This window comes from Streptomyces sp. Je 1-79, assembly GCF_025195125.1.
Taxonomy (GTDB): domain Bacteria; phylum Actinomycetota; class Actinomycetes; order Streptomycetales; family Streptomycetaceae; genus Streptomyces.
Map to the genome: position 1 here is coordinate 286,545 of NZ_JAMGSL010000007.1, position 114,122 is coordinate 400,666.

At 71.7% G+C, this 114,122-nt stretch carries 103 protein-coding genes and 1 riboswitch (2 of these 104 cut by a window edge); of the genes, 60 read left to right on the forward strand and 43 right to left on the reverse strand.

The window, feature by feature from the left end; all coding sequences use genetic code 11:
- Positions 1–680, reverse strand: the 5' portion of a protein-coding gene (locus M5362_RS16495) for an alpha/beta fold hydrolase (RefSeq protein ID WP_260228300.1). Its footprint begins 124 nt before the window's first position; only the first 680 of its 804 coding nucleotides appear in the window; its start codon is at positions 678–680; the stop codon falls past the left edge of the window.
- 133 nt (positions 681–813) lie between these two features.
- Between M5362_RS16495 and M5362_RS16500 the strand changes: the two genes are divergently transcribed.
- Complete coding sequence (locus M5362_RS16500; protein WP_260228301.1) at positions 814–1,437, forward strand: TetR/AcrR family transcriptional regulator; 624 nt, start codon at positions 814–816, stop codon at positions 1,435–1,437.
- 333 nt (positions 1,438–1,770) lie between these two features.
- On the opposite strand, the gene M5362_RS16505 is transcribed toward M5362_RS16500, so the two are convergent.
- Positions 1,771–2,130 carry a hypothetical protein gene (locus M5362_RS16505; protein ID WP_260228302.1) on the reverse strand — a complete coding sequence of 120 codons (360 nt, stop codon included), beginning with the start codon at positions 2,128–2,130 and terminating at the stop codon, positions 1,771–1,773.
- 949 nt (positions 2,131–3,079) lie between these two features.
- On the opposite strand from M5362_RS16505, the gene M5362_RS16510 reads away from it, so the two are divergent.
- Entirely contained in the window at positions 3,080–3,418 is a 339-nt protein-coding gene (locus M5362_RS16510; RefSeq protein WP_260228303.1) for a helix-turn-helix domain-containing protein, read from the forward strand.
- A gap of 341 nt (positions 3,419–3,759) precedes the next feature.
- On the opposite strand, the gene M5362_RS16515 is transcribed toward M5362_RS16510, so the two are convergent.
- Complete coding sequence (locus M5362_RS16515; RefSeq protein WP_260228304.1) at positions 3,760–4,656, reverse strand: RNA polymerase sigma-70 factor; 897 nt, start codon at positions 4,654–4,656, stop codon at positions 3,760–3,762.
- A 35-nt stretch (positions 4,657–4,691) separates the two neighbouring features.
- Positions 4,692–5,900, reverse strand: a complete 1,209-nt coding sequence (locus M5362_RS16520) for an NAD(P)/FAD-dependent oxidoreductase (protein ID WP_260228305.1) — start codon at positions 5,898–5,900, stop codon at positions 4,692–4,694.
- A 207-nt stretch (positions 5,901–6,107) separates the two neighbouring features.
- On the opposite strand from M5362_RS16520, the gene M5362_RS16525 reads away from it, so the two are divergent.
- The 8 genes from M5362_RS16525 to M5362_RS16560 all read left to right on the forward strand — a co-directional run bounded on the left by M5362_RS16525 (position 6,108) and on the right by M5362_RS16560 (position 11,758).
- The gene (locus M5362_RS16525) at positions 6,108–6,782 is read left to right on the forward strand and encodes a TetR/AcrR family transcriptional regulator (protein WP_260228306.1); all 675 of its coding nucleotides are present in this window, start codon (positions 6,108–6,110) and stop codon (positions 6,780–6,782) included.
- Between the two features lie 320 nt (positions 6,783–7,102).
- Positions 7,103–7,306, forward strand: a complete 204-nt coding sequence (locus M5362_RS16530; protein WP_260228307.1) for a cold-shock protein — start codon at positions 7,103–7,105, stop codon at positions 7,304–7,306.
- Between the two features lie 293 nt (positions 7,307–7,599).
- Positions 7,600–9,132, forward strand: a complete 1,533-nt coding sequence (locus tag M5362_RS16535) for a DEAD/DEAH box helicase (RefSeq protein WP_260228308.1) — start codon at positions 7,600–7,602, stop codon at positions 9,130–9,132.
- A gap of 71 nt (positions 9,133–9,203) precedes the next feature.
- Positions 9,204–9,548, forward strand: a complete 345-nt coding sequence (locus tag M5362_RS16540; protein WP_260228309.1) for an SCO5918 family protein — start codon at positions 9,204–9,206, stop codon at positions 9,546–9,548.
- Positions 9,549–9,780: 232 nt separating this feature from the next.
- Positions 9,781–10,128, forward strand: coding sequence for a helix-turn-helix domain-containing protein (locus M5362_RS16545; RefSeq protein WP_260228310.1), 348 nt, complete (start codon positions 9,781–9,783; stop codon positions 10,126–10,128).
- A gap of 95 nt (positions 10,129–10,223) precedes the next feature.
- Positions 10,224–10,634 carry a VOC family protein gene (locus tag M5362_RS16550; protein WP_260228311.1) on the forward strand — a complete coding sequence of 137 codons (411 nt, stop codon included), beginning with the start codon at positions 10,224–10,226 and terminating at the stop codon, positions 10,632–10,634.
- Between the two features lie 27 nt (positions 10,635–10,661).
- Positions 10,662–11,117 (forward strand): helix-turn-helix transcriptional regulator, encoded by a 456-nt coding sequence (locus M5362_RS16555; RefSeq protein WP_374214478.1) that lies wholly within the window; start codon positions 10,662–10,664, stop codon positions 11,115–11,117.
- Positions 11,118–11,131: 14 nt separating this feature from the next.
- Complete coding sequence (locus M5362_RS16560) at positions 11,132–11,758, forward strand: glyoxalase (protein WP_260228313.1); 627 nt, start codon at positions 11,132–11,134, stop codon at positions 11,756–11,758.
- A gap of 58 nt (positions 11,759–11,816) precedes the next feature.
- On the opposite strand, the gene M5362_RS16565 is transcribed toward M5362_RS16560, so the two are convergent.
- On the reverse strand, positions 11,817–12,116 hold the full coding sequence (locus tag M5362_RS16565; protein ID WP_260228314.1) for a hypothetical protein: 300 nt from the start codon (positions 12,114–12,116) through the stop codon (positions 11,817–11,819).
- Between the two features lie 184 nt (positions 12,117–12,300).
- Here M5362_RS16565 and M5362_RS16570 point away from each other — a divergent pair, with 184 nt between their 5' ends.
- Entirely contained in the window at positions 12,301–12,999 is a 699-nt protein-coding gene (locus M5362_RS16570; RefSeq protein ID WP_260228486.1) for a PP2C family serine/threonine-protein phosphatase, read from the forward strand.
- 4 nt (positions 13,000–13,003) lie between these two features.
- Here M5362_RS16570 and M5362_RS16575 read toward each other — a convergent pair whose 3' ends face one another.
- Positions 13,004–14,419 (reverse strand): hypothetical protein, encoded by a 1,416-nt coding sequence (locus tag M5362_RS16575; protein ID WP_260228315.1) that lies wholly within the window; start codon positions 14,417–14,419, stop codon positions 13,004–13,006.
- Positions 14,420–14,598: 179 nt separating this feature from the next.
- Here M5362_RS16575 and M5362_RS16580 point away from each other — a divergent pair, with 179 nt between their 5' ends.
- Positions 14,599–15,558: a D-2-hydroxyacid dehydrogenase family protein gene (locus tag M5362_RS16580; RefSeq protein WP_260228316.1), complete on the forward strand. Its 960-nt coding sequence runs from the start codon at positions 14,599–14,601 to the stop codon at positions 15,556–15,558.
- A gap of 275 nt (positions 15,559–15,833) precedes the next feature.
- Here M5362_RS16580 and M5362_RS16585 read toward each other — a convergent pair whose 3' ends face one another.
- Positions 15,834–16,196 (reverse strand): GntR family transcriptional regulator, encoded by a 363-nt coding sequence (locus M5362_RS16585; RefSeq protein ID WP_260228317.1) that lies wholly within the window; start codon positions 16,194–16,196, stop codon positions 15,834–15,836.
- A gap of 2 nt (positions 16,197–16,198) precedes the next feature.
- Positions 16,199–17,140 (reverse strand): hypothetical protein, encoded by a 942-nt coding sequence (locus M5362_RS16590; protein ID WP_260228318.1) that lies wholly within the window; start codon positions 17,138–17,140, stop codon positions 16,199–16,201.
- A gap of 155 nt (positions 17,141–17,295) precedes the next feature.
- Here M5362_RS16590 and M5362_RS16595 point away from each other — a divergent pair, with 155 nt between their 5' ends.
- Positions 17,296–18,243, forward strand: a complete 948-nt coding sequence (locus M5362_RS16595; RefSeq protein WP_260228319.1) for a nucleoside hydrolase — start codon at positions 17,296–17,298, stop codon at positions 18,241–18,243.
- A 168-nt stretch (positions 18,244–18,411) separates the two neighbouring features.
- Here the strand turns inward: M5362_RS16595 and M5362_RS16600 are convergent, their stop codons facing one another.
- Complete coding sequence (locus M5362_RS16600; protein WP_260228320.1) at positions 18,412–19,275, reverse strand: alpha/beta fold hydrolase; 864 nt, start codon at positions 19,273–19,275, stop codon at positions 18,412–18,414.
- A gap of 175 nt (positions 19,276–19,450) precedes the next feature.
- Between M5362_RS16600 and abc-f the strand changes: the two genes are divergently transcribed.
- The gene (abc-f, locus tag M5362_RS16605) at positions 19,451–21,058 is read left to right on the forward strand and encodes a ribosomal protection-like ABC-F family protein (RefSeq protein ID WP_374214479.1); all 1,608 of its coding nucleotides are present in this window, start codon (positions 19,451–19,453) and stop codon (positions 21,056–21,058) included.
- On the opposite strand, the gene cobN is transcribed toward abc-f, so the two are convergent.
- Entirely contained in the window at positions 21,055–24,663 is a 3,609-nt protein-coding gene (gene cobN, locus M5362_RS16610) for a cobaltochelatase subunit CobN (RefSeq protein ID WP_260228322.1), read from the reverse strand. The genes abc-f and cobN overlap by 4 nt on opposite strands.
- Positions 24,664–24,739: 76 nt before the next feature.
- Positions 24,740–24,873: riboswitch (cobalamin riboswitch) on the reverse strand.
- A gap of 47 nt (positions 24,874–24,920) precedes the next feature.
- Here cobN and M5362_RS16615 point away from each other — a divergent pair.
- From M5362_RS16615 to M5362_RS16625, 3 genes are read left to right on the forward strand one after another with little or no spacing between them, the layout of a single operon-like run.
- Entirely contained in the window at positions 24,921–26,303 is a 1,383-nt protein-coding gene (locus M5362_RS16615; protein WP_260228487.1) for a cobalamin biosynthesis protein CobG, read from the forward strand.
- Positions 26,300–26,959 (forward strand): precorrin-8X methylmutase, encoded by a 660-nt coding sequence (locus tag M5362_RS16620; RefSeq protein WP_260228323.1) that lies wholly within the window; start codon positions 26,300–26,302, stop codon positions 26,957–26,959. The genes M5362_RS16615 and M5362_RS16620 overlap by 4 nt, the downstream gene beginning before the upstream one ends.
- Positions 26,956–28,464, forward strand: coding sequence for a precorrin-2 C(20)-methyltransferase (locus M5362_RS16625; protein ID WP_260228324.1), 1,509 nt, complete (start codon positions 26,956–26,958; stop codon positions 28,462–28,464). Before M5362_RS16620 ends, M5362_RS16625 begins: the two co-directional genes overlap by 4 nt.
- Before the next feature lie 27 nt (positions 28,465–28,491).
- Here M5362_RS16625 and M5362_RS16630 read toward each other — a convergent pair whose 3' ends face one another.
- A complete protein-coding gene (locus M5362_RS16630) occupies positions 28,492–29,244 on the reverse strand; it encodes a cobalt-precorrin-6A reductase (RefSeq protein WP_260228325.1) in 753 nt (250 codons plus the stop codon).
- A gap of 12 nt (positions 29,245–29,256) precedes the next feature.
- Here M5362_RS16630 and M5362_RS16635 point away from each other — a divergent pair, with 12 nt between their 5' ends.
- Together M5362_RS16635 and M5362_RS33315 are read left to right on the forward strand one after the other, a co-directional pair.
- Positions 29,257–30,375 (forward strand): cobalt-precorrin-5B (C(1))-methyltransferase, encoded by a 1,119-nt coding sequence (locus M5362_RS16635; protein ID WP_260228326.1) that lies wholly within the window; start codon positions 29,257–29,259, stop codon positions 30,373–30,375.
- 80 nt (positions 30,376–30,455) lie between these two features.
- Positions 30,456–30,530, forward strand: a complete 75-nt coding sequence (locus tag M5362_RS33315) for a 50S ribosomal protein bL37 (protein ID WP_099895366.1) — start codon at positions 30,456–30,458, stop codon at positions 30,528–30,530.
- Between the two features lie 151 nt (positions 30,531–30,681).
- On the opposite strand, the gene cobM is transcribed toward M5362_RS33315, so the two are convergent.
- Both cobM and cbiE read right to left on the reverse strand, forming a co-directional pair.
- Positions 30,682–31,431: a precorrin-4 C(11)-methyltransferase gene (gene cobM / locus M5362_RS16640; protein ID WP_260228327.1), complete on the reverse strand. Its 750-nt coding sequence runs from the start codon at positions 31,429–31,431 to the stop codon at positions 30,682–30,684.
- Positions 31,428–32,663 (reverse strand): precorrin-6y C5,15-methyltransferase (decarboxylating) subunit CbiE, encoded by a 1,236-nt coding sequence (gene cbiE / locus M5362_RS16645; RefSeq protein ID WP_260228328.1) that lies wholly within the window; start codon positions 32,661–32,663, stop codon positions 31,428–31,430. Before cbiE ends, cobM begins: the two co-directional genes overlap by 4 nt.
- Positions 32,664–32,848: 185 nt before the next feature.
- Here cbiE and M5362_RS16650 point away from each other — a divergent pair, with 185 nt between their 5' ends.
- The 4 genes from M5362_RS16650 (at position 32,849) to M5362_RS16665 (ending at position 35,491) form a co-directional block, all read left to right on the forward strand.
- The gene (locus tag M5362_RS16650; RefSeq protein WP_260228329.1) at positions 32,849–33,943 is read left to right on the forward strand and encodes an LLM class flavin-dependent oxidoreductase; all 1,095 of its coding nucleotides are present in this window, start codon (positions 32,849–32,851) and stop codon (positions 33,941–33,943) included.
- Between the two features lie 6 nt (positions 33,944–33,949).
- Entirely contained in the window at positions 33,950–34,576 is a 627-nt protein-coding gene (locus tag M5362_RS16655; protein WP_260228330.1) for an FMN reductase, read from the forward strand.
- 76 nt (positions 34,577–34,652) lie between these two features.
- Entirely contained in the window at positions 34,653–35,075 is a 423-nt protein-coding gene (locus tag M5362_RS16660) for a universal stress protein (RefSeq protein WP_260228331.1), read from the forward strand.
- 44 nt (positions 35,076–35,119) lie between these two features.
- On the forward strand, positions 35,120–35,491 hold the full coding sequence (locus M5362_RS16665; RefSeq protein ID WP_260228332.1) for a VOC family protein: 372 nt from the start codon (positions 35,120–35,122) through the stop codon (positions 35,489–35,491).
- A 13-nt stretch (positions 35,492–35,504) separates the two neighbouring features.
- Here M5362_RS16665 and M5362_RS16670 read toward each other — a convergent pair whose 3' ends face one another.
- Positions 35,505–36,371 (reverse strand): ABC transporter permease, encoded by an 867-nt coding sequence (locus M5362_RS16670; protein WP_260228333.1) that lies wholly within the window; start codon positions 36,369–36,371, stop codon positions 35,505–35,507.
- A complete protein-coding gene (locus M5362_RS16675) occupies positions 36,368–37,336 on the reverse strand; it encodes an ATP-binding cassette domain-containing protein (RefSeq protein ID WP_260228334.1) in 969 nt (322 codons plus the stop codon). The genes M5362_RS16670 and M5362_RS16675 overlap by 4 nt, the downstream gene beginning before the upstream one ends.
- A gap of 158 nt (positions 37,337–37,494) precedes the next feature.
- Here M5362_RS16675 and M5362_RS16680 point away from each other — a divergent pair, with 158 nt between their 5' ends.
- Entirely contained in the window at positions 37,495–38,034 is a 540-nt protein-coding gene (locus tag M5362_RS16680; RefSeq protein ID WP_260228335.1) for a hypothetical protein, read from the forward strand.
- On the opposite strand, the gene M5362_RS16685 is transcribed toward M5362_RS16680, so the two are convergent.
- From M5362_RS16685 to M5362_RS16705, 5 genes are all read right to left on the reverse strand, one after another.
- Entirely contained in the window at positions 37,977–38,396 is a 420-nt protein-coding gene (locus tag M5362_RS16685) for a hypothetical protein (protein WP_260228336.1), read from the reverse strand. The two genes, M5362_RS16680 and M5362_RS16685, sit on opposite strands and share 58 nt — an antisense overlap.
- Positions 38,397–38,518: 122 nt before the next feature.
- Positions 38,519–38,932, reverse strand: a complete 414-nt coding sequence (locus M5362_RS16690) for a RidA family protein (RefSeq protein ID WP_260228337.1) — start codon at positions 38,930–38,932, stop codon at positions 38,519–38,521.
- On the reverse strand, positions 38,929–40,287 hold the full coding sequence (locus tag M5362_RS16695) for an MFS transporter (protein WP_261366025.1): 1,359 nt from the start codon (positions 40,285–40,287) through the stop codon (positions 38,929–38,931). The genes M5362_RS16690 and M5362_RS16695 overlap by 4 nt, the downstream gene beginning before the upstream one ends.
- A gap of 63 nt (positions 40,288–40,350) precedes the next feature.
- Positions 40,351–40,824, reverse strand: a complete 474-nt coding sequence (locus tag M5362_RS16700) for an Rrf2 family transcriptional regulator (RefSeq protein WP_260228488.1) — start codon at positions 40,822–40,824, stop codon at positions 40,351–40,353.
- A 16-nt stretch (positions 40,825–40,840) separates the two neighbouring features.
- On the reverse strand, positions 40,841–42,214 hold the full coding sequence (locus M5362_RS16705) for a PLP-dependent aminotransferase family protein (protein ID WP_260228339.1): 1,374 nt from the start codon (positions 42,212–42,214) through the stop codon (positions 40,841–40,843).
- Positions 42,215–42,317: 103 nt separating this feature from the next.
- On the opposite strand from M5362_RS16705, the gene M5362_RS16710 reads away from it, so the two are divergent.
- The 8 genes from M5362_RS16710 to M5362_RS16745 all read left to right on the forward strand — a co-directional run bounded on the left by M5362_RS16710 (position 42,318) and on the right by M5362_RS16745 (position 50,274).
- Positions 42,318–43,097, forward strand: a complete 780-nt coding sequence (locus M5362_RS16710; protein WP_260228340.1) for an alpha/beta fold hydrolase — start codon at positions 42,318–42,320, stop codon at positions 43,095–43,097.
- A 131-nt stretch (positions 43,098–43,228) separates the two neighbouring features.
- On the forward strand, positions 43,229–43,663 hold the full coding sequence (locus M5362_RS16715; RefSeq protein ID WP_260228341.1) for a hypothetical protein: 435 nt from the start codon (positions 43,229–43,231) through the stop codon (positions 43,661–43,663).
- On the forward strand, positions 43,660–44,151 hold the full coding sequence (locus M5362_RS16720) for a hypothetical protein (RefSeq protein ID WP_260228342.1): 492 nt from the start codon (positions 43,660–43,662) through the stop codon (positions 44,149–44,151). The genes M5362_RS16715 and M5362_RS16720 overlap by 4 nt, the downstream gene beginning before the upstream one ends.
- 5 nt (positions 44,152–44,156) lie before the next feature.
- Positions 44,157–45,179: an endonuclease/exonuclease/phosphatase family protein gene (locus M5362_RS16725; protein ID WP_260228343.1), complete on the forward strand. Its 1,023-nt coding sequence runs from the start codon at positions 44,157–44,159 to the stop codon at positions 45,177–45,179.
- A gap of 26 nt (positions 45,180–45,205) precedes the next feature.
- Entirely contained in the window at positions 45,206–45,445 is a 240-nt protein-coding gene (locus M5362_RS16730; RefSeq protein ID WP_260228489.1) for a DUF2630 family protein, read from the forward strand.
- A gap of 45 nt (positions 45,446–45,490) precedes the next feature.
- The gene (locus tag M5362_RS16735) at positions 45,491–47,449 is read left to right on the forward strand and encodes an FUSC family protein (RefSeq protein WP_260228344.1); all 1,959 of its coding nucleotides are present in this window, start codon (positions 45,491–45,493) and stop codon (positions 47,447–47,449) included.
- 198 nt (positions 47,450–47,647) lie between these two features.
- Entirely contained in the window at positions 47,648–49,120 is a 1,473-nt protein-coding gene (locus tag M5362_RS16740) for an APC family permease (protein WP_260228345.1), read from the forward strand.
- A 164-nt stretch (positions 49,121–49,284) separates the two neighbouring features.
- Positions 49,285–50,274, forward strand: a complete 990-nt coding sequence (locus M5362_RS16745; RefSeq protein ID WP_260228346.1) for a hypothetical protein — start codon at positions 49,285–49,287, stop codon at positions 50,272–50,274.
- A 39-nt stretch (positions 50,275–50,313) separates the two neighbouring features.
- On the opposite strand, the gene M5362_RS16750 is transcribed toward M5362_RS16745, so the two are convergent.
- The gene (locus M5362_RS16750) at positions 50,314–52,386 is read right to left on the reverse strand and encodes a PhoX family phosphatase (protein ID WP_260228347.1); all 2,073 of its coding nucleotides are present in this window, start codon (positions 52,384–52,386) and stop codon (positions 50,314–50,316) included.
- A gap of 444 nt (positions 52,387–52,830) precedes the next feature.
- On the opposite strand from M5362_RS16750, the gene M5362_RS16755 reads away from it, so the two are divergent.
- Complete coding sequence (locus M5362_RS16755) at positions 52,831–54,495, forward strand: VWA domain-containing protein (protein ID WP_260228348.1); 1,665 nt, start codon at positions 52,831–52,833, stop codon at positions 54,493–54,495.
- Here M5362_RS16755 and M5362_RS16760 read toward each other — a convergent pair.
- The gene (locus M5362_RS16760; RefSeq protein ID WP_260228349.1) at positions 54,462–55,643 is read right to left on the reverse strand and encodes a cell wall metabolism sensor histidine kinase WalK; all 1,182 of its coding nucleotides are present in this window, start codon (positions 55,641–55,643) and stop codon (positions 54,462–54,464) included. The genes M5362_RS16755 and M5362_RS16760 overlap by 34 nt on opposite strands.
- Positions 55,640–56,293: a response regulator transcription factor gene (locus tag M5362_RS16765; RefSeq protein WP_260228350.1), complete on the reverse strand. Its 654-nt coding sequence runs from the start codon at positions 56,291–56,293 to the stop codon at positions 55,640–55,642. The genes M5362_RS16760 and M5362_RS16765 overlap by 4 nt, the downstream gene beginning before the upstream one ends.
- 165 nt (positions 56,294–56,458) lie before the next feature.
- Between M5362_RS16765 and metG the strand changes: the two genes are divergently transcribed.
- Positions 56,459–58,066, forward strand: coding sequence for a methionine--tRNA ligase (gene metG / locus M5362_RS16770; RefSeq protein WP_260228351.1), 1,608 nt, complete (start codon positions 56,459–56,461; stop codon positions 58,064–58,066).
- 68 nt (positions 58,067–58,134) lie between these two features.
- On the opposite strand, the gene M5362_RS16775 is transcribed toward metG, so the two are convergent.
- Positions 58,135–58,485, reverse strand: a complete 351-nt coding sequence (locus tag M5362_RS16775; protein WP_260228352.1) for a DoxX family protein — start codon at positions 58,483–58,485, stop codon at positions 58,135–58,137.
- A 236-nt stretch (positions 58,486–58,721) separates the two neighbouring features.
- Here M5362_RS16775 and drmD point away from each other — a divergent pair, with 236 nt between their 5' ends.
- Together drmD and M5362_RS16785 are read left to right on the forward strand one after the other, a co-directional pair.
- Positions 58,722–62,000: a DISARM system SNF2-like helicase DrmD gene (gene drmD, locus M5362_RS16780; RefSeq protein WP_260228353.1), complete on the forward strand. Its 3,279-nt coding sequence runs from the start codon at positions 58,722–58,724 to the stop codon at positions 61,998–62,000.
- Positions 62,000–66,190 (forward strand): Eco57I restriction-modification methylase domain-containing protein, encoded by a 4,191-nt coding sequence (locus tag M5362_RS16785; RefSeq protein ID WP_260228354.1) that lies wholly within the window; start codon positions 62,000–62,002, stop codon positions 66,188–66,190. The genes drmD and M5362_RS16785 overlap by 1 nt, the downstream gene beginning before the upstream one ends.
- A 59-nt stretch (positions 66,191–66,249) precedes the next feature.
- On the opposite strand, the gene M5362_RS16790 is transcribed toward M5362_RS16785, so the two are convergent.
- Together M5362_RS16790 and M5362_RS16795 are read right to left on the reverse strand one after the other, a co-directional pair.
- On the reverse strand, positions 66,250–66,456 hold the full coding sequence (locus tag M5362_RS16790; protein ID WP_260228355.1) for a DUF397 domain-containing protein: 207 nt from the start codon (positions 66,454–66,456) through the stop codon (positions 66,250–66,252).
- Complete coding sequence (locus M5362_RS16795) at positions 66,453–67,328, reverse strand: helix-turn-helix transcriptional regulator (protein ID WP_260228356.1); 876 nt, start codon at positions 67,326–67,328, stop codon at positions 66,453–66,455. The genes M5362_RS16790 and M5362_RS16795 overlap by 4 nt, the downstream gene beginning before the upstream one ends.
- 154 nt (positions 67,329–67,482) lie before the next feature.
- Between M5362_RS16795 and M5362_RS16800 the strand changes: the two genes are divergently transcribed.
- The 4 genes from M5362_RS16800 to M5362_RS16815 all read left to right on the forward strand — a co-directional run bounded on the left by M5362_RS16800 (position 67,483) and on the right by M5362_RS16815 (position 70,685).
- Positions 67,483–67,914 (forward strand): ATP-binding protein, encoded by a 432-nt coding sequence (locus M5362_RS16800; protein WP_260228357.1) that lies wholly within the window; start codon positions 67,483–67,485, stop codon positions 67,912–67,914.
- Between the two features lie 295 nt (positions 67,915–68,209).
- On the forward strand, positions 68,210–69,073 hold the full coding sequence (locus M5362_RS16805) for a helix-turn-helix domain-containing protein (RefSeq protein ID WP_260228358.1): 864 nt from the start codon (positions 68,210–68,212) through the stop codon (positions 69,071–69,073).
- Positions 69,074–69,174: 101 nt separating this feature from the next.
- Positions 69,175–69,759 carry a hypothetical protein gene (locus M5362_RS16810; RefSeq protein WP_260228359.1) on the forward strand — a complete coding sequence of 195 codons (585 nt, stop codon included), beginning with the start codon at positions 69,175–69,177 and terminating at the stop codon, positions 69,757–69,759.
- A gap of 86 nt (positions 69,760–69,845) precedes the next feature.
- On the forward strand, positions 69,846–70,685 hold the full coding sequence (locus M5362_RS16815; protein ID WP_260228360.1) for a hypothetical protein: 840 nt from the start codon (positions 69,846–69,848) through the stop codon (positions 70,683–70,685).
- Positions 70,686–70,728: 43 nt separating this feature from the next.
- Here the strand turns inward: M5362_RS16815 and M5362_RS16820 are convergent, their stop codons facing one another.
- Both M5362_RS16820 and M5362_RS16825 read right to left on the reverse strand, forming a co-directional pair.
- Complete coding sequence (locus M5362_RS16820; RefSeq protein ID WP_260228361.1) at positions 70,729–71,937, reverse strand: hypothetical protein; 1,209 nt, start codon at positions 71,935–71,937, stop codon at positions 70,729–70,731.
- Between the two features lie 2 nt (positions 71,938–71,939).
- On the reverse strand, positions 71,940–72,563 hold the full coding sequence (locus tag M5362_RS16825) for a DUF4365 domain-containing protein (RefSeq protein ID WP_260228362.1): 624 nt from the start codon (positions 72,561–72,563) through the stop codon (positions 71,940–71,942).
- Positions 72,564–72,776: 213 nt separating this feature from the next.
- On the opposite strand from M5362_RS16825, the gene drmA reads away from it, so the two are divergent.
- Together drmA and drmB are read left to right on the forward strand one after the other, a co-directional pair.
- Complete coding sequence (gene drmA, locus M5362_RS16830; RefSeq protein WP_260228363.1) at positions 72,777–76,382, forward strand: DISARM system helicase DrmA; 3,606 nt, start codon at positions 72,777–72,779, stop codon at positions 76,380–76,382.
- On the forward strand, positions 76,379–78,244 hold the full coding sequence (gene drmB, locus M5362_RS16835) for a DUF1998 domain-containing protein (RefSeq protein WP_260228364.1): 1,866 nt from the start codon (positions 76,379–76,381) through the stop codon (positions 78,242–78,244). Before drmA ends, drmB begins: the two co-directional genes overlap by 4 nt.
- Before the next feature lie 5 nt (positions 78,245–78,249).
- Here drmB and M5362_RS33165 read toward each other — a convergent pair whose 3' ends face one another.
- On the reverse strand, positions 78,250–78,408 hold the full coding sequence (locus M5362_RS33165) for a hypothetical protein (RefSeq protein ID WP_260228365.1): 159 nt from the start codon (positions 78,406–78,408) through the stop codon (positions 78,250–78,252).
- Between M5362_RS33165 and drmC the strand changes: the two genes are divergently transcribed.
- Positions 78,409–79,059: a DISARM system phospholipase D-like protein DrmC gene (drmC, locus tag M5362_RS16845; protein WP_260228366.1), complete on the forward strand. Its 651-nt coding sequence runs from the start codon at positions 78,409–78,411 to the stop codon at positions 79,057–79,059.
- 73 nt (positions 79,060–79,132) lie between these two features.
- On the opposite strand, the gene aspS is transcribed toward drmC, so the two are convergent.
- Positions 79,133–80,950 carry an aspartate--tRNA ligase gene (aspS, locus tag M5362_RS16850; protein WP_260228367.1) on the reverse strand — a complete coding sequence of 606 codons (1,818 nt, stop codon included), beginning with the start codon at positions 80,948–80,950 and terminating at the stop codon, positions 79,133–79,135.
- 138 nt (positions 80,951–81,088) lie between these two features.
- Here aspS and M5362_RS16855 point away from each other — a divergent pair, with 138 nt between their 5' ends.
- Positions 81,089–83,356, forward strand: coding sequence for a SpoIIE family protein phosphatase (locus M5362_RS16855; protein ID WP_260228368.1), 2,268 nt, complete (start codon positions 81,089–81,091; stop codon positions 83,354–83,356).
- Between the two features lie 199 nt (positions 83,357–83,555).
- On the forward strand, positions 83,556–84,374 hold the full coding sequence (locus M5362_RS16860; RefSeq protein ID WP_260228369.1) for an MBL fold metallo-hydrolase: 819 nt from the start codon (positions 83,556–83,558) through the stop codon (positions 84,372–84,374).
- 61 nt (positions 84,375–84,435) lie between these two features.
- Here the strand turns inward: M5362_RS16860 and M5362_RS16865 are convergent, their stop codons facing one another.
- The 3 genes from M5362_RS16865 to M5362_RS16875 all read right to left on the reverse strand — a co-directional run bounded on the left by M5362_RS16865 (position 84,436) and on the right by M5362_RS16875 (position 87,403).
- A complete protein-coding gene (locus M5362_RS16865) occupies positions 84,436–85,533 on the reverse strand; it encodes an AI-2E family transporter (protein ID WP_260228370.1) in 1,098 nt (365 codons plus the stop codon).
- 298 nt (positions 85,534–85,831) lie between these two features.
- Positions 85,832–86,794, reverse strand: a complete 963-nt coding sequence (locus tag M5362_RS16870; protein ID WP_260228371.1) for a pirin family protein — start codon at positions 86,792–86,794, stop codon at positions 85,832–85,834.
- A 114-nt stretch (positions 86,795–86,908) separates the two neighbouring features.
- Complete coding sequence (locus M5362_RS16875) at positions 86,909–87,403, reverse strand: SseB family protein (protein ID WP_260228372.1); 495 nt, start codon at positions 87,401–87,403, stop codon at positions 86,909–86,911.
- A 205-nt stretch (positions 87,404–87,608) separates the two neighbouring features.
- On the opposite strand from M5362_RS16875, the gene M5362_RS16880 reads away from it, so the two are divergent.
- From M5362_RS16880 to M5362_RS16895, 4 genes are all read left to right on the forward strand, one after another.
- A complete protein-coding gene (locus M5362_RS16880; RefSeq protein ID WP_260228373.1) occupies positions 87,609–89,438 on the forward strand; it encodes an acyl-CoA dehydrogenase in 1,830 nt (609 codons plus the stop codon).
- 108 nt (positions 89,439–89,546) lie between these two features.
- The gene (locus M5362_RS16885) at positions 89,547–90,836 is read left to right on the forward strand and encodes a M18 family aminopeptidase (RefSeq protein ID WP_260228374.1); all 1,290 of its coding nucleotides are present in this window, start codon (positions 89,547–89,549) and stop codon (positions 90,834–90,836) included.
- Positions 90,837–90,889: 53 nt separating this feature from the next.
- On the forward strand, positions 90,890–91,117 hold the full coding sequence (locus tag M5362_RS16890; protein ID WP_260228375.1) for a DUF6458 family protein: 228 nt from the start codon (positions 90,890–90,892) through the stop codon (positions 91,115–91,117).
- An 81-nt stretch (positions 91,118–91,198) separates the two neighbouring features.
- On the forward strand, positions 91,199–91,543 hold the full coding sequence (locus tag M5362_RS16895; RefSeq protein ID WP_260228376.1) for a hypothetical protein: 345 nt from the start codon (positions 91,199–91,201) through the stop codon (positions 91,541–91,543).
- A gap of 11 nt (positions 91,544–91,554) precedes the next feature.
- On the opposite strand, the gene M5362_RS16900 is transcribed toward M5362_RS16895, so the two are convergent.
- A complete protein-coding gene (locus M5362_RS16900) occupies positions 91,555–93,360 on the reverse strand; it encodes an NHL domain-containing thioredoxin family protein (RefSeq protein WP_260228377.1) in 1,806 nt (601 codons plus the stop codon).
- 279 nt (positions 93,361–93,639) lie between these two features.
- Between M5362_RS16900 and M5362_RS16905 the strand changes: the two genes are divergently transcribed.
- A complete protein-coding gene (locus tag M5362_RS16905) occupies positions 93,640–94,131 on the forward strand; it encodes an LURP-one-related/scramblase family protein (protein ID WP_260228378.1) in 492 nt (163 codons plus the stop codon).
- Between the two features lie 85 nt (positions 94,132–94,216).
- Here M5362_RS16905 and M5362_RS16910 read toward each other — a convergent pair whose 3' ends face one another.
- Positions 94,217–94,990 (reverse strand): carbon-nitrogen family hydrolase, encoded by a 774-nt coding sequence (locus M5362_RS16910; protein WP_260228379.1) that lies wholly within the window; start codon positions 94,988–94,990, stop codon positions 94,217–94,219.
- A gap of 179 nt (positions 94,991–95,169) precedes the next feature.
- Between M5362_RS16910 and M5362_RS16915 the strand changes: the two genes are divergently transcribed.
- Positions 95,170–95,994 (forward strand): maleylpyruvate isomerase family mycothiol-dependent enzyme, encoded by an 825-nt coding sequence (locus tag M5362_RS16915; protein ID WP_260228380.1) that lies wholly within the window; start codon positions 95,170–95,172, stop codon positions 95,992–95,994.
- 24 nt (positions 95,995–96,018) lie between these two features.
- Here the strand turns inward: M5362_RS16915 and M5362_RS16920 are convergent, their stop codons facing one another.
- The 3 genes from M5362_RS16920 to M5362_RS16930 form a co-directional block, all read right to left on the reverse strand.
- Positions 96,019–97,332: a nitrate/nitrite transporter gene (locus tag M5362_RS16920; protein WP_260228381.1), complete on the reverse strand. Its 1,314-nt coding sequence runs from the start codon at positions 97,330–97,332 to the stop codon at positions 96,019–96,021.
- Entirely contained in the window at positions 97,329–97,970 is a 642-nt protein-coding gene (locus tag M5362_RS16925) for a GntR family transcriptional regulator (RefSeq protein ID WP_260228382.1), read from the reverse strand. The genes M5362_RS16920 and M5362_RS16925 overlap by 4 nt, the downstream gene beginning before the upstream one ends.
- Positions 97,971–98,072: 102 nt before the next feature.
- A complete protein-coding gene (locus M5362_RS16930) occupies positions 98,073–98,465 on the reverse strand; it encodes a helix-turn-helix domain-containing protein (RefSeq protein ID WP_260228383.1) in 393 nt (130 codons plus the stop codon).
- 99 nt (positions 98,466–98,564) lie between these two features.
- Here M5362_RS16930 and M5362_RS16935 point away from each other — a divergent pair, with 99 nt between their 5' ends.
- Positions 98,565–99,410: an NAD(P)H-binding protein gene (locus M5362_RS16935; protein ID WP_260228384.1), complete on the forward strand. Its 846-nt coding sequence runs from the start codon at positions 98,565–98,567 to the stop codon at positions 99,408–99,410.
- 113 nt (positions 99,411–99,523) lie between these two features.
- Here the strand turns inward: M5362_RS16935 and M5362_RS16940 are convergent, their stop codons facing one another.
- Genes M5362_RS16940 through pdhA form a run of 3 tightly spaced genes read right to left on the reverse strand, consistent with a single transcriptional unit; the run spans position 99,524 to position 103,078 of the window.
- Positions 99,524–100,885: a dihydrolipoamide acetyltransferase family protein gene (locus tag M5362_RS16940; protein WP_260228490.1), complete on the reverse strand. Its 1,362-nt coding sequence runs from the start codon at positions 100,883–100,885 to the stop codon at positions 99,524–99,526.
- Between the two features lie 31 nt (positions 100,886–100,916).
- Entirely contained in the window at positions 100,917–101,897 is a 981-nt protein-coding gene (locus tag M5362_RS16945; protein WP_260228385.1) for an alpha-ketoacid dehydrogenase subunit beta, read from the reverse strand.
- Positions 101,898–101,899: 2 nt separating this feature from the next.
- On the reverse strand, positions 101,900–103,078 hold the full coding sequence (pdhA, locus tag M5362_RS16950) for a pyruvate dehydrogenase (acetyl-transferring) E1 component subunit alpha (RefSeq protein WP_260228386.1): 1,179 nt from the start codon (positions 103,076–103,078) through the stop codon (positions 101,900–101,902).
- Positions 103,079–103,416: 338 nt separating this feature from the next.
- Here pdhA and M5362_RS16955 point away from each other — a divergent pair, with 338 nt between their 5' ends.
- The 3 genes from M5362_RS16955 to M5362_RS16965 all read left to right on the forward strand — a co-directional run bounded on the left by M5362_RS16955 (position 103,417) and on the right by M5362_RS16965 (position 105,665).
- Positions 103,417–104,076, forward strand: a complete 660-nt coding sequence (locus M5362_RS16955; protein ID WP_260228387.1) for a response regulator transcription factor — start codon at positions 103,417–103,419, stop codon at positions 104,074–104,076.
- 140 nt (positions 104,077–104,216) lie between these two features.
- The gene (locus tag M5362_RS16960) at positions 104,217–104,633 is read left to right on the forward strand and encodes a pyridoxamine 5'-phosphate oxidase family protein (RefSeq protein WP_260228388.1); all 417 of its coding nucleotides are present in this window, start codon (positions 104,217–104,219) and stop codon (positions 104,631–104,633) included.
- 15 nt (positions 104,634–104,648) lie between these two features.
- Entirely contained in the window at positions 104,649–105,665 is a 1,017-nt protein-coding gene (locus M5362_RS16965; RefSeq protein WP_260228389.1) for a phosphotransferase, read from the forward strand.
- A 15-nt stretch (positions 105,666–105,680) separates the two neighbouring features.
- Here the strand turns inward: M5362_RS16965 and M5362_RS16970 are convergent, their stop codons facing one another.
- Positions 105,681–107,336, reverse strand: a complete 1,656-nt coding sequence (locus tag M5362_RS16970; RefSeq protein ID WP_260228390.1) for a protein kinase — start codon at positions 107,334–107,336, stop codon at positions 105,681–105,683.
- A gap of 269 nt (positions 107,337–107,605) precedes the next feature.
- Here M5362_RS16970 and M5362_RS16975 point away from each other — a divergent pair, with 269 nt between their 5' ends.
- Positions 107,606–109,222, forward strand: coding sequence for a protein kinase (locus tag M5362_RS16975; RefSeq protein ID WP_260228391.1), 1,617 nt, complete (start codon positions 107,606–107,608; stop codon positions 109,220–109,222).
- A gap of 189 nt (positions 109,223–109,411) precedes the next feature.
- Here M5362_RS16975 and M5362_RS16980 read toward each other — a convergent pair whose 3' ends face one another.
- Complete coding sequence (locus M5362_RS16980) at positions 109,412–109,945, reverse strand: hypothetical protein (RefSeq protein ID WP_260228392.1); 534 nt, start codon at positions 109,943–109,945, stop codon at positions 109,412–109,414.
- A 61-nt stretch (positions 109,946–110,006) separates the two neighbouring features.
- Here M5362_RS16980 and M5362_RS16985 point away from each other — a divergent pair, with 61 nt between their 5' ends.
- The 4 genes from M5362_RS16985 to M5362_RS17000 form a co-directional block, all read left to right on the forward strand.
- Complete coding sequence (locus M5362_RS16985; protein WP_260228393.1) at positions 110,007–110,237, forward strand: hypothetical protein; 231 nt, start codon at positions 110,007–110,009, stop codon at positions 110,235–110,237.
- Positions 110,238–110,343: 106 nt separating this feature from the next.
- Entirely contained in the window at positions 110,344–111,048 is a 705-nt protein-coding gene (locus M5362_RS16990) for a PadR family transcriptional regulator (protein WP_260228394.1), read from the forward strand.
- A 90-nt stretch (positions 111,049–111,138) separates the two neighbouring features.
- On the forward strand, positions 111,139–111,873 hold the full coding sequence (locus M5362_RS16995) for an ABC transporter ATP-binding protein (RefSeq protein ID WP_260228395.1): 735 nt from the start codon (positions 111,139–111,141) through the stop codon (positions 111,871–111,873).
- Positions 111,870–114,122: the 5' portion of an ABC transporter permease gene (locus tag M5362_RS17000; protein ID WP_260228396.1), read on the forward strand. 615 nt of this gene lie beyond the right edge of the window; 2,253 of the gene's 2,868 nt are visible here — the first part of the coding sequence; its start codon is at positions 111,870–111,872; its stop codon lies off the right edge, out of view. Before M5362_RS16995 ends, M5362_RS17000 begins: the two co-directional genes overlap by 4 nt.

Genomic DNA, 114,122 nt, shown 5'->3' on the forward strand with positions numbered 1-114,122 from the left:
CGGGCGCCGGTGAGCATGTGGGGTGCGCCCGCGTCGCCGCTGCCGACAAGGACCGGCACGGTCACGGCCTGCCAGCGGTCGGTGGGCAGGGGGCGGCCGGACATGGTGTCGCCCATGATCCGGCCGTCGTAGGGGAGCGTGGGGGCGACGGCTTCCATGTCCGCCCAGAAGGGGGCCTGGCGCATGCCGTCGACGGCCTCGACAGGCATGCCCACCGCGGCGGTCATGAAGTAGGCGGCGGCGTCGCCGTACGCCCCCCGTTCCACCAGCTCCTCCAGGTGGGCGACGTAGTCGGCGGGCAGCGGCGGACGGCTGTCGTCGGTGACGAAGGGCGGCTCGTACAGGGCCAGCCGGGTCACGGCGCTGCCCCGGGCCGCCGCCTCAAGCGCCAGCACGGCACCGGAGGACATGCCGAACAGCATGGCCTCGCCGCCGGCGTGCTCGATCAGCGCGTCCAGGTCCTCGACCTCGTGCCGCACGTCGTACACCGGCCCGTCACCGCTGTCGCCACGGCCCCGGCGGTCGTAGGTGAACACCGTGAAGTGCTCGGACAGCAGGCCGGCGAGTTCCGCCGACGCGTGCCGCGTCATGAAGGCGCCGCCGACGAGTACCAGCGCGGGGCCGGAGCCCCGCTGCTCGAAGGCGATGGCGGTGCCGTCGGCCGAGAAGACCTTGTCCATGTGAGACCCCCATAGGTACGCGGTCGGCCGGGAAGGCTCCCGCTTCGGAACTGGACGGTACAGTACCCATGCGAGTACTGGTCAGTCCAGTACTCTTCGGAAGCGGGAAGACGACGGACATGAGGAGTCGACGATGGACAGCCGTTCAGCACGCAAGCACCAGGCGATCCTGGACGCCGCGACCACCGTGTTCCTGGACAAGGGGTACGCGGGGACGAGCATGGACGACATCGCGAAGCTGGCCGCGGTCTCCAAGCAGACCGTCTACAAGCACTTCGCGGACAAGGAGAAGCTCTTCTCCGAGATCATCCTGGCGACCACCGACCGCATCGACAGCGTGATCGATCTGGTGGCCGACGTTCCCTCCACGGCGGACGACCTGGACGAGAACCTGACCCGTCTCGCCCGCCGGCTCCTGGCCACCCTCACCCGACCCGAGGTCATCCGGCTGCGCCGGCTGATCATCGCCAACGCCGACGCCTTCCCCGCGCTCGGCGCCGCCTGGTACGAGCAGGGATTCGAGCGGGTCCTGGTCACCCTGGCCGCCACCTTCCGGCACCTCACCGACCAGGGAGTACTCCGCGCCGACGATCCCGTGCTGGCCGCACACCACTTCGCGGGGCTCCTGCTGTGGATCCCCGTGAACCAGGCCATGTTCCACGGCAGCGCCCAGCACACGGAAGCCGATCTCGACCTCTACGCGACAGCCGGCGCCCGCACCTTCCTCGCCGCGTACCGCGCTCCGGTCACTCCGTGAGATCTGGCGGCCACGCCCCACCGCCGCGCTGCCGTTCGTGCTGCGCCTGGCAACGATGCCGCAGGTCCCGAGTCGCTACCTGGCGCATCCACCGACTCGGCCAACGCCACACACCCGGACCCCGCGCGCAGGCGGCCATGGCCCGCAGCACCGCACGAATCCCCGTCGGCCCGACCCCCACGCCACCGCCATGCTCGGCGCCCCGGCGGCGGTCTGACCCGTGACCCACGGGCAACCGTGAGCTGACCCCCGAACAGCCAGGAGGGCCCGGCCGGCAGCCGCCGGTCGGGCCCTCTCGCGTATCGGTGGGCAGGTGTCTCTACGGGCGCGACGTCAGTGATCGGAGTAGCTGAAGTCGCCCATGGTCCAGGCGCTGACGTCCGCGATCGAGACGCGGTACATCCCACCCGTCTCCGGGATCCCCACCGTGCCCTGAAGGATCCGCGCCATGTGGAAGTGCAGATGCGTGGGCGGCCCGTCCCTCCGTGTTGTAGCGGTGAAGACGGCGGAGAACCCTCCCAGGCGGGCCGAGTCCGCCAGGACCTCCGAGACCCGCTGCCTCCACACCGCTTCGGGCGCCAGCCGGCCGGTGATGACAGCGCCACCGGTGACCACGGTCAGGGACATCTGATTGCTCTGCCCGGACTCCACCAGCGTGGCGACGTCAACGAGCAGCTCGTCAGGCTTCGACATGAAACCCGATCCTATTCAGAGGTCGCCCGGTCCCCTCAACCGGTCGCGCCACCGGGCGAGAAGGGCAGTCACTCCTCCCGCCGCTCTGGCGGCGTTCCGACACGACGAGGATCACGGTGTCGGCTGGCTGGGAGGCGGGCGCCGGACCCGCGTCACTGCTCGAAGTCGATTACCTACCCAGCGGACACACGGAAATCTATGTCGGCCGGAGTAGACATTGGGCCGCGGCGTAGTTATGGTTTCTCTCGTAGCCCAGAGAGACAGCAGGGCCTGGCAGAGACGAACTGCCGGCAAGCAGTACCAGCAGTACACGTAGTTGCAGTGAGCAGGACGGTGCGGTGGTGGAGTTCCGAAGCCAGGGCTTTCGCAGGATGGCGACGGGGCTGGCTGCCGGACCGGGTGGCCCGCAGTGATCAGGGGCCGCCGCAAGCGGGACCGCGGTCATGGCAGGTGCGGTACCCGTGAGTGCAGTACGCAGTACCCAGCAGTGAAGTGAGGCGGTACCTCGGTGAAGGCGTCGGCTGCGGGCGCGCGCACCGGGAAGTTCGGCAGTGGGGTTCCAAGCCAGAGCAGACGCAGGACGGGCAACGGGGCTGGCTGCCGAAGAGTGGCGCTGTCAGAGGCCACTGAGCAGTTCGCATCACCAGCAGTACCCGCAGTACGCAGTACCCCGTAGTAAGTAGTTGATCACCGAGGAAGAACGGAGGAACCCGCGCCATCAGGATCGCCCGGGCGGAAGCCTGAGCCCGGGTACCGCAGGACATCGATAGTGAGGTGGTCTCCGGTCAAGCAACCGCGATCCCCGCACCCCCGACAGCAGCCAGGTCGGGTCTGCGGACACAGAAAGCCGGCGCAGTAGCAGGGCCGGCAGGTGGTGTAGTAGTTCCTTCGGGGCCCTGGTGCCAGTACGGCGCCAGGGCCCCTCAACGCGTTTCCCAGAGAGGTGCAAATGACAGCGGATGACTCGTACGGCCGTCTTGACGACGACGACTACCCCGCCTACACGATGGGCCGGGCCGCCGAGATGCTCGGCACCACACAGGGCTTCCTCCGGGCCATCGGCGAGGCCCGCCTGATCACCCCGCTGCGCTCGGAGGGCGGTCACCGCCGCTACTCGCGCTACCAGCTGCGCATCGCCGCACGGGCCCGGGAACTCGTCGATCAGGGCACACCGATCGAGGCCGCCTGCCGCATCGTCGTCCTCGAAGACCAGCTCGAAGAGGCCCAGCGCATCAACGCCGAATACCGCCGCGCCGCCACATCCGACGCGCCACCGGACTCGGCTTGAGGTGAGTCCGCCCGCCGTCGGCATCGACCGACAGGTGCGACCCGAGGGCTTGGCGGAGGATTGCTCACGAGCAGATGCCCGCGCGAGGTCCGCCCCCATGCCGGTACTACGAGTGGCCTGGTAGGCGCCGTACGCCCGGCCTGCGCGGAGCACTGACAACTTCCTCCCGGCACGTTGAGCGTCGGTCGGCGCTGTCGGCGTCGGCCGGAGAGTTCATGCCGGGAGTTGCACATCAGGCCGTCGACGCCTGTCGAGACCGCTCCCACTCGGGCGGGAGTGTTCGTACTCGACTTCACCGCCAGTAGCCGCGGGTCCTCCAGCACGGGTAGTGCGTCCGCTCCTCAGTGGAGGGTGAGGGGGGTCGCGGAGGTGACGTGGGAGAGCTTCTGCGGGTTGCGGACGTAGTAGAGGCCGGTGATGCGGGTGGCCTCGACGTGGATCGCCATCACTCCGTCGATCTCGTCGTCCAGGCGGACGAGGAGCGCCGGGCTGCCGTTGACCACGGTGGGGGCGACGGTGATCCTCCGCTCGTTCCTGCCGAGGCCGCCGAGCATGTAGCGGGTCACCCTGTCGGCGCCGGCGACCGGGCGCAGCGCGGCCTGCTTGATGCCGCCTCCGTCGCTCATCAGGACGACCTCCGGGGCGAGCACGTCGAGGAGGCCCTGGGGGGTCCCGGTCTCGAGCGCGCGCCGGAACTCTTCCAGAGCCGCCCGGGTCACGCTCGCCGGGACCGCCTGGCGGGGGCGGCGGGCATCGACGTGGCGGCGGGCGCGGTGGGCGATCCGGCGGACGGCCGCGGGGCTCTTGTCGACGGCGGCGGCGATCTCGTCGTAGCCGAGGCCGAAGGCCTCGCGGAGGACGAACACGGCGCGCTCGGTGGGCGACAGCGTCTCCAGGACGAGCATCATCGCCACCGACACGCTCTCGGCGAGCTCGACGTCCTCGGCCACGTCCGGGACGGTGAGCAGCGGCTCCGGCAGCCAGGGGCCGACGTACGCCTCCCTGCGGCGCTGCAGGGTGCGCAGCCGGTTCAGCGCCTGCCGGGTCGTGATCCGGACCAGGTAGGCGCGCCGGTCGCCCACCTGCCCCAGATCGACCTCGACCCATCGCAGCCAGGTCTCCTGGAGGACGTCCTCGGCGTCGGCCGCCGATCCGAGCATCTCGTAGGCGACGGTGAAGAGCAGGTTGCGGTGGGCGACGAAGGTCTCGGTCGCCGGGTCGTCGGCGTGGTCGTTCATGTCCGGTCCTGAACCCTCCGCGTGTGTCTGCTCGGTCAGACCGCTGCCCGCGGCGCGGTGGCGGGTGCCTCGGCCTGCCTGGCCCGGAGCAGTCGTTCGCGTGCGGGGCCTCCCGAGACGCGGTGCAGGCGGTACCCGCCGGGCTTGCCCGCCTCGTCGGCCAGGTGCTTGACGACGCTGACGCACACGACCTCCTTGAGCTTCGCGCCCAGGCGGCCGTCGATGTTGAACCACACCGCGACGTCGGACCGGTTGGCGAACTGGAAGATGCCGTCGCCCCGGCCCAGGCTGATGCACTGGGCGGCGAACGACTGGTTGAGGGTCTCGGGCCGCTCCCCCGCGATCCGGCTGAGCACCGTGTCGGCGGCCCGCGCGCCCATCGGCATCGCGGCCTGGCAGCTCATCCGCAGCGGCAGGTCCGACGGCGCCGCCGAGTCCCCGGCCGCGATGACGCGTTCGTCGTCCACGCTGGTCAGCGTCTCGTCCGTGAGCAGACGGCCCAGGGCGTCGGTCCTCAGCCCGCTGCGTACGGCCAGGTCCGGCACGCCGAAGCCGACGGTCCAGATGGTCACAGCGCTCGGCAGCTCGCGGCCGCCGCTGAGCCGGACGGCCTCACGGGTCACCGCCGTCACCCTGGTGTCGGGGCCGTCGAGCACGGTCACCCCGAGCCTGGCCAGGCGCCGGGCGACCGAGCGGCGGCCCCGGGGGTGCAGGTACGGGCCGAGGACTCCGCCGCAGACCAGGGTGACGGCGCGGCCCGCCTCCGCCAGTTCGGCGGCGGTCTCGATGCCGGTCGGACCGGCTCCGACGACCGTCACGGCGGCCGTCGCGGGCGCGGCGTCGAGGACCGGCCGCAGCCGCCCGGCCTCCTCGAAGGTGCCGATCGGGTAGGCGAACTCGGCCGCCCCGGGCACGCTCGGGTCGGCGCTGCCGCTGCCGACCGCGTAGACCAGGTAGTCGTAGCCGACCGTGGAGCCCGACGCCAGCGTCACGCGGCGGCCGGCGGCGTCGATCCGGGTCACGGTGTCGACCACCAGCCGGACGTCCTCGCCCAGGACCTCCCGGTAGTCCACGACCGCGCCGTCCGTCCCGCCCACCAGCTGGTGCAGGCGGATCCGGTGGACGAAGCTCCGGCGCGGGTTGATCAGCGTCACCGTCACGTCGCCGCGCTGCGTGAGGCGGTTGGCCGCCATGACTCCGGCGTACCCGCCGCCGATCACGACCACATCGATGTTCTCGTTCATGGTGTGTCCTCCGCTTCAAGGGGTTCGGCATCAAGACACCGACGGCCCGGTTTCTGTGACAGGTACGGCCATGTGAGCTACGCGACAATCGAGTTCACGTCTGTGCTGTCACTGCACTGCTGTGCAGCGACTGCACGAAGATATACTTATTTCCTGAGGGGACGTCAAGCCCCCGCCGACCCACCGACCTGGGAGCGACAGTCCACGATGACCAGTGACGATCCGGCCCGCCGTGGTGGCCGTGAAGCGCAGCGACGCCGCACCCGCAAGGCGATCGTCGACGCGGCGGTCCGGCTGAGCGCCGGCGGAGCGACGCCCTCCATCGACGAGATCGCGGCCGCCGCCGACGTGTCACGGCGCACGGTCTACGCGTACTTCCCGAGCGTCGACCACCTGCTGATCGACGCGACCGCCGGCGCGCTCAACGAGCCCCCGGTCGAGCAGGTCCTGGCCGACCCCTCGATCTCCGACGACCCCGCGGCCCGGGTGGACGCCCTCATAAGGACGCTGTTGAAGTACTCACCGCAGTCGCTTCCCCTCGGCCGCCGGCTGATCCGCCTGACCGTCGACACCCCGGCGAGCGAGACTCCGGAACCGGCCGCCCCGCGTCGCGGCCCCCGCCGGATCGAATGGCTGGAGCAGGCGTGCGCCCCTCTGCGCGGCACCTTGAGCCAGGAGGCGTACCAGCGGCTGATCTCGGCCCTGACGATCGTGGTCGGCTGGGAGGCGCAGATCGCCCTGCGCGACGTCCGCGGCCTTGGCCCGCAGGCGGAGGAGGAGGCCATCACCTGGGCGGCGCGAGCCCTGGTGGAGGCGGCGATCAGGGAGCACGAGGCGGGCGGCGCGCAGGGCGACAACCCCCCGCGCACCGGCCGGCAGTGACAGCGGACCGCGACCGGAGCGCACGCCAGGTGAATTGAATACCTGTGTTCGCGGTCTCAGGATTTAGCAGTCCCCGCAGGGAGAGTTTTTCACGGCACCACACAGGGAGAAATGTTCGACGAACATAATCCGCTGCGGCGTGCTACTGTCGGAGTCGGTTGCAGTTTTGGTTCCCAAAATTTTCAAGCGCCCCCGGGCCGGCCTCCGTGCCGCATGGGAGCGCTTTGTATTTCCGGGTCATTTTCCGGGCAGGGCATCATCGCGGCGACACGGCGTCCGTACCGTACGGACTCCGGTGCACTGCCCAAAGGAGAAATGACATGACTGCTGGCACCGTGAAGTGGTTCAACGCGGAAAAGGGTTTCGGCTTCATCGAGCAGGACGGTGGCGGCCCTGACGTGTTCGCCCACTTCTCGAACATCGCCGCCCAGGGCTTCCGCGAGCTCCAGGAAGGCCAGAAGGTCACCTTCGACATCGCGCAGGGCCAGAAGGGCCCGACGGCCGAGAACATCGTTCCCGCCTGACGCTGACGCGCCATTCGTAGCTGGGGCCCGCATCCCTCGGGGTGCGGGCCCCAGCTGCACGCATTCCGCAGTGACGTCACCTGCGGAACATAATGTTCAGGGGCACGGTCTCATGGATTTATTTTCCATGCGCCACCACCCCTTTACTGTCGCCCGCCTGCCCGCTTGCGCCGGCAATTGTTTCTCGGGCCCCTTTCGCTTTCGCATTCCATTCGGCCCGTGCCTGTGATTCCCTGCGCCGCTCATCCGCTGCCGGAATTCCTCGATACGCGCCGTATCGAGGAAGGTTCTGAATGAACCCCACACGCACGAACAGCCGCTCCTCCCGTGCCCGCCGCGAGGAGGGCCGGGCATACGGATCCTCCGCCGGTTCGAGCCGGGGCAGCCGCTTCGGTTCGTCCACGCCGAGCCGCTCGGGAACGCCCGGCCGCTCGGGCGCTCCCGGCCGCTCCGGCGGTTACGGGCAGCGGCGGTTCGCCGCGCCGCAGGGGGAGTTCGCCCTGCCGAAGACGATCACTCCCGCGCTGCCCGCCGTCGAGGCGTTCAGCGACCTCGACATGCCGAAGACCTTGCTGGCAGCGCTCACCGCGCAGGGCGTCTCCGTACCGTTCCCCATCCAGGGCGCGACGCTGCCGAACTCCCTGGCGGGCCGTGACGTCCTGGGCCGCGGCCGGACCGGCTCCGGCAAGACCCTCGCTTTCGGCCTCGCCCTGCTGGCCCGCACCGCCGGGCAGCACGCCGAGCCCCGTCAGCCGCTGGCCCTGGTTCTGGTCCCCACCCGGGAACTCGCCCAGCAGGTCACCGACGCCCTCACCCCCTGCGCCCGCGCCGTGAGGCTGCGCCTGGTCACCGTCGTCGGCGGGATGCCGATCGGCAGGCAGGCCAACGCGCTGCGCGGAGGCGCCGAAGTCGTCGTGGCCACCCCCGGCCGCCTCAAGGACCTCATCGACCGCGGCGACTGCCGGCTGGACCAGGTCGCGATCACGGTGCTCGACGAGGCCGACCAGATGGCCGACATGGGCTTCATGCCGCAGGTCACCGCGCTCCTGGACCAGGTCCGCCCCGAGGGCCAGCGCATGCTGTTCTCCGCCACCCTGGACCGCAACGTCGACCTTCTGGTCCGCCGCTACCTCACCGACCCCGTCGTCCACTCCGTGGACCCCTCCCAGGGCGCGGTCACCACGATGGAGCACCACGTCCTGCACGTGCACGGCGCCGACAAGAACCGGCTGACGACGGAGATCGCGGCCCGCGACGGCCGGGTGATCATGTTCCTGGACACCAAGCACGCCGTGGACCGCCTCACCGAGGATCTCCTCGCCAGCGGAGTACGGGCCGCCGCCCTGCACGGCGGTAAGTCGCAGCCGCAGCGCACCCGTACCCTCACCCAGTTCAAGACGGGACACGTCACCGTCCTGGTCGCCACGAACGTCGCGGCACGCGGCATCCACGTCGACAACCTCGACCTCGTCGTCAACGTGGACCCGCCGACCGACCACAAGGACTACCTCCACCGCGGCGGCCGGACCGCACGGGCCGGCGAGTCCGGCCGGGTCGTCACCCTGGTCACACCCCAGCAGCGCCGCGACATGACCCGTCTACTGACGGCCGCCGGCATCGTGCCCCGTACCACCCAGGTCCGTTCCGGCGAGGACGAACTCCGCCGGATCACGGGCGCCCAGGCCCCGTCCGGCATCCCGGTGACGATCACCGCGCCGCCGGCCGAGCGGCGCAAGCGCGGCGCGGCCTCCCGCGGTCGGCGCGGTCCCGCTTCGGCCGCCCGGCGCGGCACCGGGCGGCGTACCGCCGTCGACGCGGCGGCCTGACACCGCGCCCTCGCCCTGTCCGAACCGCCCCACCACGGCGGAACCGCCCCTTCCTCTCCCTGTGAGGCACCGTGCGCTGTGTCATCGCCCGCTTCCCCTTCGAGCTCACCAAGAGCGGCGTCCTGGACTCCATGAAGGGCGTCAAGCCCGAGGAGGTGACCGGCGAGTCCGTGATCATCGGCCGCCGCACCTACCCCGTCAAGCAGGTCGGCCAGGTCATCACCTCCCAGGACCGCCGCGATTTCAGCGCCGACGAGGTCGTCCGGGCCATGACCCGGCTCGGCTTCACCTGCCGCGGCCCTGCCCGCCCCGCCGCGCCCGCCCGCGCCCTCGACCCGCTCCAGCACGCCTCCGCGCTGCTCGGCGTCCCGGTCGGCGGTCCGGTCGGCGTCCCGGTGGGTGGTCCGACCGTCTGATCCGTAGCATCGAGAGGGCCCGACCGGCACACACCGGTGCGGGCCCTCCCGCGTTCCCAGGCCGAGGCCGACGACCTCCCCGACCCGACCCGCTCCCGCCGGAAGCCGGGTCGGGTCCGCTGACACAGAAGGCCGGCGCGGCATCAGGGCAGGCAGGTGGTGTAGTAGTTCCTTCGGGGCCTGGTGGCGTGCCGCATCCGGGCTCCTCCTCGCGTTTCGCAGAGAGGTGCAAATGACAGCAGACGACTCTTACGGGCGTCTCGACGACGACGACTACCCCGCCTACACGATGGGCCGGGCCGCCGAGATGATCGGCACCACCCAGGGCTTCCTTCGCGCCATCGGCGAAGCCCGTCTCATCACCCCGCTGCGCTCGGAGGGCGGTCACCGCCGCTACTCCCGCTACCAGCTGCGCATCGCCGCGCGCGCCCGGGAACTCGTCGATCAGGGCACCCCCATCGAGGCCGCCTGCCGCATCATCGTCCTGGAAGACCAGCTCGAGGAAGCCCAGCGCATCAACGCCGAATACCGCCGCGCCGCCGATTCGTCCGGACCCTCGGACCGGCCCGAGGCGCAGTAGTTCGGCCGGCCGCTCACCGACCGGCCAGGGCCATGCGGGCGACCGGTCAGGAATCGAGAAGCGGACCGGTTCGGTCCCCAACTAGCGTGGTGGGCATGGACATCACCATTCACACCACCGTCCTCCCGCAGGACGACCCGGACGCCGCCGTCGCCTTCTACCGGGACATCCTCGGCTTCGAGGTCCGCAGTGACGTCGGGCAGGGAAAGATGCGCTGGATCACCGTCGGCCCCGTCGGGCAGCCCGGGACCTCCATCCTGCTCGCGCCGCCCGCCGCCGACCCCGGGATCACCGAGGACGAGCGGCGCACCATCGTCGAGATGATGGCGAAGGGGACCTACGGGTGGATCCTGCTGGCCACCCCGGACCTCGACTCCACCTTCGAGAAGGTGCAGGCCGGGAACGCCGACGTCGTCCAGGAGCCGACCGAGCAGCCCTACGGCGTGCGGGACTGCGCCTTCCGCGACCCCGCGGGCAACCTCGTCCGCATCCAAGAGCTGCGCTGAGCCGTTCACCCGGAAGGGAGTCCCCCTATGTGCCATCCTGCGTGGATGAGCGCACTCACCGCGGCGCAGCGCCTCGACGACCTCGCGCGGCTGCGCCGTGTCCGCGACCGGATCGACCGTGAGTACACGCAGCCGCTGGACGTCGAGGCGCTCGCCCGGGGCGCCAGCATGTCGGCCGGTCACCTCAGCCGGCAGTTCCGGCTGGCGTACGGCGAGTCGCCCTACTCGTACCTGATGACCCGGCGCATCGAGCGCGCGATGGCACTCCTGCGCCGTGGCGACCTCAGTGTCACCGACGTCTGCTTCGCGGTCGGCTGCTCCTCGCTCGGCACCTTCAGCACCCGCTTCACCGAACTGGTCGGCATGCCGCCCAGCGTCTACCGGCGCCAGGCGGCGGACGGTGTCGAGGGCATGCCGTCGTGCGTCGCGAAGCAGGTCACCAGACCGGTCAGGAATCGAGAAGCACCGGCACCCGCGCCGTAACTAGCGTTGCGTGCATGAACTTCATCGAGACCGTCACCATCGAGGTGGCCGACAGCACGGCCGCCGACCGCTTCTACACCGTCTTCGGTCTGGGCGAGCAGGTCCGCCTGCGGGCCTCGGACGCTCCGACCACCGGCTTCCGCGGCTTCTCGCTGTCGCTCACGGTCGCCCGGCCCGCCGACGTCAGGGCCTTCGTCGACGCCGCCGTCGACGCCGGCGCCACGGTGCTGAAGCCCGCCACCAAGTCGTTCTGGGGCTACGGCGGCGTCGTCCGGGCCCCCGACGGGACGATCTGGAAGATCGCGTCGTCGGAGAAGAAGGACACCGGCCCGGCCACCCGGCGGATCGAGCACGTCGTGCTCCTGCTGGGGGCCGAGGACGTGGCCGCGAGCAGGCAGTTCTACGTCGAGCACGGCCTCACCGTGGCGAAGAGCTTCGGCCGCAAGTACGTCGAGTTCGCCGCGCCCTCCGGGCGCCTGAAGCTGGCGCTGTACGGGCGCCGCGCCCTCGCCAAGGACGTCGGCGTCCCCGTGGACGGCACGGGATCGCACCGGCTCGTCCTGGGCGGCGGCACCGCGTCCTTCACCGACCCGGACGGGTTCGCCTGGGAGCCCGCCGCCACGACGGCGGACCGCGTCTGACCCGACGGCGGACCGGGTCCGACCGGGGCCTGGCCCGCCCGCTGGGGGCCGTTCCCCGCTACGGGGCCAGGCGGACGAAGGCCACCTCGAAGTGGTCCACCGCGACCACCCGCTGGCCCTCCCGCTGCGAGGACTCGTCCCGTACCCGCGCCGCCTCCTGCTCGCTCTCCAGCATCGACGCCTCGTCCGCCCACAGGGTCAGCGACCTCGCCTTTCCCGTGGCCCGGTCCACGAGGTAGTACGCACCCCGGAAGCCCGGGAGGTTCTCGACCAGCTTGACGATCACCTCCGACTTGGCGGCGAGGTCGCCCTCGGGCGGAACCGGTGACCCCTGGTAGCTGCTCAGCCTCGCGAACATCGACGGTCGTCCTTTCCTCGGCCTTCCCGGCGGACGGGCGGCTCAGGACCAGCGTGCGACGGCGTGGCTCGACACGCATGCCGAGGCGTCCAGGCGGGACAATGGGGTACGGGCGGGGCCTGAGGAAAGGCGGGATGCCGTGGCGTCGTACGTAGCCGTGACCGCGCTCAGCCATGCCGGGCTGATGCGGGAGCACAACGAGGACAGCTTGGTCGTCGGTCCGTGGACGCTGTGCGGGACGGTGACCGAGAACCCCCAGACCCTGGTCTTCCCCCTGGGGAGATCGCTCCTCGTCGCCGTCGCCGACGGCCTCGGCGGGCAGCCCGCCGGCGAGGTGGCCAGCGCCCTGGTGGCGCGCCGGCTCGCCGCCATCGGACCCGCGCTCGACGGGACGGAGACCGTCACCGAGGCGCTGAACCTCTGCAACCGGGCCGTGTACGCGGCCGCCGAGGACCGTCCCGAGCTGGCCACCATGGGGAGCACGGTCGCGGGAGCCCTCGTCCTGGAGCGGTCGCTGCTGTCGTTCAACGTCGGCGACAGCAAGGTCTTCCACGTCTCCCGGGACGGTTTGCGCCAGGTCAGTGTGGACGACAGCCCGCCACCCGTGCCCGGGCACCGTACGACGTCGGCCGTCACCCAGACCCTCGGCGGCAGCCACGCCTTCGAGGCGGTCACCCCGCACGTCGCCGAGATCCCGCTCTCCCCCGGCGACCGCTATCTCGTGTGCAGCGACGGGCTGACCGACCCGGTGACGGACGAGGAGATCGACCGGCTGCTGCGGGACCACGACGACGGCAAGGCGGCCTTCGAGCTGTGGAAGGCCGCGATCGACGCGGGCGGGCCGGACAACATCACCCTCGCCCTCGTCCGCGTCGGCGAGTGAGCGATCAGGTCTTCCCTGCCGCGGGATCGCCGGGATCCACGGGTCCGGCGCGCTCCCCGGGGTCCACAGGGTCCGGGCCCCCGGACCCCCCGGGCCCCCCGGGTCCGCCGGGTCCGCCGGGTCCCGCGGGGGGTCGCCCGGGGTCGGCGTCCGCCGTGGGTTCCGGGTCCGCCAGGAACTCCGTCACCGCCAGCAGGAACAGCAGCGTCAGCGCCAGACCCAGCACCACCCAGCCCGTGGGGTAGCTCCACAGGATGTACGTCACGACGGCCGCGGCCACCAGGATCCAGGTGATCCACGCCCGGTGGCGGGTGATGAACGGGCCGACCGGGCCCGTGCGGAACCCCACGCGGTCGGCCGTCGTACGGGTCGCCGCGATGCCCGAGTGCCACAACTGCCGGACCACCGTGGCGGACCGGCCGGGGCCGGAGAGCCAGGCGGCGACGGCGAGCACCACCCCGAGGACCACGACCATCCGGATCGTCGTCCGCAGGAGCCGGACCATCGCGTCGTAGACGGAGCCGGCGGCCGGCTGCGAGACGGTCTCGGGCAGGGCGTTGAGATAGACCGTACGGAAGACGGTCAGGCCGATGGCGAGGACCAGGGCCGCGGCGGCGAAGCCGAGGGCCGCGGCGATCAGGGAGCGGCGCTTGTGGGCGGAGAGCAGTACCCCGCCCGCGGCGAGCAGGATGGCGATGACGGGCAGCCAGAGGCCCATGATCTGGAGCAGCCGGAAGCCGGTCTTCACCTTCCCGATGTCCTCGGACTTGAGGACCGTGAAGTCGGTGTGCACCTCGGGGATCTTCTCGGCGACCGTGAGGCCCGAGTCGACGAGGCGTGTCTTGACGCGTTCGATCACGGGCGCGAGGTCGATCGTCACCGTGTCGTCCTTGATCTCCACCGCGCCTTCGTCGCTGCCGGTCAGGGCGCGGACGACCGAGGTGTGGATCGCGCGGTTGGCGTCGGTCCAGACCGTCTCGAAGGCGTCGGAGGCGACGACCTCCTGTGTCTTGTCGTGGACGAAGCTCCGGACGGCGCCCTCCAGGGAGTCGCCGAGCCGGCCCAGGGCCTTCTCCAGGAGCGGGCGCTGCTCGGGGGCCACGCCCTCCAGGAGGTCCTTGAGGTCGATGTGCTCCATGACCGCGCCGGTGACCCGGTTGGCGACGGCGGCCTGGACGTCGGGGTCGGAGGCGAGCGGGGCGACCGTGTCGACGTAGCGGTCGGTGTCGCCCACCACGTCGGACGTCCAGGCGGCGACGATGCCCAGCGGGGCGAGGACACAGCCGAGGACGATCAGCAGCGCGGCGAAGAAGGAGCGCAGCCGGTGGCGGCGCACGGGCGGACGCGCGGTGTCCGCCTCCAGGGCGGCGACCCGCGCGCGGAGCGCTTCCAGTTCGTGGTCGGAGCCTGGTGTGTTCATGTCTCCGCTTTCCCGGGCATTCGCCGACATGGCTACGCATCAGGCCAATCCTCCGGTCGGGTGCGGGGGTTGTCGCCGCGGACGGGTCCGATCGTGGCCGGTCACCCGGGTGCCGCAGCGTCACCGCGCGGGGCCGGGGCCCCTGTCGTACGATCGCCGGCCGCGCGATCATGGGGGGCATGAAGCCGCGCTGTGCCGTACTCGACGACTACCAGGGCGTCGCCCTCTCCTCCGCCGACTGGAGCCCGCTCGCAGACCGTGTGGACGTACGCGTCCTGCGCGAGCACCTGACCGACCGGGACGCGCTGGTCGCCGCCGTCGGGGACTGCGAGATCCTCGTCGTCATGCGGGAGCGGACGCCCCTGGACGCCGAGCTGCTCGGCCGGCTGCCCAGGCTGCGGCTCGTGGTCACGTCGGGGATGCGCAACGCCTCCATCGACCTGACGGCGGCGGCCGCGCTCGGGATCACGGTCTGCGGTACGGCGAGCGGCTCGGAGCCGCCCGCCGAACTGACCTGGGCGCTGATCCTCGGCCTGGCCCGGCAGGTGCGGGCCGAGGCGCAGGGGCTGCGCGAGGGAGGGCCCTGGCAGTCGACGGTCGGCGCGGACCTGGCCGGGCGGACGCTCGGGCTGGTCGGTCTCGGCAAGATCGGCGGCCGGGTCGCCCGGGTCGGTCTCGCCTTCGGCATGGAGGTCCTCGCCTGGAGCCCGAACCTGACGCAGGAGCGGGCGGCGGAGCACGGGGTCGCGTACGCGCCGGGCAAGCGGGAGCTGCTGGAGCGCGCGGACGTGGTGTCGCTCCACATGGTGCTGTCCGAGCGGACCCGGGGGATGGTCGGGGAGGCCGAGCTGCGGGCGATGCGCCCGTCGGCGTACCTGGTCAACACGTCACGGGCGGGGCTGGTCGACGGCGAGGCGCTGCTGCGGGCGCTGCGCGAGGGCTGGATCGCGGGGGCGGGGCTCGACGTCTTCGCCACGGAGCCGCTGCCGGCCGACGACCCGTTGCGCACGCTGCCGAACGTCCTGGCGCTGCCGCACCTGGGGTATGTGACGCGGGGGAACTACGACCGCTACTTCGGGCAGGCGGTGGAGGACATCGAGGCGTTCCTGGCGGGTACGCCGATACGGACCCTGGGCTGACGCCGACCGACGGGGGCCCTGGGCTCACGTCCGTACGGGCGCCGGGCTGACGCCGGTACGGGCGCCGGGCTCACGCCGTCCGACGGGGCCCTGGGCTCACGCCCGTACGGGCGCCGGGCTGACGCCGGTACGGGCGCCGGGCTGACGCCGACCGACCGGGGCCCTGGGCTCACGCCCCGGCGCCCCCGCCCGCCCGGGGCGCCGGGGCCTGCCCGGCGTGCAGACGCTGAACCACCGCCCGGCGCCCGGGCGGTGGCCGGCGTCCGCGACGGCGTTCAGGGTGTCGACAGGGCGCCCCTGACGAGGGTCAGCAGTTCGTCGTCGGTCAGGCCCAGGGTCCGGGCCTCCGTCACGACGGACCTGACCCGTTCCGCGAGGTGGGCGCGGGCGCCCACCGGGGCGCCCGGCACGATGACCGCGCCCCGGCCCCGGCGGAGCTCGATCAGGCCCTCCTCGCGCAGGCGCTGGTAGCCGCGCAGGACCGTGTGGACATTGACGCCCAGCGAGTCGGCGAGCTCCCGGGCCGCCGGAAGGCGTTCGCCGGGGGCCGCCGAACCGTCGGCGAGGGCGCCGCGCACGCACGCGGCGATCTGGTCGCCGAGGGGCACGGCGGAGGCGGGATCGACCCGGAACAACATGGTCAGACGCTCTCACGCCGAGCCACAAGCGCGTTCAACAGGGCCGCCGCCGTCCCCGCGTCGGGGACGCTGACCGCGAACTCCCGGCCGCCCTCCCGCCGTACCACCAGCGCCTCGCCCGAGCGCAGGACGAGACCGGAGCGGTGGGCGCGGACGCGGTAGCCCCAGCCGCCGAACTCCCCCAGGGCGTCGATCTCCCGGGCGCTCGCGCTCTCGACCCGGTCGAGCGGTATCCGCATCCGAGGCCGGGGCAGGAGCGCCGGGCGCAGGGTCAGCCCGCGCCGGTCGACCGTGACGCGGGCCTGGGCCAGACCCAGGACGAGAAGTCCGCTCGCCCCCAGGACGAGGGCGACCGGCCAGGGCGCGGCGAGGAGGAGCAGGAGCCCCGCCACCACAAGGACCGCGCCCATGGCGGTCATCGGACGCGAGCCCGTGCCCCGCGACCAGCCCGCGGCCTCGCCCGGGCCGAGCGGGAGCATCGGCGACGACGGTTCGAGGACGCCGGGGACGGCCGGGGCGTCCTGCGGTACGAGCCTGGCCAGGGCCCACCCGGCCAGGGCGAGGGCCCCGCCCGCACCGGCCGCGACGGCGAGGTTGGTGAGCGGCGAGACCACCCGCGCCGCGTCGGACGCGTCGAGGTTGTCCCGTACGAGCAGGATCAGCAGCGTGCCCGTGGCGCCGGCGGTCAGCCACGCGCCCCAGAGCGCGCCGCGCCGTACGAGCAGGGTCCAGCCCGTGCCGAGGCCGAGCAGCAGACCGGAGCCGACCACGGCGAAAGCGGCCAGGCCGGTCCAGCCGTCGGCGCGGCCGTCCGTCGAGAAGTGGGTGGCGAGCGGGTCGGGCAGCCGGTCGCCCCACAGCCCGAACAGGGTCAGGTGGAGAGCGAGCGCGAGCAGGAAGGGGAGCGCGGCGAAGAGACGAAGGCGGGGCGGAACGCGGTGCATGGGACCTCCCGTACGGTGAACTTGTTAGTACTCTACTAGAACAATGCGCTTATCGCCCAAGGGGTGCCCGGTTGCCGCCAGTTGTCGGCGCGGAACGTCGGCAAAGGGCCCCGCGGGTCCGTGACGGCGGGGCGGGGGTGTGGGACGGTGGAGGTATGGCCGTACCCGTGATCCTCGACTGCGATCCCGGTCACGACGACGCGTTCAACATCCTGCTGGCCGCCGCCCACCCGGCCGTCGACCTGCTCGCCGTCACCACCGTGGCGGGCAATCAGACGGTGGAGAAGACCACCCTCAACGCCCGCCGGGTGTGCTCCGTCGCCGGGATCCGCGGGGTGCCGATCGCGGCCGGCCGGGACCGTCCGCTGCACGGGGCGCCGCTCGTCGCCGAGAACATCCACGGCGACTCGGGGCTCGACGGCCCCGGCTTCGGCGACGCCGAACCGGACGTCCCGCAGGACCCGCGCGACGCCCGCACGCTGATCCGGGACGTCCTGCTCGCGCATCCCGCGCCCGTGACGCTCGTCCCGACCGGGCCGCTGACCAACATCGCCACGTTTCTGCTCGCCCATCCGGAGCTGACCCCGCGCATCGAGCGGATCGTGCTGATGGGCGGTTCGGCCGACCGCGGGAACACCACCCCGGCGGCGGAGTTCAACATCTTCTGCGACCCGGAGGCGGCGGACATCGTCTTCTCCAGCGGGGTGCCGATCACGATGTTCGGGCTCAACGCCACCCACCAGGCACAGGCGACCGCGGACGTCGTCTCCCGGATCGCGGCCCTGGGCACCCCGCTCGCCAGGCTCTGCGTCGAGCTGCTGACCTTCTTCGCCGCGACCTACCGCGAGGTGTACGGCTTCGACGCGCCGCCGCTGCACGACCCGCTCACCGTGGCGCACCTGATCGACCCGTCGCTGATCAGCCTGGTGCGGGCGGCGGTGTCGATCGAGCTGACCGGCACGCACACCCGGGGCGCGACGGTGGTGGACCTGCACGGAGTGACGGGCCGTCCGGCCAACGCGGAGGTGGGGGTGGAGGTCGACGTCCCGGGCTTCTGGGACCTGATCGTGGAGGCGGTACGGGTGTTGGGCGAGCGCACGTAGAACGCGGACGCCCAGGGCTGCCGGGCGGGACGACCGGCCCGGCAACCCCGGAGGCGCCTCGGTCCGGCAACCCCGGAGGCGCCTCGGTGGTGCACCTCAGCGGTGCTGCCTCAGAGGCGCCTCAGTGGTGCACCTCAGCGGTGCCGCCTCAAGCGACGCGCGTCCGCCTCAGTCGTCCAGTACGCCGTGCAGGGCCTTCGCGAACTCGGCCGGGGCCCCCTGCTGGCCGAACTCGCCGCCCAGGAAGCCGCCGTGGTGGCTCGGGAACAGCGCGGGCTCGCCGCCCAGACCGGCGGCGACCTCCACACCGGCACGGGCGGCGAACTCGCCCTGGGACTCCTCGCCCACCGCCACGACGATGCGCGTCGACGCGGCACGGAGCGCGGCGAAGTCGGGCCGGTAGCCGGTGCACCCGAGGATGTTCTGCCCGAGCAGCGGGTCGTCGCGCGAGCCGTCGTCCTCGGCGGGCAGGCCGAAGTCGGCGGGCGAGGGGGCGGGCTCGTCGGCCCAGTTCGCCGGGAAGGGGCCCTTCCGGCTGGTCACGCCGAGGAACTTCGCCATCGCGGGGCCCATCCCCTCCCGCAGGTACGTGGCGTGGATGTCGGCGCAGACCTCCAGCGCCGCCTCCCGGTCCGGAAGAACCTGCGCCGTCGGCGGCTCGTGCGCGACGAGCGTCCGGACCAGGTCCCCGTGCCGCTCCACGAGGGCGAGGGCGTTGACCGCGCCGCCGCTGCTCGCGAAGACGTCCACCGGGCCGGTGCCGAGCGCCTCGATGATCCGCCGCAGGTCGTCGGCGTGCTCCTCGGGGGTCGTCCGGGCGGCGCCGTCGGTACGGAGGCTGCGGCCCACTCCCCGCGGGTCGTAGGTGATGACGGTCCGGTCGGTGAAGTGCGACGCCAGCGTTCCGAAACCGCTCGCGTCCATGGGGGAACCGATCAGGAACAGGGGCCGGCCGGCGGAGTCTCCGGCACGGATGTCGTAGCGGAGGGTGGCGCCGGGCGCGTCCAGGGTGCGGGTGTCGGTCTCGGTCATGGTTCTCTCCTCGGTCCTCGCACGGTCACAGGGGTAGACACCCGGGGTCCGCGGAACTCATCGCTCTGGCGCGCGGCACCCCCGAAAAGATTGACGAGACGAACCGTCTTGCGAAACCGGAGAGGACTCTCTACTCTCGAACGAGCAAGACAAGACGATACGTCTCGTCTCTTCTATGGCAGTCGACGGCAGGAGATCGCCCTTGTTCCGTGTCCAACTCACCGACGTCACCAAGCGCTACGACGACCGGCTCGTCCTCGACCGGGTCTCCCTCACCGTCCGTACCGGCGAGCGCCTCGGCGTCGTCGGCGACAACGGCTCCGGGAAGTCCACGCTCCTCCGGCTCCTCGCCGGCCTGGAACGGCCCGACAACGGCACCGTCGCCGTCGACTCCCCCGGCGGTCTCGGCCACCTCGCCCAGACCCTGGACCTCCCGGACACGGCCACCGTCGGCGACGCCGTCGACCTGGCGCTCGCCGACGTACGGAAGCTGGAGCGGGCGATCCGGGCCGCCGAGGCGGAACTCCCGCGCACCGGGGACCTCGACGGCTACGCCGCCCTCCTCGCCGCGTACGAGGCGCGGGGCGGACGGGACGCCGACCGGCGGGTCGAGATCACCCTCAGGCAGCTCGGCGAGACCGCCCCGCCCGACCGGGACCGCCCGCTCGCCACGCTCTCCGGCGGGCAGCGCTCCCGCCTCGCGCTCGCCGCGACCCTCGCCGCCGACCCCGAGCTGCTGCTGCTCGACGAGCCGACCAACGACCTCGACGACGAGGCCGTGGCCTGGCTGGAGGAGCGGCTGCGCACCCACCGGGGGACGGTCGTCGCCGTCACCCACGACCGGGCCTTCCTCGACGAGGTCACCACCGCCGTCCTGGAGGTCGACCACGAGCTGCGGACGGTACGCCGGTACGGCAACGGCTACGCCGGCTATCTGACCGGCCGCGCCGCCGAACGGGCCCGGTGGGAGCGGGAGTACGAGGAGTGGCGGGCGGAGTCCGCCCGCTACTCGGCCCTCGCCGACACGAACATCGACCGCTTCTCCGCCATCCCGCGCAAGGCCCCGGCGTCCTTCAGCGGGGCGGGCGCGTTCCGGGCCCGGTCACGGGCGCACGGCACCATGAGCAGGATCCGGGCCGCCCGGGAGAGGCTCCAGCGGCTCACCGAGAACCCGGTGGCGGCGCCCCCGGAGCCACTGCGGTTCACGGCGGACATCGAGGGCCGTGCGGGCGCGGTCGCGCTGACGGACGTACGGGTGGAGGGCAGGCTGCGCCTGGACTCCCTGCACCTGGCTCCCGGCGAGCGCCTCCTGGTCACCGGCCCCAACGGGGCGGGGAAGACCACGCTGCTCAAGGTCCTCGCGGGCGAACTCACCCCGGACGTAGGGACGGTGACGGCCCCGCCCCGGGTCGGGATGCTCCGCCAGGACACCGCGCCGCCGGACGACGCCCGTACGGTCGCCGCCGCGTTCGGCGAGGGACGGGAGGAGGAGCTGCTGCGGCTCGGGCTCTTCGCGGCAGCCGATCTCGCCACGCCCGTACGGGAGTTGTCGACGGGCGGGCGACGCAAGCTGGAGCTGGCCCGCCTGGTCACCCGCCCGGCGGACCTGCTCCTCCTCGACGAACCGACCAACCACCTGGCCCCCGGCCTCGTCGAAGAGCTGGAGGCCGCGCTCGCGCGGTACACGGGCACGCTGGTGATCGTCACCCACGACCGACGGATCCGCCGTGGCTTCCGGGGCAGGCGTCTCGACCTGGCCCCGGCGCACGCGACCCCGGTCTAGCCTTCGGCGCCGTCCTCCAGGTCGCCCTCCGTGTCCAGGAACACCTGGCGCAGGGCGGCCAGGGTCTCCGGATCCGGCTTCTCCCACATGCCGCGCGACTCGGCCTCCAGGAGGCGCTCCGCGATGCCGTGCAGGGCCCAGGGGTTGGCCTCCTTCAGGAAGGCCTGGTTCTCCGGGTCGAGGACGTACGTCTCCGTCAGCTTGTCGTACATCCAGTCGGCGACCACGCCGGTCGTCGCGTCGTAGCCGAAGAGGTAGTCGACCGTCGCCGCGAGCTCGAACGCGCCCTTGTAGCCGTGGCGGCGCATCGCCTCGATCCACTTCGGGTTGACCACCCGGGCGCGGAAGACCCGCGAGGTCTCCTCGACCAGGGTCCGGGTGCGGACCGTCTCCGGGCGGGTGGAGTCGCCGATGTACGCCTCGGGCGCCGTGCCCGTGAGCGCGCGGACGGTCGCCACCATGCCGCCGTGGTACTGGAAGTAGTCGTCCGAGTCGGCGATGTCGTGCTCGCGCGTGTCCGTGTTCTTCGCGGCCACCGCGATCCGCTTGTACGCCGTCTCCATCTCGGCGCGCGCCGGGCGCCCTTCGAGGCCGCGGCCGTAGGCGTAGCCGCCCCAGACCGTGTACACCTCGGCGAGGTCCGCGTCCGTCCGCCAGTCGCGCGAGTCGATCAGCTGGAGGATGCCCGCGCCGTACGTGCCCGGCCGGGAGCCGAAGATCCGGGTGGTCGCGCGCCGTTCGTCGCCGTGCTCGGCCAGATCGGCCTGCGCGTGCGCCCGTACGTAATTGTCCTCGGCCGGCTCGTCGAGCGAGGCGGCGAGCCGTACGGCGTCGTCGAGGAGCCCGATGACGTGCGGGAACGCGTCCCGGAAGAAGCCCGAGATGCGCAGCGTCACGTCGATGCGCGGCCGCCCCAGCTCGGCGAGCGGGACCGCCTCCAGACCGTTCACCCGGCGCGAGGCGTCGTCCCACGTGGGACGGATGCCGAGCAGCGCAAGGGCTTCGGCCACGTCGTCGCCCGCCGTACGCATCGCGCTCGTGCCCCACAGGGAGAGCCCGACGGAGGTCGGCCACTCCCCGTTGTCGGCGCGGTAGCGCTCCAGGAGCGAGTCGGCGAGGGCCTGGCCGGTCTCCCACGCGAGGCGGGAGGGGACGGCCTTGGGGTCGACGGAGTAGAAGTTCCGGCCGGTCGGCAGCACGTTGACCAGACCGCGCAGCGGCGAGCCGGAGGGGCCGGCAGGGACGAACCCGCCGTTCAACGCGTGGACGGCGTGGGCGAGTTCGTCGGTGGTCCCCGCGAGCCGGGGCACGACCTGCTCGCAGGCGAAGCGCAGTACGGCGGCGACGTCGGGACCGTACGCGGCGGCGACCGCCGGGACCGCGTCCAGGGACCAGTCCGCCGCCTCCATCGCCTCGACCAGCTCGCGCGCCGTCGCCTCCGCCTCGTCGGCGGTGGTGCGGGTCGCGGCCGACTCGTCCAGGCCCAGAGCCTCGCGCAGACCCGGCAGGGCCTGCGTACCGCCCCAGATCTGCCGGGCGCGCAGGATCGAGAGCACGAGGTTGACCCGCGCCTCACCGGCCGGCGCCCCGCCGAGCACATGCAGACCGTCCCTGATCTGCGCGTCCTTGACCTCGCAGAGCCAGCCGTCGACGTGCAGCAGGAAGTCGTCGAAGCCGTCGTCCTCCGGGCGGTCCTCCAGGCCCAGGTCGTGGTCGAGCTTCGCCGCCTGGATCAGCGTCCAGATCTGCGCGCGGATCGCGGGCAGCTTCGACGGGTCCATGGACGAGATCTGGGCGTACTCGTCGAGCAGCTGCTCAAGGCGCGCGATGTCGCCGTAGGAGTCGGCGCGCGCCATCGGCGGCACCAGGTGGTCGACGAGGGTCGCGTGCACGCGGCGCTTGGCCTGCGTGCCCTCGCCCGGGTCGTTGACGAGGAACGGGTAGACCAGCGGGATGTCGCCGAGCGCCGCGTCCGGGCCGCAGGCGGCGGACAGGCCCGCGTTCTTGCCGGGCAGCCACTCCAGGTTGCCGTGCTTGCCCAGGTGGACCATGGCGTCCGCCCCGAAGCCGCCGTCCTCGGCGCGCGCGGCGATCCAGCGGTAGGCCGCCAGGTAGTGGTGGGAGGGCGGCAGATCGGGATCGTGGTAGATCGCGATCGGGTTCTCGCCGAAGCCGCGCGGCGGCTGGATGAGGATCAGCAGGTTCCCGCGCCGCAGGGCGGCGAGGACGATGTCGCCCTCGGGGTTACGGGACCGGTCGAGGAACATCTCGCCCGGCGCCGGACCCCAGTGCTCCTCGACGGCCTCGCGAAGCTCGGCCGGGAGGGTCGCGTACCAGCGCTTGTAGTCGGCGGCCGGGATGCGGACGGGGTTGCGGGCGAGCTGCTCCTCGGTGAGCCAGTCCTGGTCGTGGCCGCCGGCCTCGATCAGGGCGTAGATCAGCTCGTCGCCGTCGCCGGAGACGAGCCCGGGGATCTCCTCGACCGGGCCGAAGTCGTACCCCTCCTCCCGCAGCCGGCGCAGGAGCGCGACGGCGGACGCGGGGGTGTCGAGACCGACCGCGTTGCCGATCCGGGAGTGCTTGGTCGGGTACGCGGAGAGGACCAGGGCGAGCTTCTTCTCGGCGTTCGGGATGTGCCGCAGACGGGCGTGGCGGACGGCGATCCCGGCGACGCGCGCGGCGCGCTCGGTGTCGGCGACGTACGCGGGCAGGCCGTCCTCGTCGATCTCCTTGAAGGAGAACGGGACGGTGATGAGCCGGCCGTCGAACTCGGGGACGGCGACCTGGCTGGCGGCGTCCAGCGGGGAGAGGCCCTCGTCGTTCTCCTCCCAGGCCGCACGTGAGCCGGTGAGGCAGAGCGCCTGGAGGATCGGTACGTCGAGGGCGGCGAGCGCGCCCGCGTCCCAGGCCTCTTCGTCGCCGCCGGCCTGCGCCTCGGCGGGCTTGGTGCCGCCGGCCGCGAGGACGGTGGTGACGATCGCGTCGGCCCCGCGCAGGGTGTCGAGCAGCTCGGGCTCGGGGGCGCGCAGGGAGGCGACGTAGAGCGGCAGGGCGCGGGCGCCCTGGTCCTCGATCGCCTCGCAGAGCGAGCCGACGAAGGCGGTGTTCCCGCTCATGTGGTGGGCGCGGTAGTAGAGCACCGCGACGGTCGGGCCGTCGGTCGAGCGGGGGGCGCGCTCCAGCGGGCCCCAGGTGGGCGCGGCGGCCGGGGCGTCGAAGCCGTGGCCGGTGAGCAGCACGGTGTCGGAGAGGAAGCGGGCCAGCTGCTCCAGGTTGGCGGGGCCGCCGTGCGCGAGGTAGGCGTGGGCCTCGGTGGCGACGCCGACGGGGACCGTGGAGGCCTCCATGAGCTGGGCGTCCGGCGCCTGCTCCCCGGAGAGGACGACCAGCGGCTTCCCGGCGGCGCGCAGCGCGTCGAGGCCGTCCTCCCAGGCCCTCAGCCCGCCGAGGAGGCGTACGAGAACGAGGTCGGCGCCGTCGAGGAGCCCCGGCAGGTCGTCCAGGGCGAGGCGGGAGGGGTTGGCGAACCGGTACTCGACCGGACCGCCGGCCGCGCGGGCGCTGAGCAGGTCGGTGTCGGAGTGCGACAGCAACAGAATTCGCATGCGTGCGCAGGCCTTCCTCGGGGTTGTCCGCGCCCCGGGTGGTCGTGTGGGTTGGGGCCTCCCCTGCTCGAGCGAAGCCGAGAGCTTGGGGAAGGGAGTTCCTGACTCACCCGTCCCCTTGCGGGGCCGGGCTCACAGTGGCGGGACCGCGCCGGATTCTCACCGGGCTTCCTCCCCGGGGTCCTGGGACCCCATGCCGATCTGCATAGTAGATCGTGGCCGCGGCGGCCCGGCGGGTCACCCGGATTCACGTGGGTATGCTCGCCGCCATGCCGACCGACCCGCCCACCACGCCCAACCAGGGCGAACCCGTCATACGGGACCGTGGCGACGCCTGCCCCGGGGCGCTTCGACTGCACTCCGCCGACGACGGCCGGCTGGCCCGACTGCGGTTGCCCGCAGGGTTGTTGACGGCACGCCAGGTCGAGGTCCTGGCCGCTGCCGCGGAGGAACTGGGCGACGGACGGGTCAGCGTCACCTCGCGGGGGAACGTGGAGCTGCGCGGGCTCGGCGAGAGCTGCGGTGCGGAGCTGGCCGGGCGGCTCGCGGAGGCCGGGCTGCTGCCCTCCGCGACCCATGAACGCGTCCGGAACGTCGTGGCCTCGCCGACGGCCGGACTGGACGGACTCGGCTGTGCTGACGTGCAGTTGTGGGCCCGCGAGCTGGACGCGCTGCTGTGCGCGGAGAGCGCCGCGGCGGCCCTCTCCGGCCGTTTCCTCTTCGTCCTGGACGACGGGCGCGAGGATGTGGCGGGGCTCGGCGGAGATGTGACCTTGCTCGCAGGAGAGCGGTCGGTACGGCTCCGGATGGGCGCCCAGGTCTTCCTGGTCGCCGCCCCCGACGCCCCCCGTGCCGCGCTCGCCGCCGCGGGCGCCTTCCTCGAAGCCGCCCGCGCCGCGGGGAACGGTGCCTGGCGGGTACGGGAGCTCCCCGAGGGAGTGGAGCCCGACGTGTCCGCCGCCCTGACCCGCGCGGGCATCCCGGCCCACCCGGCCGCCACCCGAGCGACACCGACCGCGCCCTCAGGAACGGCGACCCCGGCCACCGCCTCAGGAACGGCGCCGCACACGGCCTCCGGCGGCCCCGCACCGCACCCCGCCTCCCCCGAAACGGCGCCGCGCGCCGCCTCCGGTGGGCCGCTGCCCGGAGTCGTCGGGCGTGGCGGGCGGTGGGGGGTCAGCGTCGGCGTGCGGCTCGGGCGGCTGACCGCCGCGCAGCTGCGCGCGCTCGCCCCCGGCGCCGGCGGAGAGCTGCGGCTCACCCCCTGGCGCGGCGCGGTGCTGACCGGGTTCGACAGCCGCCCCGCCGCCCAGGAGCGGCTCGACGCGCTCGCGGCCGCCGGTCTCGTCACCCGCCCCGACGACCCCTGGGCCGGCGTCGGCGCCTGCACCGGGCGCCCCGGCTGCGCCAAGTCCCTCGCGGACGTACGCGCGGACGCCACGCCCCGCACCGCGGGCCTCCCCGTCCACTTCTCCGGATGCGACCGCCGGTGCGGCCACCCCCAGGGCGCCCCCGGCACCTGGGTCGACGTCGTCGCCACCGCCGACGGCGGCTACCTCGTGGACGGCCGCCCCACCCCCCGTACCGACCTCACCGCCGCCGTCGCGGAAGCCCGCGGCCCGTCGACACACACGAGATGAGCGAGAGCAACAGGATGTTCGACTACGAGAAGGACGGCGCGGAGATCTACCGCCAGTCCTTTGCCACGATCCGCGCCGAAGCGGATCTGGCGGGCCTGCCCGCCGACGTCGCCCAGGTCGCGGTCCGCATGATCCACGCCTGCGGCATGACCGACCTCGTACGCGACATCGCCTACTCCCCGCAGGTCGTCTCCCGCGCCCGCGCCGCCCTGCGCGCCGGCGCGCCCGTCTTCTGCGACGCGCAGATGGTCGCGAGCGGGGTCACCCGCAAGCGGCTGCCCGCCGACAACGACGTGCTCTGCACACTCTCCGACCCCTCCGTGCCCGCGCTCGCCGCCGAGCTCGGCACCACCCGCAGCGCCGCCGCCCTCGAACTCTGGCGCGACCGCCTCGAAGGCTCCGTCGTCGCCATCGGCAACGCGCCCACCGCCCTCTTCCGCCTCCTGGAGATGATCGAGAAGGGCGCGGGCCGTCCGGCGGCCGTCCTCGGCATCCCGGTCGGCTTCATCGGCGCCGCCGAGTCCAAGGACGCGCTGGCGGACCGCGGCCGGGAGCTCGGCCTCGACTACCTCGTCGTCCGAGGCCGGCGCGGCGGCAGCGCGATGACCGCCGCCGCGATCAACGCCATGGCGACCGAAGCGGAGATCCAGGCATGAGCGCGAAGACCCCCGGCAGGCTGTACGGAGTCGGCCTCGGGCCCGGCGATCCGGACCTGATGACGGTGGCGGCCGTGAAGGCCATCGCCTCCGCCGACGTGATCGCCTACCACTCGGCGCGCCACGGCCGCTCCATCGCCCGCTCGATCGCGGCCGAGCACATCCGCGAGGACCACGTCGAGGAGCGGCTGATGTACCCGCTCACGGTGGAGACCACGGACCACCCCGGCGGCTACCGGGGCGCGCTCGACGACTTCTACGAGGAGGCAGCCGCCCGCCTCGCCGCCCATCTGGACGCCGGCCGGACGGTCGCCGTGCTCGCCGAGGGCGACCCGCTCTTCTACGGCTCGTACCAGCACATGCACAAGCGGCTCGCGGACCGCTACGACACCACCGTCATCCCCGGTGTCACCTCGGTCAGCGCCGCCGCCGCCCGGCTCGGGGAGCCGCTCTGCGAGGCGGAGGAGGTCCTGACGATCATCCCCGGCACGCTGCCGGAGGACGAGCTGACGGCGCGGCTCGCGGGCACGGACTCGGCGGTCGTGATGAAGCTCGGCCGGACGTTCCCGACCGTGCGGCGTGCCCTGGAGCGGGCCGGGCGGCTGGACGACGCCCGGTACGTGGAGCGGGCGTTCATGGCCGGGGAGCGGACGGCAGTCCTCTCCGAGGTGGACCCGGAGACGGTGCCGTACTTCTCGGTGGCCGTGCTGCCCTCCCGTATCGACGCGGCGGCGCCCGAGTCCCGGGAGACCGGCGGCGAGGTCGTCGTGGTCGGCACCGGACCGGCCGGCGCGCCCTGGCTGACGCCGGAGTCGCGCGGCGCGCTGGTCAACGCCGACGACCTGGTCGGCTACACCACGTACCTCGACCGGGTCCCGGCGCTGCGCCCCGGCCAGCTCCGGCACGGCTCGGACAACAAGGTCGAGTCCGAGCGCGCCGAGTTCGCGCTCGACCTGGCCCGGCGCGGGCGCCGGGTCGCGGTCGTCTCGGGCGGCGACCCGGGTGTCTTCGCCATGGCCACGGCGGTGCTGGAGGTGGCGTCGGAGGAGCGGTACGCGGACGTTCCCGTACGGGTGCTCCCGGGGGTGACGGCCGCGAACGCGGCGGCGGCCGCGGCCGGGGCCCCGCTGGGCCACGACTACGCGACCATCTCCCTCTCCGACCGCCTCAAGCCCTGGGAGGTCATCGCGGAGCGGCTGCGCGCGGCGGCCGGGGCGGACCTGGTGCTCGCGCTCTACAACCCGGGCTCGAAGTCCCGTACGCACCAGGTGGCGGCCGCCCGCGACCTGCTGCTCGAACTCCGCTCGCCGGAGACTCCGGTGGTCGTGGCACGGGACGTCGGCGGCCCGGAGCAGTCGGTACGGGTGGTGACCCTGAAGACCCTGGAGCCGTCCGAGGTCGACATGCGCACCCTGCTCCTGATCGGCTCGTCCCAGACGCGCGCGGTCGAACGCGGCGACGGCCGCACGATCACCTGGACGCCACGCCGCTACCCGGAGGCGTGACCCGGGAGGCTCCCGACGAGGGCCGGCTCAGGCCCCCGCCCGCCCGCTCACCCAGGCCGCCGCCTCGTCGACCGTCGCCGCCACCGGGACCCCCTCCGGGACCGGCGGGCGGCGGACGACGACGACGGGGATGCCCGCCTCGCGGGCCGCGGCGAGCTTGGGCGCCGTCGCAGCCCCGCCGCTGTCCTTCGTGACGAGGACGTCGATGCCGTGGCGGGCGATCAGCTCCCGCTCACCGTCGAGGGTGAACGGCCCCCGGTCCAGGAGGACTTCGGTGCGGGCGGGCATCGGGGGCTCGGGGGCGTCCACCGACCGTACGAGGAACCACTGCGGGCAGTCCGCGAAGGCCGCGAGCCCCATCCGCCCGGTCGTCAGGAACACCCTCCCCCCGGAGGGGTGCCCCTGCCCGAGGCCGTCCAGGATCCGCGCCGCCTCCGCCAGGGAGGCGACCTGGTGCCAGTCGTCCCCGGCCGCCGGGACCCAGCCGGGGCGGCGCAGCGCGAGCAGGGGAACATGGGCGGTGGCGGCCGCCCGGGCCGCGTTGAAGCTGATGGTCTCCGCGAAGGGATGGGTGGCGTCGATGACCGCGTCCACGGCGTGCGCGCGCACCCACTCCACGAGCCCGTCGACACCGCCGAAGCCGCCGATCCGGACCTCCCCCGCGGGCAGCCGGGGGGCGGCGACCCGCCCGGCGAGCGAGCTGGTGACCCGTACGGAGTCGTGCAGCCGCCCGGCGAGGGCGCGGGCCTCGGTGGTCCCGCCGAGAATGAGTACGTGCACGGGAGCCCTTTCATGAGCGCAGGCGGCGGGCGCGACGCCCAACTCAAGCACACCGGTCTGCGCCCCGGCTGGACGACCGGGGCGTGCGCGACGGCGGCCACGACGGCCGCGTACACGGCGCTGCTGTCGGGCGACTTCCCCGACCCGGTGACGATCACGCTGCCGAAGGGCCAGCGCCCGGCGTTCGCGCTCGCGGCCGAGGAGCTGACGGCGGACCGCGCCATGGCGGCGGTGGTGAAGGACGCGGGCGACGACCCGGACGTCACGCACGGGGCGCTGATCCGGTCGACGGTACGGATCCTCCCGGCCGGCTCCGGCGTCGTCTTCCGGGCCGGCCCGGGCGTCGGTACGGTCACCCTGCCCGGCCTGCCCCTGGAGGTCGGCGAACCGGCGATCAACCCGGTCCCGCGGCAGATGATGCGCGACCACGTGGCCGAGGTCGCGGCGGCGCACGGCGCGGGCGGCGACGTGGAGATCACGGTCTCCGTCGACCACGGCGAGGAGATCGCCCGCTCCACCTGGAACCCGCGGATCGGGATCCTCGGCGGGCTGTCGATCCTGGGGACGACCGGCGTCGTCGTCCCGTACTCCTGCTCGGCCTGGATCGACTCCATCCGCCGGGGCGTGGACGTGGCCCGCGCGGCGGGGCTGACGCATGTGGCGGGCTGCACCGGCTCCACCTCGGAGAAGACGGTGACGACGCTCTACGACCTGCCGGAGATCGCCCTGCTCGACATGGGCGACTTCGCGGGCGCGGTCCTCAAGTACATCCGCCGTCACCCGGTCGACCGGCTCACGGTCTGCGGCGGCTTCGCCAAGCTCTCCAAGCTGGCCGCGGGCCATCTGGACCTGCACTCGGCCCGCTCCCAGGTCGACAAGGCCTTCCTCGCGGACCTGGCCCGCTCGGGCGGCGCGTCCGATGCCCTGGCCGGGGAGATCGCGGAGGCGAACACGGGCCTGGCGGCTCTCCGTCTCTGCGAGGCCGCGGGCGTTCCTCTCGGGGACCTGGTGGCCGCCCGCGCCCGCGACGAGGCCCTCGCGGTCCTGCGCGGCGCGCCGGTCGCGGTCGATGTCGTCTGCATCGACCGCGCGGGCACGGTGGTGGGGCGCTCGTCGCCTGCGGGTCCGTAGCAATACCGGCATAGCGGATGCGGCGTGCACCGCCCGAACCTAGGCTGGCCACGGCAGAACCCCTATCGAGAGGGAGTCCCATGGCGAAGCGCGGCAACAAGAAGCGTGCCCGCAAGAAGAAGAAGGCGAACCACGGCAAGCGTCCCAACGCCTGACCGTGGTGGTGCCGGTGGCCGGGCCCTGTCCAGGGGCCCGGCCACCGCCGTGCGGAGCCCGGTCAGGCGGGGCTGTACGACGTCACGCGGGCCGTCCGGATCGCGCGGCGCCGTGCGACGTCACGCGGGGTCGTCCGGGCCGGGGCGGCGGTCAGCAGACGTGCCGGTCCCGCGTCGGGTCGTAGAGGTGGCTGTCGCGGAACTGCGAGGCCGCCAGCGTCCGGCCGACCAGGATCACCGCCGTCTTCGTGATCCCCGCCTCCTTCATCTGTGCCGCGATGTCCTCCAGCGTGCCCCGCAGCACGATCTCGTCGGGGCGGCTGGCCATCGCCACGACCGCGGCCGGGCAGTCGGCGCCGTAGTGCGGCAGCAGCTCGGCGACGACGCGGTCGGCGTACCGGGCCGCCAGGTGGAGCACCAGGAGAGCGCCGCTGCGGCCGAGGGTCGCCAGGTCCTCGCCCTCCGGCATCGGGGTGGCCTGCTGGGCGATCCGGGTGAGGATCACCGTCTGACCCACCGTCGGGACGGTGAGCTCCCGCTTGAGCGCGGCGGCCGCCGCGGCGAACGCCGGGACGCCGGGCACGACCTCGTACGGGATGTCCAGCGCGTCGAGCCGGCGCATCTGCTCCGCGACCGCGCTGAAGACGGACGGGTCGCCGGAGTGGAGCCGCGCCACGTCCTGCCCGGCCTCGTGGGCGCGGACGATCTCGGCGACGATCCTGTCCAGGTCCAGGTCCGCGGTGTCCACCAGGCGCGCGTCCGGCGGGCACTCGGCGAGCAGCTCGCGCGGGACCAGGGAGCCCGCGTACAGACAGACGCCGCAGGCGGCCAGGGTGCGGGCACCCCGCAGGGTGATCAGGTCGGCCGCGCCCGGGCCCGCGCCGATGAAGTAGACGGTCATGCTCGAACTCCTGGTTTCGTTACGGACCACTGCGTGACCGGCATCGCCTGGCGCCAGCCGGTGAAGCCGCCCACCGGGACGGCCTGGGCGACGGCGAGCCGGACCAGCTCCCCGCCGTGCTCCCGGTACCGCTCCGCGAGCAGCGCCTCGGACTCCATGGTCACCGTGTTGGCGACCAGCCGCCCGCCCGCCGGCAGCGCGTCCCAGCAGGCGTCGAGCAGGCCGGGCGCCGTCAGACCGCCGCCGATGAACACCGCGTCGGGGGTGGGAAGGCCGGCGAGACCGCCGGGAGCGGCCGCGGTGACGACCCGGAGCGCCGGGACGCCGAGACCGGAGGCGTTGCGCGCGATCCGGGCCGCCCGCTCGGGGTCCTTCTCGACGGCGACCGCCCGGCAGGCCCGGTCCGTACGCATCCACTCGATGCCGATGGAGCCGGAGCCGCCGCCGATGTCCCACAGCAGCTCTCCGGGCGCGGGGGCGAGCGCGGCGAGCGTCGCCGCCCGCACGTACCGCTTGGTGAGCTGGCCGTCGTGCTCGTACGCCTCGTCCGGCAGACCGGGTACGGCGCCGAGCCGCGGGGCGCCGGGGGAGCGCACGAGGTCGAGGGCGATCACGTTCAGGGGGTCGGTCCGCTCGTGCGGCCAGGTGGCGGCCGTGCCGTCCACGATCCGCTCGCGGTCCGAGCCGAGCTGCTCCAGGACCCGCATCCGGGTCTCCGGGAAGCCCTTCTCCCGCAGCAGGGCCGCGACCGCGCCGGGTGTCTCGGCGCCCTCGCTCAGGACGAGGAGCCGGCGGCCGTCGTGCAGGGAGGCGGAGAGCGCGGCGAGGGGCCTGCCCACCAGCGAGAGGGTCTCCACGGCCTCCAGGGCCCAGCCGAGGCGGGCGCAGGCGTAGGAGACGGAGGAGGGGTGCGGGAGGACCCGGAGGGCGGCGCGGCGCTCGGCGTCCACCGTCTCGGCGAGCGTGCGGCCGATCCCGTAGAACATCGGGTCGCCGCTGGCGAGCACCGCGATCCGCCGGCCCTCGTGCGCGGCGAGCAGGCCGGGGACGGCGGGCCGCAGGGGCGAGGGCCAGGCGATCCGCTCACCGGGGCACTCGGCGGCGGGCAGCAGACCGAGCTGTCGGGGGCCGCCGATCAGGACCTCGGCGGCGGACAGGACGCGGCGGGAGCGCGCGGGAAGGCCGTCCCAGCCGTCCGCGCCGATCCCGACGACCGATATCGCACCGTTCACGTCGGCGAACTCTACGGGAGCCGTCCCCGGCCGCTCCTTCTGGCCGGGAGACGGACCAGGAGAGGGGGCGGTAGACGGGGCGGAAGAGGGACGGGAGAACGGGCGGGAATGGGACGCGGGGGTGCGTGGTTGAGCGGGATAGTTTACGATTCAACCAACAGCCCCCGAGGCGAGAGGTGAGCACGATGCAGTTCGGGATCTTCACCGTCGGTGACGTGACGACCGACCCCACGACCGGCCGCACCCCCAGCGAGCACGAGCGGATCAAGAACACGGTCGCCATCGCGCTCAAGGCGGAGGAGGTCGGGCTCGACGTCTTCGCGACCGGTGAGCACCACAACCCGCCGTTCGTGCCGTCCTCCCCGACGACCCTCCTCGGGCACATCGCCGCCCGGACCGAGAAGCTGGTCCTCTCCACCTCGACCACGCTGATCACCACCAACGACCCGGTGAAGATCGCCGAGGACTACGCCACCCTCCAGCACCTCGCCGACGGGCGCGTGGACCTGATGATGGGCCGCGGCAACACCGGACCGGTCTACCCGTGGTTCGGCCAGGACATCCGCCAGGGCATCCCGCTCGCCATCGAGAACTACGCGCTCCTCCACAGGCTGTGGAGGGAGGACGTCGTCGACTGGGAGGGGAAGTTCCGCAGCGCGCTCCAGGGCTTCACCTCCACGCCCCGCCCGCTGGACGGCGTCCCGCCGTTCGTCTGGCACGGCTCCATCCGCTCCCCCGAGATCGCCGAGCAGGCCGCGTACTACGGCGACGGGTTCTTCGCCAACCACATCTTCTGGCCCAAGGAGCACACCGAGAAGATGGTCCGCCTCTACCGCCAGCGGTACGCGCACCACGGCCACGGCACGGCCGAGCAGGCCATCGTCGGCCTCGGCGGCCAGATCTTCATGCGGAAGAACTCCCAGGACGCCGTACGGGAGTTCCGCCCGTACTTCGACAACGCGCCCGTCTACGGCCACGGCCCCTCCCTGGAGGAGTTCAGCCGCGAGACCCCGCTGACCGTCGGCTCCCCGCAGGAGGTCATCGAACGCACCCTGTCCTTCCGGGAGTACGTCGGCGACTACCAGCGGCAGCTGTTCCTCGTGGACCACGCCGGCCTGCCCCTGAAGACGGTCCTGGAGCAGCTCGACATCCTCGGCGAGGAGGTCGTCCCGGTGCTGCGCAAGGAGTTCGCCAACCTGCGGCCCGCCGGCGTCCCGGAGACCGCCCCGCTCCACCCCGCCGTCACCCGCACCACCGACACCCGGAACCAGGAGGCGTAAGTCGTCATGGAGACCCTGAAGCTGGTCGCCGTGTCCGCCGGACTCAGCGCCCCCTCCTCCACCCGGCTGCTGGCCGACCGCCTCGCCAAGGCGGCCCAGGAGCGGCTCACCGAGCAGGAGTACATCGTCGAGGTCCGCGTGGTCGAGCTGCGGGACGTCGCCGTCGACATCGCGAAGAACTTCGTGTCGGGCTTCCCGTCGGCGCGGCTCCAGGAGTCGATCGACGCGGTGACCGGCGCCGACGGGGTGATCGCCGTGACCCCGGTCTTCACCGCCTCGTACAGCGGTCTGTTCAAGTCCTTCTTCGACCTGCTCGACCCGGCCGCGCTGACCGGCAAGCCGGTGCTGATCGGCGCGACCGGCGGTACGGCCCGCCACTCCCTCGTCCTCGACCACGCGCTGCGCCCGCTCTTCGCCTACCTGCGGGCGCTGACCGTCCCGACGGCCGTCTACGCCGCCTCGGAGGACTGGGGTTCGGGCGGCGACGCGTACACGGACGGCCTGCCGTCCCGGATCGCGCGGGCCGGACACGAACTGGCCGACCTGGCCGCGGCGAGGGGCCCGGCGGGCGCGGCGGACGACGACGAGGTCGTGCCCTTCGAGCGGCAGCTCGCCGACCTGCGCCTGGACTGAGCCTCTCTGCCATGTCTGGATTGATCCTCTTTGTTACGTTGGGGGCAGATGTGCCGTACGACGAACGGAGATCGAGATGGCCGGCAGGATCGTGGTGGGCGTGGACGGTTCGGAGCCCGCTCTGAAGGCGCTGCGGTGGGCGGCCGGGCAGGCCGCCCTGACCGGGGACGAGCTCCAGGCGGTGATCGGCTGGGAGTACCCCGCGTCCTGGGCGGCGGCGCCCGGGGTACCGCCGGACTTCGACCCGGAGCAGCTCGCCCATCAGATCCTGGACGAGGCCCTGGCCGGGGCGCTGGCCCCGGAGGTCGCCGCCGCCGTCACCCGCACGGTCGTCGGCGGCAACCCGGCCCAGGCCCTGATCGACCAGGCCAAGGGCGCGTCCCTGCTGGTCGTCGGCGACCGCGGCCACGCGGGCTTCAAGGCGGCGGTCCTGGGCTCCGTCTCCACCAACGTGGCCCAGCACGCGCCGTGTCCGGTGGTGGTGGTCCGGGGCGTGTGACGCGTTGTCATGCGCCCGGGGCCCGCCGGGAGCAAAATGCCCTCATGGACATCAAACTCGAACTGATCGGCGTCCCCGTCACCGACATCGACCGGGCCAAGGCCTTCTACGAGAAGGTGGGCTTCCACGCCGACCACGACATCCCGGTCAGCGACGACATCCGCTTCGTCCAGATGACGCCGCCGGGATCGGCCTGCTCGATCGCCTTCGGCAAGGGCATCACGGAGATGGCCCCGGGCTCCCTCGACAACATGCAGGTCGTCGTCGTCGACATCGAGGAGGCCCACGCCGACCTCAAGGGCCGGGGCATCGAGGTCAGCGAGATCGACGACCAGCCCTGGGGCTCCTTCGTCTACTTCGCCGACCCGGACGGCAACCGCTGGGCGGTCCAGCAGACCACCCCGCGGGGGCAGTGACCACGTGCAGTGACTACTTGCGGTTGTAGAGCCGCATCGTGATCGCGCCGAAGACCACCACGAACAGCGCGGACCATCCGAGCGACCAGGCGATGTCCGCCGCCGGCCAGTTCCCGGCCATCAACTCCCGTACCGCCGTCGCCAGGTGCGTCACCGGGCTGTTGTTCACGAAGGCCTGAAGCCAGCCGGGCATCGTCTTCGGGTCGACGAACACGTTGGACAGGAACGTCAGCGGGAAGATCACCATCATGCTGACGCCCATGACCGACTTCTCGCTGCGCAGCATCAGCCCGAACATCGTCCAGATCCACGAGAACGCGAACGAGAACACCAGCAGCAGCGCGACGCCCAGGAGGACGCCGACCACCCCGCCGTCCGGCCGGTAGCCGATGATCATGCCGACGGTGAGCATGACCGCCGAGGCGATCAGATAGCGGACGACGTCACCGAGGAGATACCCGACCATCGGGGCCGGCCGCCAGATCGGCAGCGTCCGGAAGCGGTCGAACACGCCCTTCTCGATGTCCGTGTTGACCGAGACACCCGTGTACATCGTGATCATCACGACGCTCATCACGAGGATGCCCGGCAGCAGGAACTGGATGTACGCCGAGACCGAGCCGGCCAGCGCGCCCCCGAAGAGGTACGTGTACATCAGCACCATCATGATCGGGAACGCCGTCACGTCGAACAGCTGCTCCGGCACGTGCTTGATCTTCAGCATGGCCCGCCAGCCGAAGGTCATCGACGCGGAGAGCGCGCTGGGGCGCGGCGGGCGGGACTGCCCCACGAGCAGCGCCGCGAGCTCGTCCGCCCTGGGGGCGACGAAGTCGAGGGTGTCGGTGGTCTGCGTGTCCTTGCCGGTGGTGACGGTGGTCATGCCGTCGTTCCTTTCCTGTCCGTCAGCGCCAGGAACACCTCGTCGAGGCTGGGCTGGCCGAGCCCGAAGTTGTCGACCGTGATCCCGGCCCGCGCCAGCTCCGTCAGGGCCCGCGCGGCCTGCTCGGCGGCGCCGAGGTCCGTGCCGTGGCCGTCGACGGTGGCGGTGAGCGCGACCGGGTCGGGGTCCAGCTGGACGGTGGCCTTCAGGGCGTCCCGGAGGACCCGCTCGGCCTCGGGGCGCTGCTCGGGGTCCCGGAGCCGTACGTGCACCGATCCCGAGCCGACCGAGGCCTTCAGCTCGCCCTTCGTGCCCTCCGCGATCACCTTTCCGTGATCGATGACGGCGATACGGGAGGCCAGCTGGTCCGCCTCGTCCAGGTACTGGGTGGTGAGCAGGACGGTGGTGCCCTGGGCGACGACCGCCCGGACGATGTCCCACACCTGGTTGCGGCTGCGCGGGTCGAGCCCGGTCGTCGGTTCGTCGAGGAAGAGCAGGTCGGGGGTGTTGAGGATGGACGCGGCGATGTCGATACGGCGCCGCATGCCGCCCGAGTAGTTCTTGATCTGCTTGTCGGCGGCCTCGGCGAGTCCGAACGCGGCGAGCAGCTGCGCGGAGCGGTCCCGGGCGGCGGGCCGACTGTGGCCGAGGAGCCTGCCGAGCAGGACGAGGTTCTCGGTGCCGGTGAGGTCCTCGTCGACGGAGGCGTACTGGCCGGTGAGGCTGACCCGGCCGCGCACGGTGTCGGCGTCCTTGACGACGTCGTTGCCGAAGACCCGGGCCCGGCCCTCGTCGGGCCGCAGCAGGGTCGCGAGCATCTTGACGGCGGTGGTCTTGCCCGCGCCGTTGGGGCCGAGGACGCCGTAGACGGTGCCGGCCGGGACGCGCAGGTCGATCCCGTCGACGGCACGGTTCGTGCCGAAGACCTTGACCAGGCCCTCGGTCTCGATGGCGAGGTCGGTCATGCGCATGCCTCCCGGCTGCCGGATGCGGTCCGTTCCACCCAGTCTCCGACGGACGCGTCCCGGACGCCAGAGAACGACCCGATCTCCCCCGTCCGGCGGAGAGGGACCGACCACCGCGCCGACGCCCCGGCCCCCGCCCCGGCGGAAGGCTGAGGTCCATGCCGAAGATCAAGGCCCTGCCCGGCGTGCCCCGTTGGGCCGCCCTCGCCGCCCACGCCGTACCGCTGATCGTCCTCCCTTCGGGGGTCTGGCGGATCGCCCTGACCCTGGGGCTGCCCGTCGCCCGCGTCGACGACCCGGGGCTCGCCCAGAACGCGTACCAGATCGTCCTGACCGTCGTCGCCGAGCTGCTCGCCTTCCTCACGCTCGGCCTGGTCCGCTCCTGGGGCGAGGTGTTCCCGCGCCGGCTGCCCTTCGTCGGCGGGAGGCCCGTCCCCGTGCGCGGCGCGACGGCCGCCGCGCTGGGCGGGGCGTCCGGGCTCTTCGCCCTGACGGGCTGGTACACGTACGTGGCGTTCGCGGGGATCGGCGCGGACTCGCCCGGCGCCCACATCGACGGGCCGGTCCAGGAGGCCCTGCTCCACGCCTGCTACCTGCCTCTGGCGGCATGGGCGCCGCTGCTCGTCGCCGTGACGGTCGCCTACGCTCGCCGACGGGCCGGAGCGCGCCCGGCGGCCGGGACGTCCTCGTGCGTGTAGAGCCAGTAGAACGCGGCCGCGGTGGTCCCGGCGGCGATGATCAGGCCGAGGATGGTGGCCGAGAGCACGCTCGGGTTCGAGAGGCTGAAGAGGAAGCCGACGGCGCCTCCGGCGAGTACGCCCCAGGCCACCGCGTGCGGTTCGCGCGGCAGGACCTTGCCCCACCGGCGCAGCGCGTACACGGCCCCGGCGAGCACGGCTCCGGAGACGATGCCGAGGACGACCTCGCCCCAGTCGATGACGCCTCCGCCGCGCACGATCGCCGCCGCGTAGAAGCCGTAGGCGAAGCCCAGCGTGAGGGGCAGACCCCAGCCGTGTGTACTCAGGTGCCTCCGGGCGGGCACCGCTGCGTGTGCGGCCATGGCAGGAGCTCCTTCACTCTCGCCCCCCTGCACCCTCTAGGGCACACCCGGAGCCCCCGCGACCGCAACCGGACCGGGGGACCGGCCGGGGTCCCGGCCGGTGCCGGGCCCCGGTCTCCGGGTCAGCGCGGCGGACGGACCGCGACCGCGTCGATCTCGAAGAGCATCCCGGGCAGTGCCAGGGCGGCGACGCCGCTCAGTGTCTGCGCGGGCAGCCGGTCGCCGAAGGCGCCGTGCAGCGCCTTGCCCAGCACCTCCAGCTTCGCGAGGTCGTGATCGACGATGTACGAGCCGAGGCGCACCACGTGCTCGAAGCCGAGCCCCACGCCCTCCAGCGCGCGCCGGAGGTTGGTGAAGGCAAGTTCGACCTGGGCGGCGAAGTCCCCGGGGACGGGCGCGCCGGTCTCGTCGGAGGCGTACTGGCCGCCGATGAAGACCGCCTCACCGGGCGCGGAGACAGCGTGGCTGTAGCCGAACGGGGACGGGTCGTGCAGCGTGGCCGGGTTGGTGATCGTGCGCTGGTCGGTGCCGGTCATGAGGTGTGCTTCCTTCCGGACAGTACGGCCGCCAGGCAGGCGGCCAGGGTGAGCGCGGCGCCCGTGCGGAGCACCGCGGTGAGCGTGGTCGCGTCGACGAGCAGCCCGCCGAGGAGGGAGCCGAGCGCGATCGAGAGGCAGAAGACGCTGACGTGGAGACCGGTCGCCGTCTCCACGTCCTCGGGTGCGGCGGCCATGAACCAGGCCTGGAGGCCGACGGAGACGCCGCCGTAGGCCAGCCCCCACAGGAGCAGCAGCGCGGCACCGGCCGGGGCGGTTCCGCCGGCGAGGGCGAGCGCGAGGAGCGCGGCGGTCAGGCCGGCGGCGAGGACGGCGAGGGTACGACGGGGGGAGCGGCCGGCCGCAGGGCCGGCGAGGAAGTTCCCCGCCACGCCCGCGATTCCGTATCCGAGGAGGAGCACTCCGACGAGTTCCCCGGAGACGTGGACGTGCTCGGCGAGCACGGGCCGTACGAAGGAGTAGGCAAGGAAGTGGCCGGTCACCAGGAGGAGGGTGAGGACCAGCCCGGCGCGGACTCGCGCGTTGTCACGGAGGAGCCCCAGCAACCCGGTGCGGACCCGCGCGCTGTCGCGGGAGAGTCCCAACAGCCCGGCTCCGGCCCGCGCGTTGTCACGGGAGAGTCCCAACAGCCCGGCGTCGGCCCGCGCGTTGTCACGGGAGAGTCCCAACAGCCCGGCGCCGGCCCGCGCGTTGTCGCGTAGCAGCCCCACGGCCCCGGCGCGGGTTCCGGGGGCGCGGTGCGGGCCCGGCAGGCGGGGCAGCAGTGCCACGAGAGCCCCCGTCGCCACCACCACCACCCCCACTCCGGCGAACGCCCCCCGCCAGCCCGTCCATTCCGCCGCCGTGGTGGCCGCCGGGACGCCGAGCACGGAGGCCGCCGAGACCCCGCCGAAGACCACGGCCGTGGCCCGCCCCACGTCGGAGGCGGGGACGAGCCGGGGCGCCAGACCGCCCGCGAGGGCCCAGAAGCCGCCGATGGCGACACCGAGGAGGACCCGGGCGCCGAGGACGACCGCGAAGTGTCCGGCGGCGGCGGTGGCCAGGTTCGCGGCGGCGACGAGCGCCATCAGGGCGACGAGGACCGTGCGCCGGTCGGTCCCGGCCGCCCGCAGGGCGATCAGCGGGGCGGAGACGGCCGCCACGAGGCCCGGGACGGTCACCATCAGACCCGCCGTGCCGGCGGACACCCGCAGCTCGGCCGCGACCGGGGTGAGCAGACCGACCGGCAGCAGCTCCGCCGTCATCACGGTGAAGATGCCGAGCGTGACGGCCCCGACGCGGGCCCACGCCCCGCGAGCCGTCGGCACCCCCGGTTCAACCTGGATATTCAACATCCAGAATCACCCCCTTGAAAAGCCCTCCCGGCCGGGAGGGCGCCTCGAACGAACCGATGCGACTCAGACGTTGGCGAACCAGTGGCGGATGCGCTCCGGGGCCGCGGGCGCCTGGAGCTCCGCCCGCCGCCGTACGTCATCCAGCGTGCGGGCCGCCAGCTCGCGCCTCCACGCCAGCTCCGCCGCCCCCATCGCCCCCGCGATCGCGCACTCGGCCGCATAGCTCCCGGGCGGTCCCGCGCCGGGCCCCTGCTGCCGGATCTCGGAGCAGCGGAACGCCTCCTCCGGGCCCTCGATCGCCGCGACGACGTCCATGAGGGTGATCCGGTCGAGCGGCCGCGCCAGCCGGAAACCGCCCTTGGGCCCGGAGACCGAGCTGACGATCCCGGCCCGGGAGAGGGCCTGGAGCTGCTTGTTGAGGTAGGCGGCGGGCAGCTCGTGGTACGCCGCGAGCCGCGCCGCCGTCACCGCCCGCTCCGGCCCGATCCAGGCCAGGTTGAGGCAGCTGTGCAGCGCCCATTCGACGCCCTCGTTCATCCTCATGTTCTGGATATTAGATGTCCAGGATTTCCGAGGCAAGCGCACCGAGCCGTCGCAGCGCGTCGTCCAGGACCGGGAGCGCCGGCGAGGCCAGCCCCACGCGCACCGCGTCCCGCGCACCGCGGCCGCCCCCCGCGAAGGCGGCGCCACCCCCGCGGCCGCCCACCGCGAAGGCCTCGCCCCCGGTCAGCGCGATGCCGCGCTCCGCCGCCGCGGCCACGAACGTCTCGGACCGCCACGGCGCCGGCAGCTCCCACCAGCAGTAGTACGCGTGCGGCGAGGTGCGGATCCGGTACGCGCCCAGATGCCGCAGGACCAGCGCGTGCCGGGCCGCCGCGTCCGCGCGCTTGGCCGCCACGACCTCCGTCACCGTCCCGTCCGCCGCCCACCGGGTCGCCGCCGCGAGCGCCAGACCGCCGGCGGTCCACGCGCCGGAGCGCAGCGCCCGCGCCAGCGCCTCCGTCCGGCCCTCCGGCGCCACGAGATGGCCGACGGTCAGCCCGGGCGCGAGGCGCTTCGAGAGACTGTCCACCAGCACCACGTGCTCCGGCGCGTGGGCGGCGAGCGGCGCGGGGGCGTCCGGCACCAGGAACGCCCAGGTGGTGTCCTCGATCGCGGTCAGCCCCGACTCCCGCAGCACGGCCGCCAGTTCGGCCCGCCGCCGCGGACCCGCCGTCAGGGAGAGCGGATTGTGCAGGGTGGGCTGGACGTACACGGCGGAGAGGGGCCCCGTGCGACGGGCGGCCTCCAGGGCGTCCGGCCGCATCCCCTCCTCGTCGAGCGCGATCGGCACCAGCCGTACCCCGAGCCGCTCCGCCACCGACTTGACCAGCGGATACGTCAACTCCTCGACGCCCAGCGCGCCTCCGGGTGGGACGAGCGCGGCGAGCGACGCCGCGATGGCCTGGCGCCCGTTGCCCGCGAAGAGCACCCGGTCGGGGTCCGGCTCCCAGCCGGGCCGCGCGAGAACCCGGACCGCGGCGGCGCGCGCCTCCGCCGTGCCCGCGGCCGCCGCCGGACGGCTCGTCGCCGCGCCCAGCACGTCGGCGCGGGCGAGGGACCCCAGGGCTCGCGCCATCAGCTCCGACTGGCCTTCCGCCACCGGGTAGTTGAGCTGGAGGTCGACCGGGGCCTGCCCCGTCGCCTCGGCGAGCGCGAGCGCGGCCCCGGGCGGCGGCGGAGCCGCCCGTACGAACGTGCCCCGGCCGACCTCGCCGACGACCAGGCCCCGGCGGGCCAGCTCTCCGTACACGCGGATCGCGGTCGAACCGGCGATCCCGTGACGACGGGCGAACACCCGCTGGGGAGGCAGCCGGTCGCCGGGGCGCAGCCGCCCGTCCGCGATCCGTTCCGCCACCCGGTCCGCGATCCGGCGGTACTCCTCCATCGGGCCGGCCGTCCTCTCGCACCACACGCGTCGCCATCCGGCATTGCACCGAGAGCAAAGGATCTCATTGCACCGAGAAGGGACGTCTGCCTAGCCTCTGACCATGCCTTCCGCAGAGATCGACGGAATCACGATCGGCTACGAGGACAAGGGCACGGGCCCCGCGCTCGTCCTGGTCCACGGCCACCCCTTCGACCGCACGATGTGGCGGCACCAGATCGACCGCTTCTCCGCCGGCCACCGGGTCGTCGCCCCCGACCTGCGCGGCTACGGCGCCACCACCGTCGTCCCCGGCACCACCCCGCTCTCCGTCTTCGCCGAGGACCTCGCCGCGCTCCTCGACCGCCTCGGCATCGAGGAGTTCGTCCTCGGCGGGCTCTCCATGGGCGGGCAGATCGCCATGGAGTGCTACCGCCTCTTCCCCGGCCGGATCCGCGGTCTGGTCCTCGCCGACACGTTCCCCTCCGCCGAGACCGAGGAGGGCAGGGCCGGCCGGTACGCGCTCGCCGAGCGGCTGCTGCGCGAGGGCATGCGGGGGTACGCCGACGAGGTCCTGGACCGGATGGTCGCCCCGTACAACACGCACGCCGCGCCCCATGTGCACCGGATGATGTGCGCCACCGACCCGGCGGGCGCCGCCGCGGCCCTGCGCGGCCGGGCGGAGCGGCCCGACTACCGGGGCGTGCTCGCCAGGGTCTCCGTACCGGCGCTGGTCGTCGTCGGCCGCGACGACGCGTACACCCCCGTATCGGACGCGGAGGCGATGCACGCGACGCTGCCCCACTCCACGCTGGTGGTCGTCGAAGGGGCGGCGCACATGCCGAACCTGGAGCGGCCGGAGGAGTTCGACGCGGCGCTCGCCGCGTTCCTCGACTCCCTCTGAGGCCCCGAAACGTCCCTCTGAGGCCCTGAAACGCCCCCTCCGGAGCCGTCTCCCCGGCTCTCCAACACCCGCGTCACCCGGACGGCTCAGTTGAACGGTCGCTGCCGGACGGGCCGTCGCACGATGGGCCCATGAGCCAGAACACCGCACCTCCCCGCCCGCCCAGCACCGGTTCCGGCGGCGCCTGGGCTGCCGGCGGCACCCTGTTCGCCGGTGTCCTCATGCTGGTCATCGGCATCCTGGACGTCCTCCAGGGCATCGCCGCCATCGCCGAGGACGACGTCTACACCCGGGTCGGCGACTACGTCTTCAAGTTCGACCTGACCAGCTGGGGCTGGATCCACATCATCCTCGGCATCCTCGTCGCCGTCTCCGGCGCCGGAATCCTCAAGGGCTCCGAGTGGGGGCGCATGGGCGGCATCACCCTGGCCTCCCTGAACGTCATCGCCCAGTTCCTCTTCCTGCCGTACCACCCGTGGTGGGCACTGTTCTCCATGGCCATCTCGATCTTCGTGATCTGGGCGCTCGCCACGGACGACACCTCCTTCGGCAAGGACAGGGTGTGACCCCCACCAGGACCCGCACCCGGACCCCCGCCCCCACCCGGACCCCTGCCCGGACCCTCGCCCGCGCCGTCTGCGCCGCCGCCCTCCTCGCGCCGGCCGTGACCGGCGTCGCCGGGTGCACCGACGAGAACCAGCAGAAGGCGCAGGACATCGTCTCCACCGCCACGGCGGCCGTCGCCTCGGCCGCCCAGGAGAAGATGAACGCGGTCAAGGACGGGGTGAAGGCGACCGAGGAGGTCAAGGCCGGGCCGACGAAGACGGACGGCGACCGGACCACCGCCGAGATCACCGCCACCAACCCCACGGACGCGAACGCCGACTACACCGTCTGGGTCAACTTCCGGGACGGCGGCGGCAATCTGCTGGACTCCGTCGTCCTGAACATCGACGCCGTGGAGCCCGGGAAGTCCAAGACCGGGACCGCGCGCAGCAATCGCACCCTCACGGGGGAGACGAAGGCGGACATCAACCAGGCGCTGCGACACTGACCCGTGTGGAGCACGTCCTGGCACCTCACGCGTCGTCCCCGCCCGGGCCCCGGCCCGCCCCGGCACCCCTACGGCCCGGACGGCGCCTCGCCGCCTGGGCCGCCGGCCTGCTCGTCGCCGTACCGACGATGGTCACCGGCTGCCGGCTCCTCGACAGCGACGCGCTGACCCCCGTACCGCAGGCGCTGTCGTTCCTGCCCTGGCTCACCCTCCCTGCCCTCCTCGCGGCGCTGCTCGCCCTGGCCGCCCGGCGGCGCCTGCTCGCCGGGTGGGCGGTCCTCGTCCTCGCCGGCACCGCCTGGTTCACGCTGCCGTACGGGCCGGACACCACCACCGCCCGCGGCCCCGTCGTCGAACGGCTCCGGGTGCTCGCCGCCAACGTCGAGTTCGGCGAGGCGACGACCGCCCTCACCGAGGCCGTACGGCGGGAGCGTCCCCGGATCGTCTACGTCTCCGAGTGCGACCGCGCCTGTGCCGGAGCCCTCACCTCCGCCCTGGCCACAGCCCTCCCCCACCGGACGGTCGTGGACGGCGAGGGCTCGACCGGCTCCCTGATCCTGAGCGCCCACCCGCTGACCCCCCGGCCCCCGATCCCCGCCGCCATGGGCATGCCGGGCGCCACCGCCCGGATCGGCGGCCGGGACGTCGAGCTCCGCCTTGCGCACCCGCTGCCGCCCGTCCCCGGCCAGGTCGGCCTCTGGAAGAGCGAGCTGGGGCGGGTGGAGGACTTCGCCGCCGCGCACCGCGACAGCGGCCCGGTGCTCCTGGCCGGCGACTTCAACGCCTCCCAGGACCACGCCTCGTTCCGCGCCGTCCTCGACGCGGGCCGGCTGCACGACGCCGCCCGCCTCGCGGGCGCGGCCCGGACACCGACCTGGCCGCGCGAACTGTCCGTGCCGCCGTTCGTACAGATCGACCACGTGCTGGTCAGCGACGACTTCCGGGTGCGCGGGGTGCGGTTCCTCGACCTCGCGGGATCGGACCACCGGGCCGTCCTCGCCGACCTCGACCTGCACGCCGGGCGCTGATCGGCGACGCTGGAACCATGGACCGGATGTACGACGACGAGCAGATCCTGGCGAACATCGGCTCCCTCGTCGAGGAGGAGCGGGCCCTCCGGCAGCGGATGGGCGGGCTGCTCCCCGAGGAGCGCACGCGGCTCGCCGAGCTGGAGGTGCAACTGGACCAGTGCTGGGACCTGTTGCGCCAGCGCCGCGCGAAGGCCGAGTTCGGCGAGGACCCGGACACGGCCGCGGTCCGCCCGGCCGCCGAGGTGGAGGGCTACCGCAGCTGACGCCGCCTGCCGAAGACCCGCCCCCGACCCACGTAACGTGAGCCCATGGCACGTCCCGCGCGGCTCACCCCACCCCGCTGGCTCACCGCCGGGCTCCGCCCGGCCCCCGCGCCCATCCCCTGGGCCGCCGTCGCCCGCGCCTCCGTCGCGATGTCCGCCCCGCTCGCCGTCGGCTTCGCCGCCGACCGGCCCGTCGAGGGGGCCCTGGTCTCGATGGGCGCCCTCTCCGGGGTCATCGGCGACACCGCCGACGCGTACCGGATGCGGTTCTACAACATCGCCGTCCCCCAGCTCTTCGGCGCCCTCGGCGTCACCCTCGGCAGCCTCGTGTACGGCGAGGGATGGCTCGCCGTCGCCGTACTCACCCTGATCGCCCTCGTCTCCGGGATGATCTCCTCGATCGGCGCCGTCGCCTCCGTGTCGGGTCTGCTGCTGCTCCTCAACGCGGTCGTCGGCGCCGGCCTGCCGATGCCCGACCCCTGGTGGAAGCCGCCCCTACTGCTCGGGCTCGGCGGGGTCGTCGTCCTCGTCCTGACCCTGCTCGGCTGGCCCCTGCGCGGCGGGGTCCCCGAGCGGACCGCCGTGGCCGGCACCTACCGGGCCGTCGCCGACGTCCTCGAAGCCGCCGGCACGGACGCGTACGACGAGCGACGCCAGGACGTCACCGCCTCCCTCAACCAGTCGTACGACCTCGTCCTCGCCCGCCGCACCCGCGAACACGGCCGCGCCCCGATCCTCGTCCGGCTGCTCGCCCAGCTCAACGCCGTCATCGCCCTCGTGGAGGCAGCCCCGGCCGCCCACGTCGCCGCACGCCGCTTCCACCGGCCCCTGTCTCCCGCCGTCCCCGCCGCCGTGCGCGCACTCGCCGACGCGGTCGAGGCGGGCCGCACCGACACCCCCGTCCTCGACCTCCCCGAGGCCACCCGCCCCGCCGAGAAGGCCGTCGACCAGGCCCTGCGCCACGCGGCGACCGTCGTCCACCAGGCCGAGCCGAACCCCTACAACGTGGACGACCGCCTCGGCCGCCCCGCCGCCCTGCGGGTCCGGGCCCGCCGGGTGGTCCGCGGCGTCCTGCTCTCCGAGGCCTCGTGGCGGTACGGGCTGCGGCTCGCGCTCTGCATCGGCCTCGCCCAGGCGGTGGTCTCGGTCATCGACGTACCCCGCTCGTACTGGGTCGCCCTCACCGTCACCTTCGTCCTGAAGCCGGACTTCGGCTCGGTCTTCTCCCGGGCCGTGCTCCGCGCGGCCGGCACGGCCTTCGGGCTGGTCACCGCCGCGCTCGTCTTCGCGGAGGTGCCGCGCGGCTGGTGGTACGTACCGGTGACGGTCGTGCTCGCCGGACTGATCCCCGCCTTCTCCGCGAAGGGATACGCCTTCCAGACCGCGGCCATCACCCCCGTCATCCTGCTGCTCTCCGACCTCCTCAACCTGCAGGGCTTCGACCTGGTTCTGCCCCGGCTCTACGACTCCCTCCTGGGCTGCGGCATCGCGCTGGTCGCCGGCTACCTCCTCTGGCCGGAGTCCTGGCACAGCCGGATCGGCGACCGGCTCGCGGACTCCGTCGCCGACTCGGCGGCCTACCTTGCGCAGGCGTTCTGCCCGCCCGCGCAGGAGGACCCGGCCGCCCGCCTGCGCGCCCGGCGGAAGCTGTACCGCGATCTGTCCGCCGTACGCTCCGAGTTCCAGCGCGCCCTGACCGAACCGCCGCCGACCGGCACCGTGGCCTCCGCCTGGTGGCCGCTGGTCGTCGCCGTGGAGCGGATCGTCGACGCCACGACCGCCGCCCGGGTCCGCGTCGACCACGGCGCCCCGCCACCCGATCCGGCGGAAGTCACCGAACTGGAGCAGCAGTTGCGGGAGCTCGCCGACGGGCTGCGCGGAACGGACGTGCTCGTCGAGGTACGGGCGGAGCTGACCGGCGACGACGAGGGGGCGCTCGCCGCGCTCCGCCAGGAGGTGACGGCGGCCCGGGCCATCGCCACTCCCCGTGCGGCGCCGGGGTAAAACGCCCCTGCGGGGGCGTACGGATGCCCTTACCGGCGGTCACAGAACGGAACGTTCCATCCGCCGTTACCGGAATCCGTCTATGCGACTACGATGCGCTCGATTCACCTTGATCCGTGCGCGGTCCTGCGAACAACCGACTCGGCGGCACGGTCACTTCGTCCTGCACCGCCCCCCGTGCCCCCAAGGACAGCCGCCATGCGCACGACCACCGGCAGAGGGCTCCAGCCCAATGTTCTCGGGACCTTCGACACCATTGTCATGGCCGTCGCGGGCAGTGCGCCCGCCTACTCCCTTGCCGCCACCACGGCCGTGCTCTTCGGCGCGGTCGGGCTGGCGGGACCCGCAGCGCTGCTCTACTGCGCGATACCGATGCTCGGCATCGTCCTCGCCTACGCGCGCCTCGGCCGGATCGACGTCAACGCCGGCGCCGGATACTCCTGGGTGGGCCGCACCCTCCACCCCTTCCTCGGCTTCCTCTCCGGCTGGGCCCTCGTCGTCTCCGCGACCGTGTTCATGGTCGCCGGATCGCTCCCCGCCGGCGCGCTGACGCTCTCCCTCTTCGACCCGGAACTCGCCGGGAACACCCCGCTCGCCGCGGCCGTCGGCGCCGGGTGGTTCCTGATGATGCTGCTCGTCGTCCTGGGCGGCGCCCGGCTCACGGTACGGGCCCAACTGATCATGTCGGGCGTCGAGATGTTCATCCTCGTCGCCTTCATCCTCGTCGCCCTCCTGCACCGCGGCCACGCCACCGCGTTCGACTGGTCCTGGTTCGGCCTCGGCCACTTCGACGGCCCGGCCGGCTTCGCCTCGGGCGCGCTGATCGCCGCGTTCTACTACTGGGGCTGGGACGTCACCAGCAACCTCAGCGAGGAGACCCGCGACAGCCGCCGCACGGCCGGGCTCGCCGCGCTGGTCGGCGTCGGCGTCGTCTTCCTGGTCTTCGAGGCGTTCACGGTCGCGGTCAACGTGCTGCTGACCTCGGGCCAGATCGAGTCCGCGGGCGCGAACGTCCTGGCCGTCCTCGGCCAGGAGATCTGGCCGGGCGTCGGCGGCAAACTGCTGGTCGTGGCGGTGCTGCTGTCGACGGTCGCCACCCTGGAGACCACCCTCATCCAGGTGACCCGCTCGCTCTTCGCGATGGGCCGCGACCGCACGATGCCGACCGCTCTCGGGACCGTGCACCCGCGCTGGAACACCCCGTGGGTGGCGATCGCCGCGGTCGGGGGAGCGGCGCTGCTGATGTTCGGCGCGGCCGCCGCAGCCGGTTCGATGGGCCGGATCCTCAGCGACGCCGTGTCCGCGATCGGCCTCCTGATCGCGTTCTACTACGGCCTCGCCGGCATCGCCGCCGTCGTCGCGTACCGCAGGATGCTCCTGACCTCCGTACGGAACTTCCTGGTCGGCGGTGTCTGGCCGCTGCTCGGCGCGGCGTTCATGCTGTGGGCGTTCGTCGAGTCGCTCGGCGAACTGTCCACCACGGCCCGGGTCATCGGCCTCGGCGGGCTGCTCGCCGGCGTGGTCCCGATGCTCGTGTACTGGCGCCGGGGCAGCGCGTACTACCGGCCCGCGCGGCTCGACGCGGTGCGCGCGCTGGCGGCCGCGGAGCCCTTCGGCCGGACGGCGCCCCGCGCCCGCCGCTCGGACGAATCGCTCTCCACCGACTTCTGACCCCGGGCCCGGGCCCCGGCCCGCCCCTCTCCACCCGACTCCCGACTCCCGACTCCCGACTCCCGACTACTGGTTCCCGACTACTGGTTCCCGACTTCCGGCTTCCGACTACTGGTTCCGACTGGTTCCGACTACTGGTTCCTGGCTTCCGAGGGAGGACCTGGATGGCCGCTCTCCGCCGATCGGCGCGCTCGGCCCGCGCTGCCCGCTTCACCCCTGTCTTCGACCCGGACTTCGGGGACCGCGCCCTCACGGAGGCGCGGCACGACATCGTTATCGGCCGCTGGCAGGGCGTACGGGATCTGCTGCGGGACACCGGCGAGGACTGGGCGCGCCGGACGCACCGCGTGCGGCTGCTCGCACACGCCGCCGCGGGCAGTTCGTCCGTCGAGGCGTGGCGTGCGGCCGAGCCGGACAGTCCGGACGCGGCGGTGCTGCGGGCGGCGACCGAGGTGGTGCGGGTCTTCGACACGGCGATCGCGGCCGGCCGGGGAACGGCCGTGGACCGGGGACGGGTCGACGCGACCGTCGACGCGTGTCTGGGAGCCGCGGAGGCCGCGCCCGCCGACCCGATGCCGTGGGTCTCCCTGCTCTCGGTGGCGCGGCTGTACGAGGGCGGGGTGCCGCGGCGCGAACTGCGGCAGTGGTTCGACGAGCTGCGGCGCCGTGACCCGTACAACACCGAGGGCCACGCCCAGGTGATGCGCTACTGGTCCGCGCGGTGGCACGGCACGCACGGGGCGATGTACGACTTCGCGCGGGACGCGGCGGGGGTGGCGCCGCCCGGTTCGCCGCTGCCGGTCCTGGTGCAGGTGGCGCGGGTGGAGGAGTACCGCTACATCGCCGACGGGGCGCTCGGCCGGGGGCCGGTGCGCGGCTTCGACCAGCACTGGAAGCACGAGTTGGCGGTGGACGAACTGCGCCGTACGCACGAGCGCTGGATCGGCGGCCGCGAGCCGGGCGGCCCGGTGGCGCCGGAGGAGGTGCCCGACCTCAACTATCTGGCGCACGCGGCCTGTTACGCGGGCCAGGTGGAGGTGGCGCGCGAGATCCTCGGGATGCTCGGCACCCGTGCGACATGGGTGCCGTGGGCGTACACGGGGGAGCCGGAGGAGCAGATCGTACGTTTCAGGGAGGGCCTGGGGGTGGTGTGAGGGGCGGTGCCACGCCCCCCACACCACGTCTCACGCGGCTCAGACGCCGATGTCGCGGCCGTCCTTGCGCCAGACGGCGACGACCGACGGGCGGACGATCCTGCCGGGTCCGTCGGGCCACTGCGACTTCGGGTTCTCGACGGAGGCGCCGTCGAGCTCGCCCGGGTGCTGGACCGCGACGACGACACGACGGTCCTGGATGATCGGGCCGCAGGTCTCGGCGCCCCTGGGGACGGTCAGGAACTGCTTGATCTCACCGCGCCGCTCGCCCTGCGTGGCGACACCGAACAGGCCGTCGTGCGAACCGAGCTGGGCACCGTCCGTGGAGATCCACAGGTTGCCGTGCGGGTCGAAGGCGACGTTGTCCGGGCAGGAGATCGGGGAGACCTTCTCCTTGGGGAAGCCGGCGAAGTACGTGGCCGGGTCGTTCGGGTCGCCCGCGACGAGGAAGAGCCGCCAGGCGAAGCCGTCGGAGGCCGGGTCGTCCCAGTGCTCGGCGAGCTCCAGGATCTGGCCGTGCTTGTTGAGGTTGCGCGGGTTGGCCTCGTCCGCGCCGGCCTTGCCGGCCTTGCCGCGGTCGGTGTTGTTGGTGAGCGCGACGTAGACGCGGCCGGAGCGCGGGGACGGCTCGACGTCCTCGGGGCGGTCCATCTTGGTGGCGCCGACCTTGTCACCGGCGAGGCGGGTGAAGACGTACACCTCCTCGGCGGTCATGCCCTCGACGTGCGAGACATCGCCGGTGGCCAGCGGGATCCAGACGCCGGAGCCGTCGAACTCGCCGTCGTTCGGAAGCTTGCCGGTGCCGTCGATCTGGGCGGCCGGGCTGTCGCCGGTCAGCTTGGCGACGTAGAGCGTGCCCTCGTCGAGGAGCGTGAGGTTGTGCGCGTGGGCGGCGCGGGAGCCGCCCTTCATCATCCGCTTCGACGAGACGAACTTGTAGAAGTAGTCGAAGCGCTCGTCGTCGCCCATGTAGACGACCGGGCGGCCGTCGGCGGTGAGGCGGGGCTGCGCGGCCTCGTGCTTGAAGCGGCCGAGCGCGGTGCGCTTCTTCGGGACGGACTCGGGGTCGTACGGGTCGAGTTCGACGACCCAGCCCTGGCGGTGCACCTCGTTCGGCTCCTGCGCGAGGTCGAAGCGCTTGTCGAACCGCTCCCACTTGCGCTCGGAGGCGCCGGTGCCGATGCCGTACCGCTTGTCGGTGGCGCTGGAGCCGTTGGCGAAGTACTGGTTGAAGTTCTCCTCGCCGTGCAGCGTCGTGCCCCACGGGGTGGTGCCGCCGGCGCAGTTGTTGAGCGTGCCGAGGACCTTGCGGCCGGTCGGGTCGACGGAGGTCCGCAGCAGCGGCGAGCCGGCGGCGGGACCGGTCAGCTCGAACTCGCTGGTGGTGTGGAGACGGCGGTTGAGCGGGTGCCTGGTGACGGGCGTGAGCTTGCCGGAACGATTCTCTTCCTGGACCACGACGACGGAGAAACCGTGGGCGGCCCAGGCGATCTCGACCTGCTCGCGGGTCGGGTTCTCGGCGCTGTAGCCCTTGAACATCAGGATCTCGTCGGTGTACTCGTGGTTCGCGACGAGGACCTGGCGGCCCCGCTCCCCGGGGAGGGGGAGGAGGCTCAGGAAGTCGTTGTTGTACCCGAACTGCCCGGCCTGGGCGGCGGCGGTCTGCTTGTCGGCGTCGAAGGCCGGGGCGCCGCGGAGGATCGGCTCGCCCCAGCGGATCACGACGTTCTGCCCGTAGCCGGCCGGGACGGTGACCTGGTCGGCGGTGTTGGGCGCGACGGGCGTGAAGCGCAGGCCACGGGCGCCGTCGGGCCGGTAGGCGCCCTTGGCGGCGGCCGAGGCGGCGTCGCCGGCGGGGCCGGCGGCGACGGCGGGGCTCCCGCCCGAGCCGACGACGGCGCTGCCGGCGGCGGTGGCGACGGTCACGACGGCGGCGGCGCGCATCATGGAACGGCGGGAGAGAGCGCCGGCTATGACATCACCGACGTACTCGTTGTCGCTGGTGTTGGGCACCTCGTGGAAGCAGGCGTCTCCGCACCGGAACCGACAGGTGAGGGCGGAACGGCCGCCTCCGTGCGGGTTGGTGCTCAGCAGCGGCAGCAGTTTGCGCACTTGGTCCTCCTCCGGCGCGTGGTGCGCCGCCCCATGGTCCCGACATGGTGTCGGGATTCCGTCCGGCGGTGACGTTATGTGCACACCTCTGCACGGGGGAGGCGCTGAAGTGAACGCCGCATGAATGAGCGGAAACGGGGTCCGTTTCAGGGCCGGTTCGGGACACGCGGCGGTATCGCTTCCGGCCAGGGAAGGGGCCCACGACGCTACGATTCCGGAGCCTCGGGTGACGTCCGGGGGCCGCCCTTCCGGGTCCGCTTGGGGCGCGCGGCGGCCTCGAATCCGGGGCGGTACGGGGCCTGCGGCGGCTCCGAATCCGGCTCCGGTTGGGGCGCCGGGGGCGACACACCCGGGGCCGCTAACCTTACGTGTCCGCCCTGGCCAGGGATGATTCCTACCAGTACGGACATTCACCGCACCCAACTCATGCGAAAGGCCTCGCCCATGGGCATTCGGAGCTTGCTGCGCAAGGTGTTCGGACGCGATCGTGCGGAACAGCCCGCCGATTCCCCGGCAACCTCCGTCCCGGCCCAGGCGGCCCCGTCCCGCCAGGAGGACGCCGCCACGACGCAGCCCCCCGCGCAGGACGAGACCCAGCGGGCGGCGGACGACCTGGTGGCGGCGGCCTTCGACAACCCGAAGGTCCCGGCGGCGAGGACGCCCCGGGGCACGGAGGAGACGTCGGGGGATGCGACGGCGACCACGACCGCGACCGGTGACACGACGGAGGACGCGGCGTCGGTGACGGCCGCGGAGGAGCCTGCGGCGGCCGCGGAGGCCGTGGCGGAGGAGCCGACGGCCGCGGCCGTGGCGGAGGAGCCGACGGCCGCGGAGGAGGCGGAGGCGGAGAAGCCGGCTGCCGATGTCGCCGTGCCGGAGGCGGCCGAGGCCGAGGCGGCTCCGGCTGTCGACGAGCCCGTGGCGGAGGAGCCCGTCGAGGCGCCCGCGGCGGACGTGGTCGACCTGCCCAAGCAGGCCACGAAGGAGCCCGTGGACGAGAGCCCGGCAGCGGCCGAGGCAGAGGCGGCCCCCGCCGTCACGGAGACCGCTGCGGAGGCGGAGGCTTCGCCGGCCGCCGAGGAGCCCGTCGCGGAGGAGCCGGAGGCCGAGGCCGCCGAGGAGTCGACCCCTGCGGTCGCGGAAGTCGCCGAAGCGCCCGCCGCGGACGAGCAGGAGTCGGCCGCACCGGCCGAGGCCGCGCAGGACGAGCCGGTCGCGGACGAGGCGCCCGTCGCGGACGAGCCCGAAGCGACCCCGGCGGACGAGCCCGAGGCCGCTGCTCCGGTCGCCGAAGAATCGGTCGTGGCCGACGAGCCGGTGGTCGTCGACGAACCGCAAGCCGTCGCGGCCGAGGCCGCCGAGGCCACCCCCGCCGACGAACCGGCCGACGAACCGGTCACGGTCGACGAGCCGCAGGCCGTCGTCGTGGCCGAGGCCACCGAGCCCACCCCCGCCGAAGCCCCCGCGCTCACCGCGCTCAAGGCCGACGCGCCGCAGCTCGTCGAGGCGTACGAGGCCGCCGCGGGCGTGCTCCGGGAGCGGGGGATCGCGGGCGCGCGGGCCGCCGTCTACCTCGTGGTGGACCGCTCGGGCTCGATGCGCGGCTACTTCAAGGACGGCTCCGTCCAGCGTCTCGCCGAGCAGACCGTCGCCCTCGCCGCCCACCTCACCGAGGACGCCACCGTCACCGCCGTCTTCTTCTCCACCGACATCGACGGCACCGCCGAACTCCGTCCCGCCGGCATCGACGGCCGCATCGACGAGATCAACGCGGGCCTCGGCCGCCTCGGCCGCACGAACTACCACCGTGCCGTCGAAGAGGTCCTCGCGCACCACGAGAAGACCGACCCCACCCGCCCCGCCCTCGTCGTCTTCCAGACCGACGGCGCCCCCGAGTCCAGGACGGCCGCCACCCAGGCGCTCGCCGAGGCCGCCGAGCGCCCGATCCACTGGCAGTTCGTCGCGTGGGGCGAGGAGGACGGCAAGGCCTTCGACTACCTCCGTAAGCTCACCGCCCCCCGTACCGGCCACCACCTCGCCGGTCCGACCCCGTCCGAGACCGCCCACGCCGACTTCTACCGCGGGCTGCTCTCCACCTGGGAAGGCTGACCAGGGCACACAGCGCGCCTGGTGGTGACCGGCAACGCCACGGTCACCACCAGGCCCCCGCCCTCCTTCTCCGTACGGGCCACGGCCTCCACGGTCCCCCCGTGCGCCACCGCGATCGACCGCACGATCGACAGACCGAGCCCCGCCCCCGGCCCCATCCGGTCGCGCCCCTCACCACGGCGGAACGGCTCGAAGAGCCCCGGCACCTCGTCGGCGGGCACCACGGGCCCCGTGTTGACGACGGTCACGACGCCCCCGTCCACGCGCACCTCGGCCGAGCCTCCGGGCACGTTGTACGCGACGGCGTTCGCGACGAGATTCCGTACAAGCTGCCCGAGCAGCACCCGGCTCCCCCGTACGACACCACGCGCGTCGGTCCGACCGGCACCTCCCCCACCCCCACGGCCCCCCGCTTCCCCGCCGAACGCCACCCCGTACGTCTCGCACTCCTCGGCGACCACGGCCCGCAGCGGCACGTCCTCCCGCTCCTCCAGGCCCCGCTCGCTCCGGGCCAGCACCAGCAGCCCCTCGATGAGCCGCTCGCTGCGCCGGTTGCTGTCCAGCAGGACCTGCTTGACCTCGTTCGCGTCGTCGAGCCCGACCTGGATCGCGGCGCGCTGCGTGGCGAGCGGGGTCCGCAGCTCGTGGGAGGCGTTCGCGATGAACCGCCGCTGGCTGTCGAACGCCGCCTCCAGCCGCCCGAGCAGCGCGTCGATCGTGTCGCCGAGCTCCTTCAGCTCGTCGTCGGGCCCGCTCGCACCGATCTTCTCGTGCAGGTTCCGCTCCGAGAGCCGCCGCGCCCGCTCCGTCATCTCGTGAACCGGCCGCAGCACGCGCCCCGCCGTCCACCAGCCCACCACGACCGCGCCGAAGGCCATGACGACGAGGGCGAGGCAGGACCACATGAGCATCTGCTCGCCGGCGGCCCGGCTGACGTCGTCGCTCAGCCGGTACGCGGTGACGGTCTCGAACGGCGCCACGACCCGTACCCGCGCGGCGATGGCGTCCGCCTCCCCCTCCGTACCGGCGCGGGACAGCAGGTTCACGATCGTCAGCAGGCACCCGCCGAGGACGACGAAGACGCCTCCGTACACGAGCGCGATCCGCGTCCGGATCGTCGACCCGGCCCCGAGGAGACCGGCGCTCACAGCGCGTACCCCACGCCCTGCACGGTCCGGATCAGCGCGGGCTCGCCGAGCTTCCCGCGCAGCTTGCTCATGCAGACCCGTACCGCACCCGTGAAGGGGTCGGTGTGCACGTCCCAGGCCCGCTCCAGGAGCTCCTCGGCGGAGACGGTGGCGCCGTCCGCCTCCAGCAGGATCTGGAGCACGGAGAACTCCTTCGGCGACAGGTCGAGCGCCCGTCCGTCGCGCGCCGCGGTGCGCCGCACGGTGTCCATCACCACCCCGGCCCGTTCGAGGGCCGGCGGTACGGGCCGGGAGCTGCGCCGCCGCAGGGCGCGCACCCGGGACACCAGCTCGGGGAACTCGAAGGGCTTGCCCAGATAGTCGTCGGCGCCGAGGTCGAGCCCCTCGACACGGTCCTCGGTGGAGGCCGAGGCGGTCAGCATCAGGATCCGGGTCCTGGCGGTCCTGGCGACGAGGGCACGGGCGACGTCGTCGCCGTGGACGCGGGGCAGGTCGCGGTCGAGGACGACGACGTCGTAGTCGTGCAGGCCCAGGTAGGCGAGCGCCGCGTCGCCGCTGTAGACGGTGTCGACGGCGAACCCGGCCCGTCGCAGCCCGGTGGCGACGAGCTCCGCGAGGACCTCCTCGTCCTCGGCGACCAGTACGCGCATGTCCACTTCCTCGCTGCTCGGCACGCGGCTCGTTCCACGCCCTCGTTCTAAGCCCTCGTTCTAAGGCCTCGTTCTACGCCCCCCGACGTTTCGGGAACGTCTCCGTGCGTCCACCGCCCGATATCGGTGTGAGTGGATCTTGAACTGCCCGTTAGGATTTCGACCATGGCGGCCACTGGATCCGAGAAGCAGGGGGCGAAGGCGTTCTACGTCTCGACCCCCATTTACTACGTCAACGACGCTCCTCACCTGGGCCACGCCTACACGACCGTCGCAGGCGACGTGCTCACGCGCTGGCACCGTCAGCGCGGCGAGAAGGTGTGGTACCTCACCGGCACGGACGAGCACGGTCAGAAGATCATGCGCACGGCCGAGGCGAACGACGTCACGCCCCAGGCCTGGTGCGACAAGCTCGTCGAGGAGGCCTGGAAGCCCCTCTGGGAGCACCTGAACATCGCGAACGACGACTTCATCCGTACGACGGAGAAGCGGCACACGGACCGTGTGCAGGAGTTCGTGCAGGACCTGTACGACAAGGGCGAGATCTACAAGGGCGGGTACGAAGGCCCGTACTGCGTGGGCTGTGAGGAGTACAAGCTCCCGGGCGATCTCATCGAGGCTGAGGACGGCACGAAGCTGTGCGCCGTCCACAAGAAGCCGGTGGAGATCCTCAAGGAGGAGAACTACTTCTTCAAGCTGAGCGAGTACGGCCCGAAGCTCATCGAGTTCTACGAGGCGAACCCGGGCTTCGTCCAGCCGGAGTCGGCGCGCAACGAGGTGCTGAACTTCGTCAAGCAGGGCCTTGAGGACCTCTCGATCTCGCGCTCGACGTTCGACTGGGGCGTGCCGGTCCCGTGGGACGACAAGCACGTGATCTACGTGTGGATCGACGCGCTGCTGAACTACGCGACGGCGGTCGGCTACAACGAGAACCCGGAGAAGTTCAACGAGACCTTCCCGGCCAACGTCCACCTCATCGGCAAGGACATCCTGCGCTTCCACGCCATCATCTGGCCGGCGATGCTGATGGCCCAGGGCTTGCCGGTGCCGGGCCGCGTGGCCGCGAACGGCTGGCTGATGGTCGGCGGCGAGAAGATGTCGAAGTCGAACCTGACGGGCATCAAGCCGCAGGACCTGACCTCGCACTTCGGCGTGGACGCGTACCGCTGGTACTTCCTGCGCGCGATCGCGTTCGGCCAGGACGGCTCGTTCTCCTGGGAGGACTTCACCGCCCGCTACACGAGCGAGCTGGCGAACGACTACGGCAACCTCGCCTCGCGCGTGGCGGCCATGGTCGGCAAGTACTTCGACGGCGCCCTGCCGGCCGCGACGGCCGACGGCGACGCGGAGAAGGCGATCCACGAGGGCCTGGCGAAGGCGGTCGCGGCGGCCGACCGGAAGATCGGCGAGGAGCTGGACTTCCAGGGCGGCATCCTGGCGATCTTCGACTTCGTGAAGCAGGTCAACGGCTACATCACGGAGCAGGAGCCGTGGAAGGTCGCCAAGGACGACTCGGAGACGGGCCGCGCCCGTCTGGCGACGATCCTCTACACGGCGGCGGAGTCCCTGCGCGGTGTGGCGGTCCTGCTGAACGCGATCATGCCCGAGACCTCCCAGAAGCTCTGGGACTCCCTGGGCGCGGAGGCCTCCCTTGGCGCCCTGGCCTCCCAGCCGGTCCAGTCGGCCGGCGAATGGGGCAAGCTCCCGACGGGCACGACGGTGACGAAGGGCGCGGTGCTCTTCCCGCGCCTGGAGGAGCCGAAGAAGGACTGACGTCCACCTGCTGTACGGCGAAGGCCGCCACCCCGCTCGGGGTGGCGGCCTTCGCCGTGTCGTACGTGTCAGACGATCACAAGGACGGCGACGGCGGGCGCCATGTAGACCAGCGGGAAGGGCACGTGGCCGTACGAGCGGGCGCGGAGCACGGTGATCACGGCCCCGGCGAAGTACAGGACGAGACCGATCGCGGCGAGGGTCCCGACGACGGGCACGAAGAACCCGACGAGGAGCCCGACGGCCCCGGCGACCTTGGCGGCCCCGAGCCGGTTCCACCACGCCCGCGGCACCCCGTACGCGGCGAGCGGCTCGACGACGAACTTCGCCCGGAGGAAGACCGAGGCGCCGGAGAACCCGGCCATGAACGCGGCGACGGCGGTGACGACGATGGCGGTGGTGGTCATCTCGGCGAACATCTCGACGGCTCCTTCAGCCTCTCCCGTATCCGCTCGACCGAGCCGGACACAGCACTGACGGAGCGGGGCCGGGAAGTGTGACAGCGGCGCCCGGACTCTCTGCCGACAGCCGGTTGGATGTCCGGATCTCGGGCGCAGCGTGTGCAACGCGATCCAGTTGTTACGGCGCAGTACACATCTAGACTTTTGTCACCGTGGGGAAGGGGATGTCCGTGACAGCTGGGGGGACTAGCGAGATGACGACACAGATCGCGTATCCGGGCACGTCGAGCACGCCGGTACCGGCCCCGGGACAGCGGGTCACCGTGCGCCACCGTCCCTGGGTGGTCACCGATGTCGTCCGCTCGACCGCCGCCAGCGACGATCCCGCGCGGGCAGCGGGCGCCGCAACCGCCCACCTGGTCAAGCTGTCCTCGCTGGAGAGTGACGGCCGCGACGAGGAACTGCGGGTCGTCTGGGAGCTGGAGCAGGCGACAGACGTCCACGACCAGTACGAACTGCCTTCCCCCGTCAACGGCTTCGACGAGCCGGGGCGGTTGGACGCCTTTCTGGACGCCGTGCGCTGGGGTGCGATCGCCTCCGCCGACAGGACCGCGCTGCAGGCCCCGTTCCGCTCCGGCGTGGAGATTCAGGACTACCAGCTGGACCCGGTGGTCCGCGCCCTCTCCATGCCCCGGACGAACCTGCTGATCGCCGACGACGTCGGTCTGGGAAAGACCGTCGAGGCCGGCCTGGTCATGCAGGAGCTGATGCTGCGGCATCGTGCCCGTTCCATGCTCATCGTGTGCCCCGCCGGGCTGACCCTCCAGTGGCGGGACGAGATGCGGGACAAGTTCGGCCTGGACTTCCGGATCGTCGACACGAAGATGATGCGCGAACTGCGCCGGGCGGCCGGTCCGTACGCCAACCCGTGGACCCACTACCCCCGGCTGATCGTCTCCATCGACTGGCTGAAGCGAGAGCGCTCGCTGCGGATGCTGCGCGAGGTGCTGCCCCAGATCCCCGAGTACCCCCGCGCCTTCGACCTGCTGGTCGTCGACGAGGTGCACACGTGTGCCCCGTCGGGTACGGGCAAGTACGCCGTGGACTCACAGCGCACCCAGGCCGTGAAGCTCCTGGCGCCGCACTGCGAACACAGGCTGTTCCTCTCCGCGACCCCGCACAACGGCTTCTTGGAGTCCTTCACCGCGCTTCTCGAACTGCTCGACGACCATCGTTTCGCCCGGGGCGTCAAGCCGTCGGCCGAGCAGCTGAGCCGGGTGATGGTCCGCCGGATGAAGTCGGACCTGCCGCCCCTGTGGAACGGCAAGCCCCGCTTTCCGAAGCGCGTGCCGCACGCGCTGGAGATCGATCACAACGACGAGACCCGCGAGGCGTACGCGAAGCTGGCGGAGTACGCCCGTTCCCGCCGCGGCGACCACGGTGAAGGCAAGGCGGGCCGGGCGGCCGCCGACTTCGTGACGACGCTGCTGAAGAAGCGGTTCCTGTCCTCTCCGAAGGCGTTCGCGGAGACCGTCCACACCCACCTGGACACGATGAAGGCCCGTCAGGCGGGCCCCGTGGAGGAGCCGGCCCCCAGCATCCGAGTGCTGCGACCGCTGATCGAGGGCATGGAGGAGGCCGAGGAGGCGGACGAGCAGGAGCAGGCCGAGGCGGCGCAGCGCGCCCTCACCGCCGCCCGGCACGCGATGCGCCCGCTCACGGACCGGGAGCACACGCTCCTCAAGGAGCTGAACGTCTGGGCGGCCGGGGCGGGGATGCGTCCTGACGCCAAGTTCGAGCGCTTCAGGAAGTGGCTGGACGACATCGTCTGCCAGGCCGGCCCGGAGGGAACCTGGGAGGACCAGCGGGTCATCGTCTTCACCGAGTACCGCGACACCCAGCGCTGGTTGTACGGGCAGCTGCTCGCCGCCGGGTATCCGGCGGAGCGGATCGCGCAGCTGTACGGCGGCCAGGACCGCGACGAACGCGAACGGGTCAAGCAGGTCTTCCAGGAGAGCCCCGACCTGTCGCCGGTACGCATCCTTCTCGGCACCGACGCGGCCAGCGAGGGCATCAACCTCCAGGCGCACTGTCACCGGGTGCTGCACTGGGAGATCCCCTGGAACCCGAACCGGCTGGAGCAGCGCAACGGCCGCGTGGACCGGCACGGGCAGAAGGCCGGCCAGGTGGACGTGTTCCACTTCGTGCCCCGGGGCTGGCAGGGTTTCGCCCCCGCCGACGATCATGTGACGGATTCCGGCTACGAGGACGGCGCTCTGGAGGACGAGCTGCACTTCCTGGCCGTGGCCGCCCGCAAGACCGAGCGCATCCGTGAGGACCTGGGCAGCGCGGGCGAGGTGATCGCCTCGCAGGTGGAGCAGAAGATGCTGGGGCGCCGCTCCAGCTGGACCACTGCCGACGCTGAGATCACCAAGCGGTCCGGGAAGGCCGTGCTGAAGGTCGAACGCGATCTGGCCCGGGACCTGGAGCGCCTGGTGGGTGCACTGGCCGACAGTCGTCAGGATCTTCACCTCACTCCAGCGACGGTCGAGCGGGTCGTCCGTACGGGGCTGCTGCTCGCCCACCAGAAGGACCTGGCAGAAGTCCCCGACCCCAAGGCCGGGCGCGCCCGCTGCTTCCGGATTCCGGAGCTTCCCGGCGCCTGGGCGCGGGCCAGGAACGACGGTCTGCGGCACCCGCTCACCGGCAAGGAGCGCCCGGTCGTCTTCGACGAGACCGAGGCCCGCGACCGCACGGACGTGGTGCACCTGCACCTGGGGCACCGACTGGTGCAGATGTGTCTGCGGTTGCTGCGGGCGGAACTGTGGTCGCCGGCGGCATCGGCCAAGCTGTCACGCGTGACGGCCCGGGTGGTACCGGACGGGCTGCTGCGGCAGCCCGCCCTGGTCGCGCACGGTCGGGTCGTCATCACCGGCCGCGGCGGCGCGCGCCTCCACGAGGAGGTGATCGCGGCCGGAGGGCTGATCGACGGTGGCAAGCTCGCTTCGGCGAAGAAAGACGAGGTCGAGGCCTGGCTGGCGGCCGCGACCGAGGAGGAGCTGCCCGCAGACGGGGTACTGACCGAGCTCGCCAGTCTGTGGCCTCAGCTGGAGGAGCGGCTCGGTCGCGCCCTGAACACCCAGGCCAACCGTCGCTTCCGCTCCTTGGAGACCCTTCTCGCCAAGCGCTGCGAGGAGGAGGTCGAGGGCATGCGGGCGGTCCTGGAGGACCTGAGGCAGTCCATCCGGGATCGGCTTGACGATCAGGGACACTGGCAGCAGGAGTCCCTGTTCGACATCGACGACGAACGGCGCCAGCTGCGCGCCGACCGGGATGCGCTCCTGGAGCGCTGGGAGCGGCTGCCGCAGGTGATGGAGTCGGAGACGGCGGCGCTGCGCCTCCGCTGGGCCGACCCGACGCCCCGCTGGTTCCCTGTCGCCGTGACCTTCCTCGTCCCCCGTTCCCTCTCGCCCGTCTCCCTCTCGCCCGTCTCCGCCACCGCCGCCACCCCCGCCCGCCAGGAGAACCACTGATGCCGACCGCCGCCCCCACCGCACGGAAGAAGTTCCCGCCGAAGGGCTCGGTCCCCACCCCCGCCGAGCAGCACGAGGACTGGCTGCGGCTGCTGCGTCCCGACGGGCCGTTCATCTCGCTGCCGGTGCTGGTTGGCGCCTTCCAGACAGGCCTCGACACCGTTCCCGACGAGGTGCGGGCACAGCTGCGGCAGGCATGGGCGGAGGTCCAGGAGGACCCGGATCTGCTGCGGTCGTCCTGGGAGCGGTTCGTCCTGACCAAGCTGCTGGACTGGCGGGCGCCGGGCATGCGCGAGGGCTCTGCCATCCCCGAGTCACTGCACGCCGGCGGGAACACTCCCGACGCCGTCCTCCTCGGCCCCGGGCAGTCGGGCCTCGCTCCACGCGCGCTGTTCTTCCGTACGGACGGCTGGGGCGACCGCCTCAACCAGCCGCGCGGTGAGCAACCCGGTCTCGTCGAGCGCGCCGCCGAGCTGTGCCGGGCACGGCAGGTGCCACTGGCCCTGATCACCAACGGCCGCGAGTGGGCACTGGTCCACGCCCGCCCGAAGGAGGCGACGACCGTCGCCGTCTTCGACGCGGACCTGTGGTCCGAGGAGCCGATCCTGGCCCGCGCCTTCGCGAGCCTGCTCGCCGCCCGCCGCGTGATCCGCCCTCCGCTGGACGCCGACGGCAAGCCCTCCGACTCGACGGCGGGCCTCTTCGAACGCACCGCGAAGGCCCAGTCCGACGTCACCGACACCCTCGGCCGTCAGGTCCGCGAGGCGGTGTCCCTGCTGGTCGCCGAGCTGTCCCGCCTCGACCGGGAGACGAGCGGCAGGCTCCTCGACGGTGTACCCGCGAAGCACGTCTACGAGGGCGCGCTCACCGTCATGATGCGCCTGGTCTTCCTCCTGTACGCCGAGGAACAGCGCCTGCTGCCGGCCGGCGACGAGCTGTACGACGCCTCATACGCCGTCGGCCCGCTCCACGAGGAGCTGGCCACCGCGCAGAGCCTCCACGGCGACGAGCTCGGCGACCGCGTGGAGGCGACCTGGCCGCGTCTGCTCGCCGTGTTCGCCGCGATCCACGGCGGCTGCACGCACGACCGCCTGTGGATTCCCGCGTACGGCGGCTCCCTCTTCGACCCGGCGCGCTTCCCGTGGCTCGTCGGCGCCAAGGTCACCGACCGCGTCGTGTACGAGATCCTCGACGCCCTCCTCACCCTGCGCGCCCGCAAGGGCTTCAAGGGCAGGGAGCGCCTCTCCTACAAGGGTCTCGACGTCGAGCAGATCGGCCACGTCTACGAGGGCCTCCTTGAGTACGGCTGCCACTGGGCCGACGAGCCGTACGTGGGCGTCTCCTTCGGTCGGGACAAGAAGTACGAGGCGGTACTGCCGCTGGCCCGCCTGGAGGAGTGGGAGACGGCCGGGACCCTGGCGGAGGAAGTCGCGACGGCAGCGGGTACGAAGGCTGCGACGGTGTCCGCCTCACAGGCCAAGTCGGGCGTGGCGACGGTCGAGCTGGAGACGGCCTGCGGCAGCGACCTGGAGCTGGTGGAGCGGGCCGCCGTCTTCTCCGGCCTGTACGGGCTCGACCTGCGCGGCGAGCCGAAGGTGTGGCCGGCGGGCTCGGTCATCGTGGTCCGCTCCGGCAACCGCCGTGACACGGGCACGCACTACACCCCGAAGGCGCTGGCGGAGGAGGTGGTCGAGCACACGCTTGCCCCGCTCTGTTACGCCCCCGGCCCCGCCGAGGGCGCTGAGAAGGGCGTCTGGGAGGCCAAGTCGGCCGACGAGCTGCTGAAGCTCCGCATCCTTGACCCGGCGATGGGCTCGGGCGCGTTCCTGGTCTCGGCGTGCCGGTACCTGTCGGACCGGGTGGTCGAGGCGTGGCTCCGTAAGCCGGACCTCCCGCCGGAGATCGCCAAGGACGTCGACCGCGACGACCACGACCAACTGCACCAGATCGCCAGGCGGTTGGTCGCCGACCGCTGCCTGTACGGCGTCGACCGCGACCCCATGGCGGTGGAGCTGGCGAAGCTGTCGCTGTGGCTGGTGACGCTGGCGAAGGGGCGACCGTTCTCGTTCCTGGACCATGCGCTGCGGTCGGGGGACTCGCTCGTCGGGGTCATCGACGTGCGGCAGGTGAAGATGTTCCACCTGGAGCTCAAGGGGCGGCAGCAGAGCGAGGACGTCGAGCGGGCGCTGGACGTCACGGAGACGCTCCTCTCGGAGGCGGCGGAGCTTCGGCGGAAGATCGAGGCCATGCCGGTGGACGACATCCGGGTGGTGCGGGAGAAGGCCGAGCTGTTGGCGCAGGCCGAGACGCGGAGTGAGCGGCTGCGGCTGGCGGCGGACGCGGTGGTGGGCGCGGCGCTGGCGGCAGAGGGCATCTCCGACGAGGAGGCGTCCGACATCTCCGGCGAGGAGAACGTGGGCGGCGCGCGGGGCGCGGCGCGCTTCCGTGATGCGAAGGAGGACGCGAAGTCCCGGGCGTACCGGAACCGGCTGGACTCGGTGGCGGGACTGGTGGCGACTGCGCTGGAGGGCGGGGCGAACGCGAAGGCCGCCGAGGGGCAGGCAAGGGAGATCGTCGACGGGTGGCTGAAGGGGCCTCGGGCGGAGGCGGTGCGGCCGTTGCACTGGCCGCTGGAGTTTCCGGAGGTCATGGGGATGGGGACGGCTGCCGGGTTCGACGCGGTGGTGGGGAACCCGCCGTTCGTGGGCGGGCGGATGCTCACGAGTGCCGTTGGCGCTGACTACCGTGAGTACCTCGTCAACCGTGTGGGCAAGGGCGTGCGCGGTGGAGCCGACCTTTGCGCATATTTCCTGCTGCGCAATCTCATCCTTGCTCCCGGTAAGCGAACGGGAATCATCGCGACCAACTCCATCGCACAGAACCAGAATCGCGAAGTCAGCCTCGATCAAGCCACGGATGCGGGATGGTCGATCTATCGAGCAGTTAAATCGCGACCGTGGCCTGGAACAGCAGCCTTGGAAGTCTCGCTCGTCTGGCTGGGCCCCACCGCGGCAGACGAGACTCCATTCCTGGACGGTAGTCCGGTGCGGGAAATTTCCCCTGGACTGGATCCGGCATCAAGGGCGACTGGAAAGCCATACCCCTTGGCTTCGAACGAGGATCAGTCGTTTCAGGGCTCCATCGTCTTGGGGAAGGGTTTTATCTTGCCTCCTTCGACTGCCAACACTCTAATTTCTCAGGACCCACGCAATCGCGACGTGCTCTTCCCTTACATCAACGGCGAGGACCTAAGCTCCCGATTCGATCGTTCAGCCAGTCGCTGGGTAATCAACTTTCACGATTGGCCAGAAGAACGGGCACGCGAATACCCAGCAGTGTACGAGATCTTGGAGCGCGAGGTAAAGCCTGTACGGCAACGCCTTAAGCCCGATGGAACTTACACCCTCCGCAAACCACTCCCTCAACGATGGTGGCAATACGCGGACAAAAGGCCGATGCTGACGCTGCTAATGTCGGGCCTAGGGAAGGTTAATGCAATCGCCCGTGTCAGCAAAGCGGTAATCCCAGTAAGACTGCCCACCGGCCAAGTAATGAGCGAACAGGTAGTCGTGTTCCCGACCGACTCGACGGCAGAACTGGGACTACTATCCAGCTCCATCCACCTGGCTTGGATCGTGAAGTGGGGTTCTACACACGAAACTCGAGTCCGATATACGCCTGCAGACGTTTACGAGAATTTTCCGAAGCCGCTGGACGTCGACCCCATCGCGGCACCGGGGAAATACCTGGAAACCGTCCAACGTAAAGTTATGACTGATCGTGAAATCGGTGTAACTAAGCTGTACAATCTCGTTCACGAAGAATCAGAGTCTAGCCCTGACATCCAGGCGGTGCGCAGGGCTCACGTAACAATCGACCAGGCCGTCGCCGAGGCATACGGCTGGACCGATCTCGAGCTCAAGCACGGGTTCTACACGACCCCGCAGGGCGAGCGCTTCACCGTCGCTCCCGACGTCCAGATCGAAATTCTGGACCGCCTTCTGGAGCTGAATCACGCTCTCTACAAGGAGGAGGTGGAGAAGGGGATGCACACGCCGGAGGCCAAGCGGCGGCGGGCTGCCGCTCGTAAGGCCAAGGCACAGGCGCGGGCAGCAGCGCGCGATCCGAAGGGCGCCTCTGAGCACTTCGACGACGGGGGGCTGTTCCCTCCGTCGGACCGTCTGTTCTGAGCGGATGGACCGTGTACCCGCGTCGGGATACACCCGGCGCGCGGCACACGTAGTGGGGCTCAGTTGGACGCGTACGACACGAACCCCGCCCACACGCCCGGCGTCAGCGCGAGCTGCGGGCCGTCGACGCACTTGGAGTCGCGGACGTAGACCGTGCCGGGGGCAGCCGCGACCTCGACGCAGGAGTCGCCCTCGCTACTGCTGCTGTAGCTGCTCTTGAACCACGCCAGTTCGGAGGCGCCCCCGGCCGAGGTGTTGCGGATCATGTCTCTCCCAGCAGTTGCTCAATGAAGGCAGTCGACTCACGCGGAGTGAGCGCCTGAGCCCGGATGACGCCATACCGCAACTCCAGGATATGGAGCTGTTTCGGCTCGGTCACCGGCCGCCCGTTGGCCACAGCCGCAGAGCGCCCCACCGCCGATCCGTCATCGAACTTCAGCACCTCAATACCGCCCGCCAGCCCGGCGTGCTCCTCGCGGTTCACCGGCATCACCTGAAGCTCGACGCTGCGCAACTGCCCAACCTCCAACAGCCGCTCCAGCTGAGCTCGCAGCACCATCCGCCCACCCAGCGGGCGACGCAGCGTCCACTCCTCTAGGACGAAGCTGAGCTCAGGGGCGGGATCCCGCTGAAAGATGCTCTGCCGAGCCACGCGACCCGCCGCCATCCGCTCGACCTCGTCCTGCGTGTACGCCGGCCGCCGCATCAACAGCAGCCCGCGCGCATACTCCGGCGTCTGCAAGAGGCCGTGGATGTTGAGCGGGTCATAGAGCTGGATCTCGACCGCTCGTTCCTCCATCTTCGCCAAGGCCCGCACCTTCCTCGGGTACCGGACCTTCGCCACGTCCTCCTTCATGGCCGAGAGCAGGCCACCCGCACCCAGCACCTCGTCCGCCTTGTCCAGGAACTCAGGTCGCGGGATCCGCTTCCCGCTCTCAATCTTGTAGATGAGGTCCTCGCCGTAGCCGGTGGACGTCCCCAGCTCGGCGGCACGTATCCCTACCGCTTCCCGTCGCAGCCTCAACTGACGCCCCACCGTGGCGACAACAGCCACACCCCAGTCGTCGTCCGGGTCGACCTCCCACCCCGGCTCGTCCGCTTCGGTCTTGAGCCGCTGCGCCCCACCGTCCACCGACATACCGCACCCTTCCCTCGCCCCGTCGTGGCGCGATGCCCCTACCCCTGAGGAAGGTCCGGACAGCCCGGACACCAGTGGACAAGCCCCGGACAGTGACTCTACGTATCGCTCCAGTCGCTATGCACGGTACCCACAGACGGCCACGCTCGGTGACGTGAACGAGCAGAACATCACCCAAGTCCATGGACCCAAAAGCCACTTCAGCGCTCTCCTGTCCCCCACACCCCGAGGGGCCCGGCTTGCTCGGCTGCTCGCCGTCGAATGGATGCGGGATCACAGGGTGCCGTACGGCGTGACGGAGTCCGCGACCCAGGTCGTCGCCGAGCTCGCCACGAATGCCGCGACGCACGGCCGGGTCGCCGGCCGGAGCTTCCGACTCGCACTCCTCAACCACGAGGACGTCCTGCGTATCGAGGTGACGGACACCCGGGGCGAAGGCCTCCCGCGTATCCCGCCGGCGCACCCCGAAGGCGACTCCGGGCGCGGGCTGCTCCTCGTCGAGGCGCTGGCCGACCGATGGGGTGTCGAGCTCGGTCCCGTACCCCGGAAGACCGTATGGGCTGAACTCGACCTGTCACGCCCCTGACCTGCAAAGAAGGCTCAGTCACCGAACTCCGGGAAAGCGGACTTCGGTGGGGCGGACGGTCTCCTCAAGGACGACCACAGAGAGAAAGAAACCGGACCAAGCCCCACCCCTCCTCCCTGCCCAGGCCGGACTCACTCGCTTGAGTGAAAAACACCAAATCGGCTGGCTTCGAGGCAGGTTGATTGATCTACGCTCAGCGCGACACACCACATCACCGCTGACATGCGTCGGCCCCCGCCGGGACTGCGAATCCCGGTGCGGGGGCCTGACCACCGAGGAAGTAAGAGGCTTCCCGATGGGTACCCAGAACACTAGCGTGCACCCGCATGCCCAGTCCCGTAACGGCGGGAAAGACCACCCTTCCCGGCGCGCCCGTGGAGCCACGCGCTACGGCGGCGTCATCCACGACAACGTCCGCCACACCACCCGCTTCACCGTGGTCGGCAACCATCTCGCCCAGCACGACGCCCTCTCGCTGACGGCCATCGGCCTGGCTCTCCACATCCAGTCACTCCCCAGCGGCGCCCAGGTCGACATCGACACCCTCGCCGCCCGCTTCCCCGAGGGAAAGACCCGGATCGCCAGCGCCCTGCGCGAGCTGGAGGCCCACGGCTACCTGCGTCGTACCCGCGTGCGGACCGACCAGGGCCGCATGGTCACCCGCACGGTCTCCTGCAACCAGCCGGGCCGGACCGGCGACGGGGACGGGCCGAGCCCCCCGTCTCGGCCCCGGCGGGCCGACGAGAAGGCACCGCGTCACCGCGCCCTACCCGCCGTACCGCAGCCCGTGTACCCGACGCCGGATCTCCTCCAGACCGCCCTCGGGGTCCTCTCCGGCCTCCGCCGCACAGACCCCCGGCTCCTGATCTCCACCACGGACGCCGGACACCTAGTCCCGGGCGTCGCCGCCTGGCTGGAGCGCGACCTCACCCCCGAAGCCGTACACCGCGCCCTGACCACCGCGCTGCCGCCGGAGCCCCTCCACCGCCCGGCCGCGCTCCTGGCCCACCGCCTCACGGCCCAGCTCCCGCCCCTGCCGCCGTTCCGTACCCCTGAGAACCCGGCCGCCCGGCATCCCCTCCAGAACTGCGACATCTGCGATCGCGCGTACCGGGCCCCCGAACCCGGCACCTGTGGGGCGTGCAGGCCAGCGACCTAATCCGCTGAAACGCCCGCGCCGCCAGGGCCCCAGGGGCAAGATGTGGCGGACTGGCCAGCCCATCGCCGTGAGGACGTTCCCCGTACACGACAGGACCCCGCATGCTGCCTGCCTTCGCCGCCAACGGATTCCTTCCTCTGGGCCGGTACTCCGTCTCCTTCGACGAGGCCGAGTCCATGCTGGTCAGCGCCCCTGAGTTCCAGGACTCCGCAACACGCACGGGGTTGTGGGACGGCTTGCTCGACTACATCGACTGCTTCCTCACGCTTGAGGACGCTTATGCGAGCGAGCTCAACGGACACACGCTCGTGCACAGGCTGTGGCTCGGCGGCAGCTTCGTCAGCGCCAAATCCGATCCCGGAAACATCGACGCGACACTCCTGATCGACATGCGAGCCGAGCGGTCGATCCGTGGAAAGCCTGGGTCCAAATGGCTGACCACAGCTTTCAAGAGCCGGGACAGGATGAAGGAGAGGTTCGGCGTCTCACCCCTCAGGATCGGGTACCAGCCCGTTGCTCATCTCTTCGAGCCGGAGCGCTTGACGCCCGAGGAACGGACATACTTCACCCAACGCGGCGTGTGGGACGACTGGTGGCAGCGCTGCCGGCTGCCCGATCAGTCCGACCGCTCGCCGTCGGAACAGAGTGCCGCCCCGGCACGCGGATACCTGGAGGTGCGACTGTGACCGGCGACAGCTGGCGGGAACGCAGGCGTGCTCTCCTGGGCGACGCCCCCGCAACGGATGATCCTGCTTCGCGTCTTCTCGACGCCATGGGCGTCGAGGACAGGGACGACGAGGAGATAGAAGCTGAACACCGGGCAAGCCGCCTGGCCGCAGTGCGCGAGTTCGCACCGAACGCCCGGCTCGACGAAGAACTCCAGCTCCGACTGACGGGTCCGGACACGGAAGGCGGCGCCCTCCGCTTCCAATGGGGTGACGCCCTCCTCCACCCCATGGAGACAGCGGTCTCCGTGGCAGCGGGCACCCCCGTCCAGCTGGAGCTCACCGGCATCTCTGCAGGCAGCACAGTCGTGCACGCCCGTCCGATCGCCCCGGCTGCCCCTCCCGAGCCGCACGCCCTGGACACCCTCGCCCCATCCGCCGCCGGCACCGGCATGAGCACGCTCACCAAACTGCTCGCCGCACTGGAGTCCGAGAGCGACGTCCGCGAGTGGGCGAAACTCTTCGACTCGGTGGAGGTGCTGTCCCGTGCCCTGAACAAGTACAGCCTCGACCTGGGAGTGACCTGGTACGGGGCCGACGGGGACATGCGCCGGGCCCGGCTGACCGAACGAGGCAGGCGCTACGTGGCCCGCCTTCGAGCGACCCAGGACCGCGACCAGGAGATCGTGATCTCCGGCCGCATCACCGAACTGCGTGAAAGCGGCTGGGTGAAGGTCAAGACGGGAGTGGCCAAGAACGCGTACGCCTACGACGTCCACTTCGAAGATCCCGAAGAACTGGTACGAATGCGCCCCGGCCTCGGCGACAACGTGCACTTCCGGGTCCGCTTCCGGCAGCGGCTGGACTCCGTCGGCATCGCACGGTCCACCGAGTACACCTACCTGGGGCCGGCTGCGGAGCAGACGTCACTCCCCCTCGCACCCTAGAAGCGCCCGCGAGCACTCCGACTCCCTGCATCCCCCGCTCCCCTCACTCCAGCCTGATCACGAACTCCCGCACACCCCGCATCCGGACCCCGGTGCCGTACGGCTCCACGTCTCCCTGAACCGCCACTTCCAACCCCCGGCGCCAGGCCACCGTCGCCTTGTCCACGTCCTCGGGGCGTAGCTCCACCCGCACACTGCGCACCCGCGACGAGGGCTCGTGGAGCAGCCGACCGTAGATCGTCGCCTCTCGGTGACCCTGCCCGCTCAGGCGGGTGACGACCCCGTGGAGGACCGCTCCCTCCTCGCGGGCCGCCCGCTCCCTCAGCTCCTTCGCGCCGGCCACCAGTGCGGCCAGGTGAACCCTCTTGATCGTCACCGGGGGCGAGGCCTGCGTCATCGGCATCTCGGGCGCCCAGTCGAAGGACAACGAGAAGGGGCGCTCCTCCTCACCCGCGATCCGCACCAGCGCCTCGCACAGGTTGGCCGACAGGCCCGCACTGACGTATCTCCCGAAGCCGTCCAGGGAGTCGCGATGGCTCGCCTCCTCGGCGGCCGCATGCGCGCAGGTGACACCAGCGAACAGCATGCGTGACACCTTGCGGGTGAAGGACTCGAAGGGCCTCAGGGCCGGTCCGCCGCCGGGAAACACGTCATCGTCGGCGAAGAGCGACTCCTGCAAGTTGGCACTCACGTCCCGGGAGGCCCCGTTCCGGCGATCGGACGCGAGCTCCGGCAGCGGGGTGTGGGCCGCGACGACATAGCTGCCGACACGCGTCTGGTCGAGTCGTACCGCCGTCACGTGGTCCTTCACCAGCTGAGGCTTCTGCCCGGGCTGCACCGACTGCGGCGCGAGCGCCGAGGAGGCGGCAGCCGTGTGCAGATCCTTCAGACCGTTCAACGCCGACACCAGGTCGAGCAAGGGAGCCGTTCCTGACGGGCCTGGCGGCATCAGCCGCAGAAACTGCCAGTCAGAAGAGGGCAGTTGCATCTCCCTGAGGATCTCGCTCGCGCGGCGTTCCTCGACGACCGAGAGGGTCTCGAGGATGTCGGCGACCCGGCCGGCGTAGTCGCGGCGTCGCCGCATCGGCACCAACACCTCGTACGGCAGCGAGGATTCACCCGCGGTGCCCCACTCCCACAGCTCACCGCTTGCCAGGCCGCGCTCGGACCGCCAGCCCTTGCCGCTCAGATAGCTGCGGACGACCTCGGGGGCGAGGTCCGCGGCCTTCTCGAACTCCGTATCCGTGATCACGGTCATTCCACCGCCAGCATGTCCTGGTAGTCCTTGGCGAACAGGTCGTGCAGGGACTCGACGGTCAGCAGATTGGCACGGGGGACGTGGAGCGTCTGCTTGTCCGTCTTCTTGCCCTCCACCAACTCACGCTCGTGGAGGCACATCCAATACGCGGCGCGCCGCACCGACAGTCGGTCCTCGGTCGCCTCCGACCAGGCCAGCGGGTCCGAGGGGGCCAGGACGAGGAAGAGAAACCGCGGGATGCTGTACTCCCGGCCCGCCAGGAGGTTGTAGTTCTTGTTCTCGAGCCGGAAGTCGATGTGCTCCTCGTGGACGGTCGGCGACGAGGTGCACTTCACTTGCGCTTCGATGAGCGGGTACCGCCTGGTCCCCGCCCGACCGGGGTGACCCAGCTGCCAGTCCACACCGACCCTGTCGCGTTCGCGTCTGGCAGCGTCGATGTTGGCCGCAGCGGCCAGCATCCTGATGAATGTCTCACCGAAGTCGCCCCGGTGTCCGTTCTCCCCGAAGCCGGTGGATGCGGTGACCCACGCCGGCCGCAGCCCGGGATGTCCCAGGGGGACCCCGTAGTTCCCCTTGCCATGGTGCTGCTGCGGGATGCCGCCGGTCCTGCTGTCCGTCATCGCTCCCGCTTGCCTCCGCACCCCCGCTACGTCACGCGGTCCCGCCTGACGCGCCCCAGGACACGCACAGTAACGAGCGTCACACGCAAGGCCAAGGAGCTTGATCGAGATCAGGCCGAAAGCCCCTCCTCGGTTGGCTCGAAACGACGGCCGTGATCCGATTCCGTGCGGAATGACATACCGGTTGTCGGCAGCCCCACCTAATCTGACCCCGTGACCCAGGACTCTCTCGATGCTTCGGGAACCGGACCGGAACTGCCCGAGCCGGTACTGACCGTGCCCACTCCGCAGGAGCTGCGCGACAAGCTCGCCGAGCTCGTCGTCCGTGACCTCCTCGGACCCACTGGGGACGAGGCCGAGGAGCTGACGGGAAGTCCCCTGGACCACTACATCATCGGGCGTCTGGCACCCGGCGGCGCCCAGAGCGTGGGCGAGGAGAAGCCGCGGACCGTCGGCCTGGAAGTGGCACCGGAGACGCTCGACGAGACGAGCGTGTCGCCGTACCAGGAGCCCGAGGCCGGAGACCAGGAACCGACCGCGCCCAACGTGCCCAGCCTCCACCCGTCGGCCCTGGGGCTGACCGTCCGGGTGGACAGGGCTGTCCAGGAACTGACCGTCGACTGCACCTGGGCCCGCTACGAACTGGGCGACTCCCAGGTCGAGGGCAACCCCCGCCGCGTCTTCCACCGGATCCCATGCTCCGGCACCGTGGAGCTGAAGCTGGTCGAGGGTGAACTGGAAGCACGGCCGGTGCATACCCAGGACTTCCCGCACATCGTCGTCCGGGGCCGGGCGCGCGTCCACGAGGGCTCCTGGCTCGTGTCGCTGTTCCTCGTCAACGGCCAGGTGTACAAGTCCGGTCCCACTCACTGGATGTTCCAGGCCTCCATGGCCATCGCAGGTGCTCCTGGAACCGCCCCGTTCCTGCCGCGCCGCGCAGTCGAGCCGACCGGTGGAGACGAGAGCGAACGTCGATCGCTCGCCATGACCTACCGCTTCCACCCGGAATTCGCCGTCGGACACGGATCCGGGGTGCACGCGGAGGCCTCACCGACCGACGCCCGGCGTGCGGTTCGCATCACCACCACCGCGACGCCCACCTACGAGGTGCCGCACACGGACGTGCCGGACCCCGGCAAGGACGAGGACGCGGACCTGTCCGAGCTGAGTGCGCTCATGCTGGACATGCGCGAGCTGAGCACCATGGAAACCGGACCGCTGAGGTCTTCGCTGCTGCCCCTGGTGGACGGCTATCGCTCCTGGATCGACCGCCAGAGGCAGTCGGTGGACGATCCCGCTGCCGGGCTCGACACCTACCGCGCGGAAGCCGCCGAGAACATGCGGCTCGCCACGGAGGCAGCAGACCGTATTCAGGCCGGCATCGACCTGCTGCGGGACGACCCCGAGGCCCTGGCCGCATTCCGCTTCGCCAACCGAGCCATGTGGCACCAGCGCGTGCAGACCATCGCCGCCCAGGACCGGCGCCGTACGACGTCCCAGACCCTCGAGGAAGCCGTCAAGGCGGCGGACTTGCCCAAGAACCGCAGCTGGCGCCCCTTCCAGCTGGCCTTCCTCCTGCTCAATCTCCCCTCGCTCGCCGACCCCGGTCACCCGGAACGTGCCGACAACAACTCCGCACTCGCCGACTTGCTCTGGTTCCCTACCGGTGGCGGCAAGACCGAGGCCTACCTCGGCCTGACCGCTTTCACCCTTGCCATCCGGCGGCGTAGGCCCGACCTCGGCGGGCTCGACGCGGAGCACGGCGTCGCAGTGATGATGCGGTACACATTGCGCCTCCTCACCATCCAGCAGTTCCAACGCGCCGCGGCGCTGATCTGCGCGTGCGAGGTCATCCGGAGGGAGTCCCCGGGGCAGTGGGGCGACCACCCCTTCCGCATCGGGCTGTGGGTGGGAGGCAGGGTCACCCCCAACACGACCGACCAGGCCGCCGACTGGGCAAGGGACCAGAAGAAGGACAAGGGCCGTGGCGGATTCGGTCGCATGGGTTCTCCTCACCAGCTCACGAGCTGCCCCTGGTGCGGCACGAAGATGGAGGCGGGACGCGACATCAGCGTCGACAAGACGCTCCGCCGGACCTTCATCACCTGTCCCGACCCCTACGAATGCCCCTTCGGCACGGTCGCCTTCGGGTTGCCCGCGGACGAGCAGGGGCTTCCGGTCCTCGTCGTGGACGAGGAGATCTACCGGTTCCCGCCCAGCCTCGTCATCGCCACCGTCGACAAGTTCGCGCAGATGCCCTGGAAGGGCGACACCCAAGCCCTGTTCGGCCAGGTGTCCCGGCGCTGCACTCGGCACGGCTACGTCACACCCTCTGCGGTGGACACGGAGTGGGAGTCCTCCAGCCATCCTGCCGCCGGCGGACATCAGTCGGCAACTACGGTCGACGCCGTACGAGTGCGCCCGCCGGACCTGATCGTCCAGGACGAGCTGCACCTCATCTCCGGGCCGCTCGGCTCCCTCACCGGGCTCTACGAGACTGCGGTCGACCGGCTCTCGACCTGGGAGCCCGAGCCGGGACGACCGGTGCGGCCCAAGGTCATCGCCTCGACCGCCACCGTCCGTCGTGCCGACCGTCAGATCCACGACCTCTTCGCCCGGAGAACGGCTGTCTTCCCTCCCTCGGGGCTCAGCGCCGACGACACCTTCTTCGCCCGTCGTCGGCCCACGGACCGCACGCCGGGGCGCCGTTACGTCGGTATCTGCGCCCAGGGCGTACGGACGAAGTCCGTGGCCATCCGGGTGTTCGTCGCCCAACTGGCGGCAGCTCAGCACCTCTACGAGACGTACGGCGACAGCGACCTGACCGACCCGTACATGACGCTCGTGGGCTACTTCAACAGCCTCCGCGACCTCGGAGGCATGCGACGACTCGTGGAAGACGACGTCTCCACCAGGCTGCTAAGGGCAGACCGGCGCGGCCTCGCAGTCCGACGGATCGGCGAACCGGCCGAGCTCACCAGCCGCATGGCCTCCGATGCCATCCCCGACATCCTGGAGAAGCTCGACCTCACCTTCGGCCGCAGGCCCAAGGGATCACCTCGGCCCATCGACGTGCTCCTCGCGACCAACATGATCGCCGTCGGCGTGGACGTCTCCCGGCTCGGTGTCATGGTCGTCAACAACCAGCCCAAGTCGACCGCCGAATACATCCAGGCGACGAGCCGCGTCGGCCGACGGGCCCCCGGTCTCGTGTTCACCCTGCTCAACTGGGCACGGCCCCGGGACCTCTCGCACTACGAGACATTCGAGTCCTTCCACGCCAGCATCTACCAGCACGTGGAAGCCCTCTCCGTGACACCGTTCGCGGACCGCGCCCTGGACCGGGGCCTGACCGGGGTCCTCACCTCGCTGGTACGCAACCTCAAGCCCGAATACAACTCCAACCGTGGTGCCCAGTGGGTCGACCGGCGCGGGGAGATCGTCAGCCACGCCCTGCAGTCCCTGACACACCGCGCGGAAGACGTCACGAGGGACCGTCACATCGCCAACGAGGTAAGGGCACGACTCGATGCCCGGCTCGACTACTGGGACCAGAAGAGAAAGGCCCCCGGAGCCGTCCTCGGCTATCGCGCGGCCCGACGCCAAGGCGACGTCGCTCCCCTTCTTCTGGAACCGGACAGCGGACCCTGGCGGCTCATGACCTGCCCGACCTCATTGCGCGAAGTCGAGCCTCCGATCCGGCTGATCCTGACCGGAGAGGCCGGCGGCGACCTCTCGGGCGAACCGCCTTACTTGCCTCGCCCCCAGAACGACGACCACGCGCCGACCACCACCACGAACCCCCGGGAGAGGACATGACCGCCCCCGCGCCCGAGGCTCTCCGTGTGGGCGAATTGCGCCCCAGCCAGCTCCTCCACACCTACGGCATCGGTGCCGTCACCGACCTGCCCAACCTGTCCACCATGGTCATGGGTCTGGACGACTGGGACCCCCTGCGCGCCCGGGTCCTGACGGAAGACCGGCTGCTGGCCGCCGTGCGGCGCCGTCTCGGCAGCCAGGTCGCAACGCTCCGCACCCCGCCGTACCTGCCGGAGAACCCGGCGGACCCGTACGGCGACTGGATCAGGACCGGAGTCCCGGTCGGTCTGTTCCCCCGCTGGCTTCGCTGCTCACGCGAGCGCTGCAACCAGCTGGCGCCGGCCTCGGGAGGCCTGTTCCACCTCAAGCCGAACATGTACCGCCCGGAGAAGACGAGGTATGTGCACGTCAACTGCGGAGGCCCCGGGAAGGGACAGCCCACCGCCCTGCCCGCACGCTTCCTCGTGGCCTGCCCCGACGGGCACATGGACGACTTCCCATGGGCGTACTTCGTCCATCGAGGCGATCCGGCCGGCGCAAGCCACACGCTCAGCCTGACCGAGTCGGGCACGACGGGCGAAGCGGCCAACGTCTTCGTACGCTGCAACACCTGCGATGTGCAGCCCCGATCGATGGCAGACGCCATCGGAGAAGCCGGTGAGCGCAACCTTCCGGCCTGCCGCGGTCACCACCCCCACCTGGGGACCTTCGCCCAGGGCGGCTGCCAGGAGCAGACCCGCACGATGGTGCTCGGCGCCACCAACAGCTGGTTCGCCTCACAGATCAGGCTCTTCAGCATCCCCCGCGCCGAAGAGCCCCTCATTCAGGCTGTGCGGGAGCACTGGAGCCTGCTCTCCCCCCTCGCCGCTGTGCCGGCGGACGCAGCCAAGATGCTCCTGCCCACCCAGGCTTGCTGGCCCGAACTGGAGCAGTACGGGGCGGACGCCGTGTGGTCGGCCGTGACCAAGGAAGCCCTGACGGCCTCTGGGGACCAAACCGACGAGGACGACGAGATCGACCTCACCACCCCGGAATGGCGGGCCTTCACCCACCCCCGCGACCATGCACTGCCCGACTTCACCACCGTCCGCGAGCGACGGCTCCCCGACGGAACCGCCGACTGGCTCGACAGCGTCGTGCTCGTCCACAGGCTGCGTGAGGTCTCCGCGCTGACCGGGTTCACCCGGATCGAAGCCCCAGAGTGGCTGCCGGACGAGGAGGCGCAGGACAGCGCTGTCGTGGCTCCACTCACCCGGGACCAGCCCACCTGGGTGCCGTGCGCCGAGCTTCGCGGCGAAGGGGTGTTCCTCGCGCTCAAGGAGGAGCGACTCGCAGAGTGGGAGCAGCAGGCCGCCGTCCTCGCTCGCGAAGAGGTGCTCAAGGCAGCGCACCGGGATTGGTGTGTTGCCCGCCGTATTGCACCCCGCTGGCCCGGGATCCGCTATGTACTCCTTCACACCCTGGCTCATGTCCTCATCCGCCAGTTCGCCCTGGAGTGCGGCTACGGAGCCTCCGGCATAGCAGAACGCATCTACGCCCGCTCGGGCAGCGACCCCATGTCGGGAATCCTGCTGTACACGGCAGCACCGGACAGCGAGGGCACCCTGGGAGGCCTCGTCTCCCTCGGCCGGAGCGATCGGCTTGGACCGGCCATAGAACAGGCTTTGGAGGAGGCCAGGTTGTGCAGCTCCGACCCGATGTGCGCCGAGCATGACCCACGGGTCCACGGCCGGCTCCACGGTGCGGCGTGCCACGCCTGCCTGTTCGCCGCAGAGACATCCTGCGAACGCGGCAATCACTACCTCGACCGGGCCCTCTTGGTGGAGACATTGGCCGCAAACACATGCGCGTTCCGTCCATGAGGAAATCAACCGCCGAGCAGGGCGCCGAAGGAGCGGGTGGGCAGACTGTTCACACGCGGGTTGGAGTGCCCGTATCCCGGTCCGGCGCATCCCCACGGCTTCCCGCTCTCCTGGCGGCGATCTGCGACCGTCTGCCCGGAGAGCGGGTCGTAGAGCTGGAGCACGTGCTCACGGCAGCCACAAGGCCCGACGACCTCTCGCTGAACCGCTGGATCCAGACACAAACAGCTGTGGGTCTGGCCCGGCAACTCACCGAGGTCACACGTGCCTGGCACGCCGAGATGCCCGGCCTGAGCGGCGCAGGCCTCGCACTGGCACTCGCAGCCTGCCGCTCCGTGTCACGATCCATGCCGCCTCAGATCGTCGTCACCGGCCCGACAAGCGCATCGTTGCCCATACGGCTGACCAGTGGGGTTGCCACCGACGTCATTCGGTCAGCGACTTCCACACTCCTAATCGCTAGTTTCGCCGCGCACGGGGCGCATGCAGTAGTGGAGGAGATCGGCCGAGCCGTAGACCGCGGAGTAGAGGTGGATCTTCTTCTCGAAGAGTCGACGCACGCCGTAGCAGCCTTCTCTGCCCTGCCGGCGGACGTACGAATCTGGCATCGGACGGGTTCCGACGGCGTGATGCACGCCAAACTCCTCGTCGCCGACCGGCACACTGCCATGCTCGGGAGTGCGAACCTCACCAACCGCGCGCTGTCCGACAACATAGAGCTCGGCGTGGTGCTGCGGGACCCGGCAGAGGTCGAACCACTGGTGAGACACTTCCGCTGGCTCCTCTCTGCGGAATGCGAACTCGTGCGCATGTGATGCCTTGGGCTAGACGACGAAGGGCCCGGAATCCGAGGGGATTCCGGGCCCTTTCGCTACTCAAGGCGAGTTACTACCGCGCCGCGTCCGGGTGGACCGCTTCCGTCACCGGGCGGTCCGTCGCGGCCTTCGTCTCGACCGGCTTGCGGAGCTGGATGTTCAGCTCCTTCAGGCGGGCCTCGTCCAGTTCCGTCGGGGCGCCCATCAGGAGGTCCTGGGCGTTGCCGTTCAGCGGGAAGGCGATCGTCTCGCGGATGTTCGGCTCGTCGGCCAGGAGCATCACGATGCGGTCGACGCCCGGGGCGATGCCGCCGTGCGGCGGGGCGCCGTACTCGAAGGCGCGGAGCATGCCCGCGAACTCGTGCTCCACCGTCTCGCGCGAGTAGCCCGCGATCTCGAAGGCCTTGAACATGATCTCGGGCTCGTGGTTCCGGATCGCGCCCGAGGAGAGCTCGATGCCGTTGCAGACGATGTCGTACTGCCAGCCGAGGACGTCCAGCGGGTCCTGGGTCTCCAGGGCCTCCAGGCCGCCCTGCGGCATCGAGAAGGGGTTGTGCGAGAAGTCGATCTTGCCGGTCTCCTCGTCCTTCTCGTACATCGGGAAGTCGACGATCCACGCGAAGCGGAAGACGTTCTCCTCGAACTGGCCCGCGCGCTTGGCGGCCTCGACCCGGACCGGGCCCATGATCTTGGAGACCTCGTCGAACTCGCCCGCGCCGAAGAAGATCGCGTGGCCGGGCTCCAGACCGAGGCGCTCGGTCAGGACCTTGACGTTCTCCTCGGTGAGGAACTTGGCGATCGGGCCGGTCAGGGCGTTGCCCTCGCCGACGCGGACCCAAGCCAGGCCCTTCGCGCCGAGGGAGACGGCGAAGTCGCCGAGCTGGTCGAAGAACTTGCGCGGCTGGTCGCCCGTGTTCGGGACGGCCAGGGCGCGGACGTGCTTGCCGGCGAAGGCCTTGAACTCCGACGCCTCGAAGACGTCGGAGATGTCGACCAGTTCGAGAGAGGTCCGCAGGTCGGGCTTGTCGTTGCCGTACTTCAGCATCGACTCGCGGAACGGGATCCGCGGGAACGGGGAGGTGACGTGGCGGCCGCCGCCGAACTCCTCGAAGAGCTCCGTCATGAGCTTCTCGATCGGCTGGAAGACGTCCTCCTGCTCGACGAAGCTCATCTCGACGTCGAGCTGGTAGAACTCGCCCGGCGAACGGTCCGCGCGGGCGTCCTCGTCGCGGAAACAGGGCGCGATCTGGAAGTAGCGGTCGAAGCCGGAGATCATCAGCAGCTGCTTGAACTGCTGCGGCGCCTGCGGCAGCGCGTAGAACTTGCCCGGGTTCAGACGGGACGGGACGACGAAGTCGCGGGCGCCCTCGGGGGAGGTCGCGGCGAGGATCGGGGTCGCCATCTCGTTGAAGCCGAGGGCCACCATCTTGGAGCGGATGGAGGCGATGACGGCGGACCGCAGCATGATGTTGCGGTGCATGCGCTCGCGGCGCAGGTCGAGGAAGCGGTACTCCAGGCGCCGCTCCTCGTTCACGCCGTCGTCGGCGTTGATGGTGAACGGGATCTGCTTGGCCGCGCCCAGGACCTCGACCGTGGCGGCCTCGATCTCGATCTCGCCGGTGGCGAGCTCCGGGTTGACGTTCTCCGCGCCACGCGAGACGACCTTGCCGTCCACGCGGACGACGGTCTCCTTCGTCAGCTTGTCCAGCACCTCGGCGGCGGCGGTGCCGGGCCGGGCGACGAGCTGCGTGATGCCGTAGTGGTCGCGCAGATCGATGAAGAGGATGCCGCCCAGGTCGCGCCGATTGTGCAGCCAGCCGCTCAGCCGGACGTCGGTGCCGACGTCAGAGGCGCGGAGCTCGCCGCAGGTGTGGGACCTGTACCGATGCATCGTCGTTCATCCAGTCTTCGGGATCCAAGGGGGTGTGCCGCCGTGACGGCAGACCCACCAAGCGTACCGGGAGACCCAAGATCGCTTTTCGAATACGCTCAGTGGCGACCTTCTGTCCGATATTCCTAAAGTAGGGCAATGCGCACCGAGGACGTCCTGGCCGCGATCGCGACCGGCCTGTGGCGCTGGGACAACACTTCCGGGACCGTGACCCTCGACGCCGAGGCGGCCCGGCTGCTCGGGCTGCCCGCCGAGCCGGCCGAGCTCACGGAAGCGGCCGTACGCTCCCGCTTTCATCCCGTCGACTGGAACGAGATCGACGGGGTCGTGAACCTCGCCGTCGCCGAAGGGACCCTCGCCGAGGCCCGGCTGCGGATCATGGACGGCGGCGGACGGGTGATCCGTACCGTACGGAGCAGGTCCAAGCCGCTGATCGACGGCGACCACTACGAGCTTGTCGGCACCCTTCAGGAAGTCGCCGAACCGCAGCCCGGCACCGCCGCCCGTACGCCCGTCACCGGCGACTGGCGCCGCTCCCGCGAGGCGTTCCTGCTCGACGCGGGGCGGGCGCTCGCCGAGGCCCGGTCGACCGCCGAGGTGCTCCGGGTCGCCGCCTCGCTCTCCATGCCGGGCTTCTCACCGGACGGGCTCGCGGTCTTCGGGGTCGCCGGCGAGCGGCTGACGATCATCGGCCACCACGGGCACCACGCGGGCGACGAGGGCCCCTTCACCTCGATGTCGGTGGACACCGACTATCCGGCGGCCGAGGTCGTACGGACCGGGCGGGCGATCTATCTGCCGTCACCGGAGGAGTACCTGCGCCGCTTCCCGGTGACCTGGCCGCTGGCCCAGCGCTTCGGCCGGCAGTCCTGGGCCTACCTCCCGCTGATCGTCGCGGGGCGCACCATGGGCGCCTGGATGGCGGCCTTCAAGCATCCCGTGGCCTTCACCCCCGACGAGCGCTCCGTCCTCACCACCGTCGCCCGGATGCTCGCCCAGGCCCTCGCCCGGGCGGGTGTCGCCGAGTCCGAGCGCGAGCTGTCGCTCGGCCTGCAGCGCACGATGATGCCCGTCCTCGGGCCCGGGACCCCGGGCCTGCGCGTCGCCGCGCGCTACGTCCCGACCGGCGGCGGGCTCCAGGTCGGCGGCGACTGGTACGACATGATCCAGCTGCCGGGCGGACGCATCGCCCTCGTCATCGGCGACGTCCAGGGACACGACGTGCGCGCGGCCGGGCTGATGGGCCAGCTGCGGATCGCCCTGCGCGCGTACGCCTCCGAGGGCCACCGGCCCGACGCCGTCCTCTCCCGCGCCTCACGCTTCCTGTACGGGATCACGGACGGGGACACGACCGACAACGACGACGACGCCGGCACCGCCCGGCCCGGCGAGGGCCTGCGGAACGGGACCCTCAGGGACGGGGCGCGCGGAGACGGGGCCCTGCGCAACGGAACCCTTCCCAACGGGACCCGTCGCAACGGAACCCTCCGGAACGGCGGCGACGACCCGGACGGACGAGGCGCCGACAACGGTCTCGGCGGATCCGACGACGGAGGCCTTCGCTTCGCCACCTGCCTCTACCTGGAGATCGACCCGGTCACCGGTGTCGTGGACATCGCCCGCGCCGGACACCCCGACCCGGCGGTGCGGATGACCGACGGGACGGTTCTGCTGCGCCCCACGGCCGGCGGGCTCCCTCTCGGCATCGTCCCGGACACCGACTATCCGACGACCCGGTTCACCCTGGAGCCCGGCGAGACCCTGATGATGTGCACCGACGGGCTCCTGGAGACCGGCGGCCACGACCTCGACAGCGGCTGGGAGCGGATCCGGGAGCTGCTCGAAGGGCACGCCGAGGACTCCCTCGAGGACCTGGCCGACAGCCTCGTCGAGGCCGTCCACGGGCCCGGCTCGCACCACACCACCGGGCCGCTCGCCGACCGGCGCGAGGACGACATCGCCGTCCTGCTCGTCTCCCGCCAGGGCACAGCCGTCCGCCCGGCCCCGCGCCGCACGATGATGACCGTCGCCCAGGCGGAGCCGGAGCGGCTCGCGGCCGCCCGCCAGCACATCCGGCAGCTGCTGCACGACTGGACGGACGAGGACCAGGTCGACTCGGCGGTCCTGATGGTCTCCGAGATGGTCACCAACGTCCTCATCCACACGGACGGCGACGCGCTCCTCGTCGCCGAGGTGACCTGCACGGAAGAGGCCCGCCGGCTGCGCGTCGAGGTCTCCGACGGCAGCGACGAGCTGCCGCACAGGCGGCATCCGGGGGAGATGGCGTCCTCGGGCCGTGGCCTGGTGCTGATGGAGATGCTGGCGCACGCGTGGGGCGTGGACCCGCGGGGCGAGGGCAAGTCGATCTGGTTCGAACTGAACGAGCCGCCGACGAAGGACGACTGAGCGGGGGTGCTCGAGCGCGGGCGGGGGCGCGCGCCGGTGCATATGGGTACGTGCGCCGGTGCCGACGGGGGTACCGGCGTGGATGCGGGGCCCGTACCCCCACGGAGCTCGCGCCGTACCACCGCGCGAGGCGTACCGCACCGGAGGAGACTGGTCTCGTACGGCAGCCCTCTCGCCGGGGGGACCACGGAGCACCGCCATGGACACCCACAAGGTCGGAAGCGACACCACCGTCCTGGCCGACAGCCTCGAAGTGCCGGGGATCGGCCACATTCCCGTCAACGCGTACGTCCTCACCGCCCGCGAACCCGTCGTCGTCGACACCGGGCTCTCGCTCGCCGACCGGGACTTCGTCAACGCGCTCGGATCGGTCGTCGACCCCGCCGACGTCCGCTGGATCTGGCTCACTCACCCCGACCGCGACCACACGGGCGGCATCTTCGACCTCCTCGTCGCCGCGCCCCGGGCGAAGGTCGTCACCACCTTCATCGGCGCCGGGATCATGACCACCGAGCGCCCGCTGCCGATGGACCGCGTCCACTTCCTCAATCCCGGGCAGTCCATGGACGTCGGTGACCGCGTGCTCGACGCCTTCCGGCCGCCGCTCTTCGACAACCCGGCGACCGTCGGCTTCTACGACGAGAAGACCCGGATCTGCTTCAGCTCCGACTGCTTCGGCGGGCCGATGCCCTCCGCGGAGATCGCCGAGAGCGGGCACGCGAACGACCTCAAGCCGGAGGAGCTGCGGCGGTCGCAGCTGCTGTGGGCGACCGTGGACAGCCCGTGGGTGCACGTCGTGGACCCGGAGAAGTACCGCGCGACCATGACGACGCTCCAGGGCATGAACCCGGAGATCGTGCTGTCCACGCATCTGCCGCCCGCGGTGCGGATGACCCGGCGGATGATCGAGACGATCACGATGGCCCCGGACGCGGACCCGTTCGTCGGCCCGGACCAGGCGGGCCTGGAACAGATGCTGGCGTCCTTCGAACCGGGCGGCCTGCCCGCAGCGACCTGACGGCGCCGGACGCACGTCGCCGGACGCACGGCCCCGGGACGCATGGCGCCGGACGCACGGCTCAGCTGTCCCGCCCCTCCGCCTCCCCCTCCGCTCGCGGCTCGGCTCCCGGCAGCCCCCCGTACCGTCCGCGCAGCTCGCCGATCACGCCGAAGGCCGCCGCCGTCAGCGGTACGGCGAGCAGCATGCCCAGGACCCCCGCGACGGACGCGCCCGCCGTGATGGCGAGCATGACGAGGGCCGGGTGCATCTGTACGGTCCGGCTCTGGATCATGGGCTGGAGGACGTTCCCCTCGATGACCTGGACGGCCAGGACCACGCCGAGGACCCAGAGGGCGATGATGAAGCCGCGGTCGGCGAGGGCGACGAGGACGGCGACGGCGCCGGAGAGGAAGGCGCCGAGGTACGGAATGTAGGCGGTGACGAAGACCAGCGCGCCGAGTCCGACGGCGCCGGGCACCCGCAGGATCAGCAGCCCGGCGGTGATGAGGACGGCGTCGACGAGGGCCACGATGGTCGTCCCGCGCATGAAGCCCTCGACGGCCTCGAAGGCACGGCGGCCCATGGCCTCCATCGTGTCGCCGGTCGCGCGCGGCGCGAGGGAGCGCAGGGTGCCGGCCGCCTTGTCGGAGTCCCGGAGGAAGAAGAAGATCAGCAGCAGCGCGAGGACGGCCATGGCGGCCACCTGGCCGACGACGCTCAGCCCCGAGAGCACCCCGGAGGCGGCGGTCCCGCCGAACTTCTCCAGCAGCGCTTTCGCGTTCTCGGCCAGGTCGTCGATCGAGGTCCCGGCCGCGCCCAGATGGTCGGCGATGTCGACGGCGGCCTGCCGCAGCGAGGCGATGATCTGGTCGCCGGTCTCGATGAGCGCGAGGACCACGATGTAGGTGGCGCCGCCGACGAAGCAGACGACCGCGAGGACGGTGAGCCCGGCGGCCAGCGACTTCTGCACCTTCATCCTCACCAGCCGCCGGTGGAGCGGCCCGAGGAGGGCGGTGCCGAGGATCGCGAGCAGGACGGGCGTGACGGCCGTCTGGAACACGACGCACAGCCAGATCCCGACCGCGGCGACCCCCGCGACGAGCAGCAGGACGACGCACCAGGCGGCGACCCGCCGGGCGGGATCGGGGAGGAGGGGGCGGGGACTCGGCGTCTGCACCCGTCCACCGGACCACGGCGTGCGGCGTGTCGTCCTGCGCTACGAGACCGGACGAGTGACGCCCCGTCAGAGCCTGTACGGCACGGGCGCCCGCACCCGCGCCCGCACCGGTCACGAACGCGGATCACCGGCACCGGCACCCAGCAGCACAGGCACCGGCACCGGCACCCGGCATCGAGCACCGAGCACCGAGCACCGACACGCGTACGGGGCCGAGCGCGTCCGCCCGGCCCCGTACCCGTATCGACAGCCGGATCCAGACCCGTAACCGCGGATCCGGCCGTACCGCCGTCGCCCGTTACTCGCCCATCCCGTGGACCGCCGGGATCGTGCCGAGCCGGCCCGCCTGGAAGTCCTCGAAGGCCTGGCGGAGTTCGGCCTGGGTGTTCATGACGAACGGGCCGTAGTGCGCCATCGGCTCACGGATCGGCTGTCCGCCGAGGACGACGACCTCCAGGTCGGGCGTGTTCCCGTCCTGCGTCTCGTCCGCCCGGACGGTGAGCGTGCCGCCCTTGCCGAAGACCGCGGTCTGGCCCATCCGGACCGGCCTGCGCTCCGCACCGGCCGAGCCGCGCCCCGCGAGCACGTAGACGAGCCCGTTGAAGTCCTCGCGCCACGGCAGGGTCACCTCGGCGCCCGGCCGGATCGTCGCGTGGATCATCGTGATCGGGGTGTGCGTGACGCCCGGCCCGGCGTGGCCGTCGAGTTCGCCCGCGATCACGCGGAGCAGCGCGCCGCCGTCGGGGGAGGCGAGCAGCTGCACCTGGCCGCCGCGGATGTCCTGGTAGCGGGGGGCCATCATCTTGTCGGAGGCGGGCAGGTTCACCCACAGCTGGAGCCCGTGGAAGAGTCCGCCGCTCATCACGAGCGACTCCGGCGGGGCCTCGATGTGGAGCAGCCCGCTACCGGCTGTCATCCACTGGGTGTCTCCGTTGGTGATGGTGCCGCCACCGCCGTTGGAGTCCTGGTGGTCGAAGACGCCGTCGATGATGTACGTGACGGTCTCGAAGCCGCGGTGGGGGTGCCACGGGGTGCCCTTGGGCTCACCGGGGGCGTACTCCACCTCTCCCATCTGGTCCATCATGATGAACGGGTCGAGGTACTGGTAGTTGATCCCGGCGAACGCGCGGCGCACCGGGAAGCCCTCGCCCTCGAATCCGGACGGGGCCGTGGTCACGGCGAGCACGGGGCGGGAGACGGCGTCGGCCGGGGCGGCGACGCGCGGCAGGGCGAGCGGGTTCTCGACAGTCACAGCGGGCATGGCGGGACCTCCTTGTGCGACCAGTTTAGTTGAACAATGAACTTCCTGCCACCCGGAACGCGGAACGCCCGGGAGGAATTCCTCCCGGGCGTTCTCCCACGTCTCCAGCGTCCGTCAGCCGTACATCCGGCGCATCGCGAAGTCGACCATCTGCTCCACGGCCTTCGCGTCGAAGACCATCCGGTGGTCGCCCTCCATGTCGAGGACGAAGCCGTAGCCGGTCGGGAGCAGGTCGATCACCTCGGCGCCGGTGATCACGAAGTACTTCGACTCCTTGCCCGCGTACCGCCTCAGCTCCTTGAGCGAGGTGAACATGGGGATGACCGGCTGCTGGGTGTTGTGCAGGGCCAGGAAGCCGGGGTTGTCACCGCGGGGGCAGTAGACCTTCGAGGTCGCGAAGATCTGCTGGAAGTCCTCGGCCGCCAGGGATCCGGTCGTGAAGGCCCGTACGGCGTCGGCGAGCGACGGGGGCGAGGGCTCGGGGTACAGCGGGGGCTGCTGCCCGTACGGGGCGCCCTGCATGCCCCCCGGCATCCCGCCCGCCATCGGCTGCTGCGGCGGCGGGGCGTACTGCTGCTGGGCACCCGGATTCTGCTCGTAGCCGTACATGCCCCCGAGCCTAGTCGCTGCGGGCCGCCGCCCGCCGCCCCGTCCGGCCTACGGCGACCGGCCCCCGCGCAGCGATTGACGTCACAGTTGACCGGATGGGGGTTGCTTCTTATTACCGGCGGGTAGCATTATCGGAGAGAGCATTAGCTACTCGCTGGTACGTGTACGAGGAACCTGCCTCCCCGATCCTTACGGAGCCGTCGCCATGGGGCACTACAAGTCGAATCTCCGCGACATCGAGTTCAACCTCTTCGAGGTCCTCGGGCGCGACAAGGTGTACGGCACCGGTCCGTTCGAGGAGATGGACGTCGAGACCGCCAAGAGCGTCCTGGAGGAGCTGACCCGCCTCTCCGAGAACGAGCTCGCGGAGTCCTTCGCCGACGCCGACCGCAACCCGCCGGTCTTCGACCCCGAGACCAACACCGCCCCCGTACCGGCGAGCTTCAAGAAGTCCTACAAGGCCTTCATGGACTCCGAGTACTGGCGTCTGGGCCTGCCCGAGGAGATCGGCGGCACCACCTCCCCGCGCTCCCTGATCTGGGCCTACGCGGAGCTGGTCCTCGGCGCGAACCCGGCCGTCTGGATGTACTCCTCCGGCCCGGCCTTCGCCGGCATCCTCTTCAACGAGGGCAACGAGGCGCAGAAGAAGGTCGCGCAGATCGCCGTCGAGCGCCAGTGGGGCTCCACGATGGTCCTGACCGAGCCGGACGCCGGTTCGGACGTCGGCGCCGGCCGCACCAAGGCGGTCCAGCAGGAGGACGGCTCCTGGCACATCGAGGGCGTGAAGCGCTTCATCACCTCCGGTGAGCACGACATGGAGGAGAACATCCTCCACTACGTCCTCGCCCGCCCCGAGGGCGCCGGCCCCGGCACCAAGGGCCTCTCCCTCTTCCTCGTGCCGAAGTTCCACTTCGACTGGGAGACCGGCGAGCTGGGCGAGCGCAACGGCGTGTACGCCACGAACGTCGAGCACAAGATGGGCCTCAAGGCCTCCAACACCTGCGAGATGACCTTCGGCGACCAGCACCCCGCCAAGGGCTGGCTGATCGGCGACAAGCACGACGGCATCCGCCAGATGTTCCTCATCATCGAGTTCGCCCGCATGATGGTCGGCACGAAGGCGATCTCCACCCTCTCCACGGGCTACCTCAACGCCCTGGAGTACGCCAAGGAGCGCGTCCAGGGCACCGACCTGGCGAACTTCATGGACAAGGCCGCGCCCAAGGTCACCATCACGCACCACCCCGACGTCCGCCGGTCGCTGATGACGCAGAAGGCATACGCCGAGGGCATGCGCTCCCTCGTCCTCTACACGGCCGCCGTGCAGGACGCGATCCAGCTCAAGGAGGCCGCGGGCGAGGACGCGAAGGCCGAGATCGGCCTGAACGACCTGCTGCTGCCGATCGTGAAGGGCTACGGCTCCGAGAAGGGCTACGAGCAGCTCGCGCAGTCGCTCCAGACCTTCGGCGGCTCCGGCTTCCTGCAGGAGTACCCGATCGAGCAGTACATCCGGGACGCCAAGATCGACACCCTCTACGAGGGCACGACGGCCATCCAGGGCCAGGACTTCTTCTTCCGCAAGATCGTCCGCGACCAGGGCGCGTCCCTGAACGCGCTGGCCGAGGAGATCAAGAAGTTCCTCGCGCTCGGCACCGGCGGCGAGGAGCTGGCCGGCGCCCGCGACGCGCTCGCCAAGGCGGCTGTGGACCTGGAGGGCATCGTCGGCGCGATGCTCACCGACCTCACCGCGACCGGCGAGGACGTCAGGAACATCTACAAGGTCGGCCTGAACACCACCCGCCTGCTGATGGCCTCCGGCGATGTCGTCGTCGGCTACCTGCTGCTGAAGGGTGCGGCCGTCGCCGCCGAGAAGCTGGCCGCCGGCGCCTCCGCCAAGGACCAGGCGTTCTACGCCGGCAAGATCGCGGCCGCGAAGTTCTTCGCCGCCAACGTCCTGCCGGGCGTCGGCGCCGAGCGCGCGCTCGCCGAGGCGGTCGACGGCTCGCTGATGGACCTGGACGAGGCCGCGTTCTAGTAACGCACCACGTCCAACGAGGAACGGCTCGCTCCCGGGGAGGGGAGCGGGCCGTTCCGTCTTTTGGGGGCCCGGCGCCGGATTCCGGGCCGTGCGTATGGTGAACCCATGACGAGCACCGCCCGCTTCGACCGCGGCCACACCGACGACCTCATGACCTTCCTGGCGGCTTCCCCCTCGCCGTACCACGCGGTGGCCAACTCCGCCGAGCGCCTGGAGAAGGCCGGCTTCCGGAAGGTCGAGGAGACCGCCGCCTGGGACGGGACGACCGGCGGCAAGTACGTGATCCGCGGCGGCGCGCTCATCGCCTGGTTCGTACCGGAGGGTGCCACGGCCCACACCCCGTACCGGATCGTCGGCGCCCACACCGACTCCCCCAACCTGCGCGTCAAGCCGCAGCCCGACATGGGCGCGCGGGGCTGGCGCCAGGTCGCCGTCGAGATCTACGGCGGGACGCTGCTCAACACCTGGCTCGACCGCGACCTCGGCCTCGCGGGCCGCCTCACCCTCCGGGACGGCAGCCACCACCTGGTGAACGTGGACCGGGCCGTGCTGCGCGTCCCGCAGCTCGCCATCCACCTCGACCGCCAGGCCAACGACGGCCTCAAGCTCGAACGCCAGCGCCACATGCAGCCGATCTGGGGCCTCGGCGAGGTCCACGAGGGCGACCTGATCCGCTTCATGGCCGAGGAGGCGGGCGTCGACGCCGAGGACGTCAGCGGCTGGGACCTGATGGTCCACGCCATCGAGGCCCCCGCCTACCTCGGCCGCGACCGCGAACTCGTCGCCGGACCGCGCATGGACAACCTGATCTCCGTCCACGCGGGCGTCGCCGCCCTGGCCGCCGTCGCGGGCCGCGCCGACCTCCCGTACATCCCGGTCCTCGCCGCCTTCGACCACGAGGAGAACGGCTCCGAGGCCGACACCGGCGCCCAGGGCCCGCTCCTCGGCAATGTCCTGGAGCGCTCCGTCTACGCCCGCGGCGGCGCCTACGAGGACCGCGCCCGCGCCTTCGCCGGCTCGATCTGCCTCTCCTCCGACGTCGGCCACGCGGTCCACCCCAACTACGCCGAGCGCCACGACCCGACGCACCACCCGCGCCCCAACGGCGGCCCGATCCTCAAGGTGAACGTCAACCAGCGGTACGCCACCGACGGCGGCGGCCGGGCCGTCTTCTCGGCGGCCTGCGAGAAGGCGGGCGTGCCGTTCCAGTTCTTCGTCTCCAACAACGACATGCCGTGCGGCACGACGATCGGCCCGATCACGGCGGCCCGCCACGGCATCAGCACGGTCGACATCGGCGTGGCCTGCCTGTCGATGCACAGCGCCCGCGAACTCTGCGGCGCGGACGACCCGTACCTGCTGGCGAACGCGCTCGTGGCCTTCCTGGAGGGATAGCCGCCCCCGACCGGGGTACCCGATCCCGACTACCCCACTAGGAGGCGGGATTCATGGGCCTGGGAGGCTGCATCATCCTCATCGCCGTGGGCGCGATTCTCGCGTTCGCCACGGACTGGGAGCTCGACGGAGTCAACCTCGACCTGGTGGGACTGATCATGATGGCGGTCGGTCTCATCGGCGTGGCGACCTTCACCAGCATCGCCCGGCGCCGTCGGGTCGTCGTCCCTCCGACCGCCCCCACGGTCGTGGACGAGAACGGGCGCGACCGCGGCTACTGACGTACGGAGCGGACGCGGCGGCGGGCAGGAAGCCGTTCCGCGAAACATCCGGGAAAGGGCGGTCCTGGCACCGTCTGCCTCATGGACCGTCATGAGGGCCCTCCCCGGGGGAAGTTCATCGCCTGCGTCGCCACGGTCGTGCTGATCGGCACGGCCGTGGCGGGCTACACCGTCGCCACCTACGACGAACGCCCGCCCTGGGGCACCGACATCGCCTACGAGGGCGGCTATCTGCAGGCCGTCCGCATCCGGAAGGCCGATGTCACCGGGGAACGCACCCGCGCCCTGCTGGCCGGCGAGTGCGCGGCCATGCAGCGGGCGGGGATGGGCGGCGACCGGGCCGTGCACGACCCGGCGGCCTGGGTCTCCGGATGCCTGGACGGGGCGGGGGACCGCCCGTCCAGGAACCAGGGAATCGTGCGCTAGGCGTACGGGCGTTACGCGTCCATGCCCGCGAGGATGAGCGGGAGGCGGGCGACGCCGTCGGCCGTCACCTTCACCGGAACGCCCCAGTCCTGCTGGTGCACATGGCAGGCCGGGTACTCGTTGGCCGGGTCGTCGTCGCAGGACGCGGCCATCGCCGAGACGTGCAGGACGCCCTCGGTGATCTCCGGGTCGAGGTCGAGCTCCCGGAAGAGGTCCGTCCCCGTGCCCTCGCCGCCGAGCAGCAGCCCGGGCGGGGTCGAGGAGACGAGGAGCCGGGTGGAGGGGCCGTAGCGCTCGTCCAGCTTCTGTCCCGTCGGCGCCTGGAAGACCACGTCGAGCCGGAGCCGGCCGGGCGCGATCTCGGTGGCCTCGCGCCGGGTGCGGTGGGCGACCGCCTCGACCTGGACCGCCTCCTCGGGAAGACGCAGCCGGGTCAGCCGGTGCCGGGCGGACTCGACGACGACGATCTCGTCCCCGACGAGGACGGCGTCGCTCGGCTCGCGGAGATCGGTGGCCAGCGTCGTCACCTCGCCGGACGCCGGGTCGAAGCGGCGCAGGGCGTGGTTGTACGTGTCGGAGATCGCGACCGACCCGTCGGGCAGGGCGGTGACGCCGAGCGGGTGCTGGAGCAGCGCCTGGCCGGCGGCGCCGTCGCGGTGGCCGAAGTCGAAGAGCCCGGTGCCGACGGCGGTGTGGACGACGCCCTCGGTGTCGATCCAGCGCAGCGCGCTCGTCTCGGAGTCGGCGATCCAGAGCCGGTCCCCGGTGGCGGCGAGCCCGGAGGGCTGCGCGAACCAGGCCTCGGCGGCCGGCCCGTCGACGAGACCCTCGTTGGTCGTACCGGCCGCGACCTCGACGGTCCCCGTCTGCGGGTCGTACGTCCACAGCTGGTGGACACCGGCCATCGCGATCCAGACCCTGCCCTGCCACCAGGCCACGTCCCACGGCGAGGAGAGGTCCACGTCGAGGGCCGGGCCGGAGGTCGGCGACCCCTGCCACCACTGCTTCCCGGTGCCGGCGATCCGCTCGGTCGCGCCGGTGGCGGGGTCGAAGACGCGCAGCGCGTGGTTCACGGTGTCGGCGACGACGACCTTGCCGTCGGGCAGGAGGGTGAGCCCCTGCGGCTCGCGGAACTCGCCGTCCCCGATCCGCCGCACCACGGTCTCCCCGTCGGGCGCGAGCTCGACGAGCTGGTGGCGTGTGGTGTCGGAGACCAGGAAGTTCCCGCTCGCGAGGAGGACGGCCTTCCCGGGGAAGCGCAGGTCGGTCGCGACGGGCTCCGGCGGCACGTACGGTCCGTCCCCGCGCCGCAGCGTCCCCTTGGCCTCGTGCTCGGCCTCCAGCTCCTCGACGAGCGTGCGGATCGCGTTCGCGTGCCCCTCACCCGCGTGCTGGGCGACGATGTACCCCTCGGGGTCGATGACGACGAGCGTGGGCCAGGCCCGTACGGCGTACTGCTTCCAGGTCGCGAGCTCGGGATCGTCGAGGACCGGGTGGTGCACCTCGTACCGCTCGACGGCGTCGACGACGGCCTGGTGCTCGGCCTCGTGGACGAACTTCGGCGAGTGCACCCCGACGATCACGAGCGTGTCGCGGTGCTTCTCCTCCAGGTCACGGAGCTCGTCGAGGACGTGCAGGCAGTTGATGCAGCAGAAGGTCCAGAAGTCGAGGATCAAGATGCGACCTCGGAAGTCGGCGAGCTTCAGGTCCTTCCCGCCGGTGTTGATCCATCCGCCCTTGCCGACCAGCTCGGGAGCACGGACACGGGCACGGCGGGGCGCAGGCGCGGGGGTGGGCGCCGGGGCAGCATCGTTCATGCTTCAAGCTTGCCATCCACCTGTGAACGGCGGATCACACGCCTACGGCGGGGGGAGCAACGGCGACCCCGGGCGGAAAAACGGCGCGGGGACGCGATGGCGGCGTCGCGTGACCTTCGCCCGTCGGCCTCGCGGCCGTCGCCGTCGTCACGCCGGCTGCGCCGGCGGCCGCCCTCGCGCCCTCCCCGACTCCACCACCTTCAGGACCTTCTTCTGATCATGAACGGTGTGAGCCCGCGAGCGGCGTGAATCGCCGCCTCGCGGGGAACGCATCCCGCCATGAAATATCGCGTACGGGACAAAATCTTCGCCATCGGTGACGACTACTGGATCGAGGACGAGCACGGCCGCCACGCCTTCCTCGTCGACGGCAAGGCCCTGCGGCTGCGCGACACGCTGGAGCTGAAGGATCCCCTCGGGCAGGTCCTGATCACCCTGCGGCAGAAAATGTTCAGCCTGCGGGACGCGATGACGATCGAGCGGGACGACCGGCCGCTCGCCACCGTCCGCAGGAAGCGGCTCTCGCTGCTCCGCAACCATTACCGGGTCACCCTCGTCGAAGGCACCGAACTGGACGTCAGCGGCCGGATCCTGGACCGGGAGTTCACGGTCGAGTACGACGGTGAACTCCTCGCCCACATCTCGCGGCAGTGGTTCCGCGTCCGGGACACGTACGCCGTGAACGTGGTCCGCGAGGACACCGACGCCGCGCTGCTCATCGCGGTCGCGGTCTGCGTGATCCGGATGGCGGAACGGGAGCGTGAGGACTAGGCCGCCCTGCCGTCGAAACGGGAGCCGGAGGACCAGGGGGCGTCGTCGATACGGCCCCCGGCCGCGAGCGGCGTCCGGTGGGGGCCTACAGCACCCGGTCCTTCAGCGCCGGGAACTGCTCCCTCGTCGCCGTCACCTTCGCCGGGTCCAGCTCCACGCGGAGGATCTCCTCGCCCGTGCCCGCCTCCGCCAAAACCTCGCCCCACGGGTCGACCACGATCGAGTGCCCGGCCTGCTCCACGCCCGCGTGGGTCCCGGCCGTGCCGCAGGCCAGCACGTACGCCTGGTTCTCCACCGCCCGCGCCTGCGCCAGCAGCGTCCAGTGGGCGCGGCGGCGGGCAGGCCAGCCGGCCGGGACGACGAAGGCCTGGGCGCCCGCGTCCACCAGCCCCCGGAACAGCTCCGGGAAGCGCAGGTCGTAACAGGTGCCGACGCCCACGGTGAGCTCCGGCAGCGCGAACGTCACCAGTTCGTCCCCCGCCGCCATCATCACGGCTTCGCCCTTGTCGAAGCCGAAGCGGTGGATCTTGCGGTAGCTCGCCGCGAGCTCTCCGGCCGGGGAGAGGACGAGCGAGGTGTTGTAGAGGGCTCCGCCGTCCGCCTCGACGATCGATCCGGCGTGCAGCCAGACCCCCGCGTCCCGGGCCGCCGCCGCCATCGCCTCGTACGTGGGGCCCCGCAGCGGTTCCGACTCCGCCGCGAACGACTCGTACGCGAACGCCCCCATCGGCCACAGCTCCGGCAGGACGACGAGATCCGCCGCGCCGCGCTCCTGCCGTACCAGCTCGGCCACCCGCGCACGGCGCGAAACGACCGGTTCGTCCTGGTCTACTGCGATCTGGATGAGGGAGGCGCGCACACTACCACCGTCCTGGCATTCGAGCCGTCAACACGGGCCTACGATCGTCACACGAAAGCACTGCCGGGGTGCCTTCGGGCAGCGTAACTTAGCGTCCGAGCCTCCCACGCAGTCTTGTCTCCAGCCCGCCTGTCCGCTCGATCGTCAGCCCGTGCACCGCAGAACCGCCGAGGGGTCCCGTGACCGTCCATCCCAGCCTTCAGACCTACGCCGACGCCTGGACCCACTCCATCGAAGCCATATCCGAGCTGGTGCAGCCGCTCGTCGAGGGCGAGTGGAACCGCGCGACACCGTGCCCGGGCTGGTCGGTGCGCGACCTCGTGTCGCATGTGATCGGCATGGAGTGCGAGATGCTGGGCGATCCGCGCCCCATCCACTCGCTGCCCCGCGATCTCTACCACGTACGCAGTGAGTTCGCCCGCTACATGGAGATGCAGGTCGATGTGCGGCGGCACCACACCGGCCCCGAGATGACCTCGGAGCTGGAGTACATCCTGATCCGCCGCGCGCGTCAGCTGCGCAACGAGAACCGTCAGCCGGACCATCTGATCCGCGCTCCGCTCGGCGCCGAGCAGACCCTCGAAGTGGCCTACCGGATGCGGGCCTTCGACGTCTGGGTGCACGAGCAGGACCTGCGGATCGCGCTCGGGAAGCCGGGCAACCTGGACTCCCCCGGCGCCCTGGTCACCCGGGACAACCTGCTCGCCGCGCTGCCGAAGGTGGTCGCGAAGGACGCGGGCGCGCCGCCGAACTCGGCGGTCGTGGTGGATGTGCACGGCCCGGTGGAGTTCCTGCGGACGGTACGGGTGGACGCGGACGGCCGCGGCTCGGTCGACGGGGCCCCGTCGCTGGGGCCCGCGGTGACGCTGGCGCTGGACTGGGAGACGTACGTACGGCTGGCCTGCGGGCGGGTCCGGCCGGCGGCCGTCGCGGACCGGATCAAGATCGAGGGCGACACGGAGCTGGCGCGGGCGATCCTGGACAACTTCGCCGTCACCCCCTGACGGAGCCCCCGCAGGAGTCCGGTCTCAGGCCGGTACGTGGACCGTCTCGACGCGGCTGGCGACGAGGCGCTCCTTCTCCCGGCGGGTCGTACGGGACTTCAGGCGCAGGATCTGCACGATGCCCAGCGCCTCCAGGACGAAGACGGACGAGAAGGCGATCCGGTAGTTGTCGCCGGTCGCGTCGAGGAGCACGCCGACCGCGAGCAGGGTCGTCATCGAGGCGGTGAAACCACCCATGTTGACGATTCCCGAGGCTGTTCCCTGACGCTCGGGCGGGTTGGCGGGGCGGGCGAAGTCGAAGCCGATCATCGAGGCGGGGCCGCAGGCGCCGAGGACCGCGCAGAGCGTGATGAGCAGCCACAGCGGGGCCCGGTCGCCGGGGTACGCGAGGGTGGCGGCCCACAGCAGCGCCGTCGCCGCGACCGTGGCGAGGGCGAGCGGGGCCCTGGCCGCGTGGTGACGGGCGATGATCTGCCCGTACGCGAGCCCGACCGCCATGTTGGAGAGCACCACGAGCGTCAGCAGCTCGCCCGCGACACCGCGGGAGAGGCCCTGGTCCTCGACGAGGAACGGCAGCCCCCACAGCAGCAGGAACACCATCGCCGGGAACTGGGTGGTGAAGTGCACCCACATCCCGAGGCGGGTGCCCGGCTCCCGCCAGGACTCGGTGATCTGCCGGCGGACGAACACGGCCCCGGCACGCGGGGCGGACGGCGGCTCGTGGCCCTCGGGGTGGTCCTTGAGGAAGAGCAGCAGCAGCACGAGCACGACGACGCCGGCGATCGAGCTGCCGACGAAGGTGGTCGTCCAGCCCATGCCGTGCAGGGCGGGGGCGATGACGATGGTCGAGACGAGGTTGCCGGCCATGCCGAAGAGCGCGGCGACCTGGGCGATGAGGGGGCCGCGGCGGGCGGGGAACCAGCGGGTGCCGAGCCGCAGGACGCTGATGAAGGTCATCGCGTCGCCGCAGCCCAGGAGCGCGCGGGCGGCGAGCGCCATGCCGTAGGAGGGGGCGAGGGCGAAGGCGAGCTGGCCGACGGTGAAGAGCACGACGCCGATGGTCAGCACCTTCTTGGTGCCGAGCCGGTCGACCATGAGGCCGACGGGTATCTGCATGCCGGCGTAGACCAGCAGCTGGAGGATGGAGAAGGTGGAGAGGGCGGAGGCGTTGACGTCGAAGCGGTCGGCAGCGTCGAGTCCGGCGACGCCCAGGGACGTACGGAAGATGACGGCGACGAAGTAGACGGCGACGCCGACACCCCAGACGAGGGCGGCGCGCCGGCCTCCGGGCGGGTCGCCGGGGAGGGTGACGGCTGATCCGTATCCGTCGCGGCTCACCTGGCCTCACCCCGGACCAGGATCTTGACCCAGCTCAGGTGCTGCCGGACGCACCGGGCCGCGCCCTCGGCGTCCCCGGCCCTGATCCGCTCCAGGATCTCGGCGTGCTCGGTGATGTTCTTGGCGATCCGGTCGGGCTGGGACTGCATGACGGCGACGCCCATGCGCAGCTGACGGTCGCGCAGCTGGTCGTAGAGGCGGGCGAGGATCTGGTTCCCCGCGTGCTTGACGATCTCGGCGTGGAAGCAGCGGTCGGTGACGGCGACCTCCGCGAGGTCCCCGGCCTCGGCGCGGCGCTTCTGCTCCTCCAGGAGCTCTTCGAGCCGCTCGACGAGCGCGGCGGACGCGGGGACGACCCGGCGGACGGCGAACTCCTCGACGAGCAGCCGGGTCTCGACGACATCGGCGATCTCCTGGGCGGAGACGGCGAGAACGAGGGCGCCCTTCTTCGGGTAGAGCTTGAGCAGCCCTTCCATCTCCAGCTTCAGCAGCGCTTCGCGCACGGGGGTCCTGGACACCCCGACGGCCTGGGCGAGTTCGCCTTCGGTGAGCAGCGTGCCGCCCTCGTAGCGGCGGTCGAGGACGGCCTGCTTGACGTGCATGTAGACACGGTCGGCTGCTGGGGGTGCGGATGCCATGCGCACAGCTTAGATACAACAGGGGTGCATCAGGCATCTCTGTCCGCGATACGGACGTGCCGGCGACATGGGCGGCTACGACGCGGCCGCGCTGCCCGGCCGCTACCGCGCCGGATCCGCGTCGTAGACCTCGCGCGCCTCGTCGACCTTCTCCAGGTTCTCGGCGGCCCACTCGGCGAGATGCGCGAAGAGCGGGGCGAGACTGCGGCCGAGTTCGCTGATCTCGTACTCGACCCGGGGCGGGACCTCCGGGTGGTACGTACGGACGACCAGGCCGTCGCGCTCCAGCTGGCGCAGCCGCTGGGTCAGCACCTTCGGCGTGATCCTGCCGATCGCACGCTCCAGCTCCACGAACCGCAGCCGGCCACGGGCGTTGAGGGTCCACAGGATCGGTGTCGTCCACCGGCTGAAGACGATGTCCACCACGGGCGCGACCGGGCAGGCGAGCTCCGGGTCGGTGTCGGCCGAAGCCGTCCATGTCGTATCGGCCGCCATGCGCGCCCCCTCGGATAGCCACTTTCCTCTAGGTACCTACTATACCGAGGCTGTTAGCGTCGTCGACGTCAACCGAACGACAGGACAGGGGAGTTCACGATGATCGTTGTGACGGGGGCGACGGGCAACGTCGGCCGATCGCTCGTACGGGTGCTCGCGGCGGCCGGCGAGCAGGTGACCGCCACGTCCCGGGGCATCACGGACGCGGACGTACCGAAGGGTGTCCACGCCGTACGGTCCGATCTGATCGACGCGGAGAGCCTGCGGCCCGTCTTCGACGGCGCCGAGGCGTTGTTCCTGCAGAACGGCGGCCCGAGCGCGCACCTGCTGAACCCGCACGCCGTCCTCGACGCCGCGAAGGCCGGCGGCGTCCGGCGGGTCGTCCTGCTGTCCTCCCAGGGCGTCGCGACCCGGCCCGGATCGGCCTCCCACGGGGACACGGGACGCTCCATCGAGGACGCGGTACGGGAGTCGGGCCTGGAGTGGACGATCCTGCGCCCCGGCGGGTTCGACTCGAACGCCTTCGCCTGGGTCGAGTCGGTCCGTACGCGCAGGGAGATCGCCGCGCCGTTCGCCGACACCGGGCTGCCGACCGTCGACCCGGACGACATCGCCGAGGTCGGCGCCGTGGCGCTGCGGGAGGAGGGCCACGACGGGCAGATCTACGAGCTGACCGGACCCGCTCTCAGCACGCCCCGCGAGCGGGCCGAGGCGATCGCCGACGCGCTGGGCGAACCCGTGCGGTTCGTGGAGCAGAGCCGGGAGGAGGCCCGCGCGCAGATGCTGGCGTTCCTGCCCGAGCCCGTCGTCGAGACGACGCTGGCGATCCTCGGGGAGCCCACCCCCGCCGAGCAGCGCGTCAGCCCGCACATCGAGCAGGTCCTGGGCCGCGCGCCCCGCGCCTTCGCCGACTGGGCGCGGCGGTACATCCCCGCGTTCCGGTAGGCCGCGGCTTGATCGGAGAGGAAGCGGAAACGCCCGACCGGGGAGCCCGGTCGGGCGTTTCACGTGAAACAACACGCTTGCCGCGTTTGGTCGTTACGACCAGGACCTGTCCGTTACGACCAGGTCAGGAGGCGCTTCGGCTGCTCCAGGATCGCGGCGACATCCGCCAGGAACTTGGAGCCCAGCTCGCCGTCGACCAGACGGTGGTCGAAGGAGAGGGCCAGCGTCGTGACCTGACGCGGCTTCACCTTGCCCTTGTGGACCCACGGCTGGAGCTTGATCGCGCCGACCGCGAGGATCGCCGACTCGCCGGGGTTCAGGATGGGCGTACCGGTGTCGACGCCGAAGACGCCGACGTTGGTGATGGTGAACGTGCCGCCCTGCATCGCCGCCGGGGTCGTCCTACCCTCGCGGGCAGTGCCGACCAGCTCGCTCAGGGACTGCGACAGCTCCGGCAGGGTCTGGGCGTGCGCGTCCTTGATGTTCGGCACGATCAGACCGCGCGGGGTGGCCGCGGCGATGCCCAGGTTGACGTAGTGCTTGAGCACGATCTCCTGGTTCGCCTCGTCCCAGGCCGCGTTGATGTCCGGGTTGCGCCGGACGGCGACCAGGACGGCCTTGGCGATGAGGAGCAGCGGGTTGACCCGCAGTCCCGCCATGTCCTTGTCGGACTTGAGCTCCTCGACCAGCTTCATCGTGCGCGTGATGTCGAAGGTGACGAACTCGGTGACGTGCGGCGCGGTGAAGGCCGAGCCGACCATGGCGACCGCCGTGGCCTTCCGTACGCCCTTGATGGGGATACGGGTCTCCCGGCCGTCCGCCGACACGGGCACGGCCACCGGCGCGGCGGCGACAGGGACCGGCGCCGGGGCGGCCGGCGCGGGGGCCTCGACCACCGGGGCGGGCGCCGGAGCGGCCGCGCGGTGGACGTCCTCACGGGTGATGATCCCGTCAGGACCGGTCGGGGTGACCGCCGCCAGATCGACACCGAGGTCCTTGGCCAGCTTGCGCACCGGCGGCTTGGCCAGCGGGCGGGCGGCCGCGGGCGCGTGACCGTTCAGCTGCTCCGGTACGGAGACGGGAGCGGCGGCCGTGGTCTTGCGGGCCCGGCGCTTGGTCGAGCTCGCGGCCACGCCGTAGCCGACGAGGACCGGCTGGCGGCCCTGCGGCTCGGGCTCCTCGGCGGGAGCCTCGGCCACCGGGGCCGCGACGGCGGGAGCCGCCTCGGCGGCCGGAGCCTCCGGGGCCGCACCTCCGCCCACGTTCACGGAGATGATCACCTGGCCGACATCGACCGTCGTGCCCTCGGGGAAGGGCAGCTCGTGGACCGTGCCGTCGAAGGGGATCGGCAGCTCGACGGCCGCCTTCGCCGTCTCGACCTCACAGACGACCTGGCCGTCGGCGACGGTGTCACCCGGCTGGACGTACCACTTGAGGATCTCGGCCTCGGTGAGGCCCTCGCCCACGTCGGGCATCTTGAATTCGCGGATCGTCACGATGCTCTCCTCAGTACGCCAGCGAGCGGTCGACGGCGTCGAGCACGCGGTCCAGACCCGGCAGGTACTCCTCCTCCAGGCGCGCCGGCGGATACGGCGCGTGGTAGCCGCCGACCCGCAGGACGGGGGCCTCCAGGTGGTAGAAGCAGCGCTCGGTGATCCGGGCGGCGATCTCCGCGCCGGAGCCGTAGAAGACCGGGGCCTCGTGGACCACGACCAGGTGGCGGGTCTTCTCGACCGAGGCCTGGATCGTGTCGAAGTCGATCGGGGACATCGAGCGCAGGTCGACGACCTCCACCGACTTCCCCTCCTCCTGGGCGGCCGCGGCGGCCTCCAGGCAGACCTTCACCATCGGGCCGTACGCGGCGAGCGTGAGGTCCGTGCCCTCGCGCGCCACACGTGCCCTGTGCAGCTCGCCCGGGATGGCCTCGGTGTCGACCTCGCTCTTGTCCCAGTAGCGGCGCTTGGGCTCGAAGAAGATGACCGGGTCGTCGCTCTGGATGGCCTGCTGGAGCATCCAGTACGCGTCCGACGAGGTGGACGGCGAGATGACCTTGAGACCGGCGACGTGCGCGAAGAGCGCCTCGGGGGACTCCGAGTGGTGCTCGACGGCGCCGATGCCACCGCCGTACGGGATGCGGATGACGACCGGCATCTTGACCTTGCCGAGCGCACGGGCGTGCATCTTGGCGAGCTGCGTGACGATCTGGTCGTACGCGGGGAAGACGAAACCGTCGAACTGGATCTCGACGACGGGCCGGTAGCCGCGCAGGGCCAGGCCGATCGCGGTGCCGACGATGCCGGACTCGGCGAGCGGGGTGTCGATGACCCGGTCCTCGCCGAAGTCCTTCTGCAGGCCGTCGGTGACACGGAAGACGCCGCCGAGCTTGCCGACGTCCTCACCCATGATGAGGACCTTGGGGTCGTTCTCGAGGGCCGTGCGGAGCGACTCGTTGATCGCCTTGGCCAGGGGAAGCTTCTGTACAGCCATGGTTACTTGACCTCACCCTCGGCCGCGGAGTCCGCGAACGACGCCTGGTAGGCGGCGAACTGCGCACGCTCCTCGTCGACGAGCGCGTGCCCGTCGGCGTAGACATTCTCGAAGATCGCCATGTGATCCGGGTCGGGCATGGAGCGGACGCCCTCGCGGACGCGCTTGCCGAGCGCCTCGCTCTCCTGCTCCAGCGCCTCGAAGAACGCCGCGTCGGCGTGGCCCTCGCGCTCCAGGTACGCCTTGAGCCGCAGGATCGGGTCCTTCGCCTCCCAGGCCTCGCGCTCCTCGTCGGCGCGGTACTTGGTCGGGTCGTCGGAGGTGGTGTGGGCGCCCATCCGGTAGGTGAACGCCTCGACCAGGGTCGGGCCCTCGCCCCGGCGGGCGCGCTCCAGCGCGGAGCGGGTCACGGCCAGGCACGCGAGGACGTCGTTGCCGTCGACACGGACGCCGGGGAAGCCGAAGCCCTGCGCCCGCTGGTACAGCGGCACACGGGTCTGCTTCTCGGTGGGCTCCGAGATCGCCCACTGGTTGTTCTGGCAGAAGAAGACGACCGGGGCGTTGTAGACCGCGGAGAAGGTGAACGACTCGGCGACGTCGCCCTGACTGGACGCGCCGTCACCGAAGTACGCGATCACGGCGGAGTCCGCGCCGTCCTTGGCGACGCCCATGGCGTAGCCGGTGGCGTGCAGGGTCTGCGAGCCGATGACGATCGTGTACAGGTGGAAGTTGTTGCTGTTGGGGTCCCAGCCTCCGTGGTTCACACCGCGGAACATGCCGAGCAGGTTCGTCGGGTCGACCCCACGGCACCAGGCGACACCGTGCTCCCGGTAGGTCGGGAAGACGTAGTCGTCGTCCCGCAGCGCGCGGCCGGAGCCGATCTGCGCGGCCTCCTGGCCGAGCAGCGACGCCCACAGGCCCAGCTCGCCCTGTCGCTGCAGGGCGGTGGCCTCGGCGTCGAAGCGGCGGGTGAGGACCATGTCCCGGTAGAGGCCGCGCAGCTCGTCGGCGCTCAGGTCGATGTCGTACTCGGGGTGCTGGACGCGCTCCCCTTCGGGCGTCAGCAGCTGAACGAGCTCGGGCTCCGAAGTCTGGGACTTCTTGGCGCTCGCGCTGGCAGTGCGCTTGGTGCCGCTGCTGCGTCGCGTCGTCTTGCGCGCGGCAGTGCTCTCCACGGTCACGTGCGTGCTCCTCCGTCGGTCCGGCCCCCGGGGTTGCCGGGAAAGGCCAGTGCGGCTCGCCTTGTCCGTACTCGCGCACGGGGTGGGTGCGACTCGGCCGGGTCAGGCGTGACAGGTGCCCCGGCGAGCGCCCTGTCATAGGCACGTTACCCACTGCCGCGCATTACTGCGAAACCCCATTTGACCTGCGATTTTGCTTGGATTTCCAAGTAAATCGAGAAAAGTGGGAACAGTAGCTGGTCAGCGCACTGGCAACGGCCTGGCAGGCCGCCGGAACACGGGGCACGTTATCCCGCAGACCCCGGGCACGGGAAGAGCCAATATGTGAGACTGAGGACGTGCGCGAAGATGGAAAAATCCGGGTATTTCTGTTGGACGACCACGAAGTCGTCCGGCGTGGCGTCCACGAGCTGCTCTCCGTGGAGGACGACATCGAGGTGGTCGGGGAGGCGGGCACGGCGGCGGACGCCCTGGTCAGGATCCCGGCGACGCGCCCCGACGTGGCCGTGCTCGACGTCCGGCTGCCCGACGGCAGCGGTGTCGAGGTCTGTCGCGAGGTGCGTTCGCAGAACGAGGACATCAAGTGCCTGATGCTCACCTCGTACGCCGACGACGAGGCGCTCTTCGACGCGATCATGGCCGGGGCCTCGGGTTATGTCCTCAAAGCCATTCGCGGGAACGAACTCCTTTCGGCGGTACGGGACGTCGCGGCCGGGAAGTCCCTGCTCGATCCGGTCGCCACCGCACGCGTCCTGGAGCGGCTGCGGGACGGAAACAATCCGAAGGGTGACGACAAGCTCGCCAACCTGACGGAACAGGAGCGCAGGATCCTGGATCTGATCGGCGAGGGCCTGACCAACCGGGCCATCGGCGAGCGGCTCCACCTCGCGGAGAAGACGATCAAGAACTATGTCTCCAGCCTGTTGTCGAAGCTGGGCATGGAGCGCCGTTCCCAGGCCGCGGCGTACGTGGCCCGGCTGCAGGCCGAGCGGCAGTGAGCGAAGGGCGTACGGCCGGCCCCGCGAGGGTCACCCGTTCGGCCCGACCCGGTGCGGACCCCGATTCGGGACCTACGTCCCGACGAACCGGGGCAGGCGCCCCTTTCCGACGCAGTGCCGGTGGCGGGAGAGTGGAAGCCATGTCCACCGAGGAGATCCGCGCCATCGAGCTGCTGAGCCGAGTCTCGTACGGCCGGGTGGCGACGAGCATGAGCGCCATGCCGTTCGTCGCCCCCGCCCGCCACATCGTGGACGACGGCCGCGTCCTGCTCCGGATGCACCGGGGTCTCGGCTACCACCGCGCCTGCGCGGGGAGCGTCGTCGCCTACGGCGCGGACAACTTCAACTCGGGCGCCGAGAACCTCTGGTCCGTGCAGTTCACCGGCACCGCGGAGGTCGTCCGACCCACCGAGGAGCAGCTGGCCGCCTTCGGCCCGACCCCGCAGGTCGTGGACGGCGAGCCCTTCGACCCCATCTACATGCGCATCGAGCCCCAGTTCGTGACCGTGCACCAGCTGGACTACACCACCGAGCGACATCTCCAGCACGTAGCGTGATCTAACATCTGGCGGGTGCCGCGCTCATCTGAAACGCTTGCTCCGCCCGTCGGCGCCCTGCTGCGCCGCTACCGCGAGGCCGGCGAGCCGCTCTCCTGCGAACCCGTCACCCAGGGGCTCCTCAACCGCGGCTACCGCCTCGCCACCACCCGCGGCGCCTACTTCCTCAAACAGCACCTCGACGCCCCCACCGCCGACCGGGACACCATCAGCCGGCAGCACCGCGCCACCCAGCGTCTGCACGCCCTCGGCCTGCCCGTCGCCCCGCCGCTCGCCGACTCCGCCGGCCGCACGGTCGCCGTCATCGGCGGCCGCTGCTACGCCCTGCACCCCTGGGTCGACGGCCGCCACCGCGACGGCGCCCAGCTCTCCACCGGCGGCTCCCGGCGCCTGGGCGCGCTCCTCGGCCACGTCCACACCTGCCTGGAGCAGGTCATGGAGTCACCGCCCCAGGGCGACGGGCACGAGAGCGCCCGCCCCGAGGACACCCTCCGGGTCATCGACGAGCTGCTCCGTCTCGCCCGCGCCCACCGGCCCCGCACCGGCTTCGACGCCCTCGCCGAGCACCGGCTGCTCGAACGGCGCGGGCTGCTCGCGGAGCACGCCCACCGCCGTCCGCCCCGCGCCACCTCGGCCGGCTGGGTGCACGGCGACTTCCACCCGCTGAACCTGCTCTACCGGGGGGCCGAGCCCGCAGCGATCGTCGACTGGGACCGCCTCGGGGTCCAGCCCCGGGCGGAGGAGGCCGTCAGGGCCGCCGCCATCTTCTTCGTACGGCCGGCGGGTGAGCTGGCGCTCGAGAAGGTGCGGGCGTACGCGCGCGCCTACCGCCGGGCGGCGGGCGCGGACGGGGCGGAGCTGGCGTCGGCGGTGCACCGGGTGTGGTGGGAGCGGCTCAACGACTTCTGGATACTGCGCTGGCGCTACCAGCTGCACGACCGAAGGGCCGACCCGCAGTTTCCCGCGGCGTCGGCCCTGGCGGTGTGGTGGACCCGTGAGTACGAGGCGGTACGCGACGCGTTCGCGGGCTGACCGGCTCGGTACGGGTCAGGGGGTGGTGCCGGTCCCGCCGTCCGCGGCGCCCGCCGTCGTACCGGCCGTCGTGCCCGTCGTCGTGCCCGCGTTGGCGCTGCCCGTCGTCGTGCCCGCGTTGCCGTTGCCCTCCGTGGTGCCCTCCGTGGTGCCCTCGGTGGACCCCTCGGTCGAGCCTTCCGTGGACCCCTCGGTCGTGCCCTCCGTGGTGCCCTCGGTGTCCGTGCCGCCGTCCGTCGGGTCGGTCGGCGGAGTCGTCGGCGGAGTCGTCGGGGGCGTCGTCTGCGGCGTCGAAGGCGTGTACGACGGCGTCCACGTGTTCTGGTCGCCGCCCGTGGAGGTCTCGGGCTGCTGCGTCTGCGGCGTCTGCTCCTCGGACGGGGTCGGCGAATCCGTGACGGTGGACGGCGAGTCGGTGATCGTCGGCTTGTCCGTCGTACCGCCCTTCTCACCTGCCTTGTCCAGCGCGAACACGACACCCGCCACCATGGCGATCATGGCCAGCGCCACGAACAGCAGCACCTTGCCGCGGCCGCCCTTGCCACCGCCCTGGTGGCCGTAGCCGTCCTGCTCGTAACCACCGCCGCCGTACCCGCCGACCCCGCCGTCGTCCGGGTTCATCGGCGGCAGGATCGGGCCCTGCGCGGTCTCGTGGTGCATCGGGTGGCCCATCGCGGTCGTCGCCGCGACGCCGCCGACCGGAGTGTGCCCGCCCTCGTGCACCTCCACCGGGCCGGTGTTCCACGTGCCGGTGTGACCGCCCGCCTGCTGGAGCATCTGCAGGCCGTACTGGATCAGCCCGCGCATCTCCTCGGCGCTCTGGAACCGGTCGTCCGGGTCCTTCGCCAGCGAGCGCATCACCAGCCCGTCGAGCTCCGGCGGCGCGTCCTGCGCGACGTCGGAGGGCGGGACGGGGATGTCCTGGACGTGCTGGTAGACCACCGAGAGCGGGGTCTCGCCGGTGAACGGGGGCCGCAGCGCCAGCAGTTCGTACAGCAGACAGCCGGTGGCGTACAGGTCGGAACGGTGGTCCACGGCCTTGCCGAGAGCCTGTTCGGGGGAGAGGTACTGCGGCGTGCCCATGACCATGCCGGTCTGGGTCATCGTCGACTGCGCGCCGTGCAGGGCGCGCGCGATGCCGAAGTCCATCACCTTCACCGCGCCACCGTGCGTGATGATGACGTTCGCGGGCTTGATGTCCCGGTGCACGATGCCGTGCTGGTGCGAGTACGCGAGCGCTTCCAGCACGCCGGAGACGATGATCAGGGCCTGCTCGGGGCCCGGCGCCTCGGCGCTGATCAGCAGGTCACGGATGGTGCGGCCCTCGACCAGCTCCATCACGATGTACGGCACGGACTGGGCGCCGACGACGTCCTCGCCGGAGTCGTACACCGCCACGATCGCATGGTGGTTGAGGCCCGCGACCGACTGCGCCTCGCGGGTGAAGCGGGCCTTGGAGACCGGGTCCTCGGCGAGGTCGGAGCGGAGGAGCTTCACGGCGACCGTGCGGCCGAGCCGCACGTCCTCGGCCGCGAACACCTCGGCCATGCCGCCTCGTCCCAGACGGTGCGTCAGCCGGTACCGTCCGTCACCGACCACTCCGCCGACGCCCCAGGACTCCGCGGCGGCGCCCGACAGGCCGCCGCCGCCTGCTTCGGATTCGGGTGCCATCAGTCCTCGCCGTCATCTGTCCGTGGTGTGGTGCCGTACCGCCGTCACGCTACAGGCTTCGTCCGACACCACGGTCCGAGTGGACCGGCCATCCAACCCTCCGCGCGTACGCCGATGCAAATTCCGGCCTGTTCGTGTAACGCTTCCGAGACGCTTCTTGCGCGGAGGGTCACGGAACGGGCACCCGGCTTGACGTGTCGGTGCCCTGGGGCAGACTTGGCCAGGAAATTCCGGATCAGCGCCGCCACGCGCGCGTAGGGGGAGCACGAATGAGCCAGGACGGCGCACAGGGTCGCTACGCGGGCGGTTCGGTCGCGAACGGCCGGTACCAGCTTCGCGACCTGCTCGGCGAGGGCGGCATGGCCTCCGTCTACCTGGCGTACGACAGCGCGCTGGACCGCCAGGTGGCCATCAAGACCCTGCACACGGAACTCGGCCGGGAACAGTCGTTCCGCGAGCGGTTCCGGCGCGAGGCCCAGGCGGTCGCGAAGCTTTCGCACACGAACATCGTCTCGGTCTTCGACACCGGTGAGGACACCCTCGACGGCGCCGTCATGCCGTACATCGTCATGGAGTACGTGGAGGGGCAGCCGCTCGGCTCGGTCCTCGCCTCCGACGTACGGCAGTTCGGCGCGATGCCGGCGGACAAGGCGCTGAAGGTGACCGCCGACGTGCTCGCCGCGCTGGAGACCAGCCACGAAATGGGCCTGGTCCACCGGGACATCAAGCCCGGCAACGTGATGATGACCAAGCGCGGCGTCGTCAAGGTGATGGACTTCGGCATCGCCCGCGCCATGCAGTCCGGTGTCACCTCGATGACGCAGACCGGCATGGTCGTCGGCACCCCGCAGTACCTCTCCCCCGAACAGGCCCTGGGCCGCGCGGTGGACGCCCGTTCCGACCTGTACTCGGTCGGCATCATGCTCTTCCAACTCCTCACGGGCCGCCTGCCGTTCGACGCGGACTCGCCGCTGGCGATCGCGTACGCACACGTGCAGGAGGAGCCGGTCGCGCCCTCGTCCATCAACCGCTCGGTGACCCCGGCGATGGACGCGCTCGTCGCCCGCGCGCTGAAGAAGAACCCGAACGAGCGTTTCCCGAGCGCCGCCGCGATGCAGGACGAGTGCCTGCGGGTGCTGTCGGCCGGGCAGACGGGTGCGCCGGTGATCGTGGCGGGCGGCCCGGTCAGCAGTGGTGCGGGCGTGGGCTCGGCGGTCTTCCCGCCGGTCGGCCAGACCCCGCCGCCCACGACACACGGTGTCCAGCAGCCGTACCAGCACCCGACGCCGCAGCCGGGCCCGTACGGTCCGCCGACGCCTGCCCCCTCCTACGGATACCCGCAGCAGGCGCAGACCCCGCCGCCGTCCCCGGTCTACCAGACGCCCGCTCCCGGGCCGTACCAGATGTCGCCGCAGACCACGATGAACAGCGGCTCCGGCGGGCCCAAGCGGAACATGCCGGTCGTCGTGGGGTCGATCGTCGTCGCGCTGATCGCGATCGGCGGTGTGATCACCGCGATCGCGCTCAACAAGGACGACCCGGCGGACAACGGCGGCGGCGACCCGAGCCAGAGCCAGTCGGCCGCCCCCGGACACAAGGGTCCCGACCTGACCAAGACCATCGACGTGAAGAAGTGCACCGAGCCGAGGGAGTCGAGCGACGACCCGTCGAAGTTCGAGATCCCCGACTTCACGTACAAGAACATCCAGTCGGTGAAGGACTGCCTCCAGGCCGCGGGCTGGAAGCTCACGAAGCAGACCCCGGTGGACGAGGCGACGTACGGCGAGGGCACGGTCCTCAGCCAGTACCCGCCGGCGGGTGAGGACGCGTCGAAGGACGACGCCGAGTTCACCCTGGAGATCTCCACGGGCGACCCGGGGCAGTAACGACCGCGGCTCTTGGGGCGCTCGTCCTCGGGCGCTCGTCCTGGGCGCTCGTCCTCGGGCGCTCGTCCTCGGCGGCGGGCGCCCTCCCTCCCACGAGCCTCCTCACCCCCGCGCGGGCGCCCGGATGCCGGAAATGCCCCGACATGTGACGCTGAGCGTGAAACCTCGGCGGCTCGTACGGGAGGGGGGTCACCCGGTGACTCCAGGACTCCGCCGCGCGCGGACGCGGGCACTGCGGACGCGGGTGGTGCGGTGGCGGGCGCTCGGTCCCGTGGCCGTGTGCTGGCTGGTGATGGGTGCCGTACCGGTGGCGTACGGGTCCGATCGGCCCGCTCCCGCTCCCATGGCGACGGCGGCATGGAAGGCGGGGCCGTCGAAGGGCGCGCCCTCCGGGCCGAGCGCGAAGGCCGTACCGCCCAGGCCGTCGTCGTCGCCCTCGCCGCCCTCGCCGCCCTCCTCACCCTCGCCGTCCGCTGCGGTCCCGGCGAGCGGCAGACCGGGCGTCCCCGGCGCCTCCGGCCCGCCCGCCCGGCCTCCTTCCGCCCGGCCCCCTTCCACCTCGGCCTCCTCCCCCGCCTCCTGGCCGTCGGCGCCCGCGGCGCCCTCGGCGACGGTCTCCGAGGCCCCCGGCCCCACCGCCTCCCGCTCGCTGGCCGGGCGCCCCGCCGGGGAGGGCCGCGAGCGGCCCGGCCGGCCCCCGGCGCCCCCGAGGCCGAGCGACACGGGCGGGCCGCCCGACCCTTCACGTACCAAAACAGCAACAGCGGAAGAGCCGTCCCAGGAAGTGGACGAGGAGGCCGAGGGCGCGGACGAGGAGCTCGAAGCGGTACCGGAGACGGAGGCGACGGAGCCCACGTCGACGCCCGCCACCGTGCCCGCCGCGGCGCCCCATCTCGACTCCCGGACCGCCACCACCACCGTTGACCGGCAGATTCCCGTACTCACGCTGGGCGCGGGGCTCGCGCTGATGGGGCTCGGCATCGGTTTTCTGGGCGTACGGATGCGGAACCGCTGAGCTTCTCGGTCCCTCGCACGACCCCGCGTGTCCCCCCTGAGACGGACGCGCTGGTTCCGTCTCAGGTCGCTTGTCGGCGTCGACATACTCGGTATACATACTGAGTATGTCGATCCGCCACGGGCTTCTCGCCCTCCTCGAACGCGGGCCCCGCTACGGCTCGCAGCTCCGTACGGAGTTCGAGTCCCGCACGGGCTCCACCTGGCCCCTCAACGTGGGCCAGGTCTACACGACCCTCAACCGTCTCGAACGGGACGGCATGGTCGCCCAGGGCGGCGAGGACGACGCCGGCCACGCGCTCTACGCGATCACCGACAGCGGTCGCGAAGAGCTCAGAGCCTGGTTCGAGAAGCCGGTGGACCGGACCAGCCCCGCCCGCGACGAGCTCGCCATCAAGCTCGCGATGGCCGTCGGAGCTCCGGGCGTCGACATCCGCGCCGTCATCCAGGCCCAGCGCCGCCACACCGTCAAGGCGATGCAGGACTACACCCGGCTCAAGGCCCAGGCGCTCGCCACGCTCGAGAACGGCGAGTCCCGGGAACGGGACGACGTGGCCTGGCTCCTCGTCCTGGAACAGCTGATCTTCCAGACCGAGGCCGAGGCCCGCTGGCTCGACCACTGCGAGGCCCGGCTGATCCGGCTGTCGACGTCCGCCGCCGGCGCGGGCGACCCACGGCCTCCCACGACCGCCGGGACGCCCGCGCCGACGTCCGGTTCGGCCTCCGCCTCGGCCTCGCCGTCCGACCCGCCCGCCGCCTCACCCGCCGCTCCGCCGTCCACCACGGACACGCGACCGGCACGGCTGCGCTGACCCCGCGGCCCCACAGACCCGCACCACCTCTCTCCAACCGCTCCGTACGACGGCGCCAGCAGCGCCCGTACGTCCAAGGGGGACCCCTCCATGTCCACAGCGCAGCCCGTGCTGCAACTCCAGAACCTGACCCGCGTCCACGGCTCCGGCGCCACCGAGGTGCACGCCCTGCGCGGCATCGACCTCGATGTCTTCCCCGGTGAACTCGTCGCCGTCATGGGCCCGTCCGGTTCCGGCAAGTCGACCCTGCTCACCATCGCGGGCGGCCTCGACACCCCCACCTCCGGTCGGGTGATCGTCGAGAACACCGACATCACCACCGCCGGCCGCAAGGCCCTCGCCGCCCTGCGACGCCGCAGCATCGGCTACGTCTTCCAGGACTACAACCTCATCCCGGCCCTCACCGCCGCCGAGAACGTCGCCCTGCCGCGCGAACTGGACGGCACCTCCGCCCGCAAGGCGCGTGTCGAAGCCCTGGCCGCGCTGGAGGAGATGGAGCTCGGCCACCTCGCCGACCGCTTCCCGGACGAGATGTCCGGCGGCCAGCAGCAGCGCGTGGCCATCGCCCGCGCCCTCGTCGGCGACCGTCGTCTCGTCCTCGCCGACGAGCCCACCGGCGCCCTGGACTCCGAGACCGGCGAGTCCGTCCTCGCCCTGCTCCGCGCCCGGTGCGACGCCGGAGCCGCCGGCGTGCTCGTCACCCACGAGCCGCGGTTCGCCGCGTGGGCCGACCGCGTCGTCTTCCTGCGGGACGGCGCCGTGGTCGACCAGACCGTGCGCAGCGACGCCGACTCGCTCCTGACCGGCCAGGCGGCCGAGCGGTGAACAAGTGGCTCCATTCCTGGCGCGCCGCGATCCGCATCGCGCGCCGTGACGCCTGGCGCTCCAAAGGACGCAGCTTCCTCGTCCTCGCGATGATCGCCCTGCCCATCCTCGGCGTGAGCGCCGCCGATCTGACCCTGCGCAGCTCCGAGCTCTCCACCGAGGAGAGCCTGAGCCGGACGATCGGCGCCGCCGACGCACGGTTCAACGACGCCTCCGTGGAGGGTGTGCCGATCTTCCAGGACCCGGGCGGCGAGACGTACACGCCGGTCGAGGAGTACGAGGACAAGCCCTGGCCGAGCGGCCCGACCGATGTCACCAAGACCTTCCCGGCCGGCTCCACCGTCCTCACGGACAGCTCCGGAAGCGCCAAGCTGACCACCACCCACGGGCTGCTCCAGAGCGAGATCCGTGAGCTGAAGGCCGACGACCCGATCGCCAAGGGGATCATGACCCTCCAGGAGGGCCGCTTCCCGCAGAAGGCCGACGAGGTCGCCGCGACCACGCACTTCCTGGAGACCAGCGGGCTGACCATCGGCTCCACGTTCTCCGCGCGCGGCTACGACCGGACGTTCCGGATCGTGGGCTCGTACGAGCTCCCCAACGAGCTCAAGGCCGACCAGGTCAACGCCCTGCCGGGCGCGTTCCTCGCCCCGTACGCCAAGGCGGTCGAGAAGGCCGGGCTGAGCGTCACCGACGTCGCCACGACGTATCTGGTGAAGGCCCCCGGTGGTTTCACGTGGAACACGGTCCAGAAGATCAACACCAAGGGTGTGGCCGTGATTTCGCGCGCCGTGCTCCTGGACCCGCCCGCCAAGGCCGATGTCCCGCTCTTCCAGAAGGAGGGCTGGAGCAACTTCGAAACCAGCCCCGGCGCCCGGGCCGCCGAGCTCGCCGCCGTGGGCACGGTCGTCGGCCTCGCCATGCTGGAGATCTGCCTCCTGGCCGGGCCCGCGTTCGCCGTCGGCGCCCGCCGCTCGCGCCGTCAGCTCGGGCTCGTCGGCGCCAACGGCGGTGACCGCCACCACATCCGCGCCATCGTCCTGAGCGGCGGCCTCGTCATCGGCGTCGCCTCGGCCGTCACCGGCACCGTGCTCGCCCTGATCCTCACGTTCGCCCTGCAGCCCGTCCTCGAGGACGCCATGGGCCAGCGGTTCGGCGCGTTCGACATCCGCCCGCTGGAACTGCTCGGCATCGCGCTGATCGCCGTGCTGACCGGCCTGCTCGCCGCGATCGTCCCGGCCGTCACCGCCTCCCGGCAGACCGTCCTCGCCTCGCTGACCGGCCGTCGCGGTGTGCGCCGCAGCAGCCGCGTCCTCCCGCTGGTCGGCCTGGGAGCCCTGCTCCTGGGCGGTGCGATCGCGCTCTACGGATCGGTGGTCTCGGACCAGTTCGCGATCGTCGCGGGCGGCAGCGCCCTCGCCGAGCTGGGCGTGGTCGCCATGACGCCCGCCCTCGTGGGCCTCTTCGGCCGCACCGGCCGCTGGCTGCCGCTCTCGCCGCGCCTCGCCCTGCGGGACGCCGTGCGCAACCGGGGCCGTACGGCACCCGCCGTCGCCGCCGTGCTCGCCGCCGTCGCCGGAACGGTCGCCGTCTCCACCTACACGGCCAGCCACGAGGCCCAGGAACAGGCCGGATACACGGCGACCCTGCCGCACGGCGCCGTCTCCGCGCTCGTGATGGAGGAGGGCGGCCGGGACGTCCCCGCCGTGCGGGACGCCGTACAGCGCCTGTGGCCCGTCGACTCCCGCGCCGATGTCCAGCGCATCCAGATCGGCAGGGCGAGCTGCGGCATGTACAGCGAGAGCCCCGGCTGCGGTCGCTTCGAGATCGTCATACCGAAGCCCAACGAGTGCCCGCTGTGGTCCTCGGAGAACGGCGAGGACCCCGCGTCGAAGTTCACCAAGGAGCAGCGTCGCAAGTTCGCCGAGGACTGGCGCTGCGCGACCGGCCCCGGCGGTGACTTCGGTGACGGTGTCTATCTCGAGGGCGGCCTGCTGATCGGTGACGCCTCCCTGCTGAAGGTCCTCGGAGTCGACGACGCCGGCGCGGAGAAGGCGCTCGCCGAGGGGAAGGTCGTCTCCTTCGCCAAGGCCCCCGTCGACGCGAACGGAAAGTTCGGCATCAAGCTGATCGCCGACAACCAGAAGGCGAACGAGGCCGCGATGGAGGACAAGCCGGTCCCGGGCGAGGTGAAGTCCCTGCCCGCCCACCTGGTGACCGGGAAGGCCGACACCTACGGAGTGAAGGCG

Coding starts and splice junctions, on each gene's coding strand:
- M5362_RS16625 (WP_260228324.1), top strand. CDS start 26,956: ATGAGCGCGAAGACCCCCGGCAGGCTGTACGGAGTCGGCCTCGGGCCC.
- M5362_RS16875 (WP_260228372.1), bottom strand. CDS start 87,403: ATGTACGGCTACGAGCAGAATCCGGGTGCCCAGCAGCAGTACGCCCCG.
- M5362_RS16945 (WP_260228385.1), bottom strand. CDS start 101,897: ATGGCTGTACAGAAGCTTCCCCTGGCCAAGGCGATCAACGAGTCGCTC.
- drmB (WP_260228364.1), top strand. CDS start 76,379: ATGACCGCCCCCGCGCCCGAGGCTCTCCGTGTGGGCGAATTGCGCCCC.
- cobM (WP_260228327.1), bottom strand. CDS start 31,431: ATGACCGTCTACTTCATCGGCGCGGGCCCGGGCGCGGCCGACCTGATC.
- M5362_RS16775 (WP_260228352.1), bottom strand. CDS start 58,485: ATGTTCGCCGAGATGACCACCACCGCCATCGTCGTCACCGCCGTCGCC.
- M5362_RS16825 (WP_260228362.1), bottom strand. CDS start 72,563: ATGACGGACAGCAGGACCGGCGGCATCCCGCAGCAGCACCATGGCAAG.
- M5362_RS16905 (WP_260228378.1), top strand. CDS start 93,640: ATGAAATATCGCGTACGGGACAAAATCTTCGCCATCGGTGACGACTAC.
- M5362_RS16885 (WP_260228374.1), top strand. CDS start 89,547: ATGACGAGCACCGCCCGCTTCGACCGCGGCCACACCGACGACCTCATG.
- M5362_RS16680 (WP_260228335.1), top strand. CDS start 37,495: ATGCCGAAGATCAAGGCCCTGCCCGGCGTGCCCCGTTGGGCCGCCCTC.
- M5362_RS16660 (WP_260228331.1), top strand. CDS start 34,653: ATGGCCGGCAGGATCGTGGTGGGCGTGGACGGTTCGGAGCCCGCTCTG.
- M5362_RS16960 (WP_260228388.1), top strand. CDS start 104,217: ATGTCCACCGAGGAGATCCGCGCCATCGAGCTGCTGAGCCGAGTCTCG.
- M5362_RS16890 (WP_260228375.1), top strand. CDS start 90,890: ATGGGCCTGGGAGGCTGCATCATCCTCATCGCCGTGGGCGCGATTCTC.
- M5362_RS16670 (WP_260228333.1), bottom strand. CDS start 36,371: ATGACCACCGTCACCACCGGCAAGGACACGCAGACCACCGACACCCTC.
- M5362_RS16765 (WP_260228350.1), bottom strand. CDS start 56,293: ATGCGCGTACTGGTCGCCGAGGACGAGGAGGTCCTCGCGGAGCTCGTC.
- M5362_RS16530 (WP_260228307.1), top strand. CDS start 7,103: ATGACTGCTGGCACCGTGAAGTGGTTCAACGCGGAAAAGGGTTTCGGC.
- M5362_RS16860 (WP_260228369.1), top strand. CDS start 83,556: ATGGACACCCACAAGGTCGGAAGCGACACCACCGTCCTGGCCGACAGC.
- M5362_RS16715 (WP_260228341.1), top strand. CDS start 43,229: ATGAGCCAGAACACCGCACCTCCCCGCCCGCCCAGCACCGGTTCCGGC.
- M5362_RS16665 (WP_260228332.1), top strand. CDS start 35,120: ATGGACATCAAACTCGAACTGATCGGCGTCCCCGTCACCGACATCGAC.
- M5362_RS16565 (WP_260228314.1), bottom strand. CDS start 12,116: ATGTTCGCGAGGCTGAGCAGCTACCAGGGGTCACCGGTTCCGCCCGAG.
- M5362_RS16925 (WP_260228382.1), bottom strand. CDS start 97,970: ATGGCATCCGCACCCCCAGCAGCCGACCGTGTCTACATGCACGTCAAG.
- M5362_RS16685 (WP_260228336.1), bottom strand. CDS start 38,396: ATGGCCGCACACGCAGCGGTGCCCGCCCGGAGGCACCTGAGTACACAC.
- M5362_RS16940 (WP_260228490.1), bottom strand. CDS start 100,885: ATGCCCGACGTGGGCGAGGGCCTCACCGAGGCCGAGATCCTCAAGTGG.
- M5362_RS16695 (WP_261366025.1), bottom strand. CDS start 40,287: ATGTTGAATATCCAGGTTGAACCGGGGGTGCCGACGGCTCGCGGGGCG.
- M5362_RS16590 (WP_260228318.1), bottom strand. CDS start 17,140: ATGCACCGCGTTCCGCCCCGCCTTCGTCTCTTCGCCGCGCTCCCCTTC.
- abc-f (WP_374214479.1), top strand. CDS start 19,451: ATGGCAGTCGACGGCAGGAGATCGCCCTTGTTCCGTGTCCAACTCACC.
- M5362_RS16635 (WP_260228326.1), top strand. CDS start 29,257: ATGAGCGCAGGCGGCGGGCGCGACGCCCAACTCAAGCACACCGGTCTG.
- M5362_RS16535 (WP_260228308.1), top strand. CDS start 7,600: ATGAACCCCACACGCACGAACAGCCGCTCCTCCCGTGCCCGCCGCGAG.
- cobN (WP_260228322.1), bottom strand. CDS start 24,663: ATGCGAATTCTGTTGCTGTCGCACTCCGACACCGACCTGCTCAGCGCC.
- M5362_RS16520 (WP_260228305.1), bottom strand. CDS start 5,900: ATGAACGAGAACATCGATGTGGTCGTGATCGGCGGCGGGTACGCCGGA.
- M5362_RS16895 (WP_260228376.1), top strand. CDS start 91,199: ATGGACCGTCATGAGGGCCCTCCCCGGGGGAAGTTCATCGCCTGCGTC.
- M5362_RS16550 (WP_260228311.1), top strand. CDS start 10,224: ATGGACATCACCATTCACACCACCGTCCTCCCGCAGGACGACCCGGAC.
- M5362_RS16790 (WP_260228355.1), bottom strand. CDS start 66,456: ATGATCCGCAACACCTCGGCCGGGGGCGCCTCCGAACTGGCGTGGTTC.
- M5362_RS16855 (WP_260228368.1), top strand. CDS start 81,089: ATGCGCACCGAGGACGTCCTGGCCGCGATCGCGACCGGCCTGTGGCGC.
- M5362_RS16990 (WP_260228394.1), top strand. CDS start 110,344: ATGTCGATCCGCCACGGGCTTCTCGCCCTCCTCGAACGCGGGCCCCGC.
- M5362_RS16805 (WP_260228358.1), top strand. CDS start 68,210: ATGGGTACCCAGAACACTAGCGTGCACCCGCATGCCCAGTCCCGTAAC.
- M5362_RS16525 (WP_260228306.1), top strand. CDS start 6,108: ATGACCAGTGACGATCCGGCCCGCCGTGGTGGCCGTGAAGCGCAGCGA.
- metG (WP_260228351.1), top strand. CDS start 56,459: ATGGCGGCCACTGGATCCGAGAAGCAGGGGGCGAAGGCGTTCTACGTC.
- M5362_RS16705 (WP_260228339.1), bottom strand. CDS start 42,214: ATGGAGGAGTACCGCCGGATCGCGGACCGGGTGGCGGAACGGATCGCG.
- M5362_RS16585 (WP_260228317.1), bottom strand. CDS start 16,196: ATGTTGTTCCGGGTCGATCCCGCCTCCGCCGTGCCCCTCGGCGACCAG.
- M5362_RS16815 (WP_260228360.1), top strand. CDS start 69,846: ATGGGCGTCGAGGACAGGGACGACGAGGAGATAGAAGCTGAACACCGG.
- M5362_RS16810 (WP_260228359.1), top strand. CDS start 69,175: ATGCTGCCTGCCTTCGCCGCCAACGGATTCCTTCCTCTGGGCCGGTAC.
- M5362_RS16595 (WP_260228319.1), top strand. CDS start 17,296: ATGGCCGTACCCGTGATCCTCGACTGCGATCCCGGTCACGACGACGCG.
- M5362_RS16555 (WP_374214478.1), top strand. CDS start 10,662: ATGTGCCATCCTGCGTGGATGAGCGCACTCACCGCGGCGCAGCGCCTC.
- M5362_RS16515 (WP_260228304.1), bottom strand. CDS start 4,656: ATGAACGACCACGCCGACGACCCGGCGACCGAGACCTTCGTCGCCCAC.
- M5362_RS16785 (WP_260228354.1), top strand. CDS start 62,000: ATGCCGACCGCCGCCCCCACCGCACGGAAGAAGTTCCCGCCGAAGGGC.
- M5362_RS16620 (WP_260228323.1), top strand. CDS start 26,300: ATGAGCGAGAGCAACAGGATGTTCGACTACGAGAAGGACGGCGCGGAG.
- M5362_RS16970 (WP_260228390.1), bottom strand. CDS start 107,336: ATGGCACCCGAATCCGAAGCAGGCGGCGGCGGCCTGTCGGGCGCCGCC.
- M5362_RS16935 (WP_260228384.1), top strand. CDS start 98,565: ATGATCGTTGTGACGGGGGCGACGGGCAACGTCGGCCGATCGCTCGTA.
- M5362_RS16615 (WP_260228487.1), top strand. CDS start 24,921: ATGCTCGCCGCCATGCCGACCGACCCGCCCACCACGCCCAACCAGGGC.
- aspS (WP_260228367.1), bottom strand. CDS start 80,950: ATGCATCGGTACAGGTCCCACACCTGCGGCGAGCTCCGCGCCTCTGAC.
- M5362_RS16880 (WP_260228373.1), top strand. CDS start 87,609: ATGGGGCACTACAAGTCGAATCTCCGCGACATCGAGTTCAACCTCTTC.
- M5362_RS16655 (WP_260228330.1), top strand. CDS start 33,950: ATGGAGACCCTGAAGCTGGTCGCCGTGTCCGCCGGACTCAGCGCCCCC.
- M5362_RS16710 (WP_260228340.1), top strand. CDS start 42,318: ATGCCTTCCGCAGAGATCGACGGAATCACGATCGGCTACGAGGACAAG.
- M5362_RS16560 (WP_260228313.1), top strand. CDS start 11,132: ATGAACTTCATCGAGACCGTCACCATCGAGGTGGCCGACAGCACGGCC.
- M5362_RS16580 (WP_260228316.1), top strand. CDS start 14,599: ATGAAGCCGCGCTGTGCCGTACTCGACGACTACCAGGGCGTCGCCCTC.
- M5362_RS16745 (WP_260228346.1), top strand. CDS start 49,285: ATGGCCGCTCTCCGCCGATCGGCGCGCTCGGCCCGCGCTGCCCGCTTC.
- M5362_RS16755 (WP_260228348.1), top strand. CDS start 52,831: ATGGGCATTCGGAGCTTGCTGCGCAAGGTGTTCGGACGCGATCGTGCG.
- M5362_RS16700 (WP_260228488.1), bottom strand. CDS start 40,824: ATGAACGAGGGCGTCGAATGGGCGCTGCACAGCTGCCTCAACCTGGCC.
- M5362_RS16545 (WP_260228310.1), top strand. CDS start 9,781: ATGACAGCAGACGACTCTTACGGGCGTCTCGACGACGACGACTACCCC.
- M5362_RS16675 (WP_260228334.1), bottom strand. CDS start 37,336: ATGACCGACCTCGCCATCGAGACCGAGGGCCTGGTCAAGGTCTTCGGC.
- M5362_RS16570 (WP_260228486.1), top strand. CDS start 12,301: ATGCGGGAGCACAACGAGGACAGCTTGGTCGTCGGTCCGTGGACGCTG.
- M5362_RS16900 (WP_260228377.1), bottom strand. CDS start 93,360: ATGAACGATGCTGCCCCGGCGCCCACCCCCGCGCCTGCGCCCCGCCGT.
- M5362_RS16650 (WP_260228329.1), top strand. CDS start 32,849: ATGCAGTTCGGGATCTTCACCGTCGGTGACGTGACGACCGACCCCACG.
- M5362_RS16995 (WP_260228395.1), top strand. CDS start 111,139: ATGTCCACAGCGCAGCCCGTGCTGCAACTCCAGAACCTGACCCGCGTC.
- M5362_RS16575 (WP_260228315.1), bottom strand. CDS start 14,419: ATGAACACACCAGGCTCCGACCACGAACTGGAAGCGCTCCGCGCGCGG.
- M5362_RS16975 (WP_260228391.1), top strand. CDS start 107,606: ATGAGCCAGGACGGCGCACAGGGTCGCTACGCGGGCGGTTCGGTCGCG.
- M5362_RS16740 (WP_260228345.1), top strand. CDS start 47,648: ATGCGCACGACCACCGGCAGAGGGCTCCAGCCCAATGTTCTCGGGACC.
- M5362_RS16500 (WP_260228301.1), top strand. CDS start 814: ATGGACAGCCGTTCAGCACGCAAGCACCAGGCGATCCTGGACGCCGCG.
- M5362_RS16690 (WP_260228337.1), bottom strand. CDS start 38,932: ATGACCGGCACCGACCAGCGCACGATCACCAACCCGGCCACGCTGCAC.
- drmD (WP_260228353.1), top strand. CDS start 58,722: ATGACGACACAGATCGCGTATCCGGGCACGTCGAGCACGCCGGTACCG.
- M5362_RS16510 (WP_260228303.1), top strand. CDS start 3,080: ATGACAGCGGATGACTCGTACGGCCGTCTTGACGACGACGACTACCCC.
- M5362_RS16730 (WP_260228489.1), top strand. CDS start 45,206: ATGTACGACGACGAGCAGATCCTGGCGAACATCGGCTCCCTCGTCGAG.
- M5362_RS16930 (WP_260228383.1), bottom strand. CDS start 98,465: ATGGCGGCCGATACGACATGGACGGCTTCGGCCGACACCGACCCGGAG.
- M5362_RS16870 (WP_260228371.1), bottom strand. CDS start 86,794: ATGCCCGCTGTGACTGTCGAGAACCCGCTCGCCCTGCCGCGCGTCGCC.
- M5362_RS16505 (WP_260228302.1), bottom strand. CDS start 2,130: ATGTCGAAGCCTGACGAGCTGCTCGTTGACGTCGCCACGCTGGTGGAG.
- M5362_RS16795 (WP_260228356.1), bottom strand. CDS start 67,328: ATGTCGGTGGACGGTGGGGCGCAGCGGCTCAAGACCGAAGCGGACGAG.
- M5362_RS16600 (WP_260228320.1), bottom strand. CDS start 19,275: ATGACCGAGACCGACACCCGCACCCTGGACGCGCCCGGCGCCACCCTC.
- M5362_RS16735 (WP_260228344.1), top strand. CDS start 45,491: ATGGCACGTCCCGCGCGGCTCACCCCACCCCGCTGGCTCACCGCCGGG.